At 72.6% G+C, this 115028-nt stretch carries 99 protein-coding genes and 2 pseudogenes (1 of these 101 running past the window's edge); 63 read left to right on the plus strand and 38 right to left on the minus strand.

The genetic code is table 11. The annotated features are described in order from the left end of the window. Window positions 1-9: 9 nt before the first annotated feature. Window positions 10-609, minus strand: coding sequence for a cadmium resistance transporter (locus tag AC5L3Z_RS09205; RefSeq protein WP_494841057.1), 600 nt, complete (start codon window positions 607-609; stop codon window positions 10-12). A gap of 209 nt (window positions 610-818) precedes the next feature. Here AC5L3Z_RS09205 and AC5L3Z_RS09210 point away from each other — a divergent pair, with 209 nt between their 5' ends. The 3 genes from AC5L3Z_RS09210 to AC5L3Z_RS09220 all read left to right on the plus strand — a co-directional run bounded on the left by AC5L3Z_RS09210 (window position 819) and on the right by AC5L3Z_RS09220 (window position 3955). Beyond that, window positions 819-1046, plus strand: a complete 228-nt coding sequence (locus AC5L3Z_RS09210) for a helix-turn-helix domain-containing protein (protein WP_074312753.1) — start codon at window positions 819-821, stop codon at window positions 1044-1046. 46 nt (window positions 1047-1092) lie between these two features. After that, the gene (locus AC5L3Z_RS09215) at window positions 1093-1860 is read left to right on the plus strand and encodes an enoyl-CoA hydratase/isomerase family protein (protein ID WP_494841058.1); all 768 of its coding nucleotides are present in this window, start codon (window positions 1093-1095) and stop codon (window positions 1858-1860) included. A 112-nt stretch (window positions 1861-1972) separates the two neighbouring features. Next, window positions 1973-3955 carry an ABC transporter ATP-binding protein gene (locus AC5L3Z_RS09220; protein WP_494841282.1) on the plus strand — a complete coding sequence of 661 codons (1983 nt, stop codon included), beginning with the start codon at window positions 1973-1975 and terminating at the stop codon, window positions 3953-3955. A gap of 19 nt (window positions 3956-3974) precedes the next feature. Here the strand turns inward: AC5L3Z_RS09220 and AC5L3Z_RS09225 are convergent, their stop codons facing one another. The 7 genes from AC5L3Z_RS09225 to AC5L3Z_RS09255 form a co-directional block, all read right to left on the minus strand. Beyond that, window positions 3975-4718 (minus strand): hypothetical protein, encoded by a 744-nt coding sequence (locus AC5L3Z_RS09225; protein ID WP_494841059.1) that lies wholly within the window; start codon window positions 4716-4718, stop codon window positions 3975-3977. Between the two features lie 22 nt (window positions 4719-4740). Then, window positions 4741-5367: a G/U mismatch-specific DNA glycosylase gene (mug, locus tag AC5L3Z_RS09230; protein WP_494841060.1), complete on the minus strand. Its 627-nt coding sequence runs from the start codon at window positions 5365-5367 to the stop codon at window positions 4741-4743. Continuing rightward, window positions 5367-6128, minus strand: coding sequence for an SDR family oxidoreductase (locus AC5L3Z_RS09235; protein WP_494841062.1), 762 nt, complete (start codon window positions 6126-6128; stop codon window positions 5367-5369). Before AC5L3Z_RS09235 ends, mug begins: the two co-directional genes overlap by 1 nt. A gap of 45 nt (window positions 6129-6173) precedes the next feature. Then, a complete protein-coding gene (locus AC5L3Z_RS09240; protein ID WP_494841063.1) occupies window positions 6174-6668 on the minus strand; it encodes an SCO6045 C-terminal-like domain-containing protein in 495 nt (164 codons plus the stop codon). Then, entirely contained in the window at window positions 6665-7483 is an 819-nt protein-coding gene (locus tag AC5L3Z_RS09245; RefSeq protein ID WP_494841064.1) for an MbnB/TglH/ChrH family RiPP precursor modification enzyme, read from the minus strand. Before AC5L3Z_RS09245 ends, AC5L3Z_RS09240 begins: the two co-directional genes overlap by 4 nt. Continuing rightward, window positions 7480-8391 (minus strand): TIGR04222 domain-containing membrane protein, encoded by a 912-nt coding sequence (locus AC5L3Z_RS09250; protein WP_494841065.1) that lies wholly within the window; start codon window positions 8389-8391, stop codon window positions 7480-7482. Before AC5L3Z_RS09250 ends, AC5L3Z_RS09245 begins: the two co-directional genes overlap by 4 nt. Before the next feature lie 102 nt (window positions 8392-8493). Further along, entirely contained in the window at window positions 8494-9066 is a 573-nt protein-coding gene (locus AC5L3Z_RS09255) for a TetR/AcrR family transcriptional regulator (RefSeq protein WP_334527499.1), read from the minus strand. 105 nt (window positions 9067-9171) lie between these two features. On the opposite strand from AC5L3Z_RS09255, the gene AC5L3Z_RS09260 reads away from it, so the two are divergent. From AC5L3Z_RS09260 to AC5L3Z_RS09270, 3 genes are all read left to right on the plus strand, one after another. Continuing rightward, complete coding sequence (locus AC5L3Z_RS09260) at window positions 9172-10074, plus strand: carbon-nitrogen hydrolase family protein (RefSeq protein ID WP_494841068.1); 903 nt, start codon at window positions 9172-9174, stop codon at window positions 10072-10074. Window positions 10075-10135: 61 nt separating this feature from the next. Continuing rightward, window positions 10136-10780, plus strand: coding sequence for an HAD family hydrolase (locus AC5L3Z_RS09265; protein WP_494841069.1), 645 nt, complete (start codon window positions 10136-10138; stop codon window positions 10778-10780). Between the two features lie 198 nt (window positions 10781-10978). Continuing rightward, complete coding sequence (locus AC5L3Z_RS09270; RefSeq protein WP_494841070.1) at window positions 10979-11908, plus strand: serine protein kinase RIO; 930 nt, start codon at window positions 10979-10981, stop codon at window positions 11906-11908. 54 nt (window positions 11909-11962) lie between these two features. On the opposite strand, the gene AC5L3Z_RS09275 is transcribed toward AC5L3Z_RS09270, so the two are convergent. Beyond that, the gene (locus tag AC5L3Z_RS09275) at window positions 11963-12211 is read right to left on the minus strand and encodes a DUF2630 family protein (RefSeq protein WP_494841071.1); all 249 of its coding nucleotides are present in this window, start codon (window positions 12209-12211) and stop codon (window positions 11963-11965) included. Between the two features lie 84 nt (window positions 12212-12295). Here AC5L3Z_RS09275 and AC5L3Z_RS09280 point away from each other — a divergent pair, with 84 nt between their 5' ends. The 5 genes from AC5L3Z_RS09280 to AC5L3Z_RS09300 all read left to right on the plus strand — a co-directional run bounded on the left by AC5L3Z_RS09280 (window position 12296) and on the right by AC5L3Z_RS09300 (window position 17366). Next, window positions 12296-13216: a GNAT family N-acetyltransferase gene (locus tag AC5L3Z_RS09280; RefSeq protein ID WP_494841072.1), complete on the plus strand. Its 921-nt coding sequence runs from the start codon at window positions 12296-12298 to the stop codon at window positions 13214-13216. Between the two features lie 194 nt (window positions 13217-13410). Further along, on the plus strand, window positions 13411-15894 hold the full coding sequence (locus tag AC5L3Z_RS09285; protein ID WP_494841073.1) for a sensor histidine kinase: 2484 nt from the start codon (window positions 13411-13413) through the stop codon (window positions 15892-15894). A gap of 74 nt (window positions 15895-15968) precedes the next feature. Next, window positions 15969-16391: a roadblock/LC7 domain-containing protein gene (locus AC5L3Z_RS09290; RefSeq protein WP_334615994.1), complete on the plus strand. Its 423-nt coding sequence runs from the start codon at window positions 15969-15971 to the stop codon at window positions 16389-16391. 5 nt (window positions 16392-16396) lie between these two features. Beyond that, window positions 16397-16783, plus strand: a complete 387-nt coding sequence (locus AC5L3Z_RS09295) for a DUF742 domain-containing protein (protein ID WP_494841074.1) — start codon at window positions 16397-16399, stop codon at window positions 16781-16783. After that, window positions 16764-17366: a GTP-binding protein gene (locus AC5L3Z_RS09300; RefSeq protein WP_494841075.1), complete on the plus strand. Its 603-nt coding sequence runs from the start codon at window positions 16764-16766 to the stop codon at window positions 17364-17366. The genes AC5L3Z_RS09295 and AC5L3Z_RS09300 overlap by 20 nt, the downstream gene beginning before the upstream one ends. A 66-nt stretch (window positions 17367-17432) precedes the next feature. Here AC5L3Z_RS09300 and AC5L3Z_RS09305 read toward each other — a convergent pair whose 3' ends face one another. Further along, entirely contained in the window at window positions 17433-20294 is a 2862-nt protein-coding gene (locus AC5L3Z_RS09305; RefSeq protein WP_494841076.1) for an aconitate hydratase, read from the minus strand. A gap of 441 nt (window positions 20295-20735) precedes the next feature. Here AC5L3Z_RS09305 and AC5L3Z_RS09310 point away from each other — a divergent pair, with 441 nt between their 5' ends. Next, window positions 20736-21143: an ArsC/Spx/MgsR family protein gene (locus AC5L3Z_RS09310; RefSeq protein ID WP_494841077.1), complete on the plus strand. Its 408-nt coding sequence runs from the start codon at window positions 20736-20738 to the stop codon at window positions 21141-21143. A gap of 10 nt (window positions 21144-21153) precedes the next feature. Here the strand turns inward: AC5L3Z_RS09310 and AC5L3Z_RS09315 are convergent, their stop codons facing one another. After that, entirely contained in the window at window positions 21154-21366 is a 213-nt protein-coding gene (locus AC5L3Z_RS09315; RefSeq protein ID WP_494841079.1) for a hypothetical protein, read from the minus strand. On the opposite strand from AC5L3Z_RS09315, the gene AC5L3Z_RS09320 reads away from it, so the two are divergent. Both AC5L3Z_RS09320 and AC5L3Z_RS09325 read left to right on the plus strand, forming a co-directional pair. Continuing rightward, window positions 21365-22027, plus strand: a complete 663-nt coding sequence (locus AC5L3Z_RS09320) for a hypothetical protein (RefSeq protein ID WP_494841080.1) — start codon at window positions 21365-21367, stop codon at window positions 22025-22027. The two genes, AC5L3Z_RS09315 and AC5L3Z_RS09320, sit on opposite strands and share 2 nt — an antisense overlap. Before the next feature lie 37 nt (window positions 22028-22064). Beyond that, window positions 22065-22454, plus strand: a complete 390-nt coding sequence (locus AC5L3Z_RS09325) for a DUF6841 family protein (protein WP_334527458.1) — start codon at window positions 22065-22067, stop codon at window positions 22452-22454. Here AC5L3Z_RS09325 and AC5L3Z_RS09330 read toward each other — a convergent pair. Then, on the minus strand, window positions 22438-22995 hold the full coding sequence (locus AC5L3Z_RS09330) for a GNAT family N-acetyltransferase (RefSeq protein WP_494841082.1): 558 nt from the start codon (window positions 22993-22995) through the stop codon (window positions 22438-22440). The genes AC5L3Z_RS09325 and AC5L3Z_RS09330 overlap by 17 nt on opposite strands. A 142-nt stretch (window positions 22996-23137) precedes the next feature. On the opposite strand from AC5L3Z_RS09330, the gene AC5L3Z_RS09335 reads away from it, so the two are divergent. The 6 genes from AC5L3Z_RS09335 to AC5L3Z_RS09360 all read left to right on the plus strand — a co-directional run bounded on the left by AC5L3Z_RS09335 (window position 23138) and on the right by AC5L3Z_RS09360 (window position 32665). Beyond that, entirely contained in the window at window positions 23138-23818 is a 681-nt protein-coding gene (locus AC5L3Z_RS09335) for a hypothetical protein (RefSeq protein WP_494841083.1), read from the plus strand. Window positions 23819-23923: 105 nt separating this feature from the next. Then, window positions 23924-24634, plus strand: a complete 711-nt coding sequence (locus AC5L3Z_RS09340) for a cellulose binding domain-containing protein (protein WP_494841085.1) — start codon at window positions 23924-23926, stop codon at window positions 24632-24634. Between the two features lie 158 nt (window positions 24635-24792). Continuing rightward, complete coding sequence (pulA, locus tag AC5L3Z_RS09345) at window positions 24793-30291, plus strand: pullulanase-type alpha-1,6-glucosidase (RefSeq protein ID WP_494841087.1); 5499 nt, start codon at window positions 24793-24795, stop codon at window positions 30289-30291. A 265-nt stretch (window positions 30292-30556) separates the two neighbouring features. After that, window positions 30557-31225 (plus strand): hypothetical protein, encoded by a 669-nt coding sequence (locus AC5L3Z_RS09350; protein WP_494841088.1) that lies wholly within the window; start codon window positions 30557-30559, stop codon window positions 31223-31225. Window positions 31226-31283: 58 nt separating this feature from the next. Further along, window positions 31284-32027 carry a class F sortase gene (locus AC5L3Z_RS09355; RefSeq protein WP_494841090.1) on the plus strand — a complete coding sequence of 248 codons (744 nt, stop codon included), beginning with the start codon at window positions 31284-31286 and terminating at the stop codon, window positions 32025-32027. Window positions 32028-32341: 314 nt separating this feature from the next. Then, window positions 32342-32665: a hypothetical protein gene (locus tag AC5L3Z_RS09360; protein WP_494841091.1), complete on the plus strand. Its 324-nt coding sequence runs from the start codon at window positions 32342-32344 to the stop codon at window positions 32663-32665. Between the two features lie 458 nt (window positions 32666-33123). Here AC5L3Z_RS09360 and AC5L3Z_RS09365 read toward each other — a convergent pair whose 3' ends face one another. Continuing rightward, the gene (locus AC5L3Z_RS09365; protein ID WP_494841093.1) at window positions 33124-33543 is read right to left on the minus strand and encodes a hypothetical protein; all 420 of its coding nucleotides are present in this window, start codon (window positions 33541-33543) and stop codon (window positions 33124-33126) included. A 63-nt stretch (window positions 33544-33606) separates the two neighbouring features. Between AC5L3Z_RS09365 and AC5L3Z_RS09370 the strand changes: the two are divergent. Next, window positions 33607-33930, plus strand: a pseudogene (locus AC5L3Z_RS09370) (alpha-1,6-glucosidase domain-containing protein); the annotation flags it as partial. 143 nt (window positions 33931-34073) lie between these two features. Here the strand turns inward: AC5L3Z_RS09370 and AC5L3Z_RS09375 are convergent. From AC5L3Z_RS09375 to AC5L3Z_RS09385, 3 genes are all read right to left on the minus strand, one after another. Further along, window positions 34074-36287, minus strand: coding sequence for a hypothetical protein (locus tag AC5L3Z_RS09375; RefSeq protein ID WP_494841095.1), 2214 nt, complete (start codon window positions 36285-36287; stop codon window positions 34074-34076). A 413-nt stretch (window positions 36288-36700) separates the two neighbouring features. Next, window positions 36701-38842 (minus strand): hypothetical protein, encoded by a 2142-nt coding sequence (locus AC5L3Z_RS09380; RefSeq protein ID WP_494841097.1) that lies wholly within the window; start codon window positions 38840-38842, stop codon window positions 36701-36703. Between the two features lie 365 nt (window positions 38843-39207). Next, a complete protein-coding gene (locus AC5L3Z_RS09385) occupies window positions 39208-40683 on the minus strand; it encodes an aminopeptidase P family protein (protein ID WP_494841098.1) in 1476 nt (491 codons plus the stop codon). 156 nt (window positions 40684-40839) lie between these two features. On the opposite strand from AC5L3Z_RS09385, the gene asnB reads away from it, so the two are divergent. Next, window positions 40840-42801 carry an asparagine synthase (glutamine-hydrolyzing) gene (gene asnB, locus AC5L3Z_RS09390; RefSeq protein ID WP_494841100.1) on the plus strand — a complete coding sequence of 654 codons (1962 nt, stop codon included), beginning with the start codon at window positions 40840-40842 and terminating at the stop codon, window positions 42799-42801. 123 nt (window positions 42802-42924) lie between these two features. Here asnB and AC5L3Z_RS09395 read toward each other — a convergent pair whose 3' ends face one another. Next, entirely contained in the window at window positions 42925-44043 is a 1119-nt protein-coding gene (locus AC5L3Z_RS09395; RefSeq protein WP_494841102.1) for a lytic polysaccharide monooxygenase auxiliary activity family 9 protein, read from the minus strand. 325 nt (window positions 44044-44368) lie between these two features. Here AC5L3Z_RS09395 and AC5L3Z_RS09400 point away from each other — a divergent pair, with 325 nt between their 5' ends. Continuing rightward, window positions 44369-45304: a carbohydrate kinase family protein gene (locus AC5L3Z_RS09400; protein ID WP_494841103.1), complete on the plus strand. Its 936-nt coding sequence runs from the start codon at window positions 44369-44371 to the stop codon at window positions 45302-45304. A 56-nt stretch (window positions 45305-45360) separates the two neighbouring features. Here the strand turns inward: AC5L3Z_RS09400 and AC5L3Z_RS09405 are convergent, their stop codons facing one another. The 6 genes and pseudogenes from AC5L3Z_RS09405 to AC5L3Z_RS09430 all read right to left on the minus strand — a co-directional run bounded on the left by AC5L3Z_RS09405 (window position 45361) and on the right by AC5L3Z_RS09430 (window position 53293). Further along, window positions 45361-46191 (minus strand): MBL fold metallo-hydrolase, encoded by an 831-nt coding sequence (locus tag AC5L3Z_RS09405; RefSeq protein WP_494841104.1) that lies wholly within the window; start codon window positions 46189-46191, stop codon window positions 45361-45363. Next, window positions 46188-46592, minus strand: a complete 405-nt coding sequence (locus AC5L3Z_RS09410; RefSeq protein ID WP_494841105.1) for a thioesterase family protein — start codon at window positions 46590-46592, stop codon at window positions 46188-46190. Before AC5L3Z_RS09410 ends, AC5L3Z_RS09405 begins: the two co-directional genes overlap by 4 nt. 213 nt (window positions 46593-46805) lie before the next feature. Next, window positions 46806-48074 (minus strand): iron-containing alcohol dehydrogenase, encoded by a 1269-nt coding sequence (locus AC5L3Z_RS09415; protein WP_494841106.1) that lies wholly within the window; start codon window positions 48072-48074, stop codon window positions 46806-46808. Between the two features lie 354 nt (window positions 48075-48428). Then, window positions 48429-49538: an NAD(P)-dependent alcohol dehydrogenase gene (locus AC5L3Z_RS09420; protein ID WP_494841108.1), complete on the minus strand. Its 1110-nt coding sequence runs from the start codon at window positions 49536-49538 to the stop codon at window positions 48429-48431. A 204-nt stretch (window positions 49539-49742) separates the two neighbouring features. After that, window positions 49743-49817, minus strand: a pseudogene (locus tag AC5L3Z_RS09425) (hypothetical protein); the annotation flags it as partial. Window positions 49818-50431: 614 nt separating this feature from the next. Further along, complete coding sequence (locus AC5L3Z_RS09430) at window positions 50432-53293, minus strand: helix-turn-helix transcriptional regulator (RefSeq protein WP_494841109.1); 2862 nt, start codon at window positions 53291-53293, stop codon at window positions 50432-50434. Window positions 53294-53696: 403 nt separating this feature from the next. On the opposite strand from AC5L3Z_RS09430, the gene AC5L3Z_RS09435 reads away from it, so the two are divergent. Next, complete coding sequence (locus AC5L3Z_RS09435; protein ID WP_494841110.1) at window positions 53697-54767, plus strand: phosphatase PAP2 family protein; 1071 nt, start codon at window positions 53697-53699, stop codon at window positions 54765-54767. Between the two features lie 77 nt (window positions 54768-54844). On the opposite strand, the gene AC5L3Z_RS09440 is transcribed toward AC5L3Z_RS09435, so the two are convergent. From AC5L3Z_RS09440 to AC5L3Z_RS09450, 3 genes are all read right to left on the minus strand, one after another. After that, a complete protein-coding gene (locus tag AC5L3Z_RS09440) occupies window positions 54845-56128 on the minus strand; it encodes a PH domain-containing protein (protein ID WP_494841283.1) in 1284 nt (427 codons plus the stop codon). Window positions 56129-56409: 281 nt separating this feature from the next. Further along, window positions 56410-56928 (minus strand): PH domain-containing protein, encoded by a 519-nt coding sequence (locus tag AC5L3Z_RS09445; RefSeq protein WP_494841111.1) that lies wholly within the window; start codon window positions 56926-56928, stop codon window positions 56410-56412. Window positions 56929-56950: 22 nt separating this feature from the next. After that, on the minus strand, window positions 56951-57181 hold the full coding sequence (locus AC5L3Z_RS09450; protein ID WP_494841113.1) for a hypothetical protein: 231 nt from the start codon (window positions 57179-57181) through the stop codon (window positions 56951-56953). 235 nt (window positions 57182-57416) lie between these two features. Here AC5L3Z_RS09450 and AC5L3Z_RS09455 point away from each other — a divergent pair, with 235 nt between their 5' ends. The 3 genes from AC5L3Z_RS09455 to AC5L3Z_RS09465 are packed head-to-tail and all read left to right on the plus strand — an operon-like array spanning window position 57417 to window position 60453. Next, on the plus strand, window positions 57417-58526 hold the full coding sequence (locus AC5L3Z_RS09455; protein ID WP_494841114.1) for an AAA family ATPase: 1110 nt from the start codon (window positions 57417-57419) through the stop codon (window positions 58524-58526). After that, window positions 58505-59506 carry a DUF58 domain-containing protein gene (locus AC5L3Z_RS09460; protein WP_494841284.1) on the plus strand — a complete coding sequence of 334 codons (1002 nt, stop codon included), beginning with the start codon at window positions 58505-58507 and terminating at the stop codon, window positions 59504-59506. Before AC5L3Z_RS09455 ends, AC5L3Z_RS09460 begins: the two co-directional genes overlap by 22 nt. Further along, window positions 59503-60453, plus strand: a complete 951-nt coding sequence (locus AC5L3Z_RS09465) for a VWA domain-containing protein (RefSeq protein WP_494841116.1) — start codon at window positions 59503-59505, stop codon at window positions 60451-60453. The genes AC5L3Z_RS09460 and AC5L3Z_RS09465 overlap by 4 nt, the downstream gene beginning before the upstream one ends. Before the next feature lie 45 nt (window positions 60454-60498). Here AC5L3Z_RS09465 and AC5L3Z_RS09470 read toward each other — a convergent pair whose 3' ends face one another. Beyond that, complete coding sequence (locus AC5L3Z_RS09470) at window positions 60499-60657, minus strand: hypothetical protein (RefSeq protein WP_334527404.1); 159 nt, start codon at window positions 60655-60657, stop codon at window positions 60499-60501. A gap of 519 nt (window positions 60658-61176) precedes the next feature. Between AC5L3Z_RS09470 and fabG the strand changes: the two genes are divergently transcribed. The 4 genes from fabG (at window position 61177) to AC5L3Z_RS09490 (ending at window position 64619) form a co-directional block, all read left to right on the plus strand. Next, window positions 61177-61881 (plus strand): 3-oxoacyl-ACP reductase FabG, encoded by a 705-nt coding sequence (gene fabG, locus AC5L3Z_RS09475; RefSeq protein WP_494841118.1) that lies wholly within the window; start codon window positions 61177-61179, stop codon window positions 61879-61881. 24 nt (window positions 61882-61905) lie between these two features. After that, entirely contained in the window at window positions 61906-62673 is a 768-nt protein-coding gene (gene fabI, locus AC5L3Z_RS09480) for an enoyl-ACP reductase FabI (protein ID WP_334527393.1), read from the plus strand. A gap of 100 nt (window positions 62674-62773) precedes the next feature. Beyond that, window positions 62774-63805: a ferrochelatase gene (locus AC5L3Z_RS09485; protein WP_494841120.1), complete on the plus strand. Its 1032-nt coding sequence runs from the start codon at window positions 62774-62776 to the stop codon at window positions 63803-63805. Between the two features lie 34 nt (window positions 63806-63839). Then, window positions 63840-64619, plus strand: coding sequence for an HAD-IIA family hydrolase (locus tag AC5L3Z_RS09490; protein ID WP_494841121.1), 780 nt, complete (start codon window positions 63840-63842; stop codon window positions 64617-64619). Window positions 64620-64652: 33 nt separating this feature from the next. On the opposite strand, the gene AC5L3Z_RS09495 is transcribed toward AC5L3Z_RS09490, so the two are convergent. Continuing rightward, the gene (locus tag AC5L3Z_RS09495) at window positions 64653-65447 is read right to left on the minus strand and encodes an Rv1486c family protein (protein ID WP_334527379.1); all 795 of its coding nucleotides are present in this window, start codon (window positions 65445-65447) and stop codon (window positions 64653-64655) included. A gap of 279 nt (window positions 65448-65726) precedes the next feature. Between AC5L3Z_RS09495 and AC5L3Z_RS09500 the strand changes: the two genes are divergently transcribed. Further along, window positions 65727-66539 carry a DUF3097 domain-containing protein gene (locus AC5L3Z_RS09500; protein WP_494841122.1) on the plus strand — a complete coding sequence of 271 codons (813 nt, stop codon included), beginning with the start codon at window positions 65727-65729 and terminating at the stop codon, window positions 66537-66539. Between the two features lie 29 nt (window positions 66540-66568). Here the strand turns inward: AC5L3Z_RS09500 and AC5L3Z_RS09505 are convergent, their stop codons facing one another. Further along, window positions 66569-67885, minus strand: a complete 1317-nt coding sequence (locus AC5L3Z_RS09505; protein ID WP_494841124.1) for a serine hydrolase domain-containing protein — start codon at window positions 67883-67885, stop codon at window positions 66569-66571. A gap of 87 nt (window positions 67886-67972) precedes the next feature. Here AC5L3Z_RS09505 and AC5L3Z_RS09510 point away from each other — a divergent pair, with 87 nt between their 5' ends. The 6 genes from AC5L3Z_RS09510 to AC5L3Z_RS09535 all read left to right on the plus strand — a co-directional run bounded on the left by AC5L3Z_RS09510 (window position 67973) and on the right by AC5L3Z_RS09535 (window position 75804). Next, the gene (locus AC5L3Z_RS09510) at window positions 67973-68446 is read left to right on the plus strand and encodes an NfeD family protein (protein ID WP_494841126.1); all 474 of its coding nucleotides are present in this window, start codon (window positions 67973-67975) and stop codon (window positions 68444-68446) included. 5 nt (window positions 68447-68451) lie between these two features. Then, complete coding sequence (locus tag AC5L3Z_RS09515; protein WP_494841128.1) at window positions 68452-69558, plus strand: SPFH domain-containing protein; 1107 nt, start codon at window positions 68452-68454, stop codon at window positions 69556-69558. A gap of 153 nt (window positions 69559-69711) precedes the next feature. Then, entirely contained in the window at window positions 69712-70518 is an 807-nt protein-coding gene (locus AC5L3Z_RS09520) for a hypothetical protein (protein ID WP_494841130.1), read from the plus strand. 138 nt (window positions 70519-70656) lie between these two features. After that, the gene (locus AC5L3Z_RS09525; protein WP_494841132.1) at window positions 70657-72891 is read left to right on the plus strand and encodes a transglycosylase domain-containing protein; all 2235 of its coding nucleotides are present in this window, start codon (window positions 70657-70659) and stop codon (window positions 72889-72891) included. 115 nt (window positions 72892-73006) lie between these two features. Further along, window positions 73007-73816 carry a TrmH family RNA methyltransferase gene (locus tag AC5L3Z_RS09530; protein WP_494841134.1) on the plus strand — a complete coding sequence of 270 codons (810 nt, stop codon included), beginning with the start codon at window positions 73007-73009 and terminating at the stop codon, window positions 73814-73816. A gap of 53 nt (window positions 73817-73869) precedes the next feature. Further along, entirely contained in the window at window positions 73870-75804 is a 1935-nt protein-coding gene (locus tag AC5L3Z_RS09535; RefSeq protein WP_494841136.1) for a PucR family transcriptional regulator, read from the plus strand. Between the two features lie 126 nt (window positions 75805-75930). On the opposite strand, the gene AC5L3Z_RS09540 is transcribed toward AC5L3Z_RS09535, so the two are convergent. After that, window positions 75931-77280: a MurL-like N-terminal domain-containing gene (locus tag AC5L3Z_RS09540; protein ID WP_494841137.1), complete on the minus strand. Its 1350-nt coding sequence runs from the start codon at window positions 77278-77280 to the stop codon at window positions 75931-75933. Window positions 77281-77328: 48 nt separating this feature from the next. Here AC5L3Z_RS09540 and murD point away from each other — a divergent pair, with 48 nt between their 5' ends. Continuing rightward, a complete protein-coding gene (gene murD, locus AC5L3Z_RS09545) occupies window positions 77329-78678 on the plus strand; it encodes a UDP-N-acetylmuramoyl-L-alanine--D-glutamate ligase (RefSeq protein ID WP_494841139.1) in 1350 nt (449 codons plus the stop codon). A 367-nt stretch (window positions 78679-79045) separates the two neighbouring features. Then, window positions 79046-80437, plus strand: a complete 1392-nt coding sequence (locus AC5L3Z_RS09550) for a hypothetical protein (protein ID WP_494841141.1) — start codon at window positions 79046-79048, stop codon at window positions 80435-80437. A gap of 175 nt (window positions 80438-80612) precedes the next feature. Here the strand turns inward: AC5L3Z_RS09550 and AC5L3Z_RS09555 are convergent, their stop codons facing one another. Next, window positions 80613-82964, minus strand: coding sequence for a hypothetical protein (locus AC5L3Z_RS09555; protein WP_494841142.1), 2352 nt, complete (start codon window positions 82962-82964; stop codon window positions 80613-80615). A 114-nt stretch (window positions 82965-83078) separates the two neighbouring features. Here AC5L3Z_RS09555 and AC5L3Z_RS09560 point away from each other — a divergent pair, with 114 nt between their 5' ends. From AC5L3Z_RS09560 to AC5L3Z_RS09600, 9 genes are all read left to right on the plus strand, one after another. After that, entirely contained in the window at window positions 83079-83438 is a 360-nt protein-coding gene (locus AC5L3Z_RS09560) for a hypothetical protein (RefSeq protein WP_494841144.1), read from the plus strand. Next, the gene (locus tag AC5L3Z_RS09565) at window positions 83425-84948 is read left to right on the plus strand and encodes a CATRA conflict system CASPASE/TPR repeat-associated protein (RefSeq protein ID WP_494841146.1); all 1524 of its coding nucleotides are present in this window, start codon (window positions 83425-83427) and stop codon (window positions 84946-84948) included. The genes AC5L3Z_RS09560 and AC5L3Z_RS09565 overlap by 14 nt, the downstream gene beginning before the upstream one ends. Window positions 84949-85036: 88 nt before the next feature. Beyond that, window positions 85037-85801, plus strand: a complete 765-nt coding sequence (locus AC5L3Z_RS09570; protein WP_494841148.1) for a protein phosphatase 2C domain-containing protein — start codon at window positions 85037-85039, stop codon at window positions 85799-85801. Between the two features lie 215 nt (window positions 85802-86016). After that, window positions 86017-86397: a hypothetical protein gene (locus tag AC5L3Z_RS09575; protein ID WP_494841150.1), complete on the plus strand. Its 381-nt coding sequence runs from the start codon at window positions 86017-86019 to the stop codon at window positions 86395-86397. A 60-nt stretch (window positions 86398-86457) separates the two neighbouring features. After that, complete coding sequence (locus tag AC5L3Z_RS09580; RefSeq protein ID WP_494841152.1) at window positions 86458-87471, plus strand: UDP-N-acetylmuramate dehydrogenase; 1014 nt, start codon at window positions 86458-86460, stop codon at window positions 87469-87471. 167 nt (window positions 87472-87638) lie between these two features. Then, window positions 87639-88625 (plus strand): hypothetical protein, encoded by a 987-nt coding sequence (locus tag AC5L3Z_RS09585; RefSeq protein ID WP_494841153.1) that lies wholly within the window; start codon window positions 87639-87641, stop codon window positions 88623-88625. Next, entirely contained in the window at window positions 88622-89587 is a 966-nt protein-coding gene (locus AC5L3Z_RS09590) for a hypothetical protein (protein WP_494841155.1), read from the plus strand. Before AC5L3Z_RS09585 ends, AC5L3Z_RS09590 begins: the two co-directional genes overlap by 4 nt. Window positions 89588-89805: 218 nt before the next feature. Beyond that, entirely contained in the window at window positions 89806-91107 is a 1302-nt protein-coding gene (locus tag AC5L3Z_RS09595; RefSeq protein ID WP_494841157.1) for an aspartate aminotransferase family protein, read from the plus strand. Beyond that, the gene (locus tag AC5L3Z_RS09600) at window positions 91104-92594 is read left to right on the plus strand and encodes a CoA-acylating methylmalonate-semialdehyde dehydrogenase (RefSeq protein ID WP_494841159.1); all 1491 of its coding nucleotides are present in this window, start codon (window positions 91104-91106) and stop codon (window positions 92592-92594) included. The genes AC5L3Z_RS09595 and AC5L3Z_RS09600 overlap by 4 nt, the downstream gene beginning before the upstream one ends. Here the strand turns inward: AC5L3Z_RS09600 and AC5L3Z_RS09605 are convergent. Next, window positions 92566-94005, minus strand: a complete 1440-nt coding sequence (locus AC5L3Z_RS09605) for an acyltransferase family protein (protein WP_494841161.1) — start codon at window positions 94003-94005, stop codon at window positions 92566-92568. The genes AC5L3Z_RS09600 and AC5L3Z_RS09605 overlap by 29 nt on opposite strands. 192 nt (window positions 94006-94197) lie before the next feature. On the opposite strand from AC5L3Z_RS09605, the gene ngcE (AC5L3Z_RS09610) reads away from it, so the two are divergent. From ngcE (AC5L3Z_RS09610) to AC5L3Z_RS09635, 6 genes are all read left to right on the plus strand, one after another. Further along, complete coding sequence (gene ngcE, locus AC5L3Z_RS09610; protein WP_494841163.1) at window positions 94198-95613, plus strand: N-acetylglucosamine/diacetylchitobiose ABC transporter substrate-binding protein; 1416 nt, start codon at window positions 94198-94200, stop codon at window positions 95611-95613. Between the two features lie 62 nt (window positions 95614-95675). After that, window positions 95676-96584 carry a carbohydrate ABC transporter permease gene (locus tag AC5L3Z_RS09615; RefSeq protein ID WP_494841164.1) on the plus strand — a complete coding sequence of 303 codons (909 nt, stop codon included), beginning with the start codon at window positions 95676-95678 and terminating at the stop codon, window positions 96582-96584. Beyond that, complete coding sequence (locus AC5L3Z_RS09620; RefSeq protein ID WP_494841166.1) at window positions 96581-97480, plus strand: carbohydrate ABC transporter permease; 900 nt, start codon at window positions 96581-96583, stop codon at window positions 97478-97480. The genes AC5L3Z_RS09615 and AC5L3Z_RS09620 overlap by 4 nt, the downstream gene beginning before the upstream one ends. Before the next feature lie 125 nt (window positions 97481-97605). After that, window positions 97606-97980: a VOC family protein gene (locus AC5L3Z_RS09625; protein ID WP_494841168.1), complete on the plus strand. Its 375-nt coding sequence runs from the start codon at window positions 97606-97608 to the stop codon at window positions 97978-97980. Further along, the gene (locus AC5L3Z_RS09630; protein ID WP_494841170.1) at window positions 97973-98293 is read left to right on the plus strand and encodes an ArsR/SmtB family transcription factor; all 321 of its coding nucleotides are present in this window, start codon (window positions 97973-97975) and stop codon (window positions 98291-98293) included. Before AC5L3Z_RS09625 ends, AC5L3Z_RS09630 begins: the two co-directional genes overlap by 8 nt. Then, window positions 98286-98717, plus strand: a complete 432-nt coding sequence (locus AC5L3Z_RS09635) for an SRPBCC family protein (protein ID WP_494841171.1) — start codon at window positions 98286-98288, stop codon at window positions 98715-98717. Before AC5L3Z_RS09630 ends, AC5L3Z_RS09635 begins: the two co-directional genes overlap by 8 nt. A gap of 253 nt (window positions 98718-98970) precedes the next feature. On the opposite strand, the gene AC5L3Z_RS09640 is transcribed toward AC5L3Z_RS09635, so the two are convergent. Beyond that, a complete protein-coding gene (locus AC5L3Z_RS09640) occupies window positions 98971-99960 on the minus strand; it encodes an N-acetylglucosamine kinase (RefSeq protein WP_494841173.1) in 990 nt (329 codons plus the stop codon). Window positions 99961-100158: 198 nt separating this feature from the next. Between AC5L3Z_RS09640 and AC5L3Z_RS09645 the strand changes: the two genes are divergently transcribed. The 5 genes from AC5L3Z_RS09645 to AC5L3Z_RS09665 are packed head-to-tail and all read left to right on the plus strand — an operon-like array spanning window position 100159 to window position 105168. After that, the gene (locus AC5L3Z_RS09645) at window positions 100159-101106 is read left to right on the plus strand and encodes a MurR/RpiR family transcriptional regulator (protein WP_334527320.1); all 948 of its coding nucleotides are present in this window, start codon (window positions 100159-100161) and stop codon (window positions 101104-101106) included. Further along, window positions 101103-101852: a sugar isomerase domain-containing protein gene (locus AC5L3Z_RS09650; RefSeq protein ID WP_334615959.1), complete on the plus strand. Its 750-nt coding sequence runs from the start codon at window positions 101103-101105 to the stop codon at window positions 101850-101852. The genes AC5L3Z_RS09645 and AC5L3Z_RS09650 overlap by 4 nt, the downstream gene beginning before the upstream one ends. Window positions 101853-101877: 25 nt before the next feature. Further along, window positions 101878-103314, plus strand: coding sequence for an N-acetylglucosamine/diacetylchitobiose ABC transporter substrate-binding protein (ngcE, locus tag AC5L3Z_RS09655; RefSeq protein WP_494841176.1), 1437 nt, complete (start codon window positions 101878-101880; stop codon window positions 103312-103314). A gap of 20 nt (window positions 103315-103334) precedes the next feature. After that, window positions 103335-104243 (plus strand): carbohydrate ABC transporter permease, encoded by a 909-nt coding sequence (locus AC5L3Z_RS09660; protein WP_494841177.1) that lies wholly within the window; start codon window positions 103335-103337, stop codon window positions 104241-104243. A gap of 1 nt (window position 104244) precedes the next feature. Beyond that, entirely contained in the window at window positions 104245-105168 is a 924-nt protein-coding gene (locus AC5L3Z_RS09665) for a carbohydrate ABC transporter permease (protein WP_494841179.1), read from the plus strand. A 37-nt stretch (window positions 105169-105205) separates the two neighbouring features. On the opposite strand, the gene AC5L3Z_RS09670 is transcribed toward AC5L3Z_RS09665, so the two are convergent. Both AC5L3Z_RS09670 and AC5L3Z_RS09675 read right to left on the minus strand, forming a co-directional pair. Then, window positions 105206-106936, minus strand: coding sequence for an ABC transporter ATP-binding protein (locus tag AC5L3Z_RS09670; RefSeq protein WP_494841180.1), 1731 nt, complete (start codon window positions 106934-106936; stop codon window positions 105206-105208). Next, window positions 106933-108750, minus strand: coding sequence for an ABC transporter ATP-binding protein (locus tag AC5L3Z_RS09675; protein ID WP_494841181.1), 1818 nt, complete (start codon window positions 108748-108750; stop codon window positions 106933-106935). Before AC5L3Z_RS09675 ends, AC5L3Z_RS09670 begins: the two co-directional genes overlap by 4 nt. 122 nt (window positions 108751-108872) lie before the next feature. On the opposite strand from AC5L3Z_RS09675, the gene AC5L3Z_RS09680 reads away from it, so the two are divergent. From AC5L3Z_RS09680 to AC5L3Z_RS09690, 3 genes are all read left to right on the plus strand, one after another. Then, entirely contained in the window at window positions 108873-110552 is a 1680-nt protein-coding gene (locus AC5L3Z_RS09680; RefSeq protein ID WP_494841183.1) for a bifunctional 3'-5' exonuclease/DNA polymerase, read from the plus strand. Window positions 110553-110721: 169 nt separating this feature from the next. Beyond that, window positions 110722-111315, plus strand: coding sequence for a nucleotidyltransferase family protein (locus tag AC5L3Z_RS09685; protein WP_494841185.1), 594 nt, complete (start codon window positions 110722-110724; stop codon window positions 111313-111315). Between the two features lie 86 nt (window positions 111316-111401). After that, entirely contained in the window at window positions 111402-111902 is a 501-nt protein-coding gene (locus AC5L3Z_RS09690) for a hypothetical protein (protein ID WP_494841187.1), read from the plus strand. Between the two features lie 78 nt (window positions 111903-111980). Here AC5L3Z_RS09690 and AC5L3Z_RS09695 read toward each other — a convergent pair whose 3' ends face one another. From AC5L3Z_RS09695 to AC5L3Z_RS09705, 3 genes are all read right to left on the minus strand, one after another. Further along, on the minus strand, window positions 111981-112907 hold the full coding sequence (locus AC5L3Z_RS09695) for an amidohydrolase family protein (RefSeq protein WP_494841189.1): 927 nt from the start codon (window positions 112905-112907) through the stop codon (window positions 111981-111983). A 3-nt stretch (window positions 112908-112910) separates the two neighbouring features. Further along, on the minus strand, window positions 112911-113720 hold the full coding sequence (locus tag AC5L3Z_RS09700; protein ID WP_334527290.1) for a metal-dependent hydrolase: 810 nt from the start codon (window positions 113718-113720) through the stop codon (window positions 112911-112913). Between the two features lie 98 nt (window positions 113721-113818). After that, window positions 113819-115028: the 3' portion of a serine/threonine-protein kinase gene (locus AC5L3Z_RS09705; RefSeq protein ID WP_494841191.1), read on the minus strand. Its footprint extends 467 nt past the window's final position; the window shows 1210 of its 1677 coding nt (coding positions 468-1677); its start codon lies beyond the right edge, outside the window; it ends in the stop codon at window positions 113819-113821.

Consider the following 115028-nt stretch of genomic DNA (forward strand, 5'->3'; position numbering starts at 1 on the left):
TTTCCTCGCTCAGCCGAGCAGGCCGGCGAGCCGGGTGAGGACGCCGGAGCCGACCAGGATCACCAGCCCGATCCCGACGAAGATCAACGGGACCAGCCGGTGGCCGGCGCGGTCGACCAGCCGGACCACCCGGGGATGGCCGCCGAGCAGCGCGGCGGTGCCGCACCAGAGCCCCACCAGGGCGGCGAAGACCAGCAGGAACACCAGACCGGTGGCGGGGTTGAGGGAGCGGAACACCGGCACGTAGACGGCGATGTTGTCGGCGCCGTTGGCGACCGTCACGCCGGCCACCCCGAGCGTGCTCGCGACCACGGCGGGTGGGCCGTCGTCGGTGGGGGCGAGCAGGGCCCGGACGCCGAGCGCGATCGGCAGCAGGCCGAGCAGGCCGGTCCACGGGTCGGGGACGACGAGCAGGCCGGCGGCGACCACGACGCCGGCGGCGACCAGCGCGCCGATGCCGAGGTACTGCCCCGCCACGATCTGCCACGGCCGGGGCCGGCCGGTACTCCGGGCCGCCACGAAGAGCACGGTGAGCACCACGATGTCGTCGATGTTGGTGGCGGCGAAGACCAGCGCAGCCGCGCCCACGCTCCCCAGCAGTTCCGTCACCGTGGCAGGGTACGGGTGGTCCCGCCGCGGCGCGGTGGCGCGATCCGGCGGCCGGGCGTCAGCCGGTCGGAAGGATCACTCTATCGGGAAGGCGACACTGCATAGCGTGTCGGTTGGCGAAGAGTTGATATCTGGCGCATGATCGTCCGAGGCGGTCTAATAGGTGGGACCGTATCCGAACCGCACAGTCTGGGACGTGAGGAATCAGCATGGCAGCCACTGGCACAGCCACCAGCACTGAGAAGGGTCGCCGGATCATCGGAGCCGAGCGTCAGACGCTCGCCAAGGACCTGGTAAAGCGGTACACCTCGGGTGAGAGCATCCGCGCGCTCGCGGCCTCGACCGGCCGTTCCTACGGATTCATCCACCGGGTGCTCACCGAGTCCGGGGTGCAGCTGCGGCAGCGCGGCGGTGCCCGGCGCCGCAAGAAGGCGTGACCCGCCTCCCAGCGTCGTCCATCAGCGCTCCGCCCCGGGCGGTCCGGTGACCGCCGAGACGACCGGGGTGCGACTCGACTGCGACGGGCCGGTCGCGACGGTGACGTTGTGCCGGCCCGACGTGCTCAACGCGCAGACCCCGGCGATGTGGCGCGCGATGAGTGACTTCTCCCGGGACCTGCCCGGCGACGTGCGCGTGGTCGTGGTGCGCGGCGAGGGACGGGCGTTCTCCGCCGGCCTCGACCTGTCGGTCGCCGGTGCCTCCGGCCCGGGCTCCTTCGCCGAGCTGGCGACCCTGCCCGAGCAGGAGTGCGCCGACCGGATCGCCGAGTTCCAGGCCGGCTTCACCTGGCTGCACCGCCCCGACGTGGTCTCGGTGGCGGCCGTCCAGGGCCACGCGATCGGTGCCGGCTTCCAGCTGGCCCTCGCCTGCGACCTGCGGGTGCTCGCCGAGGACGCCAGGTTCTCCATGGCCGAGGTGAGCCTGGGCCTGGTGCCGGACCTCGCCGGCACGAAGCGCCTCGTCGAGCTGGTCGGCTACTCGCGGGCGCTGGAGATCTGCGCCACCGGCCGGCGGATGGACGCCGCCGAGGCCGACCGGATCGGGCTGGCCACCCTGGTCGTGCCGAACGCCGAGCTGGACGGGGCGGTCCGTGACCTGACCGCCGGGCTGCTCAGCGCCGACCGGAACGCGGTGGTGGAGATCAAGGCGTTGCTCGCCGGCGCGGCCGGCCGCTCGCACGCCGACCAGCAGCGGGCCGAGCGGGAGGCACAGACCCGTCGGCTGCGCGATCTCGCCGGGCGGGGAGAATAGTAAGGACCGTTCGGGAAGATCCGGGTTACTACTGAGGTTGTCGTAGTCGTCGGGAGAATCGAACCCGACGATGCCCGCTGCCCAGCCCCCGGAGGTGACGATGTCCAACCCGATGTCCGGTGGCGGCATGGCCGGCTGGAGCATGCTCCGGTCGATGCGCAGCCGGGACGAGGTCTCCGCGCACCGGCTCAAGCGGGGCACCGCCCGCAGGATCGTCACCTTCGCCGAGCCGTACCGGCGGGACATCGTCGTCTTCCTGGTCACCGTGGTGATCGCCGCGATCATCGGGGTCGCCACCCCGGTGCTGGCCGGCGACGTCATCAACACGATCACCCGGGGTGGCCCGGACGCCGGCGCCAGCGTGGTGCGGCTCGCGGTGTTCATCGCCGCCCTGGCGGTCGCCGACGCGCTCTTCTCCCTGGCCCAGCGGTGGTATTCGGCCCGGATCGGCGAGGGCATCATCCTCGACCTGCGCACCCGGGTCTACGACCACGTGCAGCGGATGCCGTTGCAGTTCTTCACCCGTACCCAGACCGGTGCGCTGGTCAGCCGGCTCAACAACGACGTGATGGGAGCCCAGCGGGCGTTCACCTCGACGCTCTCGGGGGTGGTCAGCAACGTCATCCAGCTGGTGCTCACCGCCGGGGTGATGTTCACCCTCTCCTGGCAGATCACCACGCTGTCGCTGATCCTGCTGCCGATCTTCATCATCCCGGCGCGGCGGGTCGGCAAGCGGCTCGCCGAGATCACCCGGGAGTCGTACGACCTCGACGCCAAGATGAACGCGACGATGACCGAGCGGTTCGGCGTCTCCGGGGCGCTGCTGGTCAAGCTCTTCGGTGCGCCCGACATCGAGGCCCGCCGGTTCGCCGGTCGGGCCGAGCGGGTCCGCGACATCGGCATCCAGTCCGCCATGTACTCGCGGACCTTCTTCGTGGCGATGCTGCTGGTCGCCTCGCTGGCCCAGGCGCTCACCTACGGGCTCGGCGGCTGGCTCGCGGTCACCGGTTCGGTCAGCGCCGGCACCGTGGTGACCCTGGCGCTGCTGCTCACCCGCCTCTACGGTCCGCTCACCGCGCTCTCCAACGTCCGGGTGGACGTGATGAGCGCGCTGGTCTCCTTCGACCGCGTCTTCGAGGTGCTCGACCTGCGGCCCGGCATCGAGGAGAAGCCGGACGCCGTGCCGGTGCCCGTCGGCGCCGGCCGGGTCGAGTTCCGCGACGTCCGGTTCCGCTACCCGGCCGCCGCCGAGGTCTCGCTGGCCTCGCTGGAGGAGGTCGCCACCCTCGACCGGACGGTCAACGAGCCGGTGCTCAAGGGCGTCTCGTTCACCGTCGAGCCGGGCCAGATGGTGGCCCTGGTCGGTCCCTCCGGCGCGGGCAAGTCCACCCTCTCCATGCTCATCTCCCGGATCTACGACGTCACCGACGGCCAGGTGCGGGTCGGCGGGGTCGACGTCCGCGACGCCACCCTCGCCTCGCTGCGCGACGAGATCGGCGTGGTCACCCAGGACTCCCACCTGTTCCACGAGACGATCGCGGAGAACCTGCGCTACGCCAAGCCGGACGCCACCGACGACGAGATCTGGGCGGCCCTGGCGGGCGCGCAGGTCGCCGACCTGGTCCGGGCCCTGCCCGACGGGCTGGAGACGATGGTCGGTGAGCGCGGCTACCGCTTCTCCGGCGGCGAGAAGCAGCGCATCGCGATCGCCCGGCTGCTGCTCAAGGCGCCGTCGATCGTGATCCTCGACGAGGCGACCGCGCACCTGGACTCGGAGAGCGAGGCCGCGGTGCAGCGGGCGCTGGCGGTGGCCCTGACCGGGCGTACCGCGCTGGTGATCGCGCACCGGCTCTCCACCGTCCGCGACGCCGACCAGATCCTCGTCCTCGACGACGGCCGCATCGTCGAGCGCGGGCGGCACGACGAGCTGGTCGCCGTCGGCGGGCTCTACGCCGAGCTGTACCGCACCCAGTTCGCCGTCACCGACTCACCCACCCCGTACGCCGAGGCCGACGCGCCGGAGCCGGTGGTCACGACCGTGCCGCTGGGCACCTACGTCGCCCGGGAGCCCGTCCCGCCGGCCTCGGCCAACTAGCCGGCCGTCCCGGCCGCGGTCACAGGTCCAGGGGGACCGCCTCCACCCAGCGCTCGAACCGGTGGCCGCCCGGGTCGACCTGCCGGGCTCCGCCCGAGGCCCGTACGTGTTCCTCGGCCTCGTCCCTGGTGAGGAAGGCGGACAGCGGGACGGCTCGCGCCGTGGCCTCGTCCGGACCGGTCGTCTGCATCATCGCCACGAACAGGTAGCGCCCCCTGCGGCCGCTGGCCGGACGAGGCGCGTCGGAGCGCACCGCCGCCGTCAGTTCGTCCAGTGAGGCGAACCGTGCGGTCAGCTCACCGTCGGGGCCGCCACCGAGGACGCGGGAGCGCCACGGGGGTGTCCGGCCGTCCGTGAGGTCCATCGCGAATGGGCTGGGCTCCCAGTACTCGCCCTCGTCCTCGTGACACCCGACGGCCATGCAGACCACGTGGTCGCTGCTCCCGTCCGGACCGACCAGTTCGAGGACCCGATCGTCCCGGTGGGCGTTCTCCAGCCGATCGAGCACCTGATCGGCCCGCTCCTGGGTGGCCACCCGGACCGCCAGGCTCCGGTAGCGGGTCCGGACGCTCAGCGCTTCCACCGGCTTGAAGACGAGGTCGATCCGCGTCGCCGGCCCGTCCTCGTCCGGCGCGGCCTTGACACTCCGGAACAACACGACGCTGTGCGAGCCGGTATAGCCCCACAGGGTGAACTCCCGCTGCCAGTCGATCAACGCGGCGCCGGGGGTGAGTTGACGGCCGACGAACCACTGTCGTTGCACGGCGGGTGACGGTATCAGTGGCTCAGCCGTCCGGCTCGTCGTGCGCCGCTCGCCGGAGCTCCGCGAACGCCGCGCCGAGCGTCTCCGGGGTGAAGTGCGCGTTCAGGCCGCTCGGGTTGGGCAGCACCCAGAGCCGGGCGCCGGCCAGCGCCTCCGGTTGCGGCCCGAAGCCGGCCTTCGGCCGGGCGAACCCGATCCGGTACGCGGTCACCCCGACCACCGCCACCCATGCCGGCCGGTACCGGGCGACCTTCTCGGTGAGCAGCCGCGCGCCGGTCACCAGTTCGGCGGCGGAGAGCTCGTCGGCGCGGGCGCTGGCCCGGGCCACCATGTTGGTGATGCCGAGGCCGAGCGCGGGCAGCTGGTCCTGCTCGCTGGGGTGCAGCTGACGCGGGGTGAAGCCGCCGCGGTGCAGGGCCGGCCAGAACCGGTTGCCGGGCCGGGCGAAGTGCCACCCGGTGGCCGCCGACCAGAGCCCCGGGTTGATGCCGACGAAGAGCACGTCGAGACCGGGCGCGATCACGTCCGGCAGGAGGCGGTCGGCCGCCGCGGCCAGCTCCTCCTTCGTCGGCCGCGGGTACCGGCCGCCGGGGCCGGTCCGCCCGCCGCCGGCCGGACCCGGGGCGGACGTGGGTTCGCCGACCGCCATCACAGGCCGCGCAGCGCGCCACCGTCGACCGGGACGGTGATCCCGGTCAGGTAGCTGGCGGCGGGGGAGAGCAGGAAGGCGGCCACCCGGCCGAACTCGACCGGGTCGGCGATCCGGCGCAGCGGGATGCCGGCCTCCGCCTCGACGCGGGCGGCCTCGGCGTCGCCGGTGGCCTCGAAGAGTTCCCGGTTGCGGTCGGTCATGACCCGTCCGGGCAGCAGGCCGAGCACCCGTACCCCGCGTGGGCCGTACTCGTCGGCCATGTCCTTGGCCACCCCGGCCAGGCCCGGGCGCAGGCCGTTGGAGATGCCGAGCCCCGGCACCGGGCCGCGGGCCGAGGTGGAGAGCACCAGGCCGACCGCCCCGCCCCCGGTGAGCGCGCCGGCCACCGTCCGGGCCATCCGCACGCTGCCGAGGAAGACCGTCTCGAAGGACTCCCGCCACTGCTCGTCGGTCACCTCGGCGGCGGTGCCGCGGGGCGGGCCGCCGACCGACACCAGCGCCCCGTCGAGCCGGCCGAAGTGCTCCCGGGCCGCCGCGACCAGCCGCTGCGGGGTGCCCGGGTCGGTCAGGTCGGCGGTCAGGCCGATCGCGTGCTCCGCGCCGCCGAGCCGTTCGACCGCCTCGGCGACCCGCTCCGGGGCCCGGGCCGAGACGACCACCCGGGCGCCGTCGGCCACCAGGCACTCGGCGGTGGCGAAGCCCAGACCACGGGAGGCGCCGGTCAGCACGTACACCCGGTCGGTGAGTCCGAGATCCATGGCCCGATCCTGCCGTACGGGTGGGCCGGCCGCACGGGCCGGGCGTCAGCGGGGGGCGGCGCGCAGCAGGCGTACCCGGCCGGCGAGCTGGACCGCGACGGCGCCCCCGGCGCGGGCGAGCGCCGGCAGCCGGCGGGGTCGCGGTGGGTGTCGGCCGTCGTAGCGGCTGCCCGCCTCCCGCCCGGCCAGCTCCTCGGCGCCCAGCGGGGGCAGCGCGCCCCGGTCGCGCAGGGCCCGGGCGAGATCCCAGCCGTCGCGCAGCGACCCGGCGGTTGGCCGATCGGCCGCCCAGTCCCGGAAGGTCGCCCACCAGGCGTCGCCGAGCCCGGCGGCGAGCAGCGGCCAGTGCCGGGCGACCTCCCCGGCCCGCTTGCGCAGCAGGGCGACCCGGGCCGCCTCCACCGGGCCGGGCGGGAAGCCCGGTGGCGTCGGCGCGCCGGCGACCAGCGCCGCGACCAGGGCGGCCTGCCGCGCGGCCAGGTCGCCGGCCGCCCCGCCCGGTCCGGCCGCGGCGCCGTCACCGCCGGGCCGCCCGCTCACGTGACCACCGGGAACCCGGACGCGGCGGCGAGGGCGTCGAGTTCGGCGCGCAGCGCCGCGGCGGGCGGCCAGTGCCCGTCGCGTTCCAGCAGCAGCGCCGGCGGCCGGTGCCGCCCGCACACCTCGCGGAGCAGGTCGAGCACCTGCGCCGGCACCGGGTCGCTGTGGGTGTCGTGGTAGTGCCCGTCCCGCTCGGCGCCCCCGGCGACGTGCGCGTAGGCGACCCGGTCCAGCGGCAACCGGTCCAGCAGGGCGAGCGGGTCCGCGCCGCGGTTGCGGGCGTTGGCGAAGACGTTGGCGACGTCGAGCAGGAGGGACGCCCCGGTGGCGTCGAGGATCGCGGTGAGGAAGTCGGCCTCGTCCAGCTCGTCGTCGGGCCAGTCGAAGAGCGCGGCGATCGGCTCCAGCGCGAGCGGCACCGGCAGCTCCGCCTGCGCCCGCCGCACGTTGGCGACCACCGCCGCCACCGCTTCCCGGCTGCGCGGCAGCGGCAGCAGGTGCCCGGCCTCCAGGCCGCCGGCCCGGACGAACGCGATGTGCTCGCTCACCAGCGGCGCCCCGACCAGTTCGGCGACCCCGGCCAGGTGGGCCACCCGGGCCGGGTCGACCGGTTCCGCGCCGCCGAGCGACAGCCGCACCCCGTGGGGTACGACGGTGACGCCGCGCCCGCGCAGCTCGGCCAGGCCGGGCGGGAGCGGGCCGGTCGGGTCGACCGACTCCGCCACCACCTCGACGAAGCGCAGCCCCGGCAGGTCGGCGACGAAACCGGCGATCTCCGGCCGCCAGCCGATGCCCACCCCGCGCGGTGCGGTCATCCGCCGCACCCGCCGCCCCCGCCGCATCCGCCCCCGCCACCGCCGCCGTCGGAGGACGAGCCGCCGCCGCAGGAGGTGCCGCCGGAGCTGTAGGCGCCGCTGCCGCCGGCCAGGGCCTGCCGCTGGATCTCCGCCTGCTCGGCGAAGCCCGGGTCGAGCGCCCAGAGCGAGGCGGTACCGAAGAGGGCCACCCCCATCGCCGCGCCGGACGCGCCGTAGGTGGCGTACGCGGGGGCGGCGTCGGGGGAGAGGTGGACGGTGCGTCGGCGCAGGTCGCGCAGCCCGGCGTCGGCGGCGCGGGTGCGTCCCGGGACGCGGATCAGCAGTGCGGCGGCCACCCCGAACCCGATCAGGGTGAGCAGCAGCCAGCCCACCGGACGGCCGTTGGACAGGCCGGCGACCAGCCGCAGCACGCCCAGCGCCAGCAGGCCGACCAGGAGGAGCCGGCCGCGCCGCAACGCCCGGCGCCCGTCGTCGTCGACCAGCAGCCCCCGCTGCTGCAGCCCCTGGCGCAGCTCGGTGAGGGCCCGGGCGACGGTGGCGTCCCGGGTCAGCTCGCGGGAGTGGACGGGCCGTTGCGCCGCGTGCCGTACCGCCTGGTCCAGCGGGGTGGCTCCGGCGGGGAGGGGACCGGCCGCGATCAGTTTCCGGTCGGGCCGGACGTCGATCGCGCCGGCGGCGCGCAGGCCGCCCAGTGCGGTCCAGACGGCCAACTGGTCGCCGCCGTTGAGGTAGGCCACCTGCTGCGGGTCGAGCTGGTCCACGCCGGACGGGTCGGGGCCGGCCAGCAGGCGGCGGCGGTGCAGCACCGTGCCGATCACGGCCAGCACGGCCGCGACCAGGTAGAGCCGGAGGAAGAGCGGACCGGGGACACCCCAGGTGTCGCCGGCTGCGGCCAACGGGATCATCGGGGGCTCCTGTCGCGAGGGGACTGGAGCTCATTGTGGAGCCGGCGCGCCATCACCCGACCGGGCTGAGCGGCGAGTTACCGAGCCGTGACGTACCGCCGGTCAGCGCCGGCGTACCGCCTCCTCGACCAGGTCCAGCACCGGCCCCAGGTCGCCGGCCGGTCGGCCCATCGCCAGGTGCAGCACCAACCCGTCGTACGCCAGCTCCAGGAACTGGGCCAGCACGTCGATCGGGACGTCCTCGCGGAGCACGCCCGCCTCCCGCTGGCGGACCAACCGGTCCCGGGTGGCCTCGGCGATGGCCGCGGAGCGCTCGGCCCAGCGACGGGCGAAGGCCGGGTCGGTGCGCAGCCGGCGGGAGACCTCCAGCTGGCTGCCGAGCCAGCCGGTGGTGTCCGGGGAGACCGCCCCGGCGAGCAGGTCCCGCATGACCTGGACCAGGCCGTTGCGGGCCACCGTCTCCACCATGGCCGCCGCGTCGTCCTCGGCCACCGCCAGGAAGAGCGAGTCCTTGTCCCGGAAGTGGTGGAAGATGGCACCCCGGGACAGCCGGGTCGCCTCCTCCAGGCGGCGCACGGTGGCGCCCTCGTAGCCGTGCCGGGCGAAACAGGCCCGCGCTGCGGCGAGGATCTCCTGCCGGCGCGCGTCCAGCTGGTCCTGACTTACTCTGGGCACGGGGTCGATCGTGTCAGCTGACCCTCCGTTACGCAAACCGTACGTACGGCTTGGGATCTTCTGTCGGGCGGCGGCCCCCGGCGGCGCTCCGGTTAGGATCGCCGGGTGACGACGCCCCCGGTCGCCTCCGCATCCCCGCCCGCCTCGTCCCCGCCCGCCTCGTCCGTGCCCGGCGCGCCGCTGACCGTCGCCGCCGTACAGGCCGAACCGGCTCCCGGTGACCTGCCGGGCAACGCGGCGACCGCCGCGCGGCTGGTCCGCCGGGCCGCCCGGCACCACGTCCGCGTCGCCGTCCTGCCCGAGCTCTTCCTGCCGGCGTACCATCCGCCGACGCTGGCCGCCGACCCGGCCGGCACCGACGTCGCGGCCGACGCCGACGGCGCCGTCGACGACCCCCGGCTCGACCCGCTGCGCGCCGCGGTCCGCGACGGCCGGCTGACCGTGGTGGTCGGCGCGGCGGTCCGCCACCCGGACGGCCGGCGGACCATCTCCGCCCTGGTCGTCGACCCGGCCGGCGCCGCCCGCGTCGGGTACGACAAGCAGCAGCTCTGGGGCGGCGAGCGGGAGCTGTTCGACCCCGGCACGCGCGGCGCCACGCTCCGCGTCGACGGTTGGCGGCTCGGCCTGGGTATCTGCTACGACGGCTGCTTCCCCGAGCACGCCCGCGCCGCGGCGGTCGACGGCGCCCACGGCTACCTCTGTCCGAGCGGCTACCTGACCGGGTCAGCGCACCGCCGCGACCTCTACTACGCCGCCCGGGCGCTGGACAACACCATCTACGTGGTCTTCGCCAACGCGGTCGGCGGGGCCGACCCGTGGCGGTTCAACGGTGGCGCTGCCGTCTACGACCCGGAGGGACGCCCGCTGGTCCGCGGCGCCGACTCCGGCGAGGAGGTGCTGGTCGCCACGCTCGACCCGGCGACGCTGGCGGCCACCCGCGCGGCGCACTCCATGCTCGCCGACCGACCCGCCGACCAGGGGCTCCCCCGAACGGTGTCGACGGCCTGACGGACGTCGGCGGGCCGCTCGGCCCTGTCGACGGCGAACCCCTCTCCCGTAAGGTGCCCGCGTGCCGCTGCTCCTGCTCGACCTGGACAACACCCTGCTCGACCGGGCAGGGTCGTTCCGTGCCTGGGCCGAGCGCTTCCTGGACAGCGTCGGCGCGCCGCCGTCCGACGTCGACTGGCTGGTCTCCATCGACGCCGACGGACTCACCGACCGCTGGGACGTCGCGGACGCCGTGCGGGACCGGTACGGGCTGCGCATCCCCTCCATCGACCTGGTCGACGAGCTGCACGACGGCGTGGTCGCGAACACCCGGCTGGACCCGCTGGTCGCCTGCGCCCTGCGGATCGCCGACGACGCCGGCTGGGTGCCCGTGGTGGTCACCAACGGCTCGGTCCGCCAGCAGGACGCCAAGATCCGGCGCACCGGCCTGGACCGCTACGTCGCCGACTGGGTGATCTCCGAGGAGGCCGGCGTCAGCAAACCCAACCCGAGGATCTTCGCGCTCGCCGCGCAGCGGGCGCGGATGCCGCTGCGGGGGGCGTGGGTGGTCGGGGACAGCCCGGAGGCGGACATCGGCGGCGCCGCCGCGGTGGGCCTGCCCAGCGTCTGGCTGCACCGGGGCCGCAGCTGGTCGGACACCCGGTTCGCCCCCACCCGGACGGTGGACTCGCTGATCGCCGCCGTCGCCACCGTGCTCGGCGCCTGACCAACCGACGGCCCGGCCCGTCGGCGGCGGCGTGGGCCGGTATTCGGTTGACCGCCGGGCGGGGGTTCCGCCAGCATGGGTCCGCGCGAGTGCGCAGCCGGGCGCTACCGGCGTCGAGGAGAGGGGGTCGGTCATGGCCGTCTTCACAGGGTCGTTCCACCTGCCTTCACCCGCCTCGATCAAGGGATCACCGACTCCGTGCGCGAACACGACTTCCCGGCGCCACCGCGCCGTGGCCGCGGCAAGAGCCGCTTCGACGACGACGAACCACAGTTCCTGAAGCGCGGCCGGGCCGCCGAGCCCGCCCTCGCCGAACCCGACGACGACCCCGTCACCGACACCGAGGACCGCTGGTCCTCCTGGGACGAGGCCGTACACGGGCCCGAACCGCACCCCGCCTGGCTGGTCACCGAGCTGGCCGCGCGGGACACCGAGCTCGGGGTGCTCAAGACCGGCAAGGAAGCGGACGTCCACCTGGTCCGCCGCGCGGTGCCCGACACCGACCGGTCCTGCCTGCTGGCCGTCAAGCGGTACCGGGACGCCCAGCACCGGCTCTTCCACCGCGACGCCGGCTACCTCGAAGGCCGCCGGGTGCGCCGCTCCCGGGAGAACCGGGCGATGGCCGGCCGGACCGCCTTCGGCCGGCAGATGATCGCCGGGCAGTGGGCGGCGGCCGAGTTCGCCGCCCTGGCCCGGCTCTGGGAGATCGGCGCCGAATCCGGGCGGATCGCGGTGCCGTACCCGGTGCAGCTGATCGGCACCGAGCTGATGCTGGAGTTCGTCGGCGACCCCGACGAGGGGGCCGCCGCGCCCCGGCTGGCCCAGCTACGCCCCGAGCCGGCAGAGCTGCGCTCGCTCTGGGACCAGTTGGTGGACGCGCTGGTGGTGCTGGCCCGCGCGGGGTACGCCCACGGTGACCTGTCGCCGTACAACCTGCTGGTGCACGCGGGGCGGCTCGTCATGATCGACCTTCCGCAGGTGGTCGACGTGGTGGCCAACCCGCAGGGGCCGGAGTTCCTGGCCCGGGACGTGCGGGTGGTCGGCGCCTGGTTCGCCGCGCGCGGCCTGCCCGACACCGACCCGGCCGCGCTGACCGAGCTGCTGCTCCGGGAAGCCGGCATCCGCTGACGGTCGTGTCCCGGGCGGTCCACCGACCGCCCGGGACACCCGGCCGCCGCCTGCCTACTGGAGGTAACGCTCGACCGCCGGCACCGGCCGCTCACCCTGGGCGTCCGGGTCGCCGTGCGTGTGCCGGGCCGCCCGGCGGCGACGCAGCAGGTCCCAGCACTGGTCGAGCGACTCCTCCAGCGCGCGCAGCTTCTCCCGGGCCTCGTCGTCGGTGCCGGATGCGTTGGTCTGCGCCGCCGACCGGAGCCGGTGCTCCTCGTCGACCAGTTCGGAGATCCGGTTCAGGATGGTCTTGTCGTCCATGCCCCTGAGCCTGGCACAGGCCGCCCGGCCCCGCCCGGATTCGCACCCCCCGGACCGGCCCCCGTTACGGTAGGTTGCGCACCCGTGACCCCCACCCTGCGCCCGCTGCGGCCCGACGACGTCCCGGCGGTCGTCGACCTGCTGGACGCGGCGGCGCCGTACCAGATGATCACCGTCGGCTGGCTCCGCTGGCACCTGACCGGCGCGCCGGCGGCCGAGCGCTTCGGCGTGCTGGTCGCCGACCTCGGCGACCGGATCGTCGGCGCGGCGCTGACCGGCCTGCTGCACGAGAGCGCCGAGCCGGACCAGGCCTTCGCCAACCTGACCGTGCATCCGCACTGGCGCCGCCGCGGCGCCGGGACCGCCCTGCTCGCCGCCGCCGAGGGGCGGCTCGCCGGGCTGGGCGCGCGGACGGCGTACGCGAAGGTGGCCGACGACCCGGCGTGCGGCGCCTTCGCCGAGCGTCGCGGCTACCGGCGCGGGCGGCGGACCGACTACCTGGCCCTCGACCTGGCCGACGCCGACCTGGCCGCGCCGTCGGCCCCACCGGCCGGGGTGCGCCTGCTCGCCGCGGCCGAGCTGGCCGATCCGTACCCGCTCTACCAGGCGGACCTGGACGCCTCCCGGGACGAGCCGGGCGAGGCGGTGATGGCCGACATCAGCTACCCCGACTGGGTGGCCGCCTACTGGGACCGGCCCGACCTGGACCGCGGCCTCACCACGCTGGCCACCGTGGAGGGCGAGGTGGTCGCCTTCAGCATCGCCCTGACCGACGGCCGGGACCGGTACCGCTCCGGGATGACCGGCACCCGCCGCGCACACCGCGGCCGGGGCCTGGCCCGGCTGGTCAAGGTCGAGTCGCTGCGCCGGGCCCGGGCCGCCGGCCACCGGCGGGCGCTCACCGCCAACGACGCCGGCAACACGGCCATGCTGGCGGTCAACCGGCGGCTCGGCTACCGCGTCGTCGGCGCCGACTGGCGGTACCGTCGCGACCTGACCCACTGATCGACCGGTGGCACCGTCCGATCGCCGCCGCCACAGCGGAGGGAGAGCCGTCGACCACCCACTGTGGTGGGTGAAGTCGCCATGATCGACGAAGCTTGAGCCGGCCCGCCGGGGGCTGCTAGCGTGCGCCGGGTTCGATGTGTGTCGCGACGCTCCGGCGTCCGGCGGACAGGATCCGGCCCGGGGGCGGTGTGATGGGTTCCGGCAGCACACGTCTGCGCACCAAGATCGTCGCCCTGCTGGCCTCCCTGATCGCGCTCTGGTCCTTCGCCGCCTGGGTGACGGTCCGCGACGGGTTCAACCTGCTCTGGGTGCAGACGCTGGACAGCCGCGTCGCCGACCCCGGCGAGCCGCTGGTCGTCGCGCTCCAGAACGAGCGGCGCCTCGCCACGACCTACCTCGGGCAGCGCGGGCAGCGGCAGCGCGACGACCTGACCGCGCAGCGGCGGACGACCACCCGCGCGGCCGACGTCTTCCGCGCCTCGGTGCGGGGCTGGCAGGCCGAGTTCGCCACCGGCGACGACACCCGCAGCCGGGTGGACGCGGTGCTGGCCGGCCTGGACGGGCTCGACGGCGTCCGCGAGGCGGTCGGCGCCGGGCGGCTCGACCGGGCGGCGACGTCCGACGCGTACACCGGCGTCATCGGCGCGCTGCTGCGGATGTACGACTCACTCGGCCGGCTCGACGACGCCCGGATCGCCGCCGACAGCGCCACCCTGGTCGACCTCTACCAGGTCCGCGAGCTGATGTCCCAGCAGGACGCGCTGGTCAGCGGCGTGCTGGCGGCGGGCCGGATGACCGCGGAGGAGCACGCCCGCTTCGCCCGGCTGGTCGGCGCCCAGCGGTTCCTCGGCGCGGACGCGGCCGGGCGGCTGCCCGCCGCGGACCGGGCCCGCTACGACCGGGTGGTGACCACCGAGGACTTTCTCCGGTTCCGGGCCGTCGAGGACCGGGTGGTGCGACAGGCCCGGCCCGACGAACCGGCCCCGCTGACCGCCCAGGAGTGGCAGGCGGCGGTCGGTCCGGCGCTGCGGGCCCAGGCGGAGTTCGGCGCCGCGGCCGGTGACGCGCTGATCGAGCGGGCCACCCCGGTGGCCGTGGGCGTCATCGTCCGGCTGGTGCTCGCCGCCGGTCTGGGGCTGATCGCGGTCGTCGCGTCGATCGTCGTCTCGATCACCACCGCCCGCACCCTGGTGCGGCAGGTCGAACGGCTGCGCGACGCGGCGTTGCGGCTGGCGGAGGAGCGGCTGCCCGGGGTGGTCGAGCGGCTCGGCCACGGCGAGCGGGTGGACGTCGCCCGGGAGGCCCCGCCGCTGGAGTTCGGTGACGACGAGATCGGTCAGTTGGGCCGCGCGTTCAACACGGTGCAGGAGACGGCCGTCCGCACCGCCGTCGAGCAGGCCGAGCTGCGCCGCAGCGTCCGGGCGGTGTTCCTCAGCCTGGCCCGGCGTACCCAGGCCCTGGTCCACCGGCAGCTCACCCTGCTGGACGCGATGGAGCGGCGGGAGCAGGACGCCGAGGAGCTGGCGGACCTGTTCCGGGTCGACCACCTGGCCACCCGGATGCGGCGCAACGCCGAGAACCTGATCGTGCTCTCCGGCGCGACCCCCGGCCGCGTCTGGCGGCGCAACATCCCGCTGGTGGACGTGGTCCGCGGCGCGGTCGCCGAGGTCGAGGACTACACCCGGGTCGACGTCCTCCCGCTCGGCCCGGTCTCGCTGGCCGGCCGGGCGGTCGGTGACGTCATCCACCTGCTGGCCGAGTTGATCGAGAACGGCCTCTCGTTCTCGCCGCCGCACACCTCGGTGGAGGTGCGCGGGCAACTGGTGGCCAACGGGTTCGCGATCGAGGTCGAGGACCGCGGCCTCGGCATGGGCGAGGAGGAGCTCGCCGCCGCCAACCGGCGCATCGCCGACCGGTCCGAGCTGAACTTCTCCGACGCCTCCCGGCTGGGCCTGTACGTGGTGAGCCGGCTGACCGAGCGGCACGGGGTGAGCGTCCGGCTGACCGCCTCCCCGTACGGCGGCACCACGGCGGTGGTGCTGATCCCGTCCGCCCTGGTGGCGTCGGCCGACCCGGGCCCGGCCGGCGCGCTTTCCGCCGGCGCGGACGACGCCGCCGACCGGACGGGCGACCGGGCCGCGCCCGCCGCGCCCCCTGCGCCGGCCGCCGAGACTGTCGACGGGCTCCCGGTGTCCACGCGCGGTCTGCCGCCGGGCGGCGCTCCGCCGGGACCGACCCCGTCCGGGCTGCCGACCCGGACCCGGACCCGGCGCCGACCGGAGGCGCCCACCGGGCCCACCGCGCCACCCGCCGTAGACGTCGCGGGCCTCGGCCGCCCGGCCCCGGCGTCCACCACGCCGGCGGACCCGGCCGGCGCGACGCCCTCGGACGTCGACCGGCCCGACCCGGCGCCGTCGCCTACTGTGGAGAGTCGGCTGACCGGTTCGGGCCTGCCGGTCCGGGTACGGCAGACCAACATCGCGCCGGAGCTGCGCGGCCACTCGGCCGCGCCGCGGGCCGACGACGAACCGGTGTCGCGCTCACCGGAGCAGGTGCGCCGGATGATGAGCGCGTACCAGACCGGCACCCGGCGCGGCCGGACCGAGGCGGCCCGGCTGCTGGGCGGCGCCCGGACCGGCGGCGGACCGGACGGCGCGGACGGACCGGCGACCTGACCGGGTCGGCGGCGGTGACCACGACCCGGGTACGGCAACCGAGCACGGCGACACCGCCGGGGAGACGAGGACGAGTGGGGCAGACGACGGCTTCGAGTGCCGACCTGACGTGGTTGCTGGACGATCTGGTCGGCCGGGTGCCCGCGGCCGAGCACGCCGTCGTGCTCTCCACCGACGGCCTGCTGATGACCTCGTCGCGAGGGCTGGGCCGGGACGACGGCGAACACCTCGCGGCGATGGCCGCCGGCATCCAGAGCCTGGCCCGGGGCGCGGGCAAGCGCTTCGGCGGGGGGCAGGTCCAGCAGACCATCATCGAGATGCAGTCCTCGTTCCTCTTCGTCACGGCGGCCGGCCGCAACGCCTGCCTCGCCGTGCTCGCCACGGAGGACGCCGACGTCGGCCTGATCGCGTACGAGATGGCGATGCTGGTGACCCGGGTCGGCGCGTTCGTCACCGCCCCGGACCGGGGCGGCGAACACCCGGCCGGCGGGAAGTAGCGGCGATGGTCGGCGGGGGTGAGTCGGGGCCGGACCGGTGGGTGGACGACCTCGCCGGCCCGGTCGTGCGCCCGTACGCGGTCACCCGCGGCCGGGCCCGGCCGGCCGGCGGAACCTTCGACCTGATCTCCCTGGTGACGGCGACCCGCGGCAGCGTCGCCCAGCAGCCGGGACTGGGGCCGGAGCACGTCGCGATCGTGGCGCTGTGCCAACGGGTGCAGTCGGTGGCGGAGGTGGCCGCCCGGCTGGACCTGCCGGTGGGCGCCGTCCGGGTGCTCCTGGGTGATCTGGTGGAACGCGGTCTGGTCCGGGTGCAGCCGCCCCGGGGCACCGCGGACGTGACCGACGCAAGTGTCTTCGAGGCGGTGCTGAATGGACTACGCGCACTCTGAGCGGCCGGCCGGTGCGCCACCGCTGCCCACCGCGATCAAGGTGCTGGTCGCCGGCGGGCTCGGTGCGGGCAAGACGACGCTGGTCGGTGCGGTCAGCGAGATCAAGCCGCTGCGCACCGAGGAGCTGCTGACCGAGACCGGCATCGGGGTCGACGACCTCTCCGGGCTGGAGGGCAAGACCACCACCACGGTGGCGATGGACTTCGGTCGGATCACCATCAGCGACGACCTGGTGCTCTACCTCTTCGGCACCCCCGGGCAGGACCGGTTCACGTTCGTCTGGGACGAGCTGGCGATCGGCGCGGTCGGCGCGGTGGTGCTCGCCGACACCCGGCGGCTCGCCGAATGCTTCCCCTCGATCGACTACTTCGAGGAGCGGGGCACGCCGTTCGTGGTGGCGGTGAACTGCTTCGAGGGGGCGCGGCGGTACCGGCTCGACGAGGTGCAGGCGGCGTTGGACCTGGATCCGGACGTGCCGGTGCTGCTCTGCGACGCCCGGCAGCGCGAGTCGAGCCGCGACGTGCTGGTCACCCTGCTCGAGCACGCTATGAAGACCCGGGAGACCCGCCGCCGCGCGGACTGACCGCCACCCCGGTAGCGCGAGAGGCCCCTTCCCGTGCGCGGGAAGGGGCCTCTCTTTGGTCGTACGTCAGTTGGCGATCATGCGGCGCAGCACGTACTGCAGGATGCCGCCGTGCCGGTAGTAGTCCGCCTCACCCGGGGTGTCGATCCGGACCACGGCGTCGAACTCCACGCCGGTGTCGGTGGTGACCTTCACCGTGCGCGGGGTGTCGCCGTCGTTGAGCGCGGTCACGCCGGTGATGGAGAAGGTCTCCGTGCCGGTGAGGCCGAGCGACTCCGCCGTCACGTCGACCGGGAACTGCAGCGGCAGCACGCCCATGCCGATCAGGTTCGAGCGGTGGATCCGCTCGTACGACTCGGCGATGACCGCCTTGACGCCGAGGAGCATGGTGCCCTTCGCCGCCCAGTCGCGCGACGAGCCGGAGCCGTACTCCTTGCCGGCCAGGATGACCAGCGGGACGCCGGCCTCCTGGTAGGCCATGGAGGCGTCGTAGATCGAGCTCTGCTCGCCGGTCAGGTGGTTGACCGTGAAGCCGCCCTCGACACCCGGGACGAGCTGGTTGCGCAGACGGATGTTGGCGAAGGTGCCCCGGATCATCACCTCGTGGTTGCCCCGGCGCGAGCCGTACGAGTTGAATTCGTGGCGCGGCACGCCGTGCTCGGCGAGGTACTTCCCGGCGGGGGAGTCGGCCTTGATGGAGCCGGCGGGGGAGATGTGGTCGGTGGTGACCGAGTCGCCCAGCTTGGCCAGCACCCGAGCTGCACTGATATCGGAAACAGGCGCCGGCAGGCGCCGCATGCCCTCGAAGTACGGGGGCTTGCGGACGTAGGTGGAGTCGTCCGCCCAGGCGAAGGTGTCGCCGGTCGGGGTGGGCAGCGACTGCCAGCGCTCGTCGCCGGCGAAGACGTCGGCGTACGCGGCGCTGAAGCCGGTGGCGCCGATCGCCTGCGCGATGACGTCCTGGATCTCCGCGCTGTTCGGCCAGATGTCGCGCAGGAAGACCGGGTTGCCCTCGGTGTCCTCGCCGAGCGGCTCGTTGGCCAGGTCGATGTCCATGGTGCCGGCGAGCGCGTACGCGACCACCAGCGGCGGGGACGCCAGGTAGTTCATCTTGACGTCCGGGTTGATCCGGCCTTCGAAGTTCCGGTTGCCCGACAGCACCGAGACGACGGCGAGGTCGCCCTCGTTGACCCCGGCGGAGACCTCCTCCGGCAGCGGGCCGGAGTTGCCGATGCAGGTGGTGCAGCCGTAGCCGACCAGGTTGAACCCGAGCTTGTCCAGGTACGGCGTGAGACCGGCCCGCTCGTAGTAGTCCATGACGACCTTGGAGCCCGGCGCCAGGGTGGTCTTGACCCACGGCTTGCGGTTCAGGCCCTTGTCGACCGCGTTGCGGGCGAGCAGCGCCGCGCCGATCATCACCTGCGGGTTGGAGGTGTTGGTGCAGGAGGTGATCGCGGCGATCACCACGGCGCCGTGGTCCAGCTCGTACTCGACGCCGTCGTCGCCGGTCACCCGGACCGGGTTGCTGGCCCGCCCGCCGGAGCCCACCGCGGCGGTCGCCAGGTCGCGCGGCTCGTCGTTCGGGTCGCTGTAGTCGTTGGCCGGCGGGTCGCTGGCCGGGAAGGACTCGGCGCTGGCCTCGTCGGCCGGGCCGCCCACGCCCCGCGGCAGCCGCTCGCGCGGTACGCCCGGCTTGACGTCCTTTTCCTTCTCGCCGCCCAGGTCGCCCTCGGCGACGTAGTCGGTGAGGGCGGAGCGGAACAGGGTCTTGGCGCTGCCCAGCGGCACCCGGTCCTGGGGGCGCTTGGGGCCGGCCAGGGACGGCTCGATGGTGCCCAGGTCGAGCTCGAGCCGCTCGGAGTACTCCGGCTCGCGCGCCGGGTCGTGCCAGAGGCCCTGCTCCTTGGCGTACGCCTCGACGAGCGCGACCTGCGCGGCGTCCCGTCCGGTCAGCTCCAGGTAGCGGATGGTCTCGGCGTCGATCGGGAAGATCGCGACGGTGGAGCCGTACTCGGGGGACATGTTGCCGATGGTGGCGCGGTTGGCCAGCGGCACGGCGCTGACGCCGGGGCCGTAGAACTCGACGAACTTGCCGACCACGCCGTGCTTGCGCAGCATCTCGGTGATGGTGAGCACCAGATCGGTGGCGGTGGTGCCGGCCGGCATCTCGCCGGAGAGCTTGAAGCCGACGACCCGGGGGATCAGCATGCTGACCGGCTGGCCGAGCATGGCGGCCTCGGCCTCGATACCGCCGACGCCCCAGCCCAGCACGCCCAGGCCGTTGACCATGGTGGTGTGCGAGTCGGTGCCGACCACGGTGTCCGGGTACGCCTGGCCGTTGCGCTCCATGATCGTGCGGGCCAGGTACTCGATGTTGACCTGGTGCACGATGCCGGTGCCCGGCGGGACGACCTTGAACTCGTTGAACGCGGTCTGGCCCCAGCGCAGGAACTGGTAGCGCTCCCTGTTGCGCTCGTACTCCAGCTCGACGTTGCGGGTGAAGGCGTCCTCGCGGCCGAACAGGTCGGCGATGACCGAGTGGTCGATGACCAGCTCGGCGGGGGCGAGCGGGTTGACCTTGGCGGCGTCGCCGCCGAGTTCGCGGACCGCCTCCCGCATGGTGGCCAGGTCGACCACGCAGGGCACGCCGGTGAAGTCCTGCATCAGCACCCGCGCCGGGGTGAACTGGATCTCCACGCTCGGGTCGGCGGTGGGGTCCCAGCCGCCGAGCTGCCGGATGTGGTCGGCGGTGATGTTCGCGCCGTCCTCGGTCCGCAGCAGGTTCTCCAGGAGGATCTTCAAGCTGTAGGGCAGCCGGTCGTGCCCCTCCACCTTGTCGATCTTGAAAATCTCGTAGCTCGCGTCTCCGACGCGTAGCTGGGTCTTCGCACCGAAGGTGTCGAGGCTCGCCACGTCGTACTCCTTCACACCAGCGACCGTGAGTAGTCCTGAGCAGTCTGTCGCACCGGCCGGAGCGCCGCCCACGTTAGGTGACACTTACCGCCGATCGTCGTTGTCTACAAAACCGTACGTCCGTCTTGCTATTAACGCAACCTCCGGTCACGCTTCGGGACGCTCCGCACACCAGAAGCGTAGATCGCCGAAACCGGACAGCCGGGCCGCTGGCGGGCACATGGCCCGACCCATCCGCGGTGGGGACGGGCCCGCCACGAACTTCAGGTCGGGCCGTCCGGCCGGACCCGGAGAGACCAGGGCCGGGGCTGTCGCGTCCTTTCGAGCTGATGACGTGGACGCATCGGTCCGACGCCGGGCGGGCGGACGTGGCCGGTCCTGCGTCGACAATGGAGGGTCCGCGCGGGGGCCCGGGCGGTCACCGTGGCAGGGGCGGGGGTCTGACAGCATGGCGGGATGGAGATCTGGCACAACCCGGCCTGCTCGAAGTGCGCCGGCGCCCGCGCCACGCTGGACGCCGCCCGGGTGCCGTACCGGCTGCGGGCGTACCTGGAGCAGGCGCCGAGCGTGCCGGAGCTGACCGAGGTGCTGCGCCGCCTCGACGCCCGCGCCTGGGACGTCTGCCGCAGCCAGGAACCGGCGGCCGTCGCGCTGGGCATGGCGGACTGGCCCCGCGACGACGCGACCGAGGCCCGCTGGATCGAGGCGATGGTGACCCACCCGGCGCTGATCCAGCGTCCGATCCTGCTGCTCGACGACGGGAGCGCGCTGGTCGGTCGTACCCCCGAGGTGCTGGCGGAGGCGGTCCGGCGGGCCGACGCGGACCCCGACCGGGGCGGCGCGGCGGATTCGGCCGGGGCCTGACGCGGTAGGGTCAGGCCGGGTCGTCGGCCCGGCTCGGCCTCCCCGCGGCCTGCGCGTGCCGCTCGCGCAGCCGGTCCCGGATCTCCTCCGGGGTGTACGCCCGGCGGCGCCGCTCGGCGCGGGCGATGACCACGCCGGACGCCGCGACCCCGGCCAGACCGGCCAACCCGAGCACCTTCCACCACCGCATCCGTTGCCGCATCGGCTTAGGGTAGTCGCTCATGAGCATCAGCCTGGACGAGGCCGTCGACCTGACCCGGACCGGAGACGTGTGGGTGTTCCGTGGCCGCAGCGTGCCCGACCGGGCCATCCAGCTCACCACCAACAGCCCGGTCAACCACGTCGGCATGGCGGTGGTGCTGGAGGACATGCCGCCCCTGATGTGGCACGCCGAGCTGGGCCGCTCCCTGCCGGACATGTGGACCGGCACCCACCAGCGCGGCGTGCAACTGCACGACCTGCGCGACGCGGTCTGCGTCTGGGCCAACCGGTACGGCCAGCGGGCCTGGCTGCGCCAGCTCGACCCGCCCGCCGACGCCACGATGGAGCAGGCGGTGCTGCGTACCGTCGCCCGGCTCGACGGCACCCCCTTCCCGTCCACCGCGCAGCTCGCCTGGCGCTGGGCCCGGGGCCGGGTGCCGCAGGTCCGGCTGCCGCTGCCCGGGCGGCGGGACTCCTCCGCCGCGTCGGTGCGCGACCGGGCGCTGGAGACGGCGTACTGCGCCGAGGTGGTGGCGGTGACCTACGAGGCGATGGGGCTGCTGCCCGCCGGCCGCCGTCCGAACTGGTACGACCCGGGTCGGTTCTGGAGCGGTGACGACCTCGACCTGGCCGGCGACGCCACGCTCGGCGCCGAGATCGAGGTGCGCATCCCGCCGCGCTGAGGTTTGCCGGTGCCCGGCGGCGGCAATCACTGACGCCGTGAGAGCCTCCACCGACCTCGACACGCTGACCGACTTCTTCGACCGGTACGGCGTGGCGCTCACCACCGGCGACGTGCCCGCCATCGCCGGCTGCTACGCCCTGCCCGGGCTGGTGGTCGCCGACACGTACAGCTTCTCGTTCAGCACCATGGCCGCCGTCGCGCTGTCGTTCGTCGGCGCCGCGCCCGACTACCAGGAGCGGGAACTGGTCGCGGCGCACGCGCTGATCGAGGACGTCCAGCCGGTCTCCGCGCTGCTGACCATGGTGGCCGTGCGGTGGGAGTTCCTGGACAGCCAGGGCCGCGCCGTGCCCGGGGAGCGCTACCGCTACCTGTTGCGCACCACCGAGGACGGCCCGGTCATCTGCACCGTCATCCGGACGGCCTGAGTCCCGCCGTCGGCACCCGGTAGCGGAGCCGGCCCTGCCGCTCGTCGGCCAGGACGCCGCCGTTGCGCTCGATCACCCGACGCGACGCCACGTTGTCGACATCGCAGGTGAGCAGCGCCGAGGTGATACCGAGCCGGTACGCGACCGGCAGCGCCGCCCGCAGCATCGCGGTGGCGTGCCCCCGCCGGCGGGCGCTGGCCCGCACGTCGTAGCCGATGTGCCCGCCCACCTCGGACAGGGCCGGGGTCAGCCGGTGGCGGACGGAGATCCGGCCGAGGTACTCGTCGCCCTCCACCCACCACAGTGTCGTGTCCGGCACCCAGCCTGGCGGGCGGGGCGTCTCCTCGTGGCGCTGTGCCCGCAGCTCCGCGACGAACCGGGCGAAGACCTCGGGGTGGTGCCAGCTGTCGCCGTACGCGCGGATCTCCGTGCCCACCATGGTGTGGTCCTGGCGGTCGCCGCGCCCCTCGGCCCGGAACTCCGCCATCGCGGTGAGGAAGCTGGCGTGCACCCGTACGGTCGGCGGCGTCAGTGTCGGCATGGTGGCATCACACGCGAAGTGGTCCCGGTCGGCCAGCCGTTTTCCGGCCGCCGCCGCCCGTACGGACCGTACGGGGTGGGCCTGCTGCGATCCGCCGGTGGCGGTGGCTAGGCTGGCGCGTCCGCTCTGCCGAGGGAGGCTCATGTCCGACCGTTCGACCCCACGGCCGGGGGCGCGATCCGCGCCCGCCATCCTGTCGTCGACGCCGTGGATCGTCGTGCTGCTCGGTGTCGTGCTGCTGACCACCCTGCTGGTGGTCGCCCTGCTCTCGTTCCGGGGGCGGGAGCACGAGGCGGCGCCGGATCCCGCCCCACCGATGTACCTGCCGAGGCTGCCCTCGGTGACCTCGTCCGCGACACCGCCCGCCGAACGCCCGCCGCTCGCGGCCGACGCCAGCCCGTCCCGGACGGCCAGCCCGAAGGCCACCCCGACGGCGAGCGCCAGCTCCCGCCGGCCCGGTGCGACGCCGAGCAGTCGCACGGCCGCTCCCGTCAGTGGTTCCGGCCGGTTGACCGCGGACTACCGGGCCACCTCCAGCGACCGGGACTCCTTCAGCGCGCAGCTGAGCGTGCGCAACGCGACCGGGGGCGATCTCGACTGGCGGGTGGAGCTGCTCTTCACCGGCAACGTCAAGGGCATCCAGGCGTCCTCCAGCTCGGGGTTGTCGGTGAGCACCCAGGGCAGCGGCTGGTTCGTGATCCGCGGCACGAGCCCGCTCGGGGCGGGGCGCAGCGCGACGGTGTCGATGACGTTCAGCCGGTCCGGCGGCGGTGACCGGCCCGGCCAGTGCACGGTCAACGGCGCCGCCTGCACGCTCAGCTGAGCGGCCGCCGACGGTACCGTCAGGACAGCTTCGTGATGAGGTCGGTACTTTCCGACATTGCCGGTGATCGCTACGCTCTCCGGACGGGACCGTTGGGGGAGGGGCATGTCCGGCACGCGTCGCGCTCGACCCTCATCCGACCGCCCCACCGTGCTCGCCTCGTCGCCCTGGTTGGTGGTGGTGACCGGGGTCGTCGTGATGGTGGTCCTGCTGATCGTCGCGCTGCTCTCCTCGGCCGGCCAGCGGACGGGGCTCGGCGCCGGGTCGGGTGAGCCGGCCGCGACCGTGCCGCTCCCGGCGTTGCCGCCCTCCGCGCCGTCGCCGGCCGCGGCCACCCCGCCCGCCCCGGTCGTCCCGGGGCTCTCCCCGCGCCGCTCCGACGCGCCATCCCCGACCGCGCCGTCCCCGACCGCGCCGGCCCCCACCGTCACCGCGCCGCCGCCCGCCGGCGGTGGCGGCGCCCAGCCGCGCCCGCCCCGGCCACCCGCACCGCCGGTGACGGTGACCGGGCGCTACCGGGTGCTGGAGAGCTGGGGCGACGGCTTCATCGGCGAGGTGCTGCTCACCAACTCCGGCGCGTCGGCGCGGCCGTGGTCGGTGCGGATGGAGCTGCCCCGCGGTGAGCTGGTCACCTCCTGGGTGGAGGGTGCCCCGCAGGGCAGCGCCCGGATGGCCGATCGGGTCTTCACGTACACCAGCGGAGCGGACGTGGCCGGCGGGGCGTCGGTGCCGCTGCGGTTCCACTTCGACCGCACCGGGGGGAACACCCGCCCGTCGTCGTGCACGGTGGACGGCAGGGCCTGCGGCGGGCTCTGAGCCCCCCACTGTCGCGTCTGGTCGACCCCCGGCACTCCCCGTGACAATGTCGGGTTTCGCAAGATTGCTGCTTTGTTGCGACTTGGTTTGCAAGGTATTGCAGAATGTTTCGGCAAGAGCTAGCGTGCGGGCCAATCACGACCAGAGGAAGGCCGTCGATGAAACCCCCGCCGATATCCCGCACCGCGCTGCTCGCCTTGGTCTCCACCCTCACCCTCGCCCTCGTCGGAGTTCCGGTCGCCGTGAACCAGTTCGGTGCCGGCGCGACCGAGCGGACCGCCGGCGCCGACCCCCTGGCCGCCACCGGCGCGGCCCAGTGGCGCTCCGAACCCAGCGCCGAGGTGCTGCTCGCCGCCGGCGCCGACGACAGCCGGGCCGAGCAGTTCTACTTCGTCCTGCCCGACCGGTTCGCCAACGGCGACCGGCGCAACGACACCGGCGGCCTCACCGGCGACCGGCTCCGCACCGGCCTGGACCCGAAGGACAAGGGCTTCTACCACGGCGGAGACCTCAAGGGCCTGATCGACAAGCTCGACTACATCGAGGGCCTCGGCACCACGGCCATCTGGCTGGCCCCGATCTTCAAGAACCGTCCCGTGCAGGGCAGCGGCACGGACGTCTCGGCCGGCTACCACGGGTACTGGATCACCGACTTCACCCAGGTCGACCCGCACTTCGGCACCAACGAGGAGATGCGGAAGCTGGTCGAGCTCGCCCACCGGCGGGGCATCAAGGTCTACCTCGACGTCATCGTCAACCACACCGCCGACGTGATCAGGTACGCCGAGAACAAGTACGCGTACATCGACAAGCAGGCCTCCCCGTACACCGACGCGCAGGGGCGCGAGTTCGAGGACCGCAACTACGCCGACGGCACCCGCGACTTCCCGAAGGTGAACGCGAACGCGGGCCCGTACACCCCCACCTTCGCCGACCCGGCGGACGCCAAGGTGAAGGTGCCGGCGTGGCTGAACGATCCGACGATGTACCACAACCGCGGCGACTCGACCTTCGCCGGTGAGAACAGCGAGTACGGCGACTTCTTCGGCCTCGACGACCTGTGGACCGAGCGTCCCGAGGTGGTCGCGGGCCTGACCAAGGCGTACGGCGACTGGATCGCCGACACCGGCGTCGACGGCTTCCGGCTCGACACCGTCAAGCACGTCAACCTCGACTTCTGGCCGCAGTTCAGCCAGGGCATCAAGCGAGCGGCCGACGCCGCCGGCAAGAAGGACTTCTTCATGTTCGGCGAGGTCTACAGCGCCGACCCGGAGGTCGCCTCGACCTACGTGCGGCGCGGCGGCCTGCCGGCCACCCTCGACTTCTCCTTCCAGGAGGCCGCCCGCGGCTACACCGCCGCGGCCGGCTCCGCCAAGGCGCTCGCCGACGTGTACGCCCGCGACGACCTCTACGCCGCCCGGGACACCGACGCCAACCGGCTGACCACCTTCCTGGGCAACCACGACATGGGCCGGATCGGCTCCTTCATCGCCGCCGCCGGCGGGGACGACGCCACCCAGCTGCGCCGCGACCAGCTCGCCCACCAGCTGATGTTCCTCACCCGCGGCCAGCCGGTCGTCTACTCCGGCGACGAGCAGGGCTTCACCGGCCCCGGTGGGGACAAGGACGCCCGGCAGGACATGTTCGCCAGCAGGACGGCGGACTACCTCGACGACGACCTGATCGGCACCACCCGCACCCACGCCAGCGACCAGTACGACACCAACCACCCGCTGTACCGCACCATCGCGGAGCTGGGCGAGCTGCGCCAGGCCCACCCGGGCCTGCGCGACGGCGTCCAGGTCACCCGGTACGCGGCCGACGGCCCCGGCGTCTTCGCCTTCTCCCGGATCGCCCCGGCCGACCGGACCGAGTACGTGGTGGCGGTGAACAACGCCGCCACCGCGCAGACTGTCTCCGTGGACACCTGGTCGGCCGGCACCACCTTCACCGGCATCTACGGCGCCTCGGCCACCCCGACCGCCGGCGCGGACGGCAAGGTCGGCGTGACCGTGCCGCCGATGTCCGCCGTGGTCCTCAAGGCCGGCCGGGCCATCCCGCAGGCCACCGCCGCGCCGGGCATCACCCTCACCGGGCCGGGCGACGCCCCGGTCGCCACCCGGGCCGCGGTCACCGCGCGGGTGACCGGGGACCCGCTGGCCACCGTCACCTTCGCCGCCCGGGTCCCCGGCGGCAGGTGGACCCTGCTGGGCAGCGCGCACTCCGCGCCGTACACCGTCCACCACGACCTGACCGGCCTGGCCGGCGGCACGAAGGTCGAGTACAAGGCCGTCGTCCGCGACGGCAAGGGGCGCACCGCCAGCACCCGGGGCACCGGAATCGTCGGCACCCCGGCGCAGAGCTCCTCGCGGGACTGGGTGGTGGTGCACTACCAGCGGCCCGCCGGCGGGTACGACGACTGGGGCCTCTACGCCTGGGGTGACATCGACCCGGCGTACGCCACCGAGTGGCCCAAGGGGCAGCCGTTCGCCGGTGAGGACTCCTACGGCCGGTTCGCCTGGGTCAAGCTCAAGCCGGGCGCGAAGTCGGTCGGCTTCCTGGTGGTCGACTCCGACGGCAACAAGGACGTCGCGAACGACCGCACCATCGACGTGACGCGCACCGGTGAGGTCTGGGTCAAGCAGGGCGACCCGACCCTCTACCCGACCCGGCAGGCCGCCACCGGCGAGCCCGACCCGGCCGTCGACGAGGGCACCGCGGTCATCCACTGGCGCAAGGCCGACAAGAACTACGACGGCTGGGGCCTGCACCTCTGGGACGGCGCGGCCAACCCGACCGACTGGGCCAGCCCGCTGAAGCCGGAGAAGATCGACTCCTACGGCGCGGTCTTCCGGGTGCCACTGGCCGCCGGGGCGACCGGGCTGAGCTACATCATCCACTCCGGCGACGAGAAGGATCAGCCCGAGGACCAGCGGCTGGACTTCGCCAGCGCCGGCCGGGAGGTCTGGCTGCTCGGCGGAGTCAAGGGCCGGCTGCTGCCGGCCAACTCCTCCGGCCCCGCCAAGGACCTGGACATCACCAAGCAGCGGGCCCACTGGATCGACCGGTCCACCGTCGCCTGGCCGGTCGGGCCGACCGACGGCAAGCAGTACGCCCTGGTCGCCGCCCCGGCGGGCGGGCTGAGCATCGCCGACGGCGAGCTGTCCGGGACGTACACCTCGCTGCCGCTGCGGGCGCAGCGCAACGGGCTCACCGAGGCCCAGCGCGCGGCCTTCCCGCACCTGTGGTCACACCGCACCTTCACGCTCGACCGGGCCGACCTGGCCAAGGTGCCGGCGGCGCTGCGCGGGCAGCTCGTGGTGACCGAGCGGGACGCCGAGGGCGCGCTGCTCGGTGCGACCGGCGTGCAGCTCCCCGGCGTGCTCGACGACGTCTACCGGCGGGCCACCGACGCCCGGCTCGGCGCGACCTTCGCCGGCGGGGTGCCCACCCTCGCGGTCTGGGCGCCGACGGCGCGTTCGGTGTCGCTGCAGCTCTTCGACTCGCCCACCGCGCAGCCGAGGACCGTGGCGATGAGCCGCAACGACCGCACCGGCGTCTGGTCGGTGCGCGGTGCGCGGTCCTGGACCGGCAGCTACTACCGCTACCAGGTGCAGGCGTGGCAGCCGGCGGCGCAGAAGGTGGTCACCGCGGCGGTGACCGACCCGTACTCGGTGGCCCTCGCGCCGAACTCGACGCACAGTCAGATCGTCGACCTGAGCGACCCGTCGCTCGCGCCGGCCGGCTGGGCGAAGCTGCGCAAGCCGGCGGCGGTGCCGCCGGCCAAGGTGCAGATCTCCGAGCTGTCGGTGCGGGACTTCTCGATCGCCGACGCGACGGTGCCGGCCGAGCGGCGGGGCACCTACCTCGCCTTCACCGACCCGGCCACCGCCGGCATGAAACACCTGAAGGCGCTCGGCGCCGCCGGGGTGAACCACCTGCACCTGCTGCCGGCCTTCGACTTCGCCACCATCCCCGAGAAGCGGGCCGACCAGGCGCAGCCGAACTGCGACCTGGCCGCGCTGCCGCCGGACTCCGACGAGCAGCAGAAGTGCGTCGCGGCGGTCGCCGAGTCCGACGGCTACAACTGGGGCTACGACCCGCTGCACTACACCGTGCCGGAGGGCGGCTACGCCGTCGACCCGGCCGGGGCGAAGCGGACCACCGAGTTCCGGCAGATGGTCGCCGGGGTCAACGGCGCTGGCCTGCGCGTGGTTATGGACGTCGTCTACAACCACACCTCGGCCGCCGGGACCGACCCCAAGTCGGTGCTCGACCAGATCGTGCCCGGCTACTACCACCGGCTGCTGCCCGACGGCAGCGTCGCCAACTCGACCTGCTGCGCCAACACCGCCCCCGAGCACGCCATGATGGGAAAGCTCGTGGTCGACTCCCTGGTCACCTGGGCGAAGCAGTACAAGGTGGACGGCTTCCGCTTCGACCTGATGGGTCACCACCCGAAGGCGAACATCCTGGCCGTACGGGCCGCGCTGGACCGGCTCACGCTCGCCCGCGACGGCGTGGACGGGAAGAAGATCCTGCTGTACGGCGAGGGCTGGAACTTCGGCGAGGTCGCCGACGACGCCCGGTTCGTCCAGGCCACCCAGGCCAACATGGCCGGCACCGGCGTCGGCACCTTCAACGACCGGCTCCGCGACGCGGTGCGGGGCGGTGGCCCGTTCGACGCCAACCCGCGCGTGCAGGGCTTCGCCTCCGGGCTGTACACCGACCCGAACGGCGACGAGGTCAACGGCACCGAGGACGAGCAGCGCGAGAAGCTGCTGCACGCGCACGACCTGATCAAGGTGGGGCTCGTCGGCAACCTGCGCGGCTACCGCTTCACCGACTCCTCCGGCCGGCAGGTCACCGGCGCCCAGGTGGACTACAACGGTTCCCCGGCCGGCTACACCGCCGCTCCGGGAGAGGCGATCACCTACGTCGACGCGCACGACAACGAGATCCTGTACGACGCGCTGGCGTACAAACTGCCGCAGGACACCTCGGCCACCGACCGGGCCCGGATGCAGGTGCTGGCCCTGGCCACCACCGCCCTCGGGCAGGGCGCCGGGTTCGTCACCACCGGCACCGAGCGGCTGCGCTCGAAGTCGCTGGACCGCAACTCGTACAACTCCGGCGACTGGTTCAACCAGATCCGCTGGGACTGCGCCCAGGGCAACGGGTTCGGCGCCGGCCTCCCGCCCGAGCAGGACAACAAGGACAAGTGGCCGTACGCGAAGCCGCTGTTGGCCGATCCGAAGCTGGTCCCGGACTGCGCGGCGATCAACACCACCGACGCCCGGTACGCCGAGCTGCTGCGGATCCGGACCTCCTCGCCGGTCTTCGGGCTGGCCACGGCCGACGAGGTGCAGAAGCGGGTCGCCTTCCCGCTCTCCGGGGAGAAGGAGACGCCCGGCGTGGTCACCATGACGCTGGACGGTCGGGGTCTGGACGGGCGCTGGAAGTCGGTGACGGTGGTGTTCAACGCCACCCCGCAGGCGGTGACGCAGCAGCTCGCCGGGCTGCGCGGCGCGGACGTCACGCTGCACCCGGTGCTGCGCGACTCCGCGGACCCGGCGCTGCGTACGGCGTCGTTCGACGCGGCGAGCGGCACGTTCCGGGTGCCGGCCCGCAGCGTGGCGGTCTTCGTGCAGCGCTGACTCGAACGCGGGCCGGGCCGGCCCCTCCGCGAGAGCGGAGGGGCCGGCCCTTCTGCGTCAGCCGATCCTTGCCGCTGTCGACGCTGGGCGGACATAACGGCTGTTAAGCCCCAGAAGACGTGAACTATCTGCTTATCGCACCCCAGGCCCTAGATGTCACGAAACCTGGAAACTCCTCTCGTTCGGCATGAATCAGCCTAACGTTCGTCTTAGCTCGTCCTCCTGAGCCGACCGGAAGGGAATGAGGAACATGTCGATGAGGTTCTTGACCAAGCTCGCCGGCGGGATGGTGTTGGGCAGCGCCGCGCTACTGCTCGCTGCGCCCGCCACCGCGCTCGCCGCGCCCGACGACGGGCCGACCAAGCAGCCCAAGGCCTCGACCCAGGGGCAGAAATCGAAGAAGTCAGACGACAAGCCCAAGACGTTCGACCTGAAGGACCGGGACGGGAACGGGGTCACCTGCGCGACCACCAGGCAGATCAACGAGCAGAACATCTCCAACATCATCCAGGACAACACGATCGAGGACAGCGTCGTCACCTTCAACCTGAGCGCCGCGCAGTCGGCGACGAACACCAGGACCTCCCAGCCCAACACCATCGTGGTCTGCATCCGCGACCTCGAGGTGGGAGTGGACGTGGAGACCGACCTGCTCGGCGACCTGCTCAGGATGGTCGAGGCCAGTCTCGGCCGGGCTGGGTCGCCGGTGGGCAAGCCTGCCGGCAACACCGCCGCGACTGGCGGCGCGTACGCGGGTCCGGACGGAGCCTGGGTGCTCCCGGGCACGGCTGGCGTCGCGGCCGGTGACGGTGGCGCGTTCTCCGACACCAACACCGGTGTTCTGACGGCGACCGGTGCCGGCATGATGGGCGCGGGTGTGCTCGGTGGCATCGCACTGCTGCGTCGGCGGACGGCCGATGGCACTGTCGCCTAGGGCGGCCAGGAGCGCCGGCGGCCGCCACGGGCTCCCGTGGCGTGCCGCCGGCCTCGTCATGGTCGTCCTCGTCACGCTCACCGGAGCGGGATTGATCGTGCACGCGGCCACGGCTTCCGATCCGGTCGGACCGCCACCACAGCCCGACCCCGCCGCCGCACCGCTGTCCCTGCTGTCACCGTTGGCGGACGAGCCCACCACACCAGATGCGACGCCGAGCGGAGCCGACGCGTCGCCGACCACCGGGGCGCCCCGCGGCGAGGCCCGTGGCGCGCGCGGCCGCCTCGAGAACGATTCCAGGTCCGCCGCGACCCGGCCGTCCTCCTCGCCGACGTTGGCCGGGATGCCGCGATCGCAGCCCACCCGCATCAGGATCCCGCGGATCGGCGTTGACGCGCCAACGGTCCCGCTCGGGCTGGACCGCAACCAGCAGATCGCGGTCCCGCCGGTCAACCAGCCCGATACGGCCGGCTGGTACAAGCTGGGACCGAGTCCCGGCGAGACCGGGACCGCGGTGCTGGTGGGCCACGTCGACTCACGCGCCACCGGGCGAGCGGTCTTCTTCCGCCTGGGCGCGCTGAAGCCGAAGGACACCGTCGAGGTACTTCGCAAGGATGGCAAGAAGGCTCGATTCGTCGTCGACGGCGTGGTCCGCTACCCGAAGACCAAGCTTCCGCTGAAGCAGGTCTACGGTCACACCGGCAAGGCGCAGCTCCGCGTGATCACCTGTGGTGGCAAGTACGACAAGGCAGCGAGGTCGTACAAGGACAACATCGTGGTGTTCGCGACGCTGGTGCCGTGACCTCCTGGCTCCTTGGCCCTGGTCGGTGGTGACCTGCGAGGTGGGGTCGCGACGCGTGCGCAGCCGCCGTGGATCGTGCCGGACGGGCTGTGGCAGCGCATCGCGCCGTTCCGGTGGGAAGGCGGCCACGACGTCCAGGAAGCCTTCCTCGCGTCATCACGTGCCGACACGTTGACCGAGGTTTGTCAGGACCTCTTATAGCAGCCGAGGGCATGTTCTCCGCAGAAACCTGAAAAGCGCTCCGAACGAACATGAACCTCTCTTATGTTCGTGGTGGCTCGTCTTCCGGAGCCGATCAGGAGGGAGTGAGGGACATGTCGAAGAAGTTTCTGACCAAGCTCGCCGGTGGGGTGCTGCTGGGCAGCGCCGCACTGCTGCTCAGTGCGCCCACCGCCGCGCTCGCCGCGTCCGACGGGGAGTACGGGGAGAGGGACCGCGGCGGGTTCGTCTGCGCGACCAACGAGCAGTTCAACGAGGTGTTCGCCGCCAACATCATTAGCGACAACGACATCGAGGACAGCGAAGTCACCTTCGAGCAGGAGGTGACGGTCGACGCGTCGAACGAGAACAGGACTCAGCCCAACACCATCATCGTCTGTGTCCGCGACGTGGACGTGGACGTGGCGGTGGAGGACTAGGAGCGGCTCGAGTCGCTCGAGGGTCCCAGCATCAGCTGGGCCGCTCGTGCGGCTCGCCGGTGGGCCAGCATGCCGGCAACGCGCCCGGTGGCATCCCACCGTCGCGTCCTGGACAGGAGCGCCAGCGGCGGTCACGGGTTCCCGTGGCCTGCCGCTGGCGCTTCTTGGTGCGTCTGATGCTCACCATGCACAGGATCGACCCGGCTCCCGGCGACCCCGAGCCACCCGCCTGAGCCCTGAGCGGCTACCTGGCACAACAACTCATCCAGCCGGAGGTTGTCACGCGCGCGTGCCGACACCGACCCGTTCACGGACGTCCTGAGACCCGACATCGGCGGCAGCCCGGGCTCGGACCTGTGTGACGATCAGTATCAGGAGCTTGAGTGGCACGGGGCTCTGTCCTCAACCGGTACGGTGTGGCGCCGACCGCTGGTGACGTGGCCCCCGATCGTCGGCTGTCACGCCCTGCCGGGGCTGGTGATGGCCGGCCCCTGCAGCTTCTCGTTCACCTGGCGGCGGTGGCGCTCTCCTTCGTCGGCACCCTGCCGTTCCAGCATGGAGTCCACCGGTGGGGACCGGTGATCCGGCGCCGGATCGTGCCGGTCGCCGCGGCCCGGCGCTTGGAACTCGGCCGTCGCGGTGAGCAGACTGGCGGGTACCCGTTCGGACGGTGGGGCCAGCGTCGGCATGCCGGTGAGTAGTGGCCAGAGTGACGGCGTCGACCAACCGTCTTCCGCGTCCCACCCACCGGACGGGTCGGTCCGGGTCGGCCGCGTTCCGCCCGGCCCGTAGGGTGGCTGACCTGGCGCCTCGGCTCCGGCGACGAGGTCGTCGGCATCGCGGCCCAGCTCGCGCGGCTGCTGCTCCGGCTTCGTCACCGCCCGCACCGGCGGCCGCGCCGCCCGGTACGCCGAGCTGCCGAAGGATTCGCGCCTCCTCGCCCGGTGTTCGGGCTGACCACGGCGGAGCAGGTGCAGCAGGCGCACCCTTCCCGCTCTGCGGCGAGGCGTAGACCCCCGGCGCGCTCACCAGGACGCTGGACGGTCGCGGCCTCGACGGGCGCCGGAATTCCGTGACGGGCTTCAACGCCATCCCAGGCGTGGCGACGCGGCAGCTGACCGGGCTGCGCGGGGCGGACGTGGCGCTGCACCCGGTGCTGCGGACGGCCAGATCAACGCGACCACGGCGCGTTCACCGTGCCGGCGCGAAGCGTCGCGGTCTTGTGCGGCGGTAGTGCGGCAGTGGCCGGCCCCCTCCCGCGGTGACGCGGAAGAGGGCCGGCTCGTCTCTCCTGGCGGCGGTCCTCCGACCCGCCGGGTCCGATCCGGTTGGACCGTTCCCGGGCGGGCCGGAGGGGGTCGCCTCAGCCGATGCCGTCAGCGGTTCGGCTGTTCACTGCGCTGGTGGTTCAGGCGTGGCAGTCTTTGACGTTGACGCAGTTCTTGGGGTCGTTGTCGGTGACGGTGGACTTGTCGTCGAGTTCGACCTTGCCGTTCTTGTTGAAGATGCCGCCGGCGATCTTGCGGTGGTGGTCGTTCTCGCCGTTGGCCTTGTTGTCCTTGACCTTGGTCTTGTCGAGGGTGACCTTGCCCTTGTTGTTGTAGATGCCGCCGCCGTTCTCGCCGGCGATGTTTTCCTTGATCAGGCTGTCGCGCAGGACCAGGAACGCGTCGAAGTCGTCGTGGTCGCGGTCGCGGTGGTCGTTGTCCTTGTTGTCCTTGTTGCCGTTGTTGCTGTGGTCGTTCTTGTCGTTCTTCGGTTCGCCGTTGAAGATGCCGCCGCCGAAGCGTCCGGCGTGGTTCGCGGCGATGAGGGTGTCGGTGATGGTGGCGCGGCCGACCTTGTCGTCGTCCTTGCGGTCGTCGTCCTTGCGGTCGTCGTCCTTGCGGTCGTTGCGGTCGTTGCGGTCGTTGCGGTCGTTGTCCTTGCGGTCTCCGCCGGTGTTGTAGATGCCGCCGCCGTCCTTGCTGGCGTCGTTCTCGGCGACGGTGACGTGGTCGAGCCTGAGGTCGGTGTTGCGGGCGTAGATGCCGCCACCGTTCTCGCAGGCGCTGTTGTCCTTGACGAAGGTCCAGCTGATCTCGACGTAGCCGCCGGAGCTGAAGAGGCCACCGCCGTTCTTGTCGGCCTTGTTGCCCTGGATGAGGCTCTTCTCGATCTCGACGTTGCCGGCCTTGTCGCGGTCGTGGCGGCCGTTGTCCTTGTCGCGGTCGTGCTTCTTGCCGTCGTCCTTGCCGTTGGCGATGCCGCCGCCGTTCTTCCCGGCGGTGTTGTCGGTGATCTTCGACTTCTCGATCTCGAGTTGGCCGGCGTTGAAGATGCCGCCGCCGTTGTCGTTGGCCTGGTTGTGGTCGACCTTGCTGAGCTTGAGGGTGACCTTGCCGTAGTTGGCGATCGCGCCGCCGTTGCCGCTGGCGCTGTTGCGGGTCAGCTTGGTGTTGTCGAGGTAGGCGCGGCCGCCCTTCTCGACCAGCAGCGCACCGCCGTCCTCGCCCCGGTCCCGGTCCCGGTCCCGGTCCCGGTCCCGGTCCCGGTCCCGGTCCTTGTCCTTGTCCTTGTCCTTGTCGTTGTTCTTGTCGTTGTCGTTGCGCGAGGAGTAGGTGGAGACGTTGGCTCCGCGGGACTTGAGCGCGGAGGCCAGGAGGTCCTTGAGCCGCTCCTTCTTCTCCTCGCCCTTGTCGTCCTTCTTGTCCTCGTCCTTCTTCTTGTCCTCGTCGTCGGCGGCCTTGCCGTCCTTGAGGGTCAGATCCTTCAGGGTCAGGTCACCGCCGTCGGCGACCTTGAAGATCCGGAACGCGTCCTTGGAGTCCCGCTTGATCGTCGCGCCCTCACCCTTGATGGTGATCTCCTGCTTGATCACCGGCAGGCCCGTGCGGGACTTCTTGTCGTCCCTGTCGTCCCTGTCGTCCTTGTCGTCCTTCTTGCCGTCGTGCTTCTTGCCGTCGTCCTTGCCGTCGTGCTTCTTGCCGTCGTCCTTCTTGTCGTCGTGCTTCTTGTCGTCGTGCTTCTTGTCGTCGTCCTTCTTGTCCTCGTCGTCGAACTCGTCGAGCTCGTAGGTGCAGTTCTTGGCAAGCTTCAGGGTGCCCCCGTGACCACGGTTGAGCAGATCGATGGCCTCGATGAGATCCTCCTCGTCACAGTCCACCTCCTTGACCCGGTCCCCGTCGCGGCCCTTGTCATCCTTACCGCGCTCACCCCGGCCCTTGTCGTCCCGGCCGCGCTCACCCCGGCCGTCGTCGTCCCGGCCGCGCTCACCCCGGCCGTCGTCGTCCCGGCCGCGCTCACCCCGGCCGTCGTCATCCTTACCGCGTTCACCGCGGCCGTTGTCGTGCCAGCCCTGGTCGTCTCCCCAGGCATCCTCGTTCCAGTTGCCGGCGCCGGGGCCCTGACTTTGCCAGTCACGACCCTCCTCGTTGCGCTTGTCGTCGTTGTTGAGCTGCTGCGCCGTGGACCGCTTCGGATCGGCCAGGCCATTGACGCCGCCGCCCCCGTATGCGACTCCCGTGAGACTGACCGCTCCCGTCAGGCCCAGGACGCCGGTGGCGAGCCACAGCTTGCGCCGGCCCGCCGCTGACGTGGTCTGGCGAACGGCGTCATCGTTACTGCGAAGGTAGTTGGACATCTGCGCTCTCTGCCCTCTCCTTGTACCCAGACAAGGTCGCTTCGCCTTCGCGAGCGGCCTTCGCTACAAATCGGTTGTAGCTCCTGAACAACACCGTATGGGAATGTTCTTCATCATGTGGATGTATCCGAAGGAAGCCCACATTTGGTGCATGGAAGGGTCGGGTAGGCAGGAGTGCGGACGCCCGGTGCGGGCGTCGTAGGAGGGCACCGAAGGCGCCATACCGGGCTTCGAGCTCGAAGCCCTCGCGGCGTCGCACAGCGGTCGGCCGCGACACTCAGCTCGGCGGAGGCCGCACGCCACCACCCGACGCCGTCCTGTCGGACCTGCACCCCAGGCGGGCGACCGAAGGCGGGAGCCCCTTTCCGCCCGCTGGTTGCGCGGCGGAAGGGACTCCCGCGTTCTGTGGTGGTTCAGGCGTGGCAGTCTTTGACGTTGACGCAGTTCTTGGGGTCGTTGTCGGTGACGGTGGACTTGTCGTCGAGTTCGACCTTGCCGTTCTTGTTGAAGATGCCGCCGGCGATCTTGCGGTGGTGGTCGTTCTCGCCGTTGGCCTTGTTGTCCTTGACCTTGGTCTTGTCGAGGGTGACCTTGCCCTTGTTGTTGTAGATGCCGCCGCCGTTCTCGCCGGCGATGTTTTCCTTGATCAGGCTGTCGCGCAGGACCAGGAACGCGTCGAAGTCGTCGTGGTCGCGGTCGCGGTGGTCGTTGTCCTTGTTGTCCTTGTTGCCGTTGTTGCTGTGGTCGTTCTTGTCGTTCTTCGGTTCGCCGTTGAAGATGCCGCCGCCGAAGCGTCCGGCGTGGTTCGCGGCGATGAGGGTGTCGGTGATGGTGGCGCGGCCGACCTTGTCGTCGTCCTTGCGGTCGTCGTCCTTGCGGTCGTCGTCCTTGCGGTCGTTGCGGTCGTTGCGGTCGTTGCGGTCGTTGTCCTTGCGGTCTCCGCCGGTGTTGTAGATGCCGCCGCCGTCCTTGCTGGCGTCGTTCTCGGCGACGGTGACGTGGTCGAGCCTGAGGTCGGTGTTGCGGGCGTAGATGCCGCCACCGTTCTCGCAGGCGCTGTTGTCCTTGACGAAGGTCCAGCTGATCTCGACGTAGCCGCCGGAGCTGAAGAGGCCACCGCCGTTCTTGTCGGCCTTGTTGCCCTGGATGAGGCTCTTCTCGATCTCGACGTTGCCGGCCTTGTCGCGGTCGTGGCGGCCGTTGTCCTTGTCGCGGTCGTGCTTCTTGCCGTCGTCCTTGCCGTTGGCGATGCCGCCGCCGTTCTTCCCGGCGGTGTTGTCGGTGATCTTCGACTTCTCGATCTCGAGTTGGCCGGCGTTGAAGATGCCGCCGCCGTTGTCGTTGGCCTGGTTGTGGTCGACCTTGCTGAGCTTGAGGGTGACCTTGCCGTAGTTGGCGATCGCGCCGCCGTTGCCGCTGGCGCTGTTGCGGGTCAGCTTGGTGTTGTCGAGGTAGGCGCGGCCGCCCTTCTCGACCAGCAGCGCACCGCCGTCCTCGCCCCGGTCCCGGTCCCGGTCCCGGTCCCGGTCCCGGTCCCGGTCCCGGTCCTTGTCCTTGTCCTTGTCCTTGTCGTTGTTCTTGTCGTTGTCGTTGCGCGAGGAGTAGGTGGAGACGTTGGCTCCGCGGGACTTGAGCGCGGAGGCCAGGAGGTCCTTGAGCCGCTCCTTCTTCTCCTCGCCCTTGTCGTCCTTCTTGTCCTCGTCCTTCTTCTTGTCCTCGTCGTCGGCGGCCTTGCCGTCCTTGAGGGTCAGATCCTTCAGGGTCAGGTCACCGCCGTCGGCGACCTTGAAGATCCGGAACGCGTCCTTGGAGTCCCGCTTGATCGTCGCGCCCTCACCCTTGATGGTGATCTCCTGCTTGATCACCGGCAGGCCCGTGCGGGACTTCTTGTCGTCCCTGTCGTCCCTGTCGTCCTTGTCGTCCTTCTTGCCGTCGTGCTTCTTGCCGTCGTCCTTGCCGTCGTGCTTCTTGCCGTCGTCCTTCTTGTCGTCGTGCTTCTTGTCGTCGTGCTTCTTGTCGTCGTCCTTCTTGTCCTCGTCGTCGAACTCGTCGAGCTCGTAGGTGCAGTTCTTGGCAAGCTTCAGGGTGCCCCCGTGACCACGGTTGAGCAGATCGATGGCCTCGATGAGATCCTCCTCGTCACAGTCCACCTCCTTGACCCGGTCCCCGTCGCGGCCCTTGTCATCCTTACCGCGCTCACCCCGGCCCTTGTCGTCCCGGCCGCGCTCACCCCGGCCGTCGTCGTCCCGGCCGCGCTCACCCCGGCCGTCGTCGTCCCGGCCGCGCTCACCCCGGCCGTCGTCATCCTTACCGCGCTCACCGCGGCCGTTGTCGTGCCAGCCCTGGTCGTCCCAATCGCCGAAGTCGTAGCCCTGACCACCGTGCTTGCCGGCGCCGACGTGGGACTTCTCGCCGTCACCCTTGCCGGCGTCGCTGACGGGCTGCTTCGTGGACGATTGAGCGCCCGAGCTTCTATCAGGGCCACCGGACTTGTCATCACGGGCGGCCAGGCCGCCCAGTGCCGCCAAGCCGACCACGCCGGTCAGTCCGGCCACGCCGGCAGCCACCCAGAGTTTGCGCCGCCCTGTACCCGCCGTGGCCGCGGTAGCCCCATCGTCGGGAGTCGTTTGGTTGTTGGACATCAGAGTCTTCCGCCCTTTCCTGCTACCAGACGGGGCCGCACCGCACGAGACGGCGCGACCAGCTACAAATCGGTTGCAGCCTCTGAGGCCCACCGTATGAGAACGATCCTCGCGATGCGGACTTATCCGAAAAAGGCACGTATTCCGCTCAGTGCCAGCCAGGTTCCCGGCAACGGACCGGGGTCGACAGGAAGGGCTGTGACCAGCACAAACGCATCCCCGCAGACGACGAAGGGCCCCTCCCGCGTACGGGAAGGGGCCCTTCGGGGCGTACGGGGTCAGCCGGGCAGGCGGGGACCCGCCTCGCGCTGCTCGGCCAGCCAGGTCTCCACCTCGTCCGAGCGGCGCGGGAGCCCGGCCGAGAGGTTCACCGAGCCGTCTGCGGTGACCAGGATGTCGTCCTCGATCCGGACGCCGATGCCGCGCAGCTCCTCGGGGACCAGCTCGTCCTCCGGCTGGAAGTAGAGACCGGGCTCCACCGTCAGCACGTAGCCCTCGCCCAGCGCGCCGTCGCGGTAGTGCTCCTTGCGGGCGTTGGCGCAGTCGTGCACGTCGATGCCGAGCATGTGGCTGGTGCCGTGCAGGGTCCACCGGCGGTAGATCGTCGAGGTCGGGTCCATCGCCTCGTCCACGCTCACCGGCAGCAGGCCGAGGTCCTTCAGCGCCTCGGCGAGCACGCGCATGGAAGTCTGGTGCACGTCCTTGAACGCCACCCCCGGCTTGATGACGTCGATGCCGGCCTGCTGGGCGGCGTACACCGCGTCGTAGACCTGGCGCTGCAACGGGGTGAACCGGCCGTCGACCGGCAGCACGCGGGTCACGTCGGCGGTGTAGAGGTGGCGGTTCTCCACCCCCATGTCCATCAGCAGCAGCTCACCCGGACGGGTGGCCCCGTGGTTGTGCACCCAGTGCAGGATCGTGGCGTGCTCACCGGCGCCGACGATCGAGCCGTACCCGACGTCGTTGCCGTCGTGCCGGGCGCGCAGCGCGAAGATCCCCTCCAGCAGCCGCTCGGAGACGCTCCGGTCGGCCGGCAGCGCCCGGGCGACGTCCTCGAAGCCGCGTACGGTCGCGTCCACGGCCTGCTGGAGCTGGGCGATCTCCCACTCGTCCTTGACCAGCTTCAGCTCCGAGATCGCGATGGCCAGCTCGCGGTCGCGGGCCGGCTGCCCCTCCGCGCGGGCGCCGTCCCAGGGGCGCACGGCCGCGTCCACCCGGGCGTCGAAACCGCGCAACACCCGGGTACGCCCCGGCGCCAGCCCGGCCAGCGCCGCGTCCAGCTCGGTCAGGTCCTCGGTGGGCAGGCCCAGCTCGGTCGACTTCTCCGCCAGGGTGTGCCGGCGGCCCACCCACAGCTCGCCGTGCCGGCTGCGGAAGAACTCGTCGGTCTGCCGGGACGACCGCGGCCGCATGTACAGCGTGGCGTCGTGCCCGGAGCCGTTCGGCCGGAGCACCAGCACGCTGTCCGGGTCGTGGTCACCGGTCAGGTACGCGAAGTCGCTGCCCGGCCGGAAGGGGTGGTCGGTGTCGTTGGCGCGTACCTTCTCGCCGCCGGTGGGGACGACCAGCGTCTCGCCCGGGAACGCCGCGGAGAGCGCGGCCCGCCGCTTGGCGTAGTTCGGCACCTCCGGGCGGGGCCCGACCGGCAGGGTCGTGTCCCGCCAGCCCTGGCGCATGAAGGCCAGGAAGGCCTCCGGAAAGTCCGGGTCGTGCGATTCGGTGCCGTCCGCCGGCTTGCCACGTTCCTCGGTCATGGACCGCTCCCTCCGCCTCGTCGCTGGTCCAGACGGTACCGCGCGTCCACCGACAGGAGTGCCCGCGGTGCCGCGACGGCCAGGTGGGCAGGGTGTGGAGGGGCAGAGCCAGCGGTGCCACAACGTCCGAATCAGGCGCGTGAAAAGATGACCACCATGTGCGGACTCCTGGCCTTCTTCAGTGCGCGCGGCGACGCCGCCGCTCACCGCGACAACATCGCCGGGGCGTTGGAATGCCTGCACCACCGCGGCCCGGACGAGACCGGGGTCGAGGTGGTCGGGGACGCCTCCGGCCGGTACGCGGACGGCGTGTTCGCGCACAAGCGTCTGGCGATCATCGACGTGGCGTCGAGCCACGAGCCGCTGCCCTACGCGGACGGCCGCTACCTGCTCACCTTCAACGGTGAGATCTACAACTACATCGAGCTGCGCGACGAACTGGTACGCAGCTACGGCGCCCAGTTCGCCACGGCCGGCGACGGCGAGGTGATCGTCGCCGGCTACCACTACTGGGGCGAGCAGGTGCTCACCCGGTTGCGGGGCATGTTCGCCTTCGTCATCTGGGACCGGCAGGAGCGCCGCGCGTTCGGCGCCCGGGACTACTTCGGCATCAAGCCGCTGCACTACCTGGAGACCCAGGACGGCCTCTACCTCGCCTCGGAGAAGAAGGCGCTGCTGCCCTTCGCGCACTCCTACTACCAGGGCGACGCCGGCATCGACACGGCCAACCTGAGCCACTACCTCACCCTCCAGTACGTCCCGGAGCCGGGCACGCTGCACAAGGGCATCAGCCGGATCGGCTCGGGGGAGTACCTGACCTGGTCGCCGGGCGGCCGGCTCGACGTGCGCCGGTGGTACCGCCCGGTGTTCCGCCCCGCCCCGGTCTCCGACGAGCAGAAGCTCTACCACGAGATCCGGGAGACGCTGCGGGAGAGCGTGCGCATGCACATGCGCTCGGACGTGCCGGTCGGCTCGTTCCTGTCCAGTGGCATCGACTCGACCGCCGTGGTGGCCCTGGCCCGCGAGTTCAACCCGAACATCCTCACCTTCACCGTCGGGTACGACGTGCCCGGCTACTCGGAGATCGACGTCGCGCAGGACTCGGCGCGGCACCTCGACGTGACCACCATCCCGACCAAGATCGGGCCGCAGGACATGATCGAGGCGCTCCCGAAGATCGTCTGGCACCTCGACGACCCGGTGGCCGACCCGGCGCTGGTGCCGCTCTACTTCGTGGCCAAGAAGGCCGCCGAGCACGTCACCGTGGTGCTCTCCGGTGAGGGCGCCGACGAGTTCTTCGGCGGCTACACGATCTACCGGGAGCCGCTCTCCCTCGGGGCGGTCAACGGCCTGCCGGGCGGGGTGCAGAAGGGGCTGCGGGCGGTCTCCAAGGCGATCCCGCAGGGCGTCAAGGGCAAGAGCTTCCTGGAGCGCGGCACCACCCCGATCGAGGAGCGCTACTACGGCAACGCCCGGATGTTCACCGAGGAGGAGAAGCAGCACCTGCTGCGCCGGTACGACCCCGCGGTGCGCTACACCGACGTCACCGCGCCGATCTACGCCGAGTGCACCGAGCTCGACGACGTCACCAAGATGCAGTACGTCGACCTCTACACCTGGCTGCGCGGCGACATCCTGGTCAAGGCCGACCGGATCTCGATGTCCCACTCGCTGGAGGTCCGGGTGCCGTTCCTGGACCGCGAGGTCTTCGACGTGGCGGCGAAGATCCCGGTGGACCTGAAGCTCCCGCCGCGCTCCGACGCCACCAAGTACGCCATGCGCCAGGCGCTCCAGGGTGTGGTCCCGCCGGCGATCGTCAACCGGAAGAAGCTCGGCTTCCCGACCCCCACCCGGGTCTGGCTGCGCGGCGAGATGTACGAGTGGGCCCGGCACGTCATCGCGACCTCCGGCGCGGGCGACCTGATCGACCTGTCGTACGCGCTGCGGCTGCTGGACGAGCACAAGCGGGAGGAGGCGGACCACTCCCGCAAGGTGTGGACCGTGCTGATCTTCTGTGTCTGGCACGCCATCTTCGTCGCCAAGACCCTCGACCCGGGCATCCAGCGCAACCAGTCCGCCCTGCTCACCAAGCCCGTGGTCGGCAGCATGGTCCGCTGACGTCCACGCGCCCACCGCTGGTGATCAAGAGGTTTGCGTCGGCCGGAGTCCGCTCCGGTGACGCAAACCTCTTGATCGTTTCAGCGGCCCGTCGCCGGCGGTTCGCCGGCGGGGCAGGGGGTGTCAGCGGCCGGTGCAGGTGAGGGTGGGCAGGGTGTTGGTGCCGGTGGTGGTGGCGGTGAAGCCGAAGGTGGTGGTGCCCTCCGGGGCGATCGTGCCGTTCCACGCCGCGTTGGTCACGGTGACCGCCGAGCCGGCCGTGCTCGCGGTGCCGTTCCAGAGATTGCTGATCTGCTGACCGCTGGGCCAGGTCCAGGTGGCCGTCCAGCCGCCGTACGTCCGGGTGCTGTGGTTCATGATCATGACCTCGCCCTGGAACCCGCCGGGCCAGGCGCTGACCACCTTGTAGACGGCCATGCAGTCACCGCCGTGCGGCGGCGGCGTGGTCGGGCTCGGCGGGGGTGTCGTCGGGCTCGGCGGTGGCGTGGTGGGGGTGGGCGGGGCAGTGGTGGGGCTCGGCGGCGGGGTGCCGCCGGAACCGACCCCGGTCACCTCGCCGTTGCCGCCGTCGAAGGTGACGTCCGAGCAGCCGAAGAAGTTCTCCTGGCTGTCCGAGCGGACCCAGCGCGAGTAGATGATGTGCCGCCCGCTCTTGCCCGACGGCAGGTTGCCGCTGAAGTAGTAGTGCCCCTCGTTGGTGCCGACCGCGCCGCGCTGCGGCGGGTTGGTCACCGTCAGGAACGGCTGCTCCTCCAGGTCGCTCCAGGCCAGCGGCCGGGTCGGGCTCCAGCTGTCCTTCGTCACGTGGAAGTAGAAGGTGCCCGGGTGGTGGGCCCAGTTGCTGTACCGGAAGTCCAGTCGGGCGCCGGCGGTCAGGTGGGTCAGCGGCCAGTCGGTGCGGGCCAGGTCGTACCCGGCGAAGCCGGGGTTGCCGCCACTGCACAGCCTGCCGTCCGGGATGAAACCGACGGTCCGGCCGCCGGCGTCCGAGCGGAGCACGCTGAACCAGTTGTAGAGGGAGTTGGCGCCGCTCTGCGCCACGGCCGCCGAGCAGGCCGGGTTGACCGGCTTGATCTCCCCGGTGGCGGTGAGGCCGTCCTTCCAGCACAGGTAGGTCCGGCTGCCCGGGGTCATCGCGGCGCCGTGCGCGGCGGCCGGCTCGGGGCCGGACGTCAGCGCGACCGCGCCGAGGGTGAGGGTGGCGGCCGCGGTGAGCAACGCGGCCGTACGGGAACGGATCACGGGGTTCTCCTGACCCGCGGGGCGGGCGGCACGGCCGGCCCCGCTGTGACGAGCGGATGCGACGAGCGCGGCGTCGCGGCGGCCCCGGATCTTTGAGGGGCGGACGCGCGCCGCCTGCGGTCCGCGTCCGGCGGACCGGTGCCCCTCGCGTCGGCTCCCCACCCCGGCCGGTGAGCGCGGCAGCCCCCGCGCCCGTCCGGCAGCGTCATCCCACCACGGCCCGAAGATCGACGCAATAGGTGAGCCTCGATATGAGGGGACGGTGGGGTGCCGGGGCGGGCACTGTGCCAACCTGGACCGACAGGTTCGGTGAGGTGGAGGCGACGTGGGATACGCGGTGGTGCTCGGCGAGGCGCTGGTCGACCTGCTCGACGGCGAGTGCGAGGGGCGGCCCGTGTTCCGGCAGGAGATCGGCGGGGGCCCGCTCAACGTCGCGGTCGGGGTGTCCCGGCTCGGCGGCGCGGCGCAGTTCGTCGGCTCGCTCGGCGACGACGTGCTGGCCGACCGGATCCGGGCCTTCCTGCGCGACGCCGGGGTGGGGCTGGCCGGCGCGGTCACCGTGGGCGCCGCCACCACCCTCGCGGTGACCACCCACGCCGGCCCCGAACCGGACTTCCGCTTCTACGGCGACCCGCCCTCCTACGGGCTGCTCACCGCCGACGACCTGGACCTCGCCCTGGTCGAGGGCGCCGACGTGGTCTACTGCGGTTCGATCGTGCTGCTCTGCCCGCCGGCGCTGGCCGCCGCGCGCCGGGCCTGGTCGCTCAGCCCCGGCCTGCGGGTCTTCGACCCGAACGTCCGTCCCCGGCTGCTCGACGGCCCGGCGGCGCTGGCCGGGCTCCGGGAGGTGGTCGCCGAGTTCGCCGCCGGAGCGCACCTGGTCAAGCTCAGCGCCGCCGACGCCGAGCTGCTCTATCCCCGCGAGCCCGTCGAGGGGGTCGCCGCGTACCTGCGGGAGTTGGGCGCCGGCACCGTTGTGGTCACTCTCGGCGCGGACGGCGCGGTGGTCGCCCCCGCCGGCGCCGATCCGGTACGCGTGCCCGCGCCGAAGGTGCGCGCGGTCGACGCCACCGGCGCCGGTGACTCGGTGATGGCGGCGCTCATCGCCGAGCTGCTGGTCGACGGCGAGCCCCGCACGCCGACCGGGTGGCACGAGCGGGTGGCGTTCGCGCTGCGGGTCGCCGGCCTGGTCTGCGAGTCACCCGGCGGCGCCGTCTCCATGCCCACCCGCGCCGAGGTCCTCCGCCGCTACACCCCCTGAACCCGCGGGGTGGCCCCGGCGGAAGCCGCCGGTCGCCCCGTGCGGGATCGCCGGGGTCAGGCGGTGCCGTCCAGTTCGGCGTAGCCGCGGCGGGCGGCGGTGAGGGCGGGGCGGGCGCCGAAGGGGGCCTCGGCGGCGACCCGCTCGGGCGGGGCGGACGCGGTGTGCGCGGCCCGGATCAGCCAGGCCAGCTCGACCAGCTGGGCGTGCTGGGTCCGGACGAAGGCGGCGTCGACCGGATCCCCGTGCCCGGGCACGACGACCGTCGCGGGCGTGGTGAGCCGCAGCAGCTCGGCGACCGCCTCCGGCCACTGCAGGGGGTACGAGTCCTCGAAGGCCGGCGGTCCGCTCTGCTCCACCAGGTCCCCGGCCACCAGCACGTCCGCGTCGGGCACCCGCACCACCAGATCCCCGTCGGTGTGCCCGCGTCCCGGGTGGCGCAGCTCCACCCGCCGGCCCCCGATCTCCAGCACGGTCTCGGTGTGCACGGTGTGCGTCGGGGCCAGCAGCACGGTCTCGGCGACCTCGGCGGCCAGCGCCGGCCGCTCGTCCCGCAGCTCCTCGTACGCCTCCCGGCGCAGCCGGTCCGGTCGCTCGCGCAGCGCGGCGGCGGCCAGCTCGTGCGCGTACACCGGGCGGGGCGGGTCGGCGGCGAGGGCGGCGTTGCCGAAGCAGTGGTCGAAGTGGTGGTGGGTGTTGACCACCGTCCACGGGTACGGCGTGACCGCGCGGGCGGCGGCGGCCAGCTCGGCGGCCTGCCCGGCGGTGGAGAGGCTGTCGACCAGCAGCGCCTCGCCGTCGCCGACCACCAGTGTGACGTTCACCTCCAGCAGCGGCTCGCGCAGCACGTGGACCCGGTCGGCGACCTCCACGAACCGGGCGGTCATGAGGCGCGCACCGCCCGCTCGACGAAGCGCTGCCGGTGGACCAGCGCGCGCTCCACCCGGCCCCGCGCCACCTGCTCGCCGTCGTCGGTGACCGTCACCTCGAACACCAGCCGCCGGCCGTCGGCCTCGGCCAGCCGGGCCTGCGCCACCACCGTCCGCCCGACCGCCGTCGCGGCCAGGTGCTCCAACTCGACCCGGACCCCCACGGTGGTCGACCCGGCCGGCATCCGGCCGGCGGTGGCGGCCACGGTGGCCGCCTCGGCCAGGGCGAGCACCCGGGGCGTGCCCAGCACCGGCACGTCGCCCGAGCCCACCGCCTGCGCGGTGTCGGCGTCGGTGACGGTCAGCTCGACCCGGGCGCTCAGCCCGGGCGGGAAGGGAAGGTCCGGCTGCTCCTGCATGCGCTCAGCCTAGAGGATCTATTCCAAGGGACACGGGCAGTACGCAGGCGCGAGGGCATCCATGATCGACGTTGCCTGGGCAGCGCGACCATGGAGGCCACGTGCACGTCGATCTGGACACCCTCGCGACCGCACCGTACGTCAGGTCGACGACGAGTTGAAGGCGTCTCGCACCTCAACCATCGATTGTGAGCCAGACTCGGCTGCCTCAGCTCAGTCCCACTTCTCTTCCCAGGATGCTCGATACAGATCTGCCATTTCCTCTGGCGTCGGCACACGGGGATTCAACGCCGGCCCACCGGTGAGGAAAGCTTGTTCGGTCATGGTGTCGATCTGTTCGAAGTACCGCTGCTTGTCGAGACCGTAGGCCTGCATGGACGGCAGTCCCAGATCCCGGTTGAGCGCCGTCAGCTCGTCTGCGACCAGCTTGGAAGCGGTTGCGTCGTCGTGGTCGTCCCCAGCGAGCCCCAGCGCCTTGGCGGCCGCGGCGTATCGTTTCTGCGCGGCGCTGGTTGACCAGCGGTGCACGGTCGGCATCACCATCGCGTTCGAGACCCCGTGCTGGATGCCGAACAGGCCCCCGAGTGGAGCGGTCATACCGTGCACCAGGGTGACACCAGCGCTGGTGAACGCATAACCTGCCTGTGTTGCGCCCAGCATCACCTGTCGGCGCGCTTCACGATCGTTCGGCTGGCTGATGACGGTGCGCAGGTTTGGGCCGATCAGCTTCAACGCGCTCAGCGCCATGGCATCGCTGAAGGGGTTGGCTCCCGTGGAGGTATAAGCCTCCAGCGAATGCGCGAGTGCGTCGATTCCTGTGGATGCAGTCAGCGAGGCGGGCACATTCAAGGTCAATTCGTAGTCGATGACCGCAGCACTCGGGACACAACTCTGCCCGAGGTACACGAGCTTCTCGCCCGTGGCAGTTTCCTTCAGAATGCAGGCATTGCTTACCTCGGACCCGGAGCCGGCGGTGGTGGGGACGCAGATGATCGGCACAGAAACCCGACCCGCTGGAGTGTTCGGCACCACCCAGCGCCGGTAATCTTTTCCGAACGTCTCAGTGACGGCCAGCGCTTTGGCGGAATCCATTGCGCTGCCGCCACCAAAGGCGATCAGGCCGTCGTAGTCGTCGCTCGCGAATTTTTCGCGGAGTGTGTCAATCGAGCCCGTGGTCGGCTCGGGAAGGGTTTCGCGAAACAGGCCATACTCCACACCCGCCTCGACCAGCGGCTGAGTTACCTTCTCAAGCAGGGGGCTCGCAGCGAGGAACGAATCTGTGACAATGAGCGGCCGGCTGACGCCGAACGACTGGCAAATTTCGGCGAGTCGCTTCAGTCCGTCGGCGCCAAATTCCACAAGTGCGGGAGAACGGAAAGTTGTGAACATATCATCTACCCCTCTATCAGGCGCTCCTTCGCGATGGCCAGGTTTCGCCGCATCTCGCCTCAGCGAGGCATCGGTCAGGCCGGCATCGATCATCGCGAGAGAACTAGAGCTGGAGTTTTCCAAACTCGGTGAACAGTGCACCGTCAGTGAACCTTTGCGGGCACACCCTCCCACTTCGGGGGAGGCTGATGACAACGAAGCCGCGATCTGGCGCGCGTCACTGGCAGTTCCCGCTGAGCGGCAGGCTTAACCAGTTGGCGAACGGGCGGGTTCTCGGTGCGCAGCAGACAACGGCCGTCCACTTGACGTGGCATCGCCGGCCGCAGTTGCGATTCGCATCTTCGTCACCATCAACCCGAATGATTGACGCTTGAACCATTTGTGGCGTGAAGGCACTCGGTTCTGTTGCGTAGTTGCGTGCCAACCGTCATGGAAGGGGCCCTTCGGTCAGGCCGCGTGGGTGAGGACGGCCTTGGCGGTGCCGCCTGTCTTCACATCGGCGACGGCGGTGTTGATGTCGGTCAGCGGGTAGGTGCTGATCATGCGGTCAAAGGGGAAGCGGCCCTGGCGGTGCAGGCCGAGCAGGCGGGGGATGAGGACACCGGGGGCCTGGTGTCCCATGACCGAGCCGGTGATGGTGCGGCCCTTGAGCAGTTCGAAGACGTTGGCGTGCAAGGTGGCGTCCAGGGCGGCGACGCCGAGGATGGCGGCGGAGCCCAGGGGGGCGAGGGCGGCGATGGCGGTGTTCATCACCGCGACGACGCCCGTCGACTCGACGCTGTAGTCGACCCCGCGGCCGCCGGTCAGGTCGGTGATGGCCTCGGTGGTGTCGGCGGTTACCGCGTCCACCAGGTCGGTGGCACCCAGCTCCTTGGCCAGGGCGAGGCGTTCGGGCTTGGTGTCCACGGCGATGACACGCGTGGCGCCGCAGGCGACGGCCGCCATCAGCGCGGAGAGTCCGACCGATCCCACGCCGAAGACGGCGACAGTGCTGCCTGCCTGGACCCGGAGGGAGTTGAAGACCGCTCCGGCGCCGGTGACGATGCCGCAGCCGAGAGGGGCCAGTGTCGCCAGCGGCACCTCGTCGTCCACCTTGATCAGGCCGCGCGGGTGGGCGAGGCCGTGGCTGGCGAAGGAGGACTGGCCGAAGAAGTGGTCATGGACCGGCCCGGCACTGTCCTTGAGTCCGACCGAGCCGTCCGCGCGGCGGGACTCGAAGTTCAGCGGGACGTGTTGCTCGCAGTAGGCGGGCTGCCCGGACAGGCAGTTGCGGCAGGTGCCGTCGGAGTCGAGGCTGAGCACGACCCGGTCGCCGGGCTTGAAGCCGGTGACCCCCGAGCCGACGGCCTCCACGACACCGGCACCCTCATGGCCGAGGACGACCGGGTGCGGGGTGGGCAGACGACCCGCGGCGGCTTCCAGGTCGGTGTGGCACAGGCCGGCCGCGGTGTAGCGGACGAGGACCTCATCCGGACGCGGGTCCTCCAGTTCCAGCCGCTCGATCGAGAAGCCGTCCTGTCCGGTGCGGGCCACTGCTGCGGTGACGGTCGTGGGCATGGTCTTCTCGCCTTCTGCTCATTGGGTTCGCGGTTGTGAAGGTGCCGGTGCACGGGGCTGGCTGCCTGGACGGCACCGGATCGTGCCGGAGCTGTGCCCCGGTCAGCCGGCGCTGCGGTCGAGAATCAGGTCCGCGACCTTCTCGCCGATCATGATGCTGGGGGCGATGGTGTTGCCGCTGGTCTCGTGCGGCATGACCGAAGCGTCGGCGACACGCAGCCCCGTATCCCGTGCACCCGCAACTCGGGGTCGATCAGAGACTTTGCTCCTGCTGCTCATTGTCGCCCACCTCGTTGTACCGATGTGGCGAGTTTGCCTCGGGACGTGGCTGTCCGGATCAGTCACGATGACTGGTGTACGGGGCAAGGTCGCTGGAGCGGTCCTGCGGATCGGCCCTCAGATGGCCCGTTGCGACATTTGGGCACAAAGCTGATGAGGTTGCTTGCGGGCGATGTCGCGGGCTTCCAGATTCTCTGGGGATCGCCGCTCAGGAGGGCGAAAATGGCCGGCCAGCGACATCGCGGTCATCTGGCTGGTGCTGTCGCCTGCTGTGGTCGCGGGTGGGCGCCGCCGGCACGGTGCGGTGGGCTGCGGTAGTGGCGGCGGTGGGGTCGGCCCGGTTCCCTGATGGTGAGCGCGATTTCGTGATGGTTGTGCTGGTCAGCGGCCGGGTGTCGGCTTTGGAGGTGTGGTAGGGCGAGATCGGTGATTTGACCTTGCTGGCGGAGGGTCGGGGTCTGCCGGCGGGCAGCAGCGCGGCCAGGACGGCGGTGCCGGTCGTGGCGACCAGGGTGGTGGCGGTGACGCCGGTCGCGGTGATGGCGTTGTCGCGGGCGGTTTGCGATGCGACGGTGAAGGCCTCGTGGCCTTGGGGAACGGGGCGTGACGCCCGGCTACTCGGAGCGCAGCTCGGGGACCTCGCGCAGCTGGGAACGGGAGGTGACACCCAGTTTGGGAAACACGTGGTACAGGTGATAGCCGACAGTGCGAGGGCTGATGAACAGCCGGTCGGCGATCTGCTTGTTCGTCAGCCCGCGCGCCGCGAGGCGGCTGATCTGCAACTCCTGTGGCGTCAGATCTTCCAGGGTGTCCGGCGTACTGCTGGCCACCTGGTCGCCGGCGGCCTGGATCTCCCGCCGCGCCCGCTCCCGCCACGGTGTCGCCCCCAGCCGGTCGAAGGTCTCATATGCCGCCCGCAGTTCCGGCAACGCCTGCCCGCGCTGCTTGCGGCGCCGCAGGAGCTCACCGTGCAGCAGCCGCGTATGGGCCAGGTCGAACGGACGCCCGGCCGCTGTCGCCGCGTCGATCGCGGCGGTGAAGTGCCCGGCAGCGGTCTCGTCCGCCACCGGAGTCTGCCTTTCGGCGGTGGCCAGCAGCCCCAGCATGCGATGGCCGGCCGACCGCGCCCAGGCGATGTCCGACTCCAGCCCACCTTGGGCCGCCTCCTCGACACTGCCCCGGATCTCCGTCAGACGTCCGCAGCGTACGGCTGCCTCGGTCAGGTCGGCCATGGCGAGTGCGGCGAACGAGGGGTGGCTGCTCGGGCCCCCGGGAGCCACCACCGGCAGCAGGACATCCATCGCCGCGTCTGGCCGGCCCATCCCCAGATCCAGCAGCGCCAGGTGCCAACGGGCGCCCGCAGCGATGACGTTGATGCCGTGCTCGGACGCGAACCGCAAGGTGCGATCGGCTCGCTCCCGGCAGTCCCGCTCCCGGCCCTGCATGGCGGCCACCCAGGCCAGTGCGTTGTCCGAGACTGCCGTCGTCCCGGGCTGCCCGGACTGCTCGGCCAGCCATCCCCCCTCGGCGGCGTTCGAGACGGCGGTGGTCCAGCGTCCGGCGGCCACTTCCAGCGTGCTCATCTGGGACAGGACCACCGCCAGCTGGCCCACCGCGCCGCCACTGCGCAAACGCTGCTCCTGTGTCACGTACGCGCGGTGGACGATGTCCTCCGTCCCGCAGGCCAGGGCGAGCAGGGCGGCGATCGCCCAGTCCCGGTCACTGTCGGCGAGGGCCGGTGCCAGCTCGGTGAAGAGCCCGCGCAGGTCAGCCGACTGCTCCCCTTCTCCCAGATCCCCCGGACCGGGGTTGCTCCCACGGTCGGGGAAGGACCGTGCCGCGCTCACCTGGACGAGATGGCCGAGCGGCCGGGCCAGCGAGGGCTCGGCGGACAGCAGCGCAGCGCCCTGGACCCCCGTCTCCGCGACCAGCGAGGGCAGGTTCGCCGCCCAGGCCGCGCGCACCGCCATCGCGAGCAGGTCGGCCGCGCGTGCGGCGTCCGTGGGCGCGGTTTCCCGGGCCGCGCGCACCAGCAGCAGGTGGGCCGCCTCCCCGGTGCAGGAGAAGTACTCGGTCATGCCGCGCAGCGCCAGCAGCCGTCCCCGCGTCGGCGCGTCGGCGTGCCGTTCGTCCACTCGGCCGGCCAGGGCCTGCGCCTGCTCTCTCTCCCCGGACTGCCAGGCAGCCTCGGCGGCGCGTACGGTACGCGCCATCCGCACTGCGTCGCTCTCGCTCAGCTCGGCGGCCCGCACCAAGGCCCGTTCCGCCGTACCGGTCGCCCCCCGGCGCAGGCACACTTCCGCCTGCCGCTCCAGCAGCACGGCGATGCCCTCGTCCGGCCCCTCGGCTGCGGCGGCCAGGTGCCAGGCCCGGCGCTCCGGATCGCCGGCCTCGGCGAGCGCGCGGTGCGCTGCCATCCGGGCGGCGGGTCCGGCATCCTCGTACACCGCCTGGCGGATCAGCGGATGCCGAAACCGCACGCGCCCCCGGTCCATCCACACCGCTCCCGAACCCTGCAAGGCGTCGAACGCCTCGGCGCCGATCCCCAGCGACTTGGCCGCCCGCAGCAGGAGGTCCATATCCTCCCCGCCCTCGGCGGCCGCGAGCAGCAGTACCCGCCGGGCATCCGGACCGAGCCGCTGAACATCGCTGAGCAGCACCGCGCGCAGCCGCGGGCCCACCACCGGGTCTGGGGGCAGCTCCCTTGTCCCGCTCCGCTGGGCCGCGTCGAGCGTGGAGGCGAGTTCGAACAGTACGAGAGGGATGCCCGCGGCGGCCGTCAGCAGCCACTCGCTCACCTGAGGAACGATCTCCGGGTGCCGCTCGGCCAGCACGGCTGCCGCCTCCGTGTCGGACAGCGGCCCCAGTTCGATCACCGGCGGCCCGGCCCGGCCCACATCCCACTCGGGGGTACGTCGTGCGGCCAGCACCATGCACACCGACTCCGGGGCCAGGCGCCGGGCCGCGAACAGCAGCGCGTTACGCGAATCCGGATCCAGCCAGTGCATGTCATCCACCAGGACCACCACCGGCCGCTCCTCGGCCGCGGCGACCAGGAGTCCCAGCACCGCCACCGACACCAGGAACCGCTCCGCGGGCCGGTCGCTCAGCCCCAGCGCGCTGTCCAGCGCGGCCCGCTGCGCCCCGGCCAGCTGCTCGATCCCATCCTGGCAGGGCCGCAACAGCTCGTGCAGGCCCGCGAAGGGCAGATCCGTCTCCGACTCCACGCCCCGGCACCGCAGTACGCGCATGCCGCGCTGCCGGGCCCGCGCCTCGACATCGGCCAGCAGCGTCGTCTTCCCCATCCCCGGTTCACCGACGACAACCGCCGCGCCACCGCTTCCCCCCACGGTCCGCTCGAGCATGCCGTCGAGCAGATCGGCTTCCGTTCCCCGTCCCCGTCCCCGTGCCACAGTGCTGTCGACCCTATCGCCGGAAGAGCCGCAGTCCGGACGGGTGCTCGCGCCACTGTCCATGTCTCGGCTCTCTTTCCGAATCTCTTACGGATCACGCCATCGAGTCTTGAGAGGTGAGCATGAGCACGCCTACCGCCGATCAAGGCGGTGCGAGCAAGACCGGTGACAATGTGGCGGCTGATCCGGATGGCGGCATCGAATCCGGGACCAACCGCCACCCAGTACGGGTCCGCCGCGGGCCCACATCGACACACTCAACCACGCCAGCAACCCCTGTCCCGGCTCCGCTGCGCTACGCCGGGACGCTGCCGCGCGTACGGCCACCGTCATGTCCGGATCAGGTGTCGCGCGGCGGCCCGGGGCGCCGGCGGGGGCGAACCCACCGGCCCTCGGCGGGCGCGGCGGAGCCGGGGCCGGTGGTCGGCGTGGGCCGGTCGGTCGCCCGCCGTTAACCTTGACCGCGATGGCCGTCGTGACTGACCCCCAGCCCCCCGCCCCGACCGGACCCCCCGCGTCCCCCGACGGCGGGCGCCGCCGCGTGACCGCGATGGCGGTCTGGGGCGTCGCCTTCGTCGCCGCCTGGCTCGGGATCGGCCTGCCGACCGACCCGGCGTACGCGTTCCTCTGGATCTGGGCGGCCACCGTCGCCTGGAACTCGTCCCGGCCGTGGCGCAGCCACCTGCGCTTCGCCCGGGACTGGGTGCCCGTGGTGCTGCTGCTGGCGGCGTACAACCTCTCCCGAGGGTTCGCCGACAACGGGGCGACCCCGCACGCCTACGAGCTGATCGTCGCCGATCGGTTCATGTTCGGCTGGGCCACCGGCGGCGAGGTGCCGACCGTCTGGCTCCAGGAGCACCTCTACCGGCCCGACGTGCACTGGTGGGACGTGCTGGTCAGCTGGGTCTACTTCTCGCACTTCGTGGTGGCGCTGGCCGCCGCCGCGGTGCTCTGGCTGCGGGACCGGGGACGGTGGGCCGCGTTCATGCGGCGCTGGGGCTTCCTCTGCGCCACCGGGCTGGTCACCTACTTCCTGTACCCGGCGGCGCCGCCCTGGTGGGCGGCGCAGAACGGGCTGCTCACCGAGGTGGCCCGGATCTCCACCCGCGGGTGGAAGGCGTTCGGCATGCACGGCGCCGGCAACCTGCTCAACGCCGGTCAGATCGCGTCCAACCCGGTCGCCGCGATGCCCTCGCTGCACACCGCGTTCGCGCTCTTCGTGGTGCTGTTCTTCCTGCGGGCCACCCGCAAGCGGTGGTGGCCGCTGCTGCTGGCGTACCCGCTGGCGATGACCTTCACCCTGGTCTACTCCGGCGAGCACTACGTGATCGACGTGCTGGTGGGCTGGGCGTACGTGGGGATGACCTTCCTGGCGGTCGGGCTGGCCGAGCGGTGGTGGGCGGCCCGGCAGGCCCGCCGCCGCCCGCCGGCCGAGATCCCCGCCGCCGAGGAGGCCCTCGTCGGGGCCGCCGCGCCGGTCGAGGAGACCGTCCCGTCCCGCCCCACCGGGGAGCCGGCCACCCCGGTCCGTCGCTGAGGCGCAGCCACCGGCCCGGCACTCTCGCGGTGACGGCCGGGCAAGGTTCGTCGCCGCCGGTCCGGGCCGGGCCGCGATCAGCGGCGGCGCCGGGCCGCGTGCGACCGGGCGGTCAGTTCCGCGGCGAGGGCCCACGCCTCGGCCAGGTCCCGGTCGTACGCCGCCGCGCCCGCGCCGCCCGCCGTGTCGGCGTGCACCGTGGCCAGCCGCAGCAGCCGCTGCACCGGCCCCTGCACCACCCGTACGCTCTGGATCCGGGCGTACGGCACGATCGCCAGCTGGCGGGTGATCAGCCCGTACCGGACGGTGAAGACCTGCTCGCCCAGCCCCGCGCCGAGCACCCGTACGCTCAGCGGCCGCCGCCAGCGGGCCCGCTCCGGCGGGGGCGTCAGCGGCAGCGCGGCCAGCCGTACCCCGGGCAGCACCTCGGCGACGATCGCCTCGCCGGTGGGCAGGTCGCCCACCGGCAGCAGCCGGTCCGGTCGGTTGCGGTCGTCCGACTCGCCGCCGGAGTAGCCGGCCACCTCCAACCGCAGCCGCAGCCAGCCCTTCACCCGCCAGAGCAGCGGCCAGGTCACCCCGACCGTCTGCACCCGGTCCAGCGGCACGGTCTGCACCCGGGTCTCCAGCAGCCCGTTGCGGATCCGGAGCCGGTCGGACTCCCGGTCGAGCCGGAAGTTCCAGTCGTCGAGGACCCGGCGGGCCGGTTGCAGGAGGACGCCCGCCATCGCGGTCAGGGTGCTGGCCACCGCGATGAACGACCAGGAGCCTCTCGACAGGAACTGCATCACCACGAACGCCACGCCGAAGGGGAGCAGGAACGCCTGTGGGGTGAGCAGCTGGCTGACCAGCACGTCGGCGTTGCGCACCGCGTACAGGGGCCGGCCGGTCGGCTCCGGCGGCGGCCCCGCCGGCGCACCGGCCGGGGCGACCTCCCCGCCGGGCGCCCGGCCGGCGGCCGCGAGCAGCCGGTGCCGCAGCAGCTCGGCGTCCGCGACGCTCAGGTACGCCAGCGGCGCCTCGGTACGGCCGCCGCCGACCACCTCCAGGCGCAGCTCGGCCAGGCCGGTCAGCTGGGCGAGCAGTGGGCGCACCACCTCCACGGCCTGGAGACGTTCGAGCGGGATGGCCCGGGTACGCCGCCAGAGCAGCCCCTCGTGCACCCGCAGCTCCCGCCCCACGATGTGGTAGCCGGTGTTCCACCAGCTGATCACCGCGAGCACGGTGGCGCCCAGCGCCAGCGCCGTCGCCATCGCGGCGAACCAGCCGAAGCCCACCCGGGACAGCGTCGACCAGGAGAGCCCGGCGATCACCACCACCAGGGACTTGGCGCCGTGCAGCACCGGGCTGAGCGGGTGCAGCCGCTGTCGCGGCTCCGCGCCGGTCGGGGCCGACGGCTGCCCGCCGGTCGGGCCGTGGGGCTGCCCGCCAACCGGCCCGACCTGCTCGGCGTCGATCGGCGCCGGCGGCTGCGCGCCGGTCGGGTGGTACGGCCCCGGACCGACCGGCCCGGGCGGCTGCCCGTCGGTCGGTCGCCCGTCCGCCGGTGCCGGCGGTGGCGTGCCCGGTGGGGCGGGCGGCTCCGCCCCGACCGGCTGCTGACCCGTGTCGGGCCGGGCCGGCACCGGGCCACGGCCGTCTGTCACAACCCCTCCGCGCGGTCTTCACCGAGCGCGGTGAGCCGGTCGCGCAGCCGGGCCGCCTCGGCCGGCCGCAGACCGGGCACCCGGGCGTCGCTGGCCGCCGCGGCCGTGTGCAGTTGCACCGTGGCCAGGTCGAAGGCCCGCTCCAGCGGCCCCGCGCTGACGTCGACGAACTGCATCCGCGAGTACGGCACGATGGAGAGGCGGCGGACCAGCAGCCCGTGCCGCACCAGCAGGTCGTCCTCCCGCTCGGCGTACCCCCAGGCGTGCACGGCCCGGACGATCGCCGCCGCCCGCCAGACGCCGAGCAGCACCACCGCGCCGAGCGCCGCGCCGAAGAGCCAGTGACCGGTGAAGGCCCAGCCCAGGCCCAGGCCGGTGAGCAGCACCGCGAGTCCGGCCGCGAGCCGGAGCAGCTCCACCCAGATCAGGTCGTGCGAGATCGACTGCCACCGCACCGTGTCCGGCCAGGGTTCCAGGGCGCTGACCGGAGGCCGGGGCGGTTCGGGGTCGGTCACCGGGTACGTCCGCTGTGCGCGTTCACCCTTCGAGCGTAGGCGATCCGGGCAGGGGAGCGACCTCGCGCAGGAAGCCCCGCGCGTCGAGGAAGTCGCCGAGGGAGACCCGGTGCTCCGGGCAGGCCAGCCAGGTCTTGCGCCGGTCCGGGTCGTGCAGGCGGGGATTGTTCCAGCGCAGCGCCCAGACGGCGGAAGCGCGGCACCCACGGGACGAACAGTTCGGAGCCTCGTCGGCGGGGGTGGGAGTGGTCACCCGGGGCAGTCTAGGCCCGGGTGCCGGAAGCTTGAGCGCCGGGCGGCCACGGGGGGAGCCGCCCGGCGACGGGGTGAATCGTACACGTTGCGGACCCCTGCGTGTCCACCCTCGTTCAGCGATTCGGCCAACCGGACGCCGCGCCGCAAATCGCCTTCTCCCCGCGTCGGCACTCAGTCGGGCATGCGAGTCTTGGTACGCACCACCCGCGACGACCGATCTTGCTGGAGGACCGGTGGCCCAGCCGACCACGCCCGACGCCCCGACACCGAACGGGGCGGCCCCGGAGACACCCGCGCCGGTGATCACACCGGCGCAGGACGCCAGCCTGCTGGAACGGGCGTTGTTCGAGATCAAACGGGTCATCGTCGGGCAGGACCGGATGGTGGAGCGGATGTTCGTCGCGCTCCTCGCCCGCGGGCACTGCCTCCTCGAGGGCGTCCCCGGCGTGGCCAAGACGCTGGCCGTGGAGACGTTGGCCAAGGTGGTCGGTGGCGACTTCGCCCGGGTGCAGTTCACCCCGGACCTGGTCCCGGCGGACATCATGGGCACCCGGATCTACCGACAGTCCAGCGAGAAGTTCGACGTCGAGCTGGGCCCGGTCTTCGTCAACTTCCTGCTCGCCGACGAGATCAACCGGGCCCCGGCGAAGGTGCAGTCGGCGCTGCTGGAGGTGATGAGCGAGCAGCAGGTCTCCATCGGCGGCGAGACGCACCGGGTGCCGAATCCGTTCCTGGTGATGGCGACCCAGAACCCGATCGAGCAGGAGGGCGTCTACCCGCTGCCGGAGGCGCAGCGGGACCGCTTCCTGATGAAGATCGTGGTCGGGTACCCGACGGACGCCGAGGAGCGGGAGATCGTCTACCGGATGGGGGTGGCCCCGCCCGAACCGGCGCAGGTCTTCACCACCGACGACCTGCTCGCCCTCCAGCGCCGGGCCGACCAGGTCTTCGTGCACAACGCGCTGGTCGACTACGCCGTCCGGTTGGTGCTCGCCACCCGGGCCCCCGCCGAGCACGGCATGCCGGACGTGGCCCGGCTCATCCAGTACGGGGCGAGCCCGCGCGCCTCGCTCGGCCTGATCCGGGCGACCCGGGCGCTGGCCCTGCTGCGCGGCCGGGACTACGCCCTGCCGCAGGACGTGCAGGACATCGCCCCGGACATCCTGCGGCACCGGCTGGTGCTCAGCTACGACGCGCTCGCCGACGACGTGCCGGCCGACCACGTGGTGCACCGGGTCATGTCGACCATCCCGCTGCCGTCGGTGGCGCCCCGGCAGCAGGCCGGCCCGGTGCACCCGGGCAGCGCGCCGCCGGCCGCCGGCTGGCCCGGGCAGCGGCCGTGACCTCTCCCGTCCGGCCGGCCGACGCGGGTGGGGAGCGCACCGAGGCCGTGCTGTCCCGGTTGCAGCTGCTGGTCACCCGCAAACTCGACGGCCTGCTCCAGGGCGACTACGCCGGGCTGCTGCCGGGGCCCGGCAGCGAGGCGGGGGAGTCCCGGGAGTACCGCCCCGGTGACGACGTGCGCCGGATGGACTGGCCGGTCACCGCCCGGACGACCATGCCGCACGTGCGTCGTACGGTGGCCGACCGGGAGCTGGAGACCTGGCTGGCGGTGGACCTCTCGGCGAGCCTGGACTTCGGCACCGGACGTTGGCTGAAGCGGGAGGTGGTCATCGCGGCGGCGGCGGCGCTCACCCACCTCACCGTCCGGGGCGGCAACCGGATCGGGGCGGTGATCGGCACCGGCGCCGAGCCGGCCGCGCCCGCGGGCCGGTGGCGCGGCGCACCGCCACCGGCCGGGCCCGGGGTGCTGACCCGGGTGCCGGCCCGGCCCGGGCGGCGGGAGGCGCAGGGCCTGCTGCGGGCGCTCGCCGGCACCCCGGTCCGGCCGGGCCGCAGCGACCTCGGCGCGCTGGTGGACCTGCTGAACCGGCCGCCGCGCCGCCGGGGCCTGGCCGTGGTGATCTCCGACTTCCTCGCGCCGCCGCAGCAGTGGGGTCGGCCGCTGCGTAAGCTGCGGGTCCGGCACGACGTGCTGGCGATCGAGGTGGTCGACCCGCGTGAGCTGGAGCTGCCGGACGTGGGGGTGCTGCCGGTGGTCGACCCGGAGACCGGGGAGCTGCACGAGGTGCAGACCGCCGATCCCCGGCTGCGCCAGCGGTACGCCGACGCGGCCGCCGCCCAGCGCGAGGCGATCGCCGCCGAGCTGCGCGCCGCCGGCGCCGGGCACCTGCGCCTGCGTACCGACCGAGACTGGCTGTTGGACATGGTGCGTTTCGTGGCCGCGCAACGGCACGCCCGCACCCGGGGGACGACTCGATGATCCGTTTTCTGCAACCGTGGTGGCTGCTGGCCCTGCTGCCGGTGCTCGCCCTGGCCGCGCTCTACGTCTGGCGGCAGCGTCACCGCCGGGCGTACGCGATGCGGTTCACCAACGTCGACCTGCTGCGGACCCTGGCGCCGAAGGGGCTGGGCTGGCGGCGGCACGCCGCCGCCACCGCGTTCCTGCTCTGCCTGGTGGCGCTCGCCACCGCGATGGCCCGGCCGGCGGTGGACACCCGGGAGCCGCTGGAGCGGGCGACCGTCATGCTCGCCATCGACGTCTCGCTGTCGATGCAGGCCGACGACGTGGCGCCGAACCGGTTGGAGGCCGCGCAGGAGGCGGCCAAGCAGTTCGTGGGCGAGCTGCCGGCGAGCTACAACCTGGGGTTGGTCTCCTTCGCGAAGGCGGCCAACGTGCTGGTCGCCCCCACCAAGGACCGGGCGGCGGTGACCGCGGCCATCGACGGGCTCACCCTGGCCGAGGCGACCGCCACCGGCGAGGCGGTCTTCACCTGCCTGGAGGCGATCCGTTCGGTGCCCGCCGACGGGGCGGCCGGCATCCCGCCGGCCCGGATCGTGCTGCTCTCCGACGGCTTCCGCACCTCCGGCCGGTCGGTGGAGGAGGCCGCCGCGGCGGCGCAGGCGGCGAACGTGCCGGTCTCCACCATCGCCTTCGGCACCGACTCCGGACAGGTGGACATCGGCGGTCAGCTCCAGCGGGTGCCGGTGGACCGGCTGGCGCTGGCGCAGCTGGCCGAGACCACCGAGGGCTACTTCTACGAGGCGGCCTCGGTCGCCGAGCTGAAGCAGGTCTACCAGGACATGGGGAGCTCGATCGGGTTCCGCACCGAGCCTCGCGAGGTCACCCAGTGGTACGCCGGGGTGGCCCTGCTGCTGGCGCTCTGCGCGGGCGGGATGAGTCTGCTCTGGACGTCCCGGATGCTGTGAGGCCCGGGTGCCGGGCACCCGGGGACGCCGGGTGCCCGGCGACGGTCAGTGACCGCCGCCGGCCAGCATGAAGATGACGGCCACCCAGACGGCGGCGAGGGTGAAGCCCAGCGGGGCGACGTAACGGCTCATGGACGGCTCCGGGTGGCGACTGGACGGTCCGCGTGCGGGGGGCGGACCGCAGAGCTGGATCAGGAAGCGCACACGAAGTCGTGACCGGGGTGCTCCGCCGCGGCGCGTTCCGGACCGGAACGGCGCAGGCCGGCCGTCCCGGCGGTCGGCCGGGAGGCGGTGCGGGGAGCGGGAGCTGGGTCAGCTGCCGACTGAGTCGTGGCTCAGCGGGGCTGACGGACGGCCCGGCCACGACTGGGAGGATCGCTATCTCGCACAGCGATCACCTCCTGCGGTCGGTGGGGCCCGGAACGCGGACCGCACACCGGCCCGCAGACGCCGATCATCGTACAACGGGGACAGCGTGCGCGCGCACTCGGCCGATCGGCTGCACCGCTCGGGCCGCCGCGTTCCCCGCCTCGCCCGGTGCGCGTCTAGGGGGCACTCGACGACGCGGCCAGCTGGGGCCAGGGCGGCCGCGGTTCCGCTCCCGCCCGCCGTCGGGCGGATCCGACGCCTCGTGCCCCGCGATGACGTGGTCGGAGTTAGCGCTTACCTGCCGGTAACGCCTAGGCTCCGACCGACGCAGAGATCAGGAGCAGAGGGGGACCCGTGGCCCGTACCGTGCTGGTGACCGGCGGCAACCGGGGGATCGGCCTGGCCATCGCGCAGGCCTTCGCCGAGCAGGGCGACCGGGTCGCCGTGACGACCCGCAGCGGCGAGGCCCCGGCGGGGCTCTTCGCCGCGAAGTGCGACGTCACCGACGCCGCCTCCGTCGACGCCGCCTTCGCCGCCGTCGAGGCCGAGCTGGGCCCGGTCGAGGTGCTGGTGGCCAACGCCGGCATCACCGACGACACGCTGCTGATGCGGATGTCCGAGGAGCAGTTCACCGGGGTGCTGGACACCAACCTGACCGGCGCCTTCCGCTGCGCCAAGCGGGCCTCGTCGAAGATGCTCCGGGCCAAGTGGGGCCGGATGGTCTTCATCTCCTCGGTGGTCGGGCTGTACGGCGGCGCCGGCCAGGTCAACTACGCCGCCAGCAAGGCCGGCCTGGTGGGCGTGGCCCGCTCGATCACCCGTGAGCTGGGCAGCCGCAACATCACCGCCAACGTGGTCGCGCCCGGCTTCATCGACACCGACATGACCGCCGCGCTGCCCGAGGAGCGCCGCACCGAGTACCGCAAGGCCATCCCCGCCGGCCGGTTCGCCGACCCGGCCGAGGTCGCCGGGGTGGTCACTTGGCTGGCCTCCGACGCGGCCGGCTACATCTCCGGCGCCGTCATCCCGGTCGACGGCGGCCTCGGCATGGGTCACTGAGAAGATCTGACGGAGGAAACTGCAATGTCCGGACTGCTCGCCGGTAAGCGGCTGCTGGTCACCGGTGTCATCACCGACGCCTCGATCGCCTTCTCGGTGGCGAAGCTCGCCCAGGAGAACGGCGCCCAGGTCGTGCTCACCGGCTACGGCCGGCTCTCCCTGGTCGAGCGGATCGCCAAGCGGCTGCCCGAGCCGGCGCCGGTGATCGAGCTCGACGTGACCAACCCGGAGCAGCTCGCCGGCTTGGCCGACAAGGTGCGCGAGCACGTCGACGGCCTGGACGGGGTGGTGCACTCGATCGGCTTCGCCCCGCAGAGCTGCCTCGGCGGGGGGTTCCTCGACGCGCCGTGGGAGGACGTGGCGACCGCGTTGCAGGTCTCCACGTACTCGTACAAGTCCCTGGCCATGGCGGCGCTGCCGCTGATGTCCGCCGGCGGCGCGGTGGTCGGCCTCACCTTCGACGCCACCAAGGCGTGGCCGGTCTACGACTGGATGGGCGTGGCCAAGGCCGGGCTGGAGTCTGCCTCCCGCTACCTGGCGCTGCACCTGGGCAAGCAGGGCATCCGCAGCAACCTGGTCGCCGCCGGGCCGCTGCGCACCATCGCCGCCAAGTCCATCCCCGGCTTCGACCAGTTCGAGGACGCCTGGACCGAGCGCGCCCCGCTCGGCTGGAGCCTCACCGACCAGGAGCCGGCCGCCCGGGCCTGCCTGGCGCTGCTGTCGGACTGGTTCCCGGCCACCACCGGCGAGATCGTCCACGTCGACGGCGGTTACCACGCCATCGGCGCCTGATCCTGACCCGGCGGCGTCCCCGACCGCCGACCGCGCGAACCGCGTGGCCGGAGCAGGGGGCGTCGCCGCCGTGCCCCGGCCGACCGGCAAGAATGGACCCATGGCGTACGACGCGTTGGTGCTGGTCTCATTCGGCGGCCCGGAGCGGCCCGAGGACGTGCTGCCCTTCCTGCAGAACGTGACCCGGGGCCGGGGAGTGCCGCCCGAGCGGCTCGCCGAGGTCGCCGAGCACTACCTGCACTTCGGCGGGGTCTCCCCGATCAACCAGCAGTGCCGGGAGCTGCTCGCCGCGATCCGGGCGGACTTCGCGGCCAACGGCGTCGACCTGCCGGTCTACTGGGGCAACCGCAACTGGGACCCGATGCTCGCCGACACCGTCGGGCAGATGCGCGACGACGGGGTGAAGCGGGCGCTGGCCTTCGTCACCAGCGCGTACGGCGGCTACTCCTCCTGCCGGCAGTACCAGGAGGACATCGCCGCGGCCCGTTCCGCGGTCGGCCCGGACGCCCCGGTGATCGAGAAGCTGCGTCAGTTCTGGGACCACCCGGGCTTCGTCGAGCCGCACGCCGACGCGGTGCGGGCCGCGCTGGCCCAGCTCGACCCGGCGAAGCGGGAGACCACCCGGGTGGTCTTCACCGCGCACTCCATCCCCAGCTCGGCGGCGGCGACGGCGGGCCCCAACGGGGGCCGGTACACCGCCCAGATGGCGGAGACCGCCCGGCTGGTGCACGCGGCCGCCGCCCCGGACCTGCCGTACGACCTGGTCTGGCAGAGCCGGTCCGGCCCGCCGCAGGTGCCGTGGCTGGAGCCGGACATCAACGACCACCTGACGGCGCTCGCCGGGTCCGGCGTGACCAGCGTGGTGGTCAGCCCGATCGGCTTCGTCTCCGACCACCTGGAGGTGGTCTGGGACCTGGACACCGAGGCGCTGGAGACGGCCAAGCAGCTCGGCCTGGACTTCGTCCGCGCCGGCACCCCCGGCACCGACCCGCGGTTCGTGGCGATGGTCCGGGAGCTGGTGGCCGAGCGCACCACGCCGGACGGGGAGCGGCTGCGTCGCCGCCTCGGTGAGCTGCCGATGTGGGACACCTGCCCCACGCCGTGCTGCGTGCCCGCCGCCCGCCGGACCTGAGCCGACCATCCCCGACAACCCCTGGGACGAACAGATGCATGACCGCAAGCCGGTGCAGAGCTGGCTCACCGACATGGACGGCGTGCTGGTGCACGAGGGCCAGCCGGTGCCCGGCGCGCCGGAGTTCGTCAAACGGTTGCGCGTCTCCGGCAAGCCCTTCCTGGTGCTCACGAACAACTCGATCTACACCCCGCGCGATCTCCAGGCCCGGCTGGTCCGGATGGGGCTGGACGTGCCGGAGGAGGCGATCTGGTCGTCGGCGCTGGCCACCGCCCAGTTCCTCGCCGACCAACGGCCGGGCGGCACGGCGTACGTGATCGGGGAGGCCGGGTTGACCACGGCCCTGCACGCGGTGGGGTACGTGCTGACCGACTTCGCCCCGGACTACGTGGTGCTGGGGGAGACCCGCACCTACAGCTTCGAGGCGATCACCAAGGCGGTCCGGTTGATCAACGACGGGGCGCGGTTCATCTGCACCAACCCCGACGTGACCGGCCCGTCGGTGGAGGGCGCCCTGCCCGCCGCCGGCTCGGTCGCCGCGATGATCTCCAAGGCGACCGGGGTGGAGCCCTACTTCGTCGGCAAGCCCAATCCGATGATGATGCGCTCGGCGTTGAACACCATCGAGGCGCACTCGGAGAGCACCGCGATGATCGGCGACCGGATGGACACCGACATCCTCTGCGGCCTGGAGGCGGGGCTGGAGACCATCCTGGTGCTGACCGGGATCAGCAGCCGCGTCGAGGCGGAGCGCTACCCGTACCGGCCGTCGCGGATCGTCGACTCGGTCGCGGACCTGATCGACGAGATCTGACGCCCCCGGGGGCAGCGGCTCACGCCGCCGCCGTCAGGGGCGCAGCGGGGCGTTGCAGGCGGCGACGAGGGCCTGCCGGCAGGCGGTGGTGAGCGGCCGGAGCGCGGCGTCGCGCTGCTGGGCCTCGTAGTTGTTGATCGCGCCGCCGGGGGCGCTGTGCCCGGCCAGGGCGAGCACCCGGTCCAGCACCGCGGCCCGGGCGAAGAGCCGGCGGGCGCGCGGGTCGAAGCCGGGTGGCAGGTCGGTGGCGCCGTCCGGGCGGCGCAGCGCGGCGAGGGCTCCGGCCAGCTCGGGCCGCCACTGCGCCACGTCGAGCCGGGTCAGCGCGGCGGTCGTCTCGGCCAGCGCCGTGGCCAGCTCCGCCTCCGCCTCGGCCGCGCCGGGCGTGCCGAGCGACGCCTTCGGCGCGTCGACGGGCAGCGGGTAGACCCGCCAGAGCACGGTCTCGAAGGTCACCCCGGAGCCGGAGGTGTGGGTGCGCACCTCGGGGATGAACCCGAGGGAGCCGGCGACGACGGCCTCGCCGGCGAGCAGCGCGGCCCCGGCGAAGTCGCCGGGCCCGGGGAGCCCGCGGGGGTCGCCGGGGGCGGGCAGCACCAGCCGGATCTCGTCGGGTGAGGTCCGGGCCAGGCTGGGCAGCGCGTCCCGCAGCGGGACGTCGGTCCAGGTGCCTGGGGCGTCGGCGACCAGGTGCTCCTCGTCGCCGGCGATCTCCTCGGCGACCTCGTCGAAGGGCACCAGGCCGGCGCGCCAGGCGCGCACCCAGGCGACGAAGCGGCTCGACCGGCGTGCGGCCAGGGTGGCCGCGCCCGTAGCGGGGGAGGACATGCGGAAAGGGTACGTGCTTCCCGCCGTCGCTGTCTCGACTGCCGCGCCACCCCCGCCGCGCCCCTGTCGATCATGCGATTGTCCTGGGCGGAACGCCCCGATCCGAGCCCTTCGTACGGCCACCGCGCCGCGGCCGGCCCGGCCCGCCGCTTGATCGTGCTACTTCCTGGATGTGGTGGCCTGACCCCGACGCGGACACCACTGCTTCCAGGATCCAGCGCGATCTTGCCTCGGGGTGGCGGCGGGACGGATGGTGCCGCTGGGGTTAGCGTGGTGGGCGTGGTGGGGCGTTATGGCGACGACGTGTTGGCGGGGGACTGGCGGCGGCGGAAGGTCACGCCCGAGGTGGACGCCGAGGTCGACCTCGTGGTGGAGGACGCCGACTCGGGGTTCTGCGGCGCGGTGGTCGGTTTCGAGTCCGGGGCGGTGGTGCTGGAGGACCGGCACGGCCGGCGGCGCAACTTCCCGCTGCTGCCGGCGGCGTTCCTGCTCGACGGCCGGCCGGTCACGCTGCGCCGGCCGGCGCGGAACCCGGTGCCGGCGGCCCGGCGGCGGACCGCCTCCGGCTCGATCGCGGTCGACAACGTCCGGGCGCAGGTCGCCAAGGCCAGCCGGATCTGGGTGGAGGGTGTCCACGACGCCGCGCTGGTGGAGCGGATCTGGGGTGACGACCTGCGGATCGAGGGCGTGGTGGTGGAGCCGCTGGACGGCATCGACGCCCTCGACGCCGAGGTGCGCGACTTCGCCCCCGGCCCGACCCGCCGGCTGGGGGTGCTCGTCGACCACCTGGTGCCCGGCTCCAAGGAGAGCCGGATCGTGGCGCGGGTGAACTCGCCGTACGTGCTGGTCACCGGTCACCCGTACGTCGACGTCTGGCAGGCGGTCAAGCCGTCGGCGCTGGGCATCGCGGCCTGGCCGGTGGTGCCGCCCGGCCGGCCGTGGAAGGAGGGCGTCTGCGCGGCGCTCGGGGTGGCCGAGCCGGCGGCCATGTGGCGGCACATCCTCTCCCGGGTGGACAGCTTCGCCGACGTGGAGACCCCGTTGATCAACGCGATGGAGCGGTTGATCGACTTCGTCACCGAGCCGGCCTGACGGTCGGGCCGGGGCGCGTCCCGGCCGGCTCAGGGCGCCTGGTCGGGGGTGCGGGTGAAGACGAACGTGGCGATGTCCAGGGCGACCACCCGACCCGCCCCGTCCCGGACGACGGTGAGGATCTCCCCGTCCTGGCCGCCGGAGTGGCCCCGCCAGCGGTCCGGCCCCTCCCGGGTGAACCGCAGGGACCGCTGGCCCACCGGCCCGCCGTGCAGTTCGCCGGTGCCGTCGTCGACCCGGAACTCGTACTCGATCCCCATCCACCACCAGCGGCCGGTCAGCTCGGTCAGCTCGGCCGGCGGCGGCGCGGCGGCGGGGCGCCACGGCGTCACCGGCGCCGGCTCGGCGTCCAGCACCAGGGTGAGCACCTGCCGCGCCAGCCCGCCGAGGTGGGTGCCGCGCAGGCCGTACGAGTTGGCGAAGCCGACCACCGCGGTACGGCTGGGCCGGTGCACCGTCAGCGTCGAGACGTACCCGGGCATCGAACCGCCGTGCCCGACGTGCACCCGGTCACCCTCGCGGTAGAGCTCCAGCCCCAGGCCGTGCCCGCCGCGCCAGGAGTCGAGATCGCTGATCGCCACCGGCGCGCACATCTCGGTCAGCGTCGCCGGGGCGAGCACCGCCGGGTCGGGGTCGGCGAGGAAGGCCGCCCAGCGGGCCAGGTCGTCGACGGTCGACCAGAGCTGCCCGGCCGGCGCCATCGCCCCGGTGTCGGTCCGCGGCTCCTCCCGCAGCGTCTCGTCCCACGGGTGCACGACGTAGCCGCGGGCGTACGGCTCGGTGGCGTGGTAGGTGGTGCGGTGCAGGCCGAGCGGCGTCAGGACGCGCTCCCGCAGCAGCTCGGCCCAGGGCGTCCCGGTGACCCGCTCCAGCACCCCGCCGAGCAGCCCGTACGCCAGGTTGGAGTAGTGGTAGGCGCGGTGCGGCGGGTAGGCGATCTTCGCCGGGGTCAGCGCCGCGAGCAGGGTGGCCAGGTCGGTGCCCTCGGTCCGCTCCCACCACTGCCCGTCCGGCTCCCGTTGCAGGCCACCGGCGTGCCCGAGGAGCTGGCGCAGGGTCGGCGCGCCGACCGCGGTGCCGGGCAGGTGCCGCTCCAGCGGGTCGTCCAGGGCCAGCCGGCCGGCGTCGCGCTGCTGCATCACCAGCACCGCGGTCATGGTCTTGCTGATCGAGCCGAGCCGGTACTGCAGGTCGGCGTCGGGACGCGGGTGGTCACCGGCGGCGGCGAGGTGGGTGAGCGTCCCGTCCCGGACCACGCCGAGGACCAGCGACGGCGCACGGCCGGTGGCCTGGGCCGCCGCGACGAGGATGTCGACCTGGCGGGCGGTTTCGGGCAGCAGGGGCACGAGTCCTCCTCGGCGGGTGCGGGTCCGCCCGAGCTTACTGATCATGTGGGGCGGCGGGGACGTGCATCGGCGTGTCACGATCGTGGGGTGGACGCCGTGGTGTGGATCGTGCTGGGTGTGCTGTTGGCGGTCGCCGAGGTCTTTACGACGACGCTTTTCCTGATCATGTTCGCGGCGGGCGCGTTCGCGGCCGCCGGTGCCGCGGCGCTCGGTGCCCCGATCCCCGTGCAGGCGTTGGTCTTCGCCGTGGTCTCGGCGTTGTCGGTGGCGGTGGTGCGGCCGGTCATCAGGCGGCACGCGGGCAGCGCGCTGGAGACTGGCGACCGGCCGTTCGGGGTGGAGGCGCTGGAGGGCGTCACCGCGCTGGTGCTGGAGCGGGTGGACGCCGGGCGCGGGCTGGTCAAGATCGACGGTGAGTTGTGGAGCGCGCGGCCGTACGACGCGACGCAGGCCTTCGAGCCCGGTGAGCGGGTGCAGGTGATCAAGGTCCAGGGCGCCACCGCCCTGGTCTGGCAGGACGACATTTCCTCCCCCGGCGAGTTGCCGGAAGCGAAAAGGTGAGCGGTATGGAGTTTGCAGCGGTCCTGTTGGTGGCCGTCGCGCTGATCGTCGTGGTGGTGCTGGTCAAGGCGGTACGCATCGTGCCGCAGCAGCGTCAGGACGTGGTGGAGCGGCTCGGAAAGTACAAGCGCACCCTGAACCCGGGCCTGAACCTGCTGGTTCCCTTCATCGACGCGGTGCGCACCAAGGTCGACATGCGCGAGCAGGTGGTCAGCTTCCCGCCCCAGCCGGTGATCACCTCGGACAACCTGGTCGTGTCGATCGACACGGTCCTCTACTACAAGGTGGTCGACGCGGTCCGGGCCACCTACGAGATCGCCAACTTCATCCAGGCGATCGAGCAGCTCACCGTGACCACCCTGCGGAACGTGATCGGCTCGCTGGACCTGGAGCGGGCGCTGACCAGCCGCGAGGAGATCAACCGCCACCTCTCCGGGGTGCTGGACGAGACCACCGGGCGCTGGGGCATCAAGGTCACCCGGGTGGAGATCAAGGCGATCGAGCCGCCGGCCAGCATCCGGGACTCGATGGAGAAGCAGATGCGCGCCGAGCGGGACCGCCGGGCGGCGATCCTGACCGCCGAGGGGCACAAGCAGTCGCAGATCCTCACGGCCGAGGGCGAGAAGCAGTCGGCGGTGCTGCGCGCCGACGGTGACCGGCAGGCCCGGATCCTCCAGGCCGAGGGGCAGGCCAAGGCGATCCGTACCGTCTTCGACGCCATCCACCAGGCCAACCCGAGCCAGAAGGTGCTGGCCTACCAGTACCTGCAGGCGCTGCCGCAGATCGCCAACGGCACCGCGAACAAGGTGTGGATCGTGCCGGCGGAGCTGACCAAGGCACTGGAGGGCATGGGCGGCGCGCTGGGCGGGCTGGCCGGCATGGTCGGGGACCTCCCGGCGCCGGAGGCGGCCGACCACGCCAGCCAGGTGGAGCGCGAGGCCGCGGAGGCGGCGCGGGCCGCGGCCAGCGCCGCCCAGGAGATCCACGACGAGGTACGCGTCGCGGAGGCGCAGGCCAGCGGCGGCAAGACCCCGCAGGGGCTGCCCGCGCCGGAGCCGGTCTCCCCGGCGAGCCTGGTCAACGACCCGGCGGACCAGCGCGAACGGGGCTGACCCACGCGACGTCGCCCACCGGCGACAAATGCGAGAAAGACTCATGCGGCGCTCCGGCGCCTGCCACGATCGGTCCTGATGGACGGGTGGTGGTCAGGAGCCGGGGCGCCGAATGCGTCCCCCGCCGCTCGTCGGAGTCGAGCGAGGTGAGGCATGAAGGATCCGGCGCAGAGCCTGTTCTCCCGCACTCCCGTCCCCGGCGCGCACGACCCGGCCGGCCCGCTGGGCACCCGGCGGACCGGTGGGGGCTTCGGGGTGCTGCCCTTCGTCGGTGACCCCGGGCCGGCCGCGCCGGCCACCAACGCCAGCTGGGCCTGGTCGCTGCGGCGCTTCGCCCGGGCGTCGGTCTGGCTGCTGCCGGCGTACGCGGTGCTCTACGGCGTGGTCGCGATGGCCAGCGACGGCGGGGTCGGCAACGACCCGTACCCGGCCGACGGGCAGCCGCTCTACCTGGTCGGCTGGGTGGCCGCGGTCTGGCTGGGCCTGCTCGCCCTGCTGGCGCTGACCGGCCTGCTGGCCGCCACCCGCAGCCGCCGGGTCGCCGTGGCCGGGCTGCTCACCAGCATCGCCGGCACCGTGCTGATGCTGCCCTTCGCCGGGCTCGCCGAGCAGACCCCGGTCTTCGGCACCACCGCCCGGATGCTGGTGCTGGTCGGGGCCACCTGCTACAGCGCGGGCTGGCTGCTGATCGGCTGGTCGGTGTCCCGCTCCGGGATGTTCAGCATCGGCGACGGGACGATGCTGATGATCGCCGCGCCGCTGCTCGGACTCGGTGGGGCGCTGATCGGGTCGCTGCAGACCTTCGGCGCGATCTTCGTGCTGATCGCCGGCATCGGCATCGGCTACCGCTCCGGTCGTCTGGTGCCGGCGGCCATCGCCCGGGACGCCGCGAGCGCCAGCGTCTCCACCCCGGCCGCCCCGGGCCCGGACGGCCCCCAGGGCCCCCTCCCCGCCGCCTGACCACCCCGCGCCCCACCCCCGCCCGGCCCGTCGGGATGACGCAAACCGCTTGATCAGCCCGGCGGGGGACGGCGGGTCCGGGAGGGGACGGATGGGTGCGGGCGGGGACGGGAGTGGGGAAGTCGCCGCGCGGTCACGGTGAGTTGGCTGACAATCGTCGGTCCAACTGGCCCGCTCGGGTCCCACCTGGCAATCCTGGGTGTCATGCCCCACCCCCGGTCGCCGCTGTCGCGGCTCTTCACCGTGCTGCTCGCCGGCCTGCTCGCCGGCCTCGCTCTCGCGGTCGCCGCGCTGCCGGGCAACCTGCTGGCCGGTTTCGCCACCCGGTCGGTCCTCGGGGCGTTCGCCGAGCTGCCGTCCGCGCTGCGCACCCCGGCCACCCCGCAGCGCTCCTACGTCTACGCCAACGACGGCACCACGCTGCTGACCACGTTCTACGACGTCAACCGCACCGACGTGCCGCTGGCCGAGATCGCCCCGGTGATGCGGCAGGCAATCGTCGCGATCGAGGACCGGCGCTTCTACTCCCACGGCGGCGCCGACCTGCGTGGCCTGGCCCGCGCCGTGGTCGCCAACCTGACCGGCGGCGCCTCCCAGGGCGGCTCCACCCTGACCATGCAGTACGTCCGCAACGTGCTCAAGACCGACCCCAGCCGCACCGCGGCGGAGCGGGCCGCCGCCACCGAGCAGACCGTCGGCCGCAAGCTCCAGGAGATCCGGTACGCCACCGCGTTGGAGAAGACCCTCGGCAAGGACGAGATCCTCAACCGCTACCTGAACATCGCCTACTTCGGCTCCGGGGCGTACGGGATCGCAGCGGCCAGCCAGCGCTACTTCGGCAAGGCCCCGGCCGACCTGACTCTCGGCGAGGCCGCCCTGCTGGCCGGTCTGGTGCAGTCGCCGGAGGAGTACAGCCCGATCGACGGTGACGTGGACGCGGCGCTGGCCCGGCGAGGGCAGGTGCTCGACGCGATGGCCGACACCGGCGTGATCACCGCCGCGCAGGCGGCGCGGGCCCGGGTCGAGAAGCTCGCCCTGCGCCCCACCGCGCAGGTCAACGGCTGCACCGCGACCCGCGCCGACGGCGCCGGCTTCTTCTGCGACTACCTGCGTCGCTGGTGGCTGGAGCAGCCCGCCTTCGGGGACACGGTCGAGGAGCGGGAGCAGGCGCTGCGCCGCGGCGGCTACCGGGTGGTCACCTCGCTCGACCCGGACGTCCAGGCCACCGCCGTCGAGGAGGTCCGGAAGGTCTACGCCGCCGACGACGAGCGGGCGCTGCCGATCGCGGCGGTCGAGCCGGGCACCGGCAGGGTGCTCGCGATGGCGGTCAGCCGCCGGTACGGCGTCGGCGAGAACCAGACCGTCAACCCGCTGGTCTCCGGCGGCGGCAGCGTCGAGGGCTACCAGGCCGGGTCGACGTTCAAGCTCTTCACCATGCTCGCCGCGCTGGAGTCCGGCCGGACGCTCTCCACCGGCTTCGACGCGCCCAGCCGGCTGCCCACCCGGTACCCGGCCGAGGGTGAGGCCAGCTGCGACGGCAGGTGGTGCCCGGCGAACGCCAACCCGGCGCGGATGGACGGCTACCGGATGATGTGGGACGGCTTCGGCCGCTCCGTGAACACCTACTTCGTCTGGCTCGCCGAGCAGGTCGGCCAGGACAAGGTGGTGGAGATGGCGCAGCGGCTGGGCATCAGGTTCCGCGCCGACGCCGACGCGTCCTTCGCCGAGAACGACGCGGCCGACTGGGGCGCGTTCACCCTCGGTGTCGCCGCCACCACCCCGCTGGACCTGGCCAACGCCTACGCCACGGTGGCGGCCGAGGGGACGTACTGCACGCCCACGCCGGTGGAGTCGGTGACCGCGCCGGACGGCACGCGGCTGCCGGTGGGCGCCCCGTCCTGCAGGCGGGTGCTGAGCCGGGACGTGGCCCGCGCGGCCACCGACGCGGCGCGCTGCCCGGTCGGGCAGCAGTCGGCGTACGGGCAGTGCAACGGCGGCACGGCCAGCGGCGTGGACCGGATCGTCGGCCGCCCGGTCGCCGGCAAGACCGGCAGCTCGGAGCGGAACGCCACCGAGACCTTCGTCGGGTTCACCCCGCAGGTCGCGGTCGCCGGCATCGCGGCCAACCCGGACGACCCGAGCGACGCGGTCGGCGGCCCGGTGCAGGCGCAGGTCATCGCTGCGGTCGCCCGCACCATCCGCAGCGCCGTCGAGGGCGAGCCGGTCCGCGACTTCACCGCGCCCAGCCGCGAACTGGCCGGCGAGCCGCGCCGCCCCGAACCGCCGCGCCCGTCCCCGAGCCCGCGGGAGCGTCAGCGGGAGCGGGAGCTTCCCGCCGACATCCTGCGCTGGCTCCAGGAGCGCCGCGGCTGAACCGGAACGGGGCCTCGCGCCACGGGAAGGGGCCCCTGCCGACAACCGGGTGGCCTGCGCCGCTCGGCGGCACCGCCCCGCCCGGCGCGTCACCGGTACCCGGCAGAATCGTCGGATGCCCGTCCACCAGATCACCGACCCCGACGACGACCGGATCGCCGACTACCGTGCGCTGACCGACGTCGAGCTACGTACCCGCTGGGAGCCCCCGCACGGACTCTTCATCGCCGAGGGTGAGCTGGTGCTGCGGCGGGCGCTGCGCGCCGGCTACCCGGCCCGGTCGTACCTGGTGGACGCCAAGCGGGCCGACCAGCTCGCCGACCTCGACACCGGGGACGCGCCGGTCTACGCGGCCACGCCGGACGTGCTCCAGCGGGCCACCGGCTTCCACGTGCACCGGGGTGTGCTCGCCTCGTTCCGGCGCAAGCCGCTGCCGGACGCGGCCGACGTGCTCGCCGCGGCCCGGCGGGTGGTGATCCTCGAAGACGTGAACAACCATACGAATCTGGGCGCGATCTTCAGGGCGGTAGCGGGGCTCGGGGTGGACGCGGTGCTGCTCTCCCCGACCTGCGCCGACCCGCTCTACCGGCGCAGCGTACGGGTCAGCATGGGCGAGGTCTTCGCCGTGCCGTACGCGAAGCTGGAGCCCTGGCCGGACGCGCTCGCCGAGGTCCGGGCGGCCGGTTTCACGGTGCTGGCGATGACCCCCGCCCCGGACGCGGTGCCGATCCAGCGGCTCGACGCGGCGCAGCGGGCCCGCGCGGCGCTGCTGCTCGGCGCCGAAGGGGCCGGGCTGACCCCGGCGGCGATGCGGGCCAGCGACGCCCGGGTGGTCATCCCGATGCGCCGCGGCGTCGACTCACTCAACGTGGCCGCCGCGACCGCGGTGGCCTGCTGGGAGCTGGGCCGCGACGACCCGCTCTGACCGGGCCGGGCGGGATGTCGGCGTACGGAGTCACGGACGGTAGCGTGTCGCCCGTGTTCCCCACCGTCCGTGAGGTCCTGGCGCTCGACCCGGTACGCCACGGCGCTCCGCGCCTGGTCGCCGGGGACGCCGCCCTGGACCGGCCGGTCCGCTGGGTGCACGTCGCCGAGGTGCCCGACATCGCCACCCTGCTCGGCGGCGGGGAGCTGGTGCTGACCACCGGCATCGGGTTGCCCGCCGACGACGCCGGGCTGCGGGCGTTCATCAGCGACCTGGCCGACGTCGGCGTCTCGGGGCTGGTGGTGGAGCTGGGCCGACGGTACGTCAGCGGGGTGCCCCGGGTGATGGTGGCGGCCGCCGAGCGGCGCGGGCTGCCCCTGGTCGAGCTGCGTCGGGCCACCCCGTTCGTGCGGATCACCGAGGCGGTGCACGCGCTGATCGTCGACGCCCAGCTCACCGAGCTGCGGGCCGCCGAGGAGATCCACCAGCGGTTCACCGAGCTGTCCGTGGAGGGCGCCGGCCCCGCCGAGGTGGTCCGGCAGGCCGCCGAGCTGGCCGGCTGCCCGGTGGTGCTGGAGAACCTCTCCCGTCAGGTGCTGGCGTACGACCCGGCGGGGGAGAGCGCCGAGCTGCTGCTGGACGGCTGGGAGCAGCACTCCCGCCGGATCCGCCCGGCGGGGCGGACCGCGTACGACGCCGACAGCGGCTGGCTGGTGACCACGGTGGGCGCCCGGGGGCAGGACTGGGGTCGGCTGCTGCTGCGCTGGCCCGGCGCCGGCGACCTGACCGGCGCAGGCGTCGACGCGCGCCCGGCCGGCGCACCACCGACCCGGCTGACCATCCTGATCGAACGGGCCGCCTCCACGCTGGCGCTGGGCCGGCTGATCCGGCGCGACGCCGAGGGGCTGGAACGGCAGCTGCACCGCACCCTGCTCACCGCCCTGCTCGACCATTCCCGCCCGGTGGACGAGGTCGCGCTGCGGGCCAGGGCGCTCGGCGTCACCCTCGACCGGCGGCACCTGGTCGGGGTGGTGGTCCGGCACCGCCTCGACGAGCCGGCCGGGGAGCCCGGTGTGCCGGGGGAGGGTGGCCTCTCCGTCGACGCCGCTCCGGAGGCCGGTCCGGCCCGGCTGCGGGATCTCGCCGAGGCGGTCGGCCAGGCGCTGCGGGAGGCGAAGCTCACCGCGCTGACCAGCGCCGTCGACGACCAGGCCGTCGGTGCGCTGCTCGCCCTCGCCGACCCGGCCGCCGAGGAGCGCGCCCTCGCCGCGTTCGCCACCGCCCTGCGCCGCATCCGGCTGGACGCCGCTCCGGCCCGCCCGGCGGCCGGCCGCGCCGACGCCGCACCGGCGGGGACCGCGCGGCCGACCGCCGGGCGGGCGGAGCCGCCGGCGAGCCGGCCGGCCGCCGTCCGGTCCGATCCGGGGCCGGTGACCGGTCGGGCGGACGCGGGACCGGGCCCCGCCCGCGCCGGGACGGGCGGGATTGTCCGGCCGGGGACGGGGGGCGCCGCGGGACGGGCGGGCGGCCCGACGCCGAACGCCGTCATCGTGGCGGCCGGATCCGGGGTGGGCAGCCTGCGGGAGGCGCGGCGGTCCCTGATCGAGGCCCGGCAGATCGCCGACGCGGCCCGGCGGGACCGGCGCGACCTGCCGATCTTCCGGCTGCCGCACGTCGGGCTCGCCGGCCTGCTGCACCTGCTGCGCGACGAGCCGCGGGTGCAGACCTTCGTGGAACGGGAACTGGGGGCGCTGCTCGCCCACGACGCCCGGCACCCGCGCGAGCAGCTGCTCGGCACGCTGCGGGCGTACCTGGAACAGGGCCGCAACAAGTCGGCGGCGGCCGCCGCGGCGCACCTGTCCCGGCCGGCGTTCTACGAGCGGCTGGCCCGCATCGCCCGGATCCTCGACGTCGACCTGGACTCGGTCGACGCCTGCCTCTCACTGCACGTCGCCCTGCTGGCCCTGGACGCCATCCGCACCCCCTGACCCGCCCACCCGCCCACCCGGCCCCGTCGCCCTGTCGATCATGAAGTTGTTCTCATCCGCTGCGGCGTGTCGCGGCGGTAACTTCATGATCAACGAGGGCGAACGAGGGGGAGGGGGTGGGGAGGGTCAGGTGAGGGATTCGAGGGACTTGGTGTAGGGGGCGGGGACGAAGTTCGGGCCGCCGGGGGTGAAGACGTCGGAGTTGGCGGCGGCCGACCAGGCGGTCTCCGGGACGGCGTCGACCAGGGCGCGCACCACCGGGGCGTCGCGCCACTGGTCCTGCTCGGCGAGCAGGCCCAGCGCCACCACCGACTCCTCCACCTCGCCGACGCACTCGAACGGCTTGTGCCCGTCCACGCCGAGCAGCTCCCGGTAGCCGGGGAGCTGGGTGGCGTCGGCCAGCAGGTCGCCGCCGAAGATGCCGACGATCCGCTCCCGCGGCATGAACGGCGCCATGGCGAGGAAGACGAACCGGCACTTCGGGCAGTTGCGGCACCAGCGCTCGCTGGCGTCGCGCAGCTTGAACGCCGCGTTGCAGCTGGTCACCACGGCGTCGTACCGGTCGATCCCGGCGAAGAGCCGGGCGATGTGCAGCTCCGACAGCGAACGCAGCAGGGAGAAGTACGGCTCGGTGAGACCGGCGTGCTCGGCCAGCGCCGCCCGCAGCAGCCCCTCCGCCTCGACCCCCTTGGACCACTGGTGGTTGATCTCGTGACCGTTCCAGACCAGGTTCGGATCCGAGGCGGAGCGCTCGTTGGACATCACCACCGGGCCGAGGCCGTGCAGCACCGCCGTGGCGACCGCGATCAGCGAGTTGATCGCGGTGACCGGGATGTGGCCGTTGAGCGCGCCGGCCGCGTTCAGGTCGAACAGCACCGGGTCGATCCGCCGCCGGGCGGCGAGGGCGTCCAGCCTGGACGCCTCGTTCACCGAGACGATCACGTGGTTCGGGTTGACCGAGAAGGGCACCGGGTCGAAGCCGGCCCGGCGCAGCGCCTCCAGGCTGACGATCGAGTCCTTGCCGCCGCCGACCGCGGAGAGCGGACGCCGGTCGGAGTCGTCGTGCACCCGGGCGGGGGAGACCTCCCCGGCCGGCACCTCCGGGCGCAGCTCGAGCACGTGCGGCAGCTGGTTGCGGTACGCGTACTCGGCCAGGCCCTTGGTGTAGACGGCCGTGACCAGCTCGGCGGCGGCCGAGCCCAGCGGCGCCGGCAGCACCAGCCGGCGCGGCGCGGCGGCCTTGTAGTAGCTGACCCCGGCGACCACGTGCAGCAGCTCCAGGACCCGGCCCAGGCTGGCCACCGTCTCGTCCGACGGCGGGTCGGCCGGCAACGGTAGCGTGATCACCTCGGTGAACCGCTGCTCGCCGTCGGGGCCGGTCAGGGCGTAGTCGAACAACGCCTCACCGGTGGCGAGATCGATCGAGTAGGACGGGAAGGTGAAGGCGTCCATCCGCCGAAGCTGTCCGTTAGGCACAGGTCATACTAGTCCGGGCCAACCCGGACGCGAGCGAGGAGATCACACGTGCACCTGTCTGACCTGCGCGGACGTTCCGTGGCTGTCTGGGGGACGGGCCGTGAGGGCATGGCCGCCGCCAGGGCCGTCGCCGCGCACGGTCCGGCCAGTCTCGTCGCCGTGGACGACCGGACGAACTTCCTGGCCCTGCCCTGGGAAGGCCCGCTGGCGGAGGCTGCACCGCTGGTCACCGGCGAGGAGGGTCTCGCCGCGCTCACCGCTGCCGATGTGGTGGTCCGCTCTCCCGGTGTGCCGCAGACCCACCCGTGGATGATCGAACTGCGGCGCCGCGGGGTCCTCGTGACGCAGGGCACGGCGCTGTGGATGGCCGATCACGCCGACCGCACCGTCGGGGTGACCGGCAGCAAGGGCAAGAGCACCACCTCCAGCCTGATCAGCCACCTGCTGACCGCGGCCGGCCGGCCGAACGTGTTCGGCGGCAACATCGGCGTGCCGACGCTGGAGATGCCCGAGGCCGAGCTGTATGTGCTGGAACTCTCCAGCTACCAGTGCAGCGACCTGACCGACTCACCGCGGGTCTCCGTGGTCACCGCGCTCTTCCCGGAACACCTGGACGCGCACGGCGGCGAGCGGGAGTACTACCGGGACAAGCTGAACCTGCTCGCGCACGGCCCGCAGGCTGTGGTGGTCAACGGGTCGGATCCCCGGCTGGCCGTGGAACTCGGCGACCGCGCGGCCGTCCGCGCCGGCTCGCCGGACACCACGCACGTCGCCACGGGCCCGGACGGCACCCCCTGGTTCCACCTGCGCGACCAGCCGCTCTTCCCGCGCGCGGTGCTGCCGCTGGTCGGCCGGCACAACGAGGGCAACCTCTGTGTCGCCCTCGCCGTACTCGACGTGCTCGGCGTCGACGTGGTGGAGCTTAAGGACACCCTGGCCGTCGCGGTCGCCGGGTTCCAGGGCCTCGCCCACCGGCTCACCGAGATCCCCGACCCGTCCGGCCTCGTCTTCGTCGACGACACCCTGGCCACCAGCCCGTACGCGGCCATGCACGCCATCGACGCCTACGACGGCAGGCCGTTGACGGTGATCGTGGGCGGCACCGACCGGGGGGTGGACTACACGCCGCTGCGCGACCACCTGGCCGAGCGGGAGATCACCGTGATCGGCATTCCGGACAGTGGTCCGCGGATCATCGAGGCGCTCAGCGGGCTGCCCGCAGTGCGCACCGAGCTGGCAGAGGACCTGGCCGCCGCGGTGGGACTGTCCCGCAAGCTGACCCCGGCCGACGGGGTCGTGCTGCTGTCACCGGCCGCGCCCAGTTACGGACGGTTCCGCAACTACGAGCACCGCTCCGAGGCGTTCCGCGAGGCGATTGTGGAGACCGCAGCCCGCTGAGCGGCTCGGCGTCCGCCCCGGACCATGCGTCGTGGCGGGGCTCGTCCGTCCGGTATTTCGGCGCCTGCTCGGGCGCCGGTCATGAGGGCGGGTACCCGCAGACGCAGTGATCCTATCAGAACCGTTGCCGTGGAACAGTCGGTTTTCGGTACCTCGCGCCGACGGATCTCCGACAACTGAACCGCTACCGATGATCACGGCTCCTTTGAATCTGCTCAACGGGGTTCACGGCGGCCTGAATTGCTTGCAGGCATCAACCTGACGGTGGATGCCGCCGCTGCCGCACCATCCTTAGTCTTTCTCAGACGCGCGTCGAACAGCTCATTCTTGATCAGTCCCCTCGATCGGAAAAGGAGCCGTTTCGCTCATGTGGACCCCTGAGGAAATGGAAGCGATCTGCCGCGCCTTGCGCGCGGAATCCGAGGGCCGGGACGACCCCGAGGTGGGCCGCCGGGTCGCCGATGAGGCGCTCATTGAGGACATGGAGCGTGCGGTGCAGGAGTACCGCGAGTGGTATGCCAAGCACCGCGCGTCCGAGCCCATCGAGGACTCGGTCGAGCCTCCGGCTGAGCTTCGGGAACTCCTGTGGTTGATCGGTTGGATGATCTACGAGGCAAGCTGGCAGATCGTACGATGGGCGCGGCCCGCCGACGGTGGTGCCGAGATCGACCTGCGGGCCGCCCGTCTCGTTCGGCAATTGGCGCAGCTCGCTCGGGTGCTGCCGTGGCCGCATTTCGCGCCACGTGCTCTCGGCGCGATTCGTGCCGACGCGCTCGTCGCGTCCAAACGGGACACGGCGCAGGGCTACAACGAGGCGTTCCTGCTGCACAAGGAGGCTCGCGAGCGGCGCGGTCATTATGTCGAGAGCCACGGACGTGCCCCGGGCCGCGAGCGGGAATGGTTGGGCCTCGAGGAAATCTTCGTGCAATTGGTACTCGCCGAGACCGGGACGGCGTGCCGCACGGCGGAGCGCATCATCGGCCGGTGGTGCGACGAGCTCGACAAGGAAGAGCAGGAGCGGCAGTGGAGCGCCGACGACGAGGAGCACTGGGTGGAGCTGCTGTACCAGCAGCTGTCACTCGGCGTCGTCATCGGCGAGGAGGCGCTGGACAAGGTCGCCGAGGTCGAGCGCAAGTACGGTCTGGTCAAGCGGGTGGACCGCAACCGGCTCAGTCTGCACACAGCCTTCCGAAACCCGGGCATCATGACGGCCCGCGCGGCACTGCATCTGCTGCCGCTGACGTACGAGATGGAGGCGCTCGGGTTGGGGCCCGGCTCCGAGTACGAGGACTGGTCCGAGATGCGGGAGGCGACCGTGCGGCGCTTCGTCAAGGCCTACCAGGCCATCGAGCAGCTCGTGCACGACGAGGACGGCAAGCGCGTCCCTCTGGTCATGGACCATCGACGGTCGGTGGCCCAGCTCCGGCTCAACGCCGCGATCGTACTGCCCGGCCTCGATCTTCCCTCCACTCTGGAATTCGCCGACTGCCTCGAGCGCAACCCGCTCGATGACGCCGCGGCCGAGGCGCTGTCGGCCTGGCTCGCCGAGAGGGACGCCAAGGGAAGGCTCAACGGAAACGCGAACGCCATTGGCAGCGCGACGATGCCGGCGTTCCTCCGGGGCGTCAGGGCGTGCCGCGAAGACAGGGGTGCCGACCGCGGGTATCGGAAGTGGCGCCACACCTGGCTCCACCTCGACCGCTACATCGACGAGGAGGGCCGCCACGAGCGGCTGACCCGCGTCCTGAAGGATTGCTGACCCGGCCGGATCAGGCAAGGCCCAGCAGCAGCGCTCCCGCAACCGCGAAAGGTGGGGCGGGTGACGGCGGGCACCCATCGGTTCGTCGCCGTCACCCCGCCCGCCTGGACGCCTGACTCGGTGCCGACGCCGCCCCGAGAGTGCCGCTGAGCAGGCACGTGGGGACGACGGTCGGTCAGCGCGTGTAGGCGGCGAAGAGGATCCAGGCGATGTCGGGCCACTTTCCTCTCAGCCACTCCAGCTGGGCGTCGCGGAGGGCGACGTCCAGCCGGGTGCCCTCCATTCGGCTCCTTCGCACGATGTAGGCCGCGGTCCTGCCGGCCGAGAAGTCGATCACGTCGTCGATGCAGGCCACCACCTGCTCCGCGCCGCCGGCGAGCGTCGCCATGACGAAGTTCAGTGGCTCGGCGTGCTCGATGTTCACCAGTCGGCCGACCTGACACGACGCGACGAGCAGAGACTGCGGCCAGTGGAGCGTGAGGGCCCTTCCGGCGCTGATCGGGGCGTCGGGCAGCAGAAGGGTCTGGCCGAGGCCGACGCCCTCGCCGTGCGAGGCGATGTGCGCGTACCGCCACTGTCCGTTCTTCCGCGACAGCGCGGCGGCGAGCGTGTCGGGCAGGGCGACCGTCGGGCCACCCTCATCGTCCAGCGCGCACTCGGTGAGCGGCACCTGGCCGTCCTGTCGCCTGGGAATGCCCCAGGCGACGCGTTCCGTTTCGACATCCACGCCCTGCCCGCCCGCGTGTGCCCGCGCGACCAGTTGGATCAGGGCAGGTCCGGCCGCGGGTGCGGTCGACCGACCGGACAGGCAGGTGAGCAACGGTGTCTGCGTGATGACAGCTCGCTCCACCAGCCGGGTGCGCTGGTCGATTCCGAGCGCCGGCCAGGGCATCAGACTGAGCGCGGAGTGCGCCGAGATGACCAGTGTGACGGGCTCGGCAGCCGAGGCCAGCTTGTCGCGGAGCGGCACCGGCAGGAGTTGCTCGCCGAGCGCCCCCCAGTCGACGCCGGTGCTCAGGACGCGTCTCAGCGCGACGGTCGCCGGCTCGATCGCCGTGATGAACGCGGAGAGCGCTGCGTTCATCGGAAGCTGGCAGAAGGAGATCGCGCCACTCGGCTCGATGAGCGTCCGGAACCAGGTGGTGTCGCCGCTGACCGTGTCCGGGAGGCCGACGTAGTCGAGCGCGTAGCGGTTGCCGATCGAGTCGATCACTCGTGCGATGTTCGCGGGAACAGGTACCACGGCCTCCGCGAGCAGCGGCGAGACTGCTTGCTCGATGCGCAGTCGCAGATCGTGGAGGACTTTCTCGCTCGCCGCGGTCGCCCCCCCGAGCTGTTGGCCAGATTCGGCCGCGACCACCTGGTCGAGCAGGCTGCGCAGCCGTCGGCCCTCCAGCCACGTCCGCCACTGGCCCTCTATCCACCGGCCCTCCACGTCGAGCCGGTCGGCGCGCATCCGGCCGGCAAAGCCCGACTGCTTCGCCGACAGCGCCACCCGTAGGCCCAGTTCGGCGGCCTGACGGCCGTCCAGCGCCCCGGCAGCGCGGGCGATGTCGCCGTAGACGCGTCGGATCGCCGCTGCCAGCGGGCTGCCCGAGCGCGAGATCACCCGCCAGCGGTCGCGGAGGCCCTCGATGGTGCGGAGTGCGTCGTCCAGATGGTCGATGACACGGTTGACGGTCGGCAGCGAGCGACCGTCGCCGTCGATGAGCAGCTCCGCGCGCGCCAGCGACAGCAGCAGGTCTTCGATGTCGTACTGCGTGGCGCGCTCTCCGGTTCGGTGCAGATACCGCTGAGCCTTGGCGAGCCGGCTGGCCGCCTTGTCGCGGTCGTTTTCCGCCCAGGTGGCCAGAGCCGAGGCGTAGTCGATGCGGTGGCGGCTGACGAACTGGCTGGCCTCGACCGCCTTCCAGTACCCCTGCTCGGCCTCGCGCAGTTTCTGCCGGGCCTTTGCGGTCCGGCCACTGAGCAGAAGCGCAGCGGTCAGTTCGTAGTGGAAGTGGGCGCGGAAGATGTCTGCGCCGACCCCGACGAACTCCTTGTCGTCCCGGTCCGCGAGAGAAATGGCCGCCGCCAAATTGCCGCTGATCCGGAGATCACGGATCGCGCGGTAGAGAAGTGTCCGGCCCCGGTAGAGGTCCCGGTCGAGCTCTTCGCCGGCCAGGGTCTCGCGGGCGGCTGCCAACCCGGCGAGGACCTGGGTGTGGAACAGGGTCACGTCGACATCGGCCGGAGCTGCGAGGCGGAGGTTGAGCTGGCGGCAGAGGCGGACGATGACCCCCGCGTTGTCGCAGGAATCGAACAGGACCCACGACGGGTCCACATCGGTCGCGGCGTTGCGGGCGGTGTCGCAGTACATCTGCAGGGCGACGGAGAAGAGTTCGGTCTCGTGCCGGAAGACATGCTCGTCCGTCATGCCTTCGTTGACGACGCCGACAGCCGCCTCCGCGTCCCGGGCGAGCATCATCAGGTCGTCGCGGGCGAGGACCCGACGGACGGCGGCGGGAAGTGCGCCTTCGGTGGGCATCGGTCGAGTATTGAATCGGTCCGTTACCACGTCAATCCTGCGAGCGGAGGGCTCCATAGTCAGCTTGCCGATACGTCCACACCATTGACTGGAGTCTCAATTCTGGTGAAGTAAATGACCATGGAGGAGATGGATCTGCAGGATCTGGGCGCCCTGTTGGACCAAGTCTTAGAGAGCGAGTTGGACGATTCTGGCTGGAATCAGGTGGATCAAGCGCTCTCGCTGATCGAAAAGTCGCCGGGAGCCGACAGCGAGGACTGGATCACTGGCAGGAACGACCTGTTCATCCTGCTGACGACGAGGACCGGCTCGGTCCTGGGCGGCTCGCCCAGCGGCCCGGGCGACGGACGTGACCCGCAGACCGAACGGAGTGGCAAGCCGGCTCCGCGCCAGACGCGGGAGCATCTGATCATCATGATGCACCGGGTCGGTCACGTGCCCCGTCAGGAGCGGCGCGTCGATGACTCTGCGTAGACCGGCGCTCATCGTCCACACCTTCTTCGTGGTCGGAGAGGTGAGGACCTCCGGACGCCAGGGGGTCTCGGATCCGACGGCCGAGGCCGTGTCGGCGTTGTGGCACCGTACGGCGGCGCTCGGCATGACGGAGCCCGTCGACCAGCATCCGACGGAGCTACCGACGATCGGCGGCCCCGGTGCGGGCGAGCTGGAACTGCTCGCCGCCCGGCGGCAGGTCGTCCCCGGTGCGGCGTACGTGGCGCTGGCCTACCGGCGGCGCGACATCGTCGTGGTGAGCGTGCTGTTCGCGCCGAACGACGACCGGGTCGGCTGGCAGGCGCTGAGCGACCGGTGGGCGTCGGCGGTCCCGGCAACCTCGGGTGCGGAGCTCAGCACCACGACGATGTACCTCGGCGTGGCGGACGGGGTGGGGGTCGGCCGCACCGGGAGACGGGCCGGGGACCCGGGCCGGCGGGCGAGGCGCCTGCGTGGACAGGTGCCCGGACCGTCGGAGGAGCCGGACGGGGAGTCGTGGTGCCGCGTCGCCGACCGGCTACTGCTGTGGGAACTGCCAGCGGACGGAGGGTACGGTCAACGCCGACACCTCCTGCTGGCCGATCCGGCCGACGATCGCATGTTGGACCGGTTGACCTGGCCGATCGACAGCTCTGTCCTGCCGCCGTTGACCCGGCACCTGCTGAACGTGGCCGAACTCCAGCATCAGCAGGTCGTGCTCGAGACGGCCGTGCCGAGCCTGCACGCTGCGGTGCAGGAGACCGAACGGGCGTGTGAGACGCTCGCCGACCTGCTCAGCACAACGGTTGAGCCGTCCAGGCAGCAGCTGCGGGCGGCGGCGCGGGACCTGGACACGGTGCAGGCCCAGCAGGGCGGCCTGGTCTGGGCATCGGCCGACGCCAGCACGATGGCGGGGACGGTACTGGGCATCCGCAACAACATGGAAGCCGTCCTCGACCGTGAGCTGCGATGTCGGTCCGGGGGGCCGTTAGACCGGGACCGGGACTGCGCGGTGTGGTTGGCCGACCAGATACACATCGAGCTGGCCTACCTCGATGCCGCCTGGCGTAGAGCTGATCGGATCGGTGGCCTCGCGGCGGCTGTGATCGAGGATCGGCAGCGTCGCCACCAGGAGGGGCTGGTCCTCGTCCAGGGGTCGGTCCTGAGCGCTCTGGTCATGGCGCTGACCGCAATCCAGAGCCTTGAGTACGAGGTCCCGCTGGCGGGGCCACTGGTGCCGCCCGTGGTCTGCGTGCTGGGGATCTTGGCGCTGGTGCTTCCCGCGGCTGTGCTGCACTGGCCGCGCGCCGCCGGCTCGGCGCCCCCACGCCGGTGGTTCGTCACGGGTGGTGTCGTACTCGGTGCCGCCATCGGATGGCTGGCGGCCAGCACCGGCTGGTGGCTGGCACGCGACGTCCCGGCACCCCGGACGTGGTCGGCTGTCCTGGCCGTGGTCGCTGCGGCAGGGGGCACATCGGTGGCGTTGATCCTGACCCGTCGGCGGAGGACATGACGCGAGGCGGCTGACAGCTTCAGTGGACCGGTCCGCTCGACAGCGTCGACGCAACCGATCCGCCGCCGCACGTCGAAGAGGGGACGCCATGGACTTCGCCTTCGCCACCGAGTCCGGCCCCGGCCGGCCCAACGAGGATCACGTCATCGTCTCGGCCGGCTTCGCGATCGTCCTGGACGGCGTCACCCAACCACCGGACCTGGACACCGGCTGCGTCCACGATCCGGTGTGGCTGGTGCGGGCGTTGGGCGCCGCCCTGGTGGAGGCGTTGACGATCGAGCCGGCGGCGCCGCTCGACCTGATCCTGGCGACGACCATCGAGCAGGTACGCGGACGGCACGGTGGCCAGTGCGACCTCGCGAACCCGAACAGCCCGTCCGCCACCGTCGCGATCGTGCGCGAACGCGACGACGAGGTGGACTACCTGGTGCTGTGCGACTCGTCGGTGGTGTTCGAGGACGGGAACGGCATCACCGTCGTCCACGACGATCGCACCGACACCCTGCCGGCCTACGACCGACACACAGTGGCGCGACTGCGTAACCGGCCGGGCGGGTTCTGGGTGGCGTCGACGGTTCCGGGGGCGGCCGCGGAGGCGCTGACGGGCAGCGTGACTCGTGACGGTCTGCGCCGGCTGCTGCTGTGCACCGACGGGATCTCACGACTCACCGAGTCCTTCCGGCTGGACTGGGCAGAGGTGTTCACGCTGGTCGAGCGGTCCGGCCCGCGCGGCGCGATCGACGCCGTCCGGAAGTACGAGGCGGCCTGCCCGGAGCGACTTGCCCGGCCGGGCCGTGCTCGGGTCAAACGCCACGACGACGCGACACTTGCCGTGTTTCAGTCGTTGTCCTGAACCGGTAGCGGAAGTCCTCGGAGCCGCTGACGGAATCCCGACGGTGCTATTGCCGAGCAGGGCCTACGACGGTTCAATACTGCCGTTCTTGTTCGCACGGAACGATCATCATCACACGCGCCGACCCGCAACCGTACCGTTGCTCCACGATCATTCGCTTTCGGAGGTCGTGGCATTGCGGCGTCGGGCGCCCGGTCCGACGGGATGTGCCAATTGTGATCGAGGAAGCGGGCAGTTCGATGCCCTTCGACGAGCTGTACCGAGTGGCGGCGATGGACGCCAAGACGCTGCAGGACCGGATCCTGACGGCGGCGCGAACGACCATCGACGTCAGCGACGGACGGGTGGCGGCACTGGCACTCGCCAACGCACTCCTGGCCGTGGTGCAGGAGTACCTTGAGCGGACCTCGAACGAGCATGACGTGGAGTTGTTTCTCGAGGTCAACGGCAGGCAGCCGGACGACGTCGCTTCGTGGCCGGTGAACATTCTGGCGGGCCTCAGACTACGGCGGACCCCGGCGGACGACTGGCACTCGATCTGCGAACGCGCGGTGCAGTTGGCCGTGCGGCGGCTCCGGCCGGCACCGGGATCCTGACAGCGCCACGCGGCGGCGAGGAGCAGTGAGCGTGGTTCGGACGGTCAGTAGGCTGGCCGGGTGACAACCACGTTTGCTGATCTCACCACGATGCGGGTCGGTGGTCCGATCGGTCGCCTGCACGTCCCGACGACCACTCCGGAAGCCGTGGAACTGCTGCACCAGAGCACCGCCGTCGGTGATCCGGTCCTGGTCATGGGGGGCGGGTCGAACCTGGTGGTGGGCGACACCGGCTGGGACGGCACCGTCATCAAGATGGCGACCTCCGAGTTCGACATCGACGGCGAGCTGGTGACCGCGGCCGCCGGCGTCGAGTGGGACCGCCTCGTCAAGGCCACCGTCGACGAAGGGCTTGCCGGCCTGGAGGCGCTGTCCGGCATCCCCGGCCTGGTCGGGGGCACACCGGTGCAGAACGTCGGTGCGTTCGGCACGGTGACCTCGGACGTCCTCGAGGCGCTGGCCGTGTACGACCGGCAGACGGGCCTTCTGGAGCGGTGGACGCCGGATCGCTGCGGCTTCGGCAGCCATCGGCAGTCCGTCTTCAAGCACAGCGACCGGTGGGTCGTGGTGGAGGTGACATACCGCCTGCGCCGGAGCAACCAGTCGAGGCCGATCGAGTACGCGGAGCTTGCCGCGAGACTGGGGATCGAGGTCGGGGGGACCGCGGCGCCGGCCGACGTGCGGGAGGCGGTCCTCGCCCTGCGTCGCGGCAGAGGGATGGTCCTGGACCCGCAGGATCACGACACCTGGAGTGTCGGTTCGTTCTTCATCAACCCCGTCCTCACCGACGTGCCGGACAGCGCCCGGGACTGCCCCCGGTACCCCGATGTCAAGGGCACGAAGTTGCCCGCGGCGTGGTTGATCGAGCATGCTGGTTTTCCCCGTGGCTACGGTCATGAGTGGGGGAACGGGACGGTCGCGCTCTCCAGTCGCCACGCGCTCGCCGTGACCAACCGGGGTGGTGCCACCACTTCCGAGATCATGAAGTTCGCCGCGCACATTCGGGAGGGCGTCGAATCTCGCTTCGGTATCCGGCTGGGTCCCGAATGCGATCTGGTCAACTGCTCGTTCTGAGTTGTTCTCGTGGTGCGCCGGACGGTCTCCCGCCCACCTGGCCCTGCCGGTCGACCACCGAGTCGTCGGCTCCGTCATTGACCGACCGACGTCACTGTCGACTAGCATTCGTGACGGGCGTCATGGCTCCTCCTGTCCACACGTCACGAAGCCCGTGAAGGAGAAGCATGGTCAGCTTCGCCGCTGTCGCCCTTCCGACCTGCGAGTCGAACCTCCGTCCTCAAACGGTGGCGGCGGAGATCCACGGCTGGGCCTCGTCGGCGCCGATGCGCGCGCTGGTCGCGGAATACGGCGGTACGCTGCCGTCGGCCGGCGTCGGCGAACTACTGACGTGGCTGGAGGCGTTCTCCGACGAGCACTGGGACTTCCGCAAGCGCGACGGCGTGGTCGAGCGCGATCAGGTGAAGGCCCCGCACTTCACCGCTGCCACCGCTGATCTGATTCTCGCGGCGGCGACTGCCCTCCATCTCGTCTACGCCGGCCGCCCCCCGCACGCGAAGTACGACCATCTGCTGGTTCTGGGCGGCCTTGGCCGAGCCTGTCTGCAGCGCACCGAGTACGCGGCCCAACTCGTCCGCGACGGCAGCGTCGTCGTCCCTGAGCTGGCGGCGCTCGGCAGTTTCCGGCCGCTCAACGAGCAGGAGACGGCCCTGCCTGCCCTCGCGACCAGCTGCTACGAAGTGGATGCCATGGACGTCGGCGTCCGGATGGGATTCGGGCTCGAGGAACCCGTGCTGCGGGAGTCCTCAGACGGCCCCGTGACGCATCAGTCCTGGCAGGTGCGGACGTACCAGGCTGCCGGCTGCCCAAGTGTGCACGTGCTGGCAGCGCCGTCCAGCGAGCCGGAGTCCCGCCGCGCCAACACCCCGGACACCTACGAGTTCTGGGCCCGCCGGTTCAGCCTCCGCTCGACTGACCGCATCCTCGTCGTCACCTCTCCGATCTACGTGCCCTTCCAGCACAGCGACGCGATCCGGATGCTGGCGATGCGGTACGGGTGCGCGATCGACACGATAGGTTTCGACCCGGCTCAGGTCACGACTCCCATGGCGCCGGGAGCCACCGGTCCGGACCGATACCTGCAGGAGATCCGGTCCGGCATCCTGTCGATGCGACGCCTGCACCACGCGCTGGCCGAGAGCCTGGCGGCGTGACACCGTCCGTCTTCACCCGAATGCCATTACCCACAACGGTGCCGGGTGGTCACCACCGCGCCGAGATCGTGGGCTGCATCGATGCCTGGATCTGCTCCCCGGCAATGACCGCGCTTCTCGACGAGTTCGGCCATGGACCGTTGCCTACGGGTCCGCTCGTCGACCGGCTGCAAGCGCTGGAGAGCTTCTCGGCCGCCCGCTGGGACTACCGCAAGGGGGGCCTGGAACGGCATCAGGCCCCGGGTGAGAGCTTCCCGGCCGCGGTCGACGCGCGGATCCGGTCCGCCGCCCGGTCGCTGGGGTTGGCCGACCGGCTGATGCCTCTGGGTCAGCACTACGACCACATTCTGGTTCTCGGCGGCGGTGTCCGCACCATGATGGCCCGCGCGAATCTGACCACCGAGATCCTCCGGCAGGGCATCAGCACCACCTCGGTCGCGGGCCTCGGCAGCCTGCGCGAGCTCGACAATCAAGGCGAGGATGCCCGCCGGCTGGGGTTGGGTGAGTGTCCCACCGAAGGTGACGCGGTCGACGAGGCGCTGCGCCACGCCTTCGGCGCGGAACGTCCGACCGATCGGTGGTCCGGCCGGACCGAGGCCGGTCAGCCCTGGTGGCTGCGCTCCTACCTCGACATACACCCCCCGGTGCACGTGCTGGCCGCGCCGTCGACGCGACCCGGGCAGCGCGCCAACACCGCGGACACCCTGACCGGCTGGGCGGAACTCGTGCAGTCGCCACGGGTCGGATCGCGACTGCTGCTGGTCACGACCGACATCTTCGTCCCATTCCAGCACTGCGATGCCGTGCGGCTTCTGGGCCTGCCCTACGGCTGCGAGGTCGAGACGGTGGGCTTCGACAACACGTCGAATCCCTGGGTCCCGCAGGCGAGGACGTTCGCGATCCTGCAGGAGGTCCGGTCGGCCATCCGATCGATGCAGGCGCTGTACCAGGCTGTCTCCTGATCCGCAGGAAGCGCGGCACACCGCTGCGAATTGAGTGGCCGATTAGCGCAAGGAGCGGGGGAAACGCGAGCGGCGGGTCGCCGTGCCCGCGGAAACCGCAGAGGCGCGGTTGACGCGCTGTCAGGCGCGGACGGTCGCTGCGCTACACAGTGACAGTTGTCCCTGTCGTCGGGTGGTGAGAGCGTGCGGGGACCGATCAGCCGCTGAAGGGTGCGACGATGACCACCGACGATCTGCTGGCCCGGCACCGGGCCGTCCTGCCGTCCTGGATGCCGCTCTACTACGCCGAGCCGATCGAGCTGGTCTCCGGCTCGGGACGCCGGGTGACCGACGCCCAGGGGCGCACCTACCTGGACTTCTTCGGCGGCGTGCTGACCACCATGATCGGTCACGACATTCCGGAGATCCGGGAGGCCGTCGAGCGGCAGCTGCGCACCGGCATCGTGCACAGCTCGACGCTCTACCTGGTGCGGCAGCAGATCGAGCTGGCCGAGAAGATCGCCCGGCACTCCGGCATCCCGGACGCGAAGGTGTTCTTCACCAACTCGGGCACCGAGGCCAACGAGGCGGCCCTGCTCTTCGCCACCAACCATCGCCGCTCGTCCCAGATCCTCGCCGTACGCAACAGTTACCACGGCCGGTCGTACGCCACCATGGGCGTCACCGGCAACCGGAGCTGGTCGGCGAGTGCGCTTAACCCGTTGCAGGTGGCCTGGCTGCACTCCGGTGAGCGGCTGCGCGGCCTGCTCGCCCGGCTGCCCGAGGCCGACCGGGTCGACGCCGCCGTGGAGGACCTGCGCGAGGTGCTGGCCACCCAGACGGCGGGCGACGTGGCCTGCCTGATCGCCGAGCCGATCCAGGGCGTCGGTGGCTTCGTGCACCCGCCGGACGGGCTCTTCGCCGCCTGGAAGAAGGTCCTCGACGAGCACGGCATCCTCTTCGTCTCCGACGAGGTGCAGACCGGCTGGGGGCGCACCGGCGAGCACCTGTGGGGCTACCAGGCGCACGGCGTCACCCCGGACCTGCTCACCTTCGCCAAGGGCATCGGCAACGGCTTCGCCCTCGCCGGCGTGGTCGGCCGCGCTGAGCTGCTGGAGTCGGTGCCCGCCATCAGCTTCTGCACCTTCGGCGGCAACCCGGTCTCCACGGCCGCCGGCAACGCCGTCCTGGACTACCTGCTCGACCACGACCTCCAGGCCAACGCGGCCCGTACCGGGGCGATTCTCGCCGACGGCCTGCGCGCCGAGGTGGGCGGCCTGGACTGTGTCGCCGAGGTACGCGGCAAGGGGCTGATGCTCGGCGTCGAGTTCGTCCGCCCCGGCACCACCGACCCCGATCCGGCGCTGGCCACCCGGGTGCTCGAGGCGTGCCGGGCCGGCGGCCTGCTCGCCGGCAAGGGTGGCCTGCACGGCAACGTGCTGCGGATGGGTCCGCCGCTGACGCTGACCGAGGACGAGGCCCAGGAGGGGCTGGCCATCCTGGTCGACGCGATCCGCTCGTCGGCCGAGGTGTCGGCGTGAACCTGATCGGCCACTTCGTCGACGGCAAGCGGATCTCCGGCGGTTCCCCGCGGCGCGGCGACGTCTTCGACCCGGCCACCGGCCGGCGTACCGGTCAGGTGGAGCTGGCCTCCGGCGGGGACGTGGCGATGGTCGTCGAGTCCGCCGAGCGTGCCGCGCGGAGCTGGCGCGACACCTCCCTGTCCCGGCGGACGGCGGTGCTCTTCGCCTTCCGCGAGCTGGTCCACGCCCGCCGGGACCGGCTCGCCGAGGTGATCACCGCCGAGCACGGCAAGGTCCTCGCCGACGCCGCCGGCGAGGTGCAGCGCGGCCTGGAGGTGATCGAGTACGCCTGCGGCATCCCCTCGGCGCTGCGCGGCGGCTTCAGCGAGAACGTCTCAGGCGAGGTCGACTCGTACAGCCTGCGCCAGCCGCTCGGCGTGGTCGCGGTGATCTCGCCGTTCAACTTTCCGGTGATGGTGCCGCTGTGGTTCGTGCCGGTCGCGGTGGCCTGCGGCAACGCGGTGGTGCTCAAGCCCAGCGAGAAGGACCCGAGCGCGGCGCTGCTGCTGGCCGAGTGGTTCGCCGAGGCGGGCCTGCCGGCCGGGGTGCTGAACGTGGTCAACGGCGACAAGGAGGCGGTCGACGCGCTGCTGGAGCATCCCGCGGTGAAGGCCGTCTCGTTCGTCGGCTCCACCCCGGTCGCCCGCTACGTGCACCAGCGCGGCGCGATGGCCGGCAAGCGGGTGCAGGCGCTCGGCGGGGCGAAGAACCACATGGTGGTGCTTCCCGACGCCGACCTGGACCTGGCCGCCGACGCGGCGGTCAACGCCGGCTTCGGGTCGGCCGGGGAGCGGTGCATGGCCATCTCCGCGCTGGTCGCGGTCGAGCCGGTCGCCGACGAGCTGGTCGCGAAGATCGCGCAGCGGATGGCGGGGCTGCGCACGGGGGACGGCCGGCGGGGCTGCGACATGGGCCCGCTGGTCACTGCGGCGCACGCCGAGCGGGTCCGGTCGTACGTGGCCTCCGGGGTGGCCGCCGGCGCGGTGCCGGTGGTGGACGGGCGCGACGTCGAACCGGACGGCGCGGCGGACGGCTTCTGGCTCGGCCCGACCCTCTTCGACCGGGTCACCCCGGACATGGCGATCTACACCGACGAGATCTTCGGCCCGGTGCTCGGTGTCGTCCGGGTCGGCTCGTACGACGAGGCGGTCGAGCTGGTGAACGCCAACCCGTACGGCAACGGCACGGCGATCTTCACCAACGACGGCGGCGCCGCCCGGCGCTACCAGCACGAGGTGGAGGTGGGCATGGTCGGGATCAACGTGCCCATCCCGGTGCCGATGGCGTACTACTCCTTCGGCGGCTGGAAGTCGTCCCTCTTCGGCGACCTGCACGCGCACGGCGAGGACGGGGTGCGCTTCTACACCCGGGGCAAGGTGGTCACCAGCCGCTGGCTGGATCCGCGCCACGGCGGGGTCAACCTCGGTTTCCCCACCCAGACCTGAGCAGCCGCAGGGTGCCCGCCCCGGCCAGGTACGCCACCAGGGCCGGGACGGGCATCCCGAGCGGCTCGGGCGCCGACTTCGGCGTCACCGCGTTGACCACCAGGGCGTACACCACGGCGGCGAAGCCGGCGGCGACGAGCGCGGTGCGCGCGGTCGCCCATCCGCCGGCCCACCGCCGGCCGGCGTCGCCCGGCCGGTCGCCCGAGTGCCGGCGGTCCGTCCGGCGGCGCCCGGCGCGGGCCTCGACGGGCCCGAAGACGGCGACCAGGACGGCCAGCACGACGGTCAGCATGAGCACCCAGGGCACCCGCCAGGCCAGCCAGGCGGCCGAGCCCACCGGCGGCGTCGGCAGCAGCCCCACCGCGTCCAGGGTGCCGACCAGCAGCACCGCGGCGCTCAGGTGCCACAGGAAGATGGTGAGCACGACGGCGTTCACCGCGATCACCGCCTGCCACGGCCGGCTGCGGTGCAGCCACCGCTCGGCCCGGTCGCGCAGCAGCAGGATCAGCCCCAGCTGGGCGGTGGTCAGGGTGAGCAGGGCCAGGCTGGGCGGCGCCGCGTTGTCCAGCCGCTCACCCGGCATGTTGAGCATGGCGACCGGGTACGGGCCGACGCCGGTCAGCAGCACCGTCGCGGCCAGCCCGCCCAGCAGCGCCGTCCAGCCGGCCCGGCGCGACAGCGGCAGGCGGCGCGACCGCAGGCCGCCGGGTCGCGGTGGCCCGGCGGAGCGCGGTGCGCGGGCGTCCGGCCGGTCCGGCCGCCGGGCCTCGTACCAGGCGAAGCCGAGCTGGTGGACGGCGAGCCAGCCGAAGAGGTAGTTCGGCAGCGCCAGCTCCGCCGGGCCCACCGCCCGCCCCACGTCGCCGACCGCGACCAGCGCCGCCAGCACCAGCGGTACGGCCAGGCCGAAGCGCCGGTGCAGCGCGTACGTCAGCGGGGTCAGCGGCACCACCACGAGGTAGGCGGCGAGGAACCAGAGCGGGATGCTGGCGAACCAGACGACGGTGCGGACCATCGGCGCCTCGACGCCGGCCGCGCGGGCCACCACCGCCCCGGTGACGAGCACCAGCAGCAGCGCGGTGGTGGGCCGCAGCAGGCGGGCGCCCCGGTCCAGCAGCCAGCCCGTCACCTCGCCGCCGCGGTCCCGGTGCCGGGTCAGCGAGGCCGCGTTGGCGTAGCCGCCGACCAGGAAGAAGATCGGCATCACCTGGGCCGGCCAGGTGAACGGGTACAGCCAGGGCAGGTCGGCGAGCGCCGACCGTCCGGTGGGCTGGCCGGCGGCGTCGCGGCCGATCACGGCGACGGCCCAGTGACCGAGGACGACCATCGTGATGGCCAGCGCGCGGAGCAGGTCCACGTAGCGTTCCCGGCTGGCCGGGGTGCGCTCGGCGAGCTGTCGCAGGCGGCGCATGGGATCAGGCTATGCCAGCCCGGGGACGGCCGGTGGTGATAACGATCGGCCGCCGGGGCTTGAAGTCGGCGCGCTCCTGCCGTAAGAATTCTTCAGCAACACGACGTGAACTGAAGACATTCGACGTGCCTCGCGCGGTGGACGCCATCCCCCATGCACCGGCGCCCGCCCGACCCGATCCGAGGAGAGCTGATGAACAGGCGTGACATGCTCCGGCGTACCGCCGCCGCCGGCCTGCTGGCCACCCCCGCCGCCGGTCTGCTCGCCGGCTGCGCCACCGGCGGTGGCGACGACAAGGCCCAGGGCGGCACCTACCAGGGCACCAAGAGCGAGCAGAACCCCCTCGGCGTCAAGGAGGACGCGCCGCTGGAGGTGGTCATCTTCAACGGCGGCTTCGGCGAGGAGTACGCCAAGGCCCACGAGGCCATGTACAAGGAGAAGTACCCGAAGGCCGAGGTCAAGCACTCGGCCACTCAGGAGATCAGCAAGACCCTCCAGCCGCGCTTCGTCGACGGCACCCCGCCGGACGTGGTCAACAACTCCGGCGCCGGCCAGATCGACTTCAACGGCCTGGTGTCGCAGAACGCCCTCGCCGACCTCGGCGACCTGCTCGCCGCGCCGAGCCTCGACATCCCCGGCAAGACCGTCAAGGACACCCTGCTGCCCGGCGCGGTCGAGGTCGGCTCGTACGACGGCCGGTTCCTGGTCTTCAACTACACCTACACCGTCTACGGCATCTGGCACTCCGCCAAGCTCTTCGGCGAGCGCAACTGGGCGTACGCCAAGACCTGGGACGAGCACATCGCGCTCTGCAAGCAGATCAAGGCCGCGGGCATCGCCCCCTGGACGTACGCCGGCCTGCACCCCCGCTACATGAGCTGGCCGCTGATTTCGACGGCGATCAAGTTCGGCGGGCCGTCGGTCGCCACCGCGATCGACAACCTGGAGCCCAACGCCTGGAAGTCCGACGCGATGAAGGCCGCCGCCGACGCCTGGCACCAGATCGTCAAGGACAAGTACATCCTGGAGGGTTCGCCGGGCCTGGACCACAAGCAGTCGCAGACCGCCTGGTGCCAGGGCAAGGCCGCCTTCATCTCCTGCGGATCGTGGCTGGAGAGCGAGCAGAAGGACGTCACCCCGGCCGGGTTCAACATGACCATCGCGCCGACCCCCAGCCTGGGCAGCGGCGACAAGCTGCCGTTCGCCGCGATCCGCGGCACCGCCGGCGAGCCGTTCATGGTGCCGGCCAAGGCGAAGAACATCGCCGGCGGCCTGGAGTTCTTCCGGACCATGCTGTCGAAGAAGGGCGCCCAGGACTTCACCCGCAAGGTCTCCAGCCTGACCGTGGTGGCCGGCTCGACCGAGGGCGTGGAGCTGCCCTACGGGCTGGACACGGTGGTCAAGGCGCTGGACGCCTCCGGCGCGAACGGCTTCAACTGGGTCTACAACAACTACTACCGCAAGCTGGAGCGGAACCTGGTCGACGCCGCCTGCGGCGAGTTCTTCAGCGGCCGGATCGGCCCGGCCGAGTTCCTCGACCAGTGCCAGAAGGGCGCCGACTCGATCGCCCAGGACAGCTCGGTCAAGAAGTACAAGCGGGCCGTGTGACACCCGGCCGGTGGGGGCGGGCCACCCGTCCCCACCGGCCCCCGAGGTAGGTAGGTCCCATCGTGAGACATGGCAAGTACCCGCTGATCGTCACCTTCCTGGTGCCGCCGGTGCTGCTGTACGTCGTCTTCGTCGTCTCGCCGTACCTTCAGGCGTTCCAGATCTCCACCACCGACTGGCTCGGCTACTCCGCCGACGCCAACTCGGTCGGGCTGGCGAACTTCAAGGCCCTCTGGCGCGACGACTACGTCTGGAACGCGTTGAAGAACAACGCGATCCTGCTCGCCCTGGTGCCGGTGCTGACCATCGTGCTCGGACTCTTCTTCGCCACCATGCTCAACATGGGCGGGCGCAAGGGCCGCGCCGGGGTCACCGGGGTACGCGGCACCGCGCTCTACCGGACCGTCTACTTCTTCCCGCAGGTGCTCTCGGTGGTGATCATCGCGCTGCTGTGGAAGGAGGTCTACCACCCCAACAAGGGCCTGCTCACCAGCCTGCTGCACGCGGTGGGGCTGGGCTCGCCCACCTGGCTCGGCGACCCCCGGACCGCCTTCTGGTGCGTGCTCGCCGTGATGGTCTGGAGCAACGTCGGCTTCTACGTGGTGCTCTTCGGCGCGGCCATGTCGGCGGTGCCGAAGGAGATCTACGAGGCGGTCATGCTCGACGGCGCGTCCCGGCTGACCACGCTGCGCCGGGTCACTCTGCCGCTGCTCTGGGACACCGTCCAGGTGGCCTGGGTCTACCTCGCCATCTTCGCCCTGGACGGCTTCATCCTGGTGCAGCTGATGACCAACGGCGGGCCGAACTTCTCCACCGACGTGATCGGCGTGCGGATGTACGACACGGCGTTCGGCAGCGAGACCAAGTTCGGATACGCCTCGGCGATCGGCGTGGTGATGTTCTTCCTGACCCTGTCGGTGGCGGCGCTGTCGCTGCGCGCCGGCCGGCGTGACCGAATCGAGTACTCGTGACCACCCTGGACGAGGTCGCCCCGATCACCGCGGCGACCGAGCGAACCGCCGACCGGCCGGTACGTCGGGACCTCGGCGTCGCCAACGTCTTCTCGCACGGCTTCCTGCTGTTCTGGGCCGCGCTGACCGTGCTGCCGCTGCTCTGGATGTTCGTCAGCTCGTTCAAGAGCAACGGCGAGATCCTCGCCGACCCGTGGGGGATGCCCGAGACGCTGCGCTGGGACAACTGGGTCCGGGCCTGGACCGGCGCGCACATCGGCCGGTACTTCCTGAACAGCCTCGTCGTGGTGGCCGGCTCGGTCAGCCTGACCATGCTGATGGGCGCCACCGCCGCGTACGTCTTCGCCCGGTACGAGTTCCGGGGCCGGCAGTTCGTCTACTACCTGTTCGTCGGCGGCCTGATGTTCCCGGTCTTCCTCGCCCTGGTGCCGCTCTTCTTCGTGGTCCGCAACGCCGGCCTCTTCGGCACCTGGACCGGCCTGATCCTGGTGTACGCGGCCTACTCGCTGCCGTTCACGGTCTTCTTCCTGACCGCCTTCTTCCGCACCCTGCCCACCTCGGTGGCGGAGGCGGCCATGGTCGACGGCTGCGGACACTTCCGGCTCTTCTTCCGGGTGATGCTGCCGATGGCCCGTCCGGGACTGATCAGCGTGGCCATCTTCAACTTCCTCAGCCACTGGAACCAGTTCCTGCTGCCGCAGGTGCTCATGCAGGGCGACGAGTCGAAGTGGATGCTCGCCCAGGGGCTCTTCGCCCTCTCGGTCAGCCAGGGCTACGCGGGTGACTACGCCCGGCTCTTCGCCGGGCTGAGCATCGCGGTGCTGCCGGTGCTCGCGGTCTACGTCGCCTTCCAGCGGCAGGTCCAGTCGGGCCTGACCGCCGGTCAGCTCAAGTGAGTCTTGACCGGTAGCGATCATTGTTTCCGGACCCCGGCCGGGAGGGCGGGCCGCCGCGCGGTCGGCGCTCGCCCTTCCGGTTGACCGATTTGACCGGTAGGGAAAGTCCTACCTATGGTGGGTGCGTGACCGTGACCCATGTGCAGCTGCTCTCCGTGCCCGTCAGCGACCAGGACCGGGCTCGCGACTTCTACGTCGACGTCCTCGGCTTCGACCTGGTGGCGGACAACCCGATGGGCCCCGGCCAGCGCTGGGTGCAGGTGGCGCCGAAGGGCGCGGCCACCGGCCTCACCCTGGTCACCTGGTTCCCGACCATGCCGCCCGGCTCCCTCAAGGGCCTCGTGCTGGAGACCGACGACCTCGACGGCGACGTCGCCGCCCTGCGCGAGCGGGGCGTCGTCTTCGCCGACGGCGGCATCCAGGTCGCGCCGTGGGGGCGCTACGCCACCTTCGACGACCCGGACGGCAACGGCATCGTGCTCCAGTCCACCCGTGTCTGACCCGGACGTCTTCGCGGCGCTGGCCAACCCGACCCGGCGCGAAGTGCTCCGGTTGCTGCGCGAGCAAGGCGAGCAGCCGGTGCAGCGGCTCGCCACCCACTTCGACATGCGCCGGCCCAGCCTCTCGGAACACCTGCGGGTGCTCAAGGACGCCGGCCTGGTGACCGAGCGACCCGTCGGCCGGCAACGGCTCTACGCGCTGCGCCCGGAGCCACTGCGCGAACTGGCCGAGTGGCTCACCCCGTACGAGCGGTTCTGGCGGGCGAAGCTGGCCGGCATCCGCGACGTCCTGGACGATATGCCCGATGACTGAATCCACCACGACGGTTCGGGTCGACCAGTTCCTGCCGTACCCGCCCGCGAAGGTGTGGCGGGTGCTGACCGAGCCCGACCTGCTCGCCCGCTGGCTGATGCCGAACGACGTCGCGCCGGTCGTCGGGCACCGGTTCACCTTCCGTACCGACCCGCGGCCCGCTCAGGGTTTCGACGGCGTGGTGCACTGCGAGGTGCTCGAGGTGGACCCGCCGCGCCGGCTGCGCTGGGCCTGGCGGGGCGGCGGACTCGACACCGAGGTCGCCTGGACCCTGGTCGCCGAAGGGCGCGGCACTCGGCTCTTCGTCGTCCACTCCGGCTTCGACCCGGACGACCCGTTGCAGCAGCGCACCGCCCGCCTGCTGGGCGGCGGCTGGCGCTCCCAGGTCTGGCCCCGCCTGGAGCAGGCCCTCGCCAGCGCCTGACCCCCGCCACCCCGCCCGGCTCACTGGACCCACCGGCCCTGCCGCATCCGCCGGCCCTGCCCGGATCCGCCGGACCCGCCGGCCACCGGCAAGATCGTGCTCAATCCTGGAAACAGTGGCTTGCCAGGCCCCGTGAGGGGACTACTTCCAGGATCGAGCACGACCTTGCGGCGGTGGCGGCCGATGAGGTGGTCTTCCCCGCGGCCGGTGTTGCCCGGGGCGGCGTGGGACCGGCGGTGTGCGGGGCGGCGGGTCAGGGGGTGGTCGGGACCAGGAGGGCATGCAGGGCGGCCGGGTCGGTCACCTCGGGCAGGTCCAGGGCGGCGAGCCAGGCCGCCGCGGCGGCCCCGTCGCCGGCGGTGCGCACCGGCGCGTCCGGCCAGCGCCGGCGCGCCTCGGCGCGGACGGCTGCGGCCAGCGGGGTGTCCCCGGTGAGCAGTCCGCCGCCGAGCACGATCGGCGTGACCGCGCCGTCCGGCCGGATCCGTCCGGCGCTGTCGACCAGATGTCCGGCGGCCCGTTCGATCAGCGGGACCGCCTCCGGCTCGCCGTCGACGGCGGCGGCCACCACCAGCGGCGCGAGCCGGGCCAGCTCGACCGGGGGGCGGCGGGTCACCGCCTGGATCAGCGCGTCGACGGTCTCCCGGGAGCGGGCGGCCACGTCGGCGGTGCCGAGCAGTTCGGTGAGCACCCGCCGGCCCAGCGGGCCCGGCGGGTCGCCGCTGTCGAGGGTGGCCAGCAGCGAGCGGACCGTCTCGCGGCCCAGCCAGAACCCGGAGCCGGCGTCGCCCAGCAGCCAGCCGTGACCGTCGGCGACCCGGTCCAGCCGCAGGTCGCGCACCTGCGCGGCGATCGCGCCGGTGCCGGCGACGAGCACCGTGCCGTCCGGTGCGGCGGTGCCGGAGGCGTACGCGACGAGGGCGTCGCCGTGCACGGCGTACGGGCAGCGCAGCCCGGCCCGGGCCCAGGCCCGGTCGAAGGCGGCGCGTCCGGCTGGGTCGGCGCGCAGGCGGCCCGCCCCGGCCAGTCCGATCACGCCCGCCCGTACCCGTGACGGGTCCACGTCGGCCAGTGCGCCGCGCAGGGCGGTGAGCAGTTCGGCCGCGGCCCGTTCGGCGCCGTGGCTGGTCGGGTTGCCGCCGCCGCCCCGGCCGGTGCCGAGCCGTTCCCCGCTCAGGGTCAGGGCGGTCGCCCGGGTGGACGTACCCCCGACGTCGAGACCGACCACGACGGTGTCGGACATGCTCACGGCCTCCCGGGTGTGGCGGTGCGGGCGGGGTTCATGCTGGTCGGCCGGGTGCCGCAGGGCAAGGCGGAGGGCCGCCCCGGCGCTGTGCGCCAGGTAACAGTTTGAAAACTTCGCCCACGCTCTTGACACAGGGGGGCCTTTAGTAAGAACTTTTACCACTAACAGTTAACACTCTTTTCCGAAAGGCTCCCGATGGTTGATCAAGAGGTGGACGTCGCCGCGGGGACCGCGGTGGTCGACGCCGATGCGGTCGACCGGCGGAGCACGGACGGAGTGCTGGCCCGGGTCCGGGCCGGCACGGGGGAGCTGACGGGGGCGTTGCGTCGGGTCGCCGAGCACGTGCTCAGCGACCCGGAGGCGGCGGCCCGGGCCACCATCGTCGAGCTGGCCGAGCGCAGCGGCACCTCGCCGGCCACCATCACCCGGTTCTGCCGGGCGATGGGCTTCGACGGCTACGCCGACCTGCGCCTGGGCATCGCCTCGGAGACCGGCCGGGCGCGCTCCGCCGGCTGGACCGTCGACATCGGCCGGGAGATCCAGCCCGGCGACCCCCTCGCCCGGGTGCTGGACCAGATCATGGCCGCCGACACCCGCGCCATGCACGACACCGCCGCCCTGCTCGACCTGACCGAGGTGGAGCGGGCCGCCGTCGCCATCGCCGGCGCCAACCGGGTCAACATCTTCGGCGCCAGCGGCAGCGCGCTCGTCGGCGAGGAGATGCAGTTCAGCCTGCACCGCATCGGCGTGGCCGCGTGGGCCTGGAGCGACGTCCACGAGGGACTGGCCAGCGCCGCGCTGCTCGGCGCCGGGGACGTCGCGCTCGGCATCTCGCACACCGGGCAGACCCGGGAGACCATCGAGATGCTCGCCGAGGCCGACAGCCGGGGCGCGACCACGGTGGCGCTGACCGGCTTTCCCCGCTCACCGCTGGCCGAACTGGCCGACATCGTGCTGCTCACCGCCAGCCAGGCCACCACCTTCCGGCCCGACGCGCTGTCGGCCCGGCACCCGCAGCTCGTCGTGCTCGACCTGCTCTACATCGCCGTGGCGCAGCGGACCCACGACCGCGCCCACGCGGCCTTCCGGCGTACCGCCCAGGCCGTCGACGGGCACAAGGCCGCGAAGGGAGCCACCTCATGATCAGTGCTCAGGGGTACGCCGAGGCGGTCCGCCCGGTGCTCGACCGGGTGGTCGACTCGCAGGCCGAGGCGATCGGGCGGGCCGCCGACCTGATCGTGGCCAGCCTGCGCGCCGGCGGCGTGCTCCAGGCGTTCGGCGCCGGCCACTCCGAGGCGTTCGCCGCCGAGCTGGTCGCCCGCGCCGGCGGGCTGGTCCCCACCAACCGGCTCTCCCTGCACGACCTGGTCCTGCACGGCGACGCCCCCCGCGACCTGCTCGCCGACCCCAAGCTGGAGCGCGACCCGGCCGTCGCCCACCAGCTGCACGCCCTGGCCGCCCCGCACCCGGCCGACGTCTTCGTGGTCGCCTCCCAGTCCGGCATCAACGGCTCGGTCGTCGAGCTGGCGCTGCTGGTCAAGTCCGGCGGCCACCCCCTGATCGCGGTCACCTCGGTGGCCCACACCGAACGGGTGGCCCCCCGGCACCCGTCCGGTCACCGGCTCGCCGATCTCGCCGACGTCGTGCTGGACAACGGCGCGCCGTACGGCGACGCACTGCTGCCGCTCGAGGGCGGCGGCGCGGTCTGTGCGGTCTCCTCGGTCACCGCCGCGCTGCTGGCGCAGCTGCTGACCGCCGAGGTCGTACGACGGTTCCACCAGGCCGGAGAGGTACCCCCCATCTACCTCTCCGCCAACGTCCCCGGAGGGGACGAGCACAACCTCGCCCTCGAGTCGCGGTACGCCGGGCGTCTCCGGCGCACCGCCTGACCCGAACACCCAAGGAGACACGACGATGTCGATTACCCCCGAGAACCCGACCGACCTGAGCCGGCGGACCGTGCTGCGGCGGGCCGCCGCGGTGGGCCTGCTCGCCACCCCGGCCGTCAGCCTGCTCGGCGCCTGCGCCACCAGCGGCTCCGACGAGGGCGGGAGCAAGGCCGAGGAGGGCACCAAGAGCGCCGCCAACCCGCTGGGCGTCAAGGACGACGCCCCGCTGGAGGTGGTCATCTTCAACGGCGGCTACGGCGAGAAGTACGCCACCGACGTGCACCAGCCGCTGTACAAGAAGGCGTTCCCCAAGGCCGAGATCAAGCACCAGTCCACCCAGGCGGTCTCCACGGTGCTCCAGCCGCGGTTCGCCTCGGGCAACCCGCCGGAGTTCGTCAACAACTCCGGCGAGAAGCTGATCGACTTCGGCTCGCTGGTCGCCGACGGCCAGCTGATGGACCTCACCGAGCTGTGGGACGCCCCGTCGGTCGACGACCCGTCCAAGAAGGTCCGCGACACCGTGGTGCCGGGCACCGTCGAGGCGGGCTCGTTCAACGGCAAGCCGTACGTCCTGTACTACGTCTCCACGGTCTTCGGCATCTGGTACTCCGGCAAGCTGTTCAAGGACAACGGCTGGGCGCCGGCGAAGGACTGGTCCGAGTTCACCGCCCTGCTCGACAAGATCAAGGCCAAGGGCATCACCCCGTACGGCTACGCCGGCGCGAACGCGGCCTACTACCAGTGGAACGTGATCCTCACCCACGCCGCGAAGATCGGCGGCACCGACGTCCTCAAGAACATCGACAACCTGGAGGACGGCGCCTGGCAGCAGGACGCGATCAAGCAGGCCGCCGAGGCGTGGGCCGAGATCGGCGCCAAGTACGTCGACAAGAGCTTCGAGGGGCTCAAGCACACCGACGTGCAGCTGCGGCAGAACCAGTACAAGCTGGCATTCTACCCCAGCGGCGACTGGCTGGAGGGCGAGCAGAAGAAGGACACCCCGGCCGGCTTCGACTACCAGCTGATGCCGGTGCCGAGCCTCTCCGCCTCGGACAAGCTCCCGGCCACCGCCGTGCGGGCCACCGCCGGCGAGGGCTACTTCGTCTCGGCGAAGTCGAAGAACCCGCGGGGCGGCCTGGAGTACATGCGCCAGATGCTCTCCAAGGCCGGCGCGAAGGGCTTCACCGAGGTGGTCAAGGCCCCGACCGTGGTCACCGCGGGCTCCGAGGGCTTCGCCTTCCCGCCCGGTGTGGCCAGCTCGCAGGCCGCGCTCAAGGCGGCCGGCCAGGACGTGTTCAACCTGTACTTCGACGGCTGGTACAAGGAGCTCGACACGGAGGCGCGGACCGCCACCAACGAGCTCATGTTCGGCCGGATCAAGGCGGACGCCTTCGTGGAGCGGATCCAGAAGCGGGCCGACGCGATCAAGAAGGACAGCTCCGTCGCCAAGTTCAAGCGCTGACCGAACGGAGTAGCGGGATCATGCGGCACGGCAAGTATCCATTCGTGATCGGGTTCCTCTTCGCCCCGGTCGCGCTGTACGTGGTCTTCGTCATCGCGCCGTACGCGCAGGCGTTCCAGATCTCGATGACGAACTGGCGGGGGCTCTCCGCCCCGCAGTGGGTGGGCTTCGAGAACTACCGGAGGCTGCTCGACGACGGGAGCTTCTGGAAGGCGGTCCAGCACCACGGCGTACTGCTGCTTGCCCTGCCGCTGATCACCATCGCCATCGCGCTGTTCTTCGCCTTCCTGCTCAACGTGGGCGGCAAGAGCAGCGGCGGGCAACGCCAGGGGGTCTGGGGGTCGAAGTTCTACCGGGTGGTGTTCTTCTTCCCCCAGGTCCTGGCGGTGGCCATCATCGCGGTGCTGTTCCAGATGGTGTACCGACCGAACGAGTCCGGCCTGATCAACGGCGTGTTGATGGAGCTCGGGTTCGATCCGGTCTTCTTCCTGATCAAGCCGAACCTGGCGCTCTGGTCGATCATCGCGGTGCTGGTCTGGCAGGCGGTCGGCTTCTACGTGGTGCTCTTCTCGGCCGGGATGTCCTCCATCCCGGGCGAGATCTACGAGGCGGCCGAGATGGACGGGGCGAGCAGGGTGACGCTCTTCTTCCGGGTCACCCTGCCGCTGCTCTGGGACACCCTCCAGGTGGCCTGGGTCTACCTCGGCATCGCCGCGTTCGACGCGTTCGCCATCGTCGCGGTCCTCTCGGTGGACAGCGGCGGTCCGGATGGCGCCACCACGGTGCTCGCGGTGGAGATCTACCGCAACGCCTTCGTCTACTCGAAGTACGGCTACGCCTCGGCGATGGGCGTGGCGCTGTTCTTCCTCACCCTCACGTTCGCGGCGCTGACGCTGCGGCTCACCAAGCGGGAAAGCGTGGAGTACTGAGATGAACCCGCAGACGACGCTGCCGCCGACGCCGGCGGCGCTACCGCCCCACACCGGGGCGTCCACCACCGGCGACCGGTCGCGGGGAGGGCGGTCGGAGCGGAGCCTGCTCGGCAGCCTCGGGCACATCGCGCTCGCCGCCTGGGCGGTGGTCGTGGTGGTACCGATCCTCTGGGTCTTCCTCGCCTCGTTCAAGAACACCACGGAGATCTTCAGCAGCCCGTGGACGCTGCCGGCGGAGCTGCGCTGGGAGAACTTCGGGCGGGCCTGGACCAAGGCGAACGTCGGCCAGTACTTCCTGAACAGTGTCGTCGTGGTGGCGTGCAGCACCTTCCTCACCATGCTGCTCGGCTCGATGGCCGCGTACGTGCTGGCGCGTTACCGGTTCTGGGGCAACCGGGCGATCTACTACATGTTCGTCTCGGGGCTGGCCTTCCCGGTCTTCCTGGCCCTGGTGCCGCTCTTCTTCGTGGTCAAGAACCTGGGGCTGCTGAACACCCACACCGGTCTGGTCCTGGTCTACACGGCGTACTCACTGCCGTTCACCGTCTTCTTCCTCTGCGCGTTCTTCAGGACGCTGCCCTCCTCGGTGGCGGAGGCCGGGATGATCGACGGCTGCTCACACACCCGGCTCTTCTTCCAGGTGATGATGCCGATGGCCAAGCCCGGCCTGATCAGCGTGGCGATCTTCAACATCATCGGACAGTGGGCCCAGTACCTGCTGCCCGTGCTGCTGCTCTCCAGCGCCAAGGACAAGTGGGTGCTCACCCAGGGCATCGCCGACATCTCGGTCAACGCCGGCTACGAGGCCGACTGGTCGGGGCTCTTCGCCGCCCTGACCATCGCCATCCTCCCGATGATCATCGTCTACGCGATCTTCCAGCGTCAGATCCAGTCCGGCCTCACCTCCGGCGCCGTCAAGTAGCCCGGGGCCCCGCGTCGCGCGGGGCCCCGGCGCCACGTCAGGGGTGCCAGGAGCGCCAGAGGGCGGCGTACGCCCCGCCGGCGTCGACCAGTTCGTCGTGGCTGCCGAGTTCGGTGATCCGACCGTCGGAGAGCACGGCGACCCGGTCGGCGTCGTGCGCAGTGTTGAGCCGGTGCGCGATCGCGATGACGGTACGCCCGGTCAGCACGGCGGCGAGGGCCCGCTCGGTACGCCGGGCGGTGGTCGGATCCAGGGCGGCGGTCGCCTCGTCGAGGATCAGCGTGTGCGGGTCGGCGAGCACCAGCCGGGCCAGGGCGAGCTGCTGCGCCTCGGCCGCGCCGAGCTGCCGCGCCCCGTCGCCGAGCGACGTGTCGAGATCGTCGGGCAGCTCGGCGTACCAGTCGGCGCCCACCGCGACCAGCGCGGACCGCATCTGCTCGTCGGTGGCGTCCGGGGCGGCGAAGGCCAGGTTGTCGCGGAGCGAGCCGATGAAGACGTGATGTTCCTGGGTGACCAGGGCGATCCGGCGGCGGCGCTCGGCCGGGTCCAGCTCGGTGACCGGGCAGCCGCCGATGCTGACCACGCCGTGCCGGGGCGCGTCGATCCCGGCGAGCAGCCGGGCCAGGGTGGACTTCCCGGCCCCGGACGGGCCGACGATGGCCAGCCGTTCGCCGGGCCGCACCTCCAGGTCGATGCCGTGCAGGACGTCGCGGCCCCCACCGTAGGAGAAGCGCGCGTCGCGCACGACGAGCCGCTCTCCCGGCGGCGCGGACGTCCTGCCGGGCGGCTCCGGCGGCACCTGGCCGACCCCGAGCACCCGGGCGAACGAGGCCAGGCCGCGCTGCGCCTGCTCGGTGAACTGGAGGATCCGGTCCAGCGGCTCGATCGCCTGTTGCAGGTAGAGCGCGGCGGCGACCACCGCGCCGAGCGAGACCATGTCCCGGGAGAGGAGGTACCCGCCGACGAGCAGCACCGCGGCGATCGGCAGCGGATAGCTCGCCTCCACCACCGTGAAGAACACGGTGCGCAGCGCGAGGGTGGCCCGCCGGGTGGCCCACAGCCGGGCGATCCGGGCGGTGCCGTGGTCGATCCGCTCGTCGGCGAGGCGCAGCGCCTCGACGGTGCGGGCGCCCTCGGCGGTGGTGGTCAGCGTCTCGGTCAACTCAGCCGTGGCCGCGCCCTCGGCCAGGTACGCGGCGCCGGCCCGTCGCAGGTACCAGCGGGTCACCGCCCAGATCGACGGCAGCCCGGCCAGCGCGGCCACGCCGAGCAGCGGGTCCAGCAGGAAGATCGCCCCGAAGAGCAGCGAGAGCTGCACCGAGGCGATGACGATGGCGGGCACCACGTCCCGCACGGTGGTGCCGACCGTCGACACGTCGACGGAGCTGCGGGTGGCCAGCTCCCCGGAGCCGGCCCGCTCGACCACGGAGACGGGCAGGCCGAGCGTGCCACGGACGAAGTCCTCCCGCAGCCGGGCGACGGCCCGCTCCCCGAACCGGTGGCCGGCGTACTGGGCGTACCGGGAGAGCAGCGCCTGCACCAGGACGGACCCGCCGATCGCCAGCGCCAGCCGGTCGACGGTGGCGACGCTCGCGCCCGCGGCGACCTGGTCGACGATGCTGCCGAGCAGCCACGGCGCGGCGAGCCCGGCGACCGCGGCGGCGCCGTGCAGCGCCAGCACGACGAGGACCGCCCGCCGGTCCCGGCCGAGCAGGCCCAGCGTCGCCCGGCGTACGGCGGCCCGGTCCGCCACCGGCAGCCGGCTCACGGGTACGCCCCCTCGGCGTCGGCGGGCTCGTCGAACTCGGCGTCGGTGCTGTCCCGGGCCACCAGCCGCCGGTAGCCGAGGTCCTCGTCGAGCAGGTCGGCGTGGGTGCCGGTGGCGACGATCCGGCCGGCGCGCAGGTGGGCGACCAGGTCGGCGTGGCCGAGCAGCAGCGGCGACGTGGCGAGCACGACCGTGGTGAGTCCGGCCCGCGCGGTGCGCAGCCGCTCGGCGATCCGCGCCTCGGTGTGCGCGTCCACGGCCGACGTCGGGTCGACGAGGATCAGCACCTCCGGTTCGGCGAGCAGCGCCCGGGCCAGGCGTACCCGTTGGCGCTGGCCGCCGGAGAGCGTGCGGGCCCGGGCGTCGATCGGGGTGTCGAGCCCGTCGGGCAGGGCCTCGGCGACGTCCTCCGCGGACGCGGCGCGCAGGGCGGCGGTGATCTCGTCGTCGCCGCCGCCGGGCCCGTCCCGGTGGTCGTCCGGCCGGCGGCGCAGGATCTCCCGCAGCGTCCCGGCGAAGAGGTACGAGTCGTGGTCGGCGACCAGGATCCGGGCCCGGACCTCGTCCAGGCCGATCCCGGTCAGGGGCGCCCCGCCCCAGGTGACGTCGCTGACCACGTACCGGCCGAGCCGGTCGGCGAGCGCGATGGCCTCGGCCGGGTCGTCGGCGGCGACGCCGGTCAGCCGGCTGGCGGGGACGGTCAGTCCGCTCGCCGGGTCGTGCAGGTCGGCGGGGCGGGTCGGCGCGGGCGCCGCCTCCGGCCGGCGGGCGCCGGGCACCGCCTCGGCGCCGGTGCGGGAGCGGGGACCACCGACGTCGTCGGGGGTCAGGTTGAGCAGGGCGATGATCCGGCGGGCGGCGACCCGGCCCCGGATCAGCTGGTAGCTGCCCTCCAGCAGGAACCAGACCGGCACGATGAGGGTGGCCACGTACCCGTAGACCGCGACCAGCTGCCCGATCGTGATGTCCCCGGTCACCGCCATCCGGGCGGCGAGCCAGACCACCGCGGCGAGGAAGCACCCGGGCAGGGCCACCGTGAGCGCGTCGATCCAGCTGTTGACCGCGCCGACCCGGTAGCCCTCGGCGAGCAGGCGTTGGGAGCGCTCGGCGTAGCGGCGGGCGAAGAGGCCGCGCCCGCCGACGCCGGCCAGCACCCGCAGCCCCGCCACGATGTCGCCGGCCCGGGTGGTGAGCAGCCCCTGCTGCTGCCGGTAGACCGACTCCGCCCGTTCGAGGCGGCGCAGCAGCGGCCCGACGACCAGCGCGATCGCCGGCACGCCCAGCAGCACGCAGAGCGCGAGGAGGGGGGAGACCGACCAGAGCACGACGGCGATGACCGCGTACGCGACGACCGCGCCGACCCCGGGACCGGTCAGCGTGAGCACCTGCGACGTCCAGCCGATGTCGGAGCCGCCGACGGTGGCCACCTCGCCGGTGGCGAGCCGGCGCGGCAGCACCGCGCCGATCCGGGAGAGCTGGCGCAGCAGGACGGCCGCCGAGCGGGCGGTGGCGTCCTCCCGTACGAACGTCATCGTGCGGTGCCGCATGATGCCCAGGTACGACAGGAGCAGCCCCGCGACGACGATCGCCGCGACCCAGCGCAGCAGGGCCGGGGTGTCGTCGGCGCGCAGACCGTCGTCGACGGCGCGGGCGATCAGGTAGGGCCGCACCGACAGCCCGATCATCCAGGCCGTCCCGATCACGCTGCCACGCAGCACCCGCCAGGGCTGGCAGCGGACCAGCCACCAGATGTAGCGCAACGGCCCCCGGGTGTCCGGGACGCCGGGGTCGGCGTGGGGGATCTGCGGGGGCACCCGGTAACGCTACCGAGCCGGTCGGCGATCCACCGACCCGTCGGCGCTCGGGCAGGGTGGGCGACGCGCCACCGACGTCGTCCGGAGCTGCGCTGTCACAGGGGCGAGGCAGAATCACGTCCGTGCTGGTGGCGGTGGTGGCGGACGAGCGGGGCGGGGGCGTGCTGCAACCGCTCGGCGGTGACGGGCGTCCCACCGGGCCCGCCGAGCCGGTGTCCGACCTCACCGCCGCGGTCGCCGCGCGGGAGGCCGCCGGGCACCCCCGGTGGGTCTGGGCGTCCGGCGCGACCACCTACCCGGCCCTGCTGCGCTCCGGGGTCCGGCTGGAGCGCTGCCACGACGTGGAGCTGACCGAGGCGTTGCTGCTCGGGCACGCCGGCCGCTGGGGTGAGCCGCGCTCGCTCGCCGCCGCGTACGCCCGGCTCACCGGGGCCGCGGTGCCACCCGACCCGCCACCGCGTCCGCCGGCCCCGCCCGGCCACGGCCAGGGCGCGCTCTTCGACGCCGTCCCCGGGCCGCCGGGTCCGGGCATCGAGGCGCTGGTCGAGGTGTACGCCGACCAGCTCGCCCGGATCGCCGCGACCGGACACCCCGGCCGGTTCCGGCTGCTGGTCGCCGCCGAGTCGGCCGGCGCGCTGATCGCGGTGGAGATGGGCGTCGCCGGCCTGCCCTGGCGGGCCGACGTGCACGACGCGATCCTCGCCGAGCTGCTCGGCGAGGCCTCCCCGATGGGCGGGCCGCCCCGCCGGCTGGCCGAGCTGGCCGCCCGGATCGCCGACGCCTTCGGCGTACGCCAGCTGCACACCGACTCCCCGGCGGAGCTGTTGCGGGCGTTCGCCCGGGCCGGGGTGGAGGTGCCCAACACCCGGGCCTGGGTGCTGCGCGGCGTCGACCACCCGGCGGTGCCGCTGGTCCTGGAGTACAAGGAGCTCTACCGGATCTGGACGGCGCACGGCCGGGCCTGGCGGGACGCGTGGGTGCGCGACGGCCGCTTCCAGCCGGAATACGTGCCCGGCGGGGTGGTCTCCGGCCGGTGGGCGACCCGCGGCGGCGGCGCGTTGCAAATTCCCAAGGTGATCCGGCGGGCGGTGGTGGCCGACCCGGGCTGGCGCTTCGTCGTCGCCGACGCCGGCCAGCTGGAGCCCCGGGTGCTCGCCGCGGTCTCCGGCGACGTCCGGCTCGCCGCCGCCGGTGGCGCCGGCGACCTCTACGCCGCCCTCGCCCAGGACGCCTTCGGCGGTGACCGGGCCCGGGCCAAGGTGGCCCTGCTCGGGGCGATGTACGGCCAGACCGGCGGGGCGGCCGTCCCCGCGCTGGCGGTGCTCAAGCGCAGCTATCCGACCGCCTTCGGGTACGTGGAGGCGGCGGCCCGCACCGGCGAGGCGGGCGGCCTGGTCCGGTCCTGGCTGGGGCGGACCTGCCCGCCGGGGACGGCCGGTTTCGCCGACGGCGACGAGGGCGCCCCGGATCCGGACGCCGGCGCCGACCCGCAGTCGCCGCGCGCCCGGGCCGCCCGCTCCCGGGGCCGGTTCACCCGCAACTTCGTCATCCAGGCCACCGCCGCGGAGTGGGCCTCCACCCTGCTCGCCACCCTGCGCGGCGAGCTGGCCGGCACCGCCGCCGAGCTGGTCTTCTTCCAGCACGACGAGGTGATCGTGCACTGTCCGGCGGAGCAGGCGGAGGCGGTCGCCGACGCGGTGACCCGCGCCGGGGTGCGGGCGTCGGGCCTGCTCTTCGGGGACACCCCGGTCCGCTTCCCGTTGGATCTGTCCATCGTCGACTGCTACGCCGACGCCGCCTAGCCGTACCGCAGCCGCCGCCCACGGCGCGGCATAGCGCACGATTTTCCGATTTGCCCCGCTACCCCCGCCCCGGCGCGCTCGTTGGGTCCGATGTGCGCGAACGGACCGGGCGGCTCTGCCCCGGTCCGTCTTCACGACGGAGGTGGCGCAGCTGAACCGGATCGCAGGAATGATCATCGCCGCGGGCGGGGGACGCCGGATCGGCGGCCCTGAGGCCCTCCTGCACCAGGGGGAGAAGCCCCTGGTCAGCCGGATGATCGACACGATGACCGAGGCGGGCTGCGAGCAGATCGTGGTCGTCCTGGGCGCGGCCGCCGACCAGGTCCGCGAGGCGGCCGACCTGGACCGCGCCACGGTGGTGGTCAACCGGGCCTGGGGGACCGGGGTGGGCTCGTCCATCCGGGCCGGTCTGGCCGCGCTCACCGAGCCGGGGATCGAGGCGGTGGTGGTGGTACCGGTGGACATGCCCGGCCTCACCGCCGCGGCGGTACGCCGGGTCACCGCGCTGCCGTACCCGGACGTGCTGGTCTGCGCCACCTACGGCGGGCTGCGCGGCTACCCGATGCTCTTCGGCCGCCGGCACTGGTCCGGCATCGCGACCCTGGCCAGCGCCGACGTGGGCGCCCGGCCGTACCTGCTGGCGCACAAGGACCAGATCGTCGACATCGCCTGCGACTCGATCGCCGACGGCAGCCGGGTCGACACCCCGGAGCTGATGGCGCTCTACGGGCTCACCGTCCCGCCGCAGCGCGTCGGGGTCTGACCGGTTCCCCGGAGTACCACCCGCCGGACTACCGTCTGGGGACCCGGACGGAACGACCCGTCCGCGGCACGGGGGAGGGGCGGTCGATGACCGGTGCGGTGGCCCGGCACGTGGCCGGGGCGGTGGTCGCCTGGGTCGTGTTCCCCGTCGAGAGTCTGGCCTGCTACCTGCTGCTGCTCGGCTACGCCCTCGTCAGCGGCGAGGGCATCGGTGGCCCGCTGGCGGGGCCGGTGATGGTGGTGCTGGCCGCGCTGGCCGGCCTGGTCGTGGTGCCGCTGGTCGTCGTGCCGGCCGGGGTGGTAGCCGAGCTGGTCGGCCGCCGTCGTGGTGGTCTGGCCGGGACGCTGGTCGCCGCCGGCACGGCCGGCGTGCTCACCCTGCTCGCCGTCGTCGCTGTCGCGCTCGTCGCCGGTGGCATACCGTTCGGCATCGCGGTGGCCTGCGCCGTGGCGGTGCTGCTGGTGCTCCCGCCGACCCTGGTGCACGTCGGCATCGTCCGGGGCACTCGGGAGGTGCCCCGACTGCTGGCCCGGCTGCGCGGGAACGCAGCGGCCGCCGTCGACCCGCCGCCGGTCGTCACCCGCTGAGCGGCCCGCGCGCCTCGGCGCCGTCGACGGCGCGCGGCCCCACCGGACCGGCAGCGCCACCGTGGCGACCGCCGTGGATCAGGAGGCGGGCGGCGCCACCGGGCGGTCCAGGTCGAACAGGGCGGCGGCGCTGTCCCAGCAGACCGCCCGCAGCCAGTCGTCGCCCAGGTCGAGCCGGGCCAGCCCGGCCAGCTGCTCCGCGTACGGGTAGGGGATGTTGGGGAAGTCGCTGCCCAGCAGCACCTTGCCGGCCAGGCCCAGCTCCCGCAGCCGGGGCAGCTCGGCGGCGGGGAAGGCCACGAAGCGGTCGAAGAACGGGGTGAACGCCATGGTGGTGTCGAGTCGTACCCGCTCGTACCGCTCGGCGAGGGCGAGGAAGTCGGTGTAGTCGGGCGCGCCGAGGTGCGCCACGATCGCGCTGAGCCGGGGATGCCGGGCCAGCAGGGCCGCGAAGCCCGCCGGTCCGGTGTGCGCGGTGCCGACCGGGGCGTGGCCCGCGTGCACCACCACCGGCACGCCGGCGTCCGCGAGCAGCCCCCAGACCTCGTCCAGTGCCGGGTCGGTCGGGGCGAACCCGCCGACCTGGACGTGCACCTTGAACACCCGCGCGCCGGCGTCCAGCGCGTCGGTGACGTACCGGTCCGCGCCGGGTTCGGGGTAGAAGGTCGCCGAGGGCAGGCAGCCCGGGGTGGCCCGGGCGAAGTCCAGCGTCCACCGGTTCAGCTCCGCCGCCATGCCCGGCCGGTGCGGGTACGCCAGCGCGCTGAACGCGCGGACCCCCATCCGGCGCAGGTGGTCGACCCGCTCGGCGTCGCCCCACCGGTACCGGATCGGCCACTCGGTGCCGACCAGCGGCCCGGCCGCGTCGAAGTACGCCCACACCCGCTTGAGCAGCCGGGGCGGCAGGAAGTGCACGTGCACGTCGGCCAGCCCGGGCAGCCCGAGCCGCTGCCAGAACGCCGGAACGTCAGCGTCGCCGACCGGGTCGGTCTCGGTGACCGGCACCGGTCAGACCTCGATGTTGAACCGTTGCAGCACCGACGGCGCGACCAGGCCGATCGCCGCGAGCACGGAGAGCGCGGTGAGCGCGCCCCGCAGCACCACCACCTCGGCCTTGCTGCCGGTCCGCAGCGCGATGCCGTTGGGTAGTCCGACCATCATCCACATGCGGCGCTTGATCGGGATCGGCCAGAGGATCGGCACCCCGGCCTTGGTGATCATGTCGCCCAGGATGTGCACGAAGCAGCCCACCCCGACGGCCAGCCCGATCATCGGATAGCCGCGGTCGCCGGGCAGGTTGGCGAAGGTGTACCAGGCGGCGGCGGCCGAGGCGAGGGTGACGATCACCCAGCCGGCGCGCTCGGCCCACCGGTCGAAGAGCCCCCGCAGGGCCAGCCCGATCATGAAGAAGAGGATGCCCACCACGGCCCACTTGCCGTACGCCGTGCAGAGGGCGGTGGTGCCCCAGCCGACCAGCCCGGTGAACGGCAGGGTGTGGGTCAGCGTGCGGTGCCCGTTGTTGCGGCGCGGGTCGCGGCTCAGCTTGGTCGCGTAGTAGACGCCGAGCGAGATCTTCTCCATCACCTCGGCGAGGAAGAGGGAGAAGACGCCGAACGTGCGGGCCACCGTCGCGCCACCCTGGTTACGGGTCACCTTGCCGGAGAGGTCCAGGTCGGGAAAGAGCGCGCCGCCCGCGCAGACCGCGGTGCCGACCGCCAGGGCCAACGGGGACTGGTGGTAGTCCGCGAACTGGTCCAGCGCCCACGAACCGGCCAGCCACACCGCCGCGCCAGACAGCGCGTGCGACGGTCCCATCATCTCGCTCGCCCCTCCCCGGGTTCTTGATCGACAAGCTACGCCACTGTGTCAGAGCCGTCGCGCAGGGGGCAATCACCCGGACGGTCCACTAGGGATCGTCAGGCGGCGGCAGGCCGGAAGCTCTGCCGGATCATCAGGAAGTATGTCGCGTTGACCTGCCAGTCGAACTCCTCTGTCAGCCATGAGACGGTGTAGGCCAGCGTCGGGGTGACCGTCACGATCAGCCGCGCGGTGTGCACCAGGTCGCCGGCGCCGTTGGTCCAGACGCACTCCCACAGCGCCCCGCCCCGGAACATGTCCAGTGCGGAGATGTCCACCCGCCGGTAGCCGGCCAGCTTCCCCGCCCCGGTCAGCCGGCGCTCCTCGGACTCCCAGTACGCCACCGGGTCGGCGGGGGCCGCGCCAGCGGCCACGCTGAGCACCCGGGACCCATCGGGCTCCCGGAAGCAGGTCACCGGACCGTCGGCGAAGCGCAGCCAGCGCGCCGGCGCGGCGATCCGGAAGCCGGCCGGGTCCTCGTACCAGGTCCAGCCGGTGACCAGGGCGAGCTCGCCGGCCGGCGGGGGCACCGAGGGCACCGGCGTGGCGTCAGCCGGCGCGGGTCTGCCGCAGGGGAAGGCCGCCGGCTGGGCCACTGTCGCGCCGCCGCCACCCGGGACGCGCCCCGGCTCGTCCCGTCCGGTCAGCTCCAGCGCCACCACGCCGGTCGCGGCGAGCAGCACGGCGGCGGCCCCGGCCAGGACCAGGGCCCGGCGACGTCGCGCGCGGTTCTCCGCCCGGCCGTCGGCCGCCGGCGCGGACCGGTCCGACCCACCCGTCGCCGGGCCGACCGGGTCCGGGTCGGCGCTCGTCGCGGTTCGCACGGGGCCGACCGGGTCCGGGTGGGCGCTGGTCGCGGGCCGCGCGGGGCCGACCGGATCCGGGACGAGGGACGGCCGGCCCGCCACCGGCAGGTCGGTCTCGGCGGCCAGCGCCGCCCGCAGCAGCGGCTCCGCCTCGGCGGCGGTGAGTCGCCGCCACGGGTCGCGCTGCAACAGGCCGTTCAGCACCGGGGCCAGCGGCCCGGCCCGGCGCACCGGGTCGGGCGGCTCGGTGGCCAGCGCGCTCAGCGTCGCCATCGCGGTCGCCCGGGCGTACGGCGCGCGCCCCTCGACGGCCGCGTAGAGCGTCGCGCCCAGCGACCACAGGTCGGTGCGCGGGTTCGAGACGCCGTCGCGGGCCCGCTCCGGGGCGACGAACTGCGGCGAGCCGAGCACCAGGCCCGGCCCGGTCATCAACCCGTCCCCACCGTCGAAGGTGGCCAGCCCG

The organism is Micromonospora sp. LZ37, from assembly GCF_059359015.1.

Coding starts and splice junctions, on each gene's coding strand:
- AC5L3Z_RS09375 (WP_494841095.1), bottom strand. CDS start 36,287: ATGTCCAACTACCTTCGCAGTAACGATGACGCCGTTCGCCAGACCACG.
- AC5L3Z_RS09435 (WP_494841110.1), top strand. CDS start 53,697: ATGGCCGTCGTGACTGACCCCCAGCCCCCCGCCCCGACCGGACCCCCC.
- AC5L3Z_RS09285 (WP_494841073.1), top strand. CDS start 13,411: ATGGGTTCCGGCAGCACACGTCTGCGCACCAAGATCGTCGCCCTGCTG.
- AC5L3Z_RS09340 (WP_494841085.1), top strand. CDS start 23,924: ATGTCCGGCACGCGTCGCGCTCGACCCTCATCCGACCGCCCCACCGTG.
- AC5L3Z_RS09665 (WP_494841179.1), top strand. CDS start 104,245: ATGAACCCGCAGACGACGCTGCCGCCGACGCCGGCGGCGCTACCGCCC.
- AC5L3Z_RS09660 (WP_494841177.1), top strand. CDS start 103,335: ATGCGGCACGGCAAGTATCCATTCGTGATCGGGTTCCTCTTCGCCCCG.
- AC5L3Z_RS09640 (WP_494841173.1), bottom strand. CDS start 99,960: ATGTCCGACACCGTCGTGGTCGGTCTCGACGTCGGGGGTACGTCCACC.
- AC5L3Z_RS09355 (WP_494841090.1), top strand. CDS start 31,284: ATGGTCGTCCTCGTCACGCTCACCGGAGCGGGATTGATCGTGCACGCG.
- AC5L3Z_RS09605 (WP_494841161.1), bottom strand. CDS start 94,005: ATGCGCCGCCTGCGACAGCTCGCCGAGCGCACCCCGGCCAGCCGGGAA.
- AC5L3Z_RS09555 (WP_494841142.1), bottom strand. CDS start 82,964: ATGCCCACCGAAGGCGCACTTCCCGCCGCCGTCCGTCGGGTCCTCGCC.
- AC5L3Z_RS09405 (WP_494841104.1), bottom strand. CDS start 46,191: ATGACCGCCCGGTTCGTGGAGGTCGCCGACCGGGTCCACGTGCTGCGC.
- ngcE (WP_494841176.1), top strand. CDS start 101,878: ATGTCGATTACCCCCGAGAACCCGACCGACCTGAGCCGGCGGACCGTG.
- AC5L3Z_RS09520 (WP_494841130.1), top strand. CDS start 69,712: ATGAAGGATCCGGCGCAGAGCCTGTTCTCCCGCACTCCCGTCCCCGGC.
- AC5L3Z_RS09315 (WP_494841079.1), bottom strand. CDS start 21,366: ATGAGCGACTACCCTAAGCCGATGCGGCAACGGATGCGGTGGTGGAAG.
- AC5L3Z_RS09645 (WP_334527320.1), top strand. CDS start 100,159: ATGGTTGATCAAGAGGTGGACGTCGCCGCGGGGACCGCGGTGGTCGAC.
- AC5L3Z_RS09650 (WP_334615959.1), top strand. CDS start 101,103: ATGATCAGTGCTCAGGGGTACGCCGAGGCGGTCCGCCCGGTGCTCGAC.
- AC5L3Z_RS09490 (WP_494841121.1), top strand. CDS start 63,840: ATGCATGACCGCAAGCCGGTGCAGAGCTGGCTCACCGACATGGACGGC.
- AC5L3Z_RS09220 (WP_494841282.1), top strand. CDS start 1,973: ATGTCCGGTGGCGGCATGGCCGGCTGGAGCATGCTCCGGTCGATGCGC.
- AC5L3Z_RS09515 (WP_494841128.1), top strand. CDS start 68,452: ATGGAGTTTGCAGCGGTCCTGTTGGTGGCCGTCGCGCTGATCGTCGTG.
- AC5L3Z_RS09465 (WP_494841116.1), top strand. CDS start 59,503: ATGATCCGTTTTCTGCAACCGTGGTGGCTGCTGGCCCTGCTGCCGGTG.
- AC5L3Z_RS09530 (WP_494841134.1), top strand. CDS start 73,007: ATGCCCGTCCACCAGATCACCGACCCCGACGACGACCGGATCGCCGAC.
- ngcE (WP_494841163.1), top strand. CDS start 94,198: ATGAACAGGCGTGACATGCTCCGGCGTACCGCCGCCGCCGGCCTGCTG.
- AC5L3Z_RS09570 (WP_494841148.1), top strand. CDS start 85,037: ATGGACTTCGCCTTCGCCACCGAGTCCGGCCCCGGCCGGCCCAACGAG.
- AC5L3Z_RS09635 (WP_494841171.1), top strand. CDS start 98,286: ATGACTGAATCCACCACGACGGTTCGGGTCGACCAGTTCCTGCCGTAC.
- AC5L3Z_RS09235 (WP_494841062.1), bottom strand. CDS start 6,128: ATGGATCTCGGACTCACCGACCGGGTGTACGTGCTGACCGGCGCCTCC.
- AC5L3Z_RS09310 (WP_494841077.1), top strand. CDS start 20,736: ATGGAGATCTGGCACAACCCGGCCTGCTCGAAGTGCGCCGGCGCCCGC.
- AC5L3Z_RS09210 (WP_074312753.1), top strand. CDS start 819: ATGGCAGCCACTGGCACAGCCACCAGCACTGAGAAGGGTCGCCGGATC.
- AC5L3Z_RS09360 (WP_494841091.1), top strand. CDS start 32,342: ATGTCGAAGAAGTTTCTGACCAAGCTCGCCGGTGGGGTGCTGCTGGGC.
- mug (WP_494841060.1), bottom strand. CDS start 5,367: ATGGCGGTCGGCGAACCCACGTCCGCCCCGGGTCCGGCCGGCGGCGGG.
- AC5L3Z_RS09565 (WP_494841146.1), top strand. CDS start 83,425: ATGACTCTGCGTAGACCGGCGCTCATCGTCCACACCTTCTTCGTGGTC.
- AC5L3Z_RS09430 (WP_494841109.1), bottom strand. CDS start 53,293: ATGGACAGTGGCGCGAGCACCCGTCCGGACTGCGGCTCTTCCGGCGAT.
- AC5L3Z_RS09700 (WP_334527290.1), bottom strand. CDS start 113,720: ATGATGGGACCGTCGCACGCGCTGTCTGGCGCGGCGGTGTGGCTGGCC.
- asnB (WP_494841100.1), top strand. CDS start 40,840: ATGTGCGGACTCCTGGCCTTCTTCAGTGCGCGCGGCGACGCCGCCGCT.
- AC5L3Z_RS09485 (WP_494841120.1), top strand. CDS start 62,774: ATGGCGTACGACGCGTTGGTGCTGGTCTCATTCGGCGGCCCGGAGCGG.
- AC5L3Z_RS09335 (WP_494841083.1), top strand. CDS start 23,138: ATGTCCGACCGTTCGACCCCACGGCCGGGGGCGCGATCCGCGCCCGCC.
- AC5L3Z_RS09690 (WP_494841187.1), top strand. CDS start 111,402: ATGACCGGTGCGGTGGCCCGGCACGTGGCCGGGGCGGTGGTCGCCTGG.
- AC5L3Z_RS09560 (WP_494841144.1), top strand. CDS start 83,079: ATGACCATGGAGGAGATGGATCTGCAGGATCTGGGCGCCCTGTTGGAC.
- AC5L3Z_RS09595 (WP_494841157.1), top strand. CDS start 89,806: ATGACCACCGACGATCTGCTGGCCCGGCACCGGGCCGTCCTGCCGTCC.
- AC5L3Z_RS09275 (WP_494841071.1), bottom strand. CDS start 12,211: ATGGACGACAAGACCATCCTGAACCGGATCTCCGAACTGGTCGACGAG.
- AC5L3Z_RS09245 (WP_494841064.1), bottom strand. CDS start 7,483: ATGACCGCACCGCGCGGGGTGGGCATCGGCTGGCGGCCGGAGATCGCC.
- AC5L3Z_RS09300 (WP_494841075.1), top strand. CDS start 16,764: ATGGACTACGCGCACTCTGAGCGGCCGGCCGGTGCGCCACCGCTGCCC.
- AC5L3Z_RS09250 (WP_494841065.1), bottom strand. CDS start 8,391: ATGATCCCGTTGGCCGCAGCCGGCGACACCTGGGGTGTCCCCGGTCCG.
- AC5L3Z_RS09385 (WP_494841098.1), bottom strand. CDS start 40,683: ATGACCGAGGAACGTGGCAAGCCGGCGGACGGCACCGAATCGCACGAC.
- AC5L3Z_RS09685 (WP_494841185.1), top strand. CDS start 110,722: ATGATCATCGCCGCGGGCGGGGGACGCCGGATCGGCGGCCCTGAGGCC.
- AC5L3Z_RS09415 (WP_494841106.1), bottom strand. CDS start 48,074: ATGATCGATGCCGGCCTGACCGATGCCTCGCTGAGGCGAGATGCGGCG.
- AC5L3Z_RS09295 (WP_494841074.1), top strand. CDS start 16,397: ATGGTCGGCGGGGGTGAGTCGGGGCCGGACCGGTGGGTGGACGACCTC.
- pulA (WP_494841087.1), top strand. CDS start 24,793: ATGAAACCCCCGCCGATATCCCGCACCGCGCTGCTCGCCTTGGTCTCC.
- fabI (WP_334527393.1), top strand. CDS start 61,906: ATGTCCGGACTGCTCGCCGGTAAGCGGCTGCTGGTCACCGGTGTCATC.
- AC5L3Z_RS09495 (WP_334527379.1), bottom strand. CDS start 65,447: ATGTCCTCCCCCGCTACGGGCGCGGCCACCCTGGCCGCACGCCGGTCG.
- AC5L3Z_RS09585 (WP_494841153.1), top strand. CDS start 87,639: ATGGTCAGCTTCGCCGCTGTCGCCCTTCCGACCTGCGAGTCGAACCTC.
- AC5L3Z_RS09330 (WP_494841082.1), bottom strand. CDS start 22,995: ATGCCGACACTGACGCCGCCGACCGTACGGGTGCACGCCAGCTTCCTC.
- AC5L3Z_RS09420 (WP_494841108.1), bottom strand. CDS start 49,538: ATGCCCACGACCGTCACCGCAGCAGTGGCCCGCACCGGACAGGACGGC.
- AC5L3Z_RS09410 (WP_494841105.1), bottom strand. CDS start 46,592: ATGCAGGAGCAGCCGGACCTTCCCTTCCCGCCCGGGCTGAGCGCCCGG.
- AC5L3Z_RS09320 (WP_494841080.1), top strand. CDS start 21,365: ATGAGCATCAGCCTGGACGAGGCCGTCGACCTGACCCGGACCGGAGAC.
- AC5L3Z_RS09550 (WP_494841141.1), top strand. CDS start 79,046: ATGTGGACCCCTGAGGAAATGGAAGCGATCTGCCGCGCCTTGCGCGCG.